The organism is Mesorhizobium sp. M9A.F.Ca.ET.002.03.1.2 (assembly GCF_003952365.1).
GTDB lineage: Bacteria > Pseudomonadota > Alphaproteobacteria > Rhizobiales > Rhizobiaceae > Mesorhizobium.
The window spans coordinates 3907690-4020823 of the sequence record NZ_CP034443.1 but is presented as its reverse complement, the minus strand read 5'-3'; the positions used below and the strand labels follow the sequence as shown (position 1 = coordinate 4020823).

The 113134-nt window shown below is 63.3% G+C and carries 111 protein-coding genes and 1 pseudogene (2 of these 112 running past the window's edge); 42 read left to right on the top strand and 70 right to left on the bottom strand.

All coding sequences use genetic code 11. The features are described from left to right. From EJ066_RS19260 to EJ066_RS19250, 3 genes are all read right to left on the bottom strand, one after another. A protein-coding gene (locus EJ066_RS19260) for a glutathione S-transferase family protein (protein ID WP_126040670.1) crosses the window boundary here: on the bottom strand, positions 1-159 show its 5' portion. 438 nt of this gene lie to the left of the window's left edge; only the first 159 of its 597 coding nucleotides appear in the window; the start codon lies at positions 157-159; its stop codon lies off the left edge, out of view. 438 nt (positions 160-597) lie between these two features. Continuing rightward, positions 598-1026 (bottom strand): hypothetical protein, encoded by a 429-nt coding sequence (locus tag EJ066_RS19255; protein ID WP_189644312.1) that lies wholly within the window; start codon positions 1024-1026, stop codon positions 598-600. Positions 1027-1595: 569 nt separating this feature from the next. Continuing rightward, on the bottom strand, positions 1596-2126 hold the full coding sequence (locus tag EJ066_RS19250) for a DinB family protein (RefSeq protein WP_126040666.1): 531 nt from the start codon (positions 2124-2126) through the stop codon (positions 1596-1598). A 100-nt stretch (positions 2127-2226) separates the two neighbouring features. Between EJ066_RS19250 and EJ066_RS19245 the strand changes: the two genes are divergently transcribed. Continuing rightward, complete coding sequence (locus tag EJ066_RS19245) at positions 2227-2817, top strand: TetR/AcrR family transcriptional regulator (protein ID WP_126043967.1); 591 nt, start codon at positions 2227-2229, stop codon at positions 2815-2817. 86 nt (positions 2818-2903) lie between these two features. Here the strand turns inward: EJ066_RS19245 and EJ066_RS19240 are convergent, their stop codons facing one another. The 11 genes and pseudogenes from EJ066_RS19240 to EJ066_RS19190 form a co-directional block, all read right to left on the bottom strand. After that, entirely contained in the window at positions 2904-3356 is a 453-nt protein-coding gene (locus EJ066_RS19240; protein ID WP_126040664.1) for a hypothetical protein, read from the bottom strand. Between the two features lie 130 nt (positions 3357-3486). Beyond that, on the bottom strand, positions 3487-4332 hold the full coding sequence (locus tag EJ066_RS19235; protein WP_126040662.1) for a 23S rRNA (adenine(2030)-N(6))-methyltransferase RlmJ: 846 nt from the start codon (positions 4330-4332) through the stop codon (positions 3487-3489). A gap of 3 nt (positions 4333-4335) precedes the next feature. Further along, a complete protein-coding gene (locus EJ066_RS19230; protein ID WP_126040660.1) occupies positions 4336-4950 on the bottom strand; it encodes a hypothetical protein in 615 nt (204 codons plus the stop codon). A gap of 163 nt (positions 4951-5113) precedes the next feature. Next, a complete protein-coding gene (gene ugpC, locus EJ066_RS19225) occupies positions 5114-6214 on the bottom strand; it encodes a sn-glycerol-3-phosphate ABC transporter ATP-binding protein UgpC (RefSeq protein ID WP_126040658.1) in 1101 nt (366 codons plus the stop codon). Positions 6215-6225: 11 nt separating this feature from the next. Then, the gene (locus EJ066_RS19220) at positions 6226-7059 is read right to left on the bottom strand and encodes a carbohydrate ABC transporter permease (RefSeq protein WP_126040655.1); all 834 of its coding nucleotides are present in this window, start codon (positions 7057-7059) and stop codon (positions 6226-6228) included. A 19-nt stretch (positions 7060-7078) separates the two neighbouring features. Beyond that, positions 7079-7939, bottom strand: a pseudogene (locus tag EJ066_RS19215) (sugar ABC transporter permease); the annotation flags it as partial. 179 nt (positions 7940-8118) lie between these two features. After that, a complete protein-coding gene (locus tag EJ066_RS19210; RefSeq protein ID WP_126040650.1) occupies positions 8119-9378 on the bottom strand; it encodes a sugar ABC transporter substrate-binding protein in 1260 nt (419 codons plus the stop codon). 27 nt (positions 9379-9405) lie between these two features. Next, entirely contained in the window at positions 9406-10581 is a 1176-nt protein-coding gene (locus EJ066_RS19205) for a PLP-dependent transferase (RefSeq protein ID WP_126040648.1), read from the bottom strand. Then, positions 10578-11312 carry a FadR/GntR family transcriptional regulator gene (locus EJ066_RS19200; RefSeq protein WP_126040646.1) on the bottom strand — a complete coding sequence of 245 codons (735 nt, stop codon included), beginning with the start codon at positions 11310-11312 and terminating at the stop codon, positions 10578-10580. Before EJ066_RS19200 ends, EJ066_RS19205 begins: the two co-directional genes overlap by 4 nt. 232 nt (positions 11313-11544) lie before the next feature. After that, positions 11545-12360 carry an oxidoreductase gene (locus EJ066_RS19195; protein WP_126040643.1) on the bottom strand — a complete coding sequence of 272 codons (816 nt, stop codon included), beginning with the start codon at positions 12358-12360 and terminating at the stop codon, positions 11545-11547. A gap of 82 nt (positions 12361-12442) precedes the next feature. Next, positions 12443-12793 carry a hypothetical protein gene (locus EJ066_RS19190; RefSeq protein ID WP_126040641.1) on the bottom strand — a complete coding sequence of 117 codons (351 nt, stop codon included), beginning with the start codon at positions 12791-12793 and terminating at the stop codon, positions 12443-12445. Between the two features lie 185 nt (positions 12794-12978). On the opposite strand from EJ066_RS19190, the gene EJ066_RS19185 reads away from it, so the two are divergent. Then, positions 12979-13416 (top strand): helix-turn-helix domain-containing protein, encoded by a 438-nt coding sequence (locus tag EJ066_RS19185; RefSeq protein WP_126040639.1) that lies wholly within the window; start codon positions 12979-12981, stop codon positions 13414-13416. Between the two features lie 27 nt (positions 13417-13443). Here the strand turns inward: EJ066_RS19185 and EJ066_RS19180 are convergent, their stop codons facing one another. The 3 genes from EJ066_RS19180 to EJ066_RS19170 form a co-directional block, all read right to left on the bottom strand. Beyond that, on the bottom strand, positions 13444-13893 hold the full coding sequence (locus EJ066_RS19180; RefSeq protein ID WP_126040637.1) for a DNA polymerase III subunit chi: 450 nt from the start codon (positions 13891-13893) through the stop codon (positions 13444-13446). Positions 13894-13998: 105 nt separating this feature from the next. Then, a complete protein-coding gene (locus EJ066_RS19175; RefSeq protein ID WP_126043966.1) occupies positions 13999-15510 on the bottom strand; it encodes a leucyl aminopeptidase in 1512 nt (503 codons plus the stop codon). A gap of 102 nt (positions 15511-15612) precedes the next feature. Then, positions 15613-16788 (bottom strand): NAD(P)/FAD-dependent oxidoreductase, encoded by a 1176-nt coding sequence (locus tag EJ066_RS19170; protein WP_126040635.1) that lies wholly within the window; start codon positions 16786-16788, stop codon positions 15613-15615. Between the two features lie 333 nt (positions 16789-17121). Here EJ066_RS19170 and lptF point away from each other — a divergent pair, with 333 nt between their 5' ends. The 6 genes from lptF (at position 17122) to rsmA (ending at position 24917) form a co-directional block, all read left to right on the top strand. Next, positions 17122-18324, top strand: a complete 1203-nt coding sequence (gene lptF, locus EJ066_RS19160) for an LPS export ABC transporter permease LptF (RefSeq protein ID WP_126040631.1) — start codon at positions 17122-17124, stop codon at positions 18322-18324. Between the two features lie 16 nt (positions 18325-18340). Then, on the top strand, positions 18341-19423 hold the full coding sequence (gene lptG, locus EJ066_RS19155) for an LPS export ABC transporter permease LptG (RefSeq protein WP_126040629.1): 1083 nt from the start codon (positions 18341-18343) through the stop codon (positions 19421-19423). Beyond that, positions 19423-21849, top strand: a complete 2427-nt coding sequence (locus tag EJ066_RS19150; protein WP_189644311.1) for an LPS-assembly protein LptD — start codon at positions 19423-19425, stop codon at positions 21847-21849. The genes lptG and EJ066_RS19150 overlap by 1 nt, the downstream gene beginning before the upstream one ends. A gap of 242 nt (positions 21850-22091) precedes the next feature. Next, entirely contained in the window at positions 22092-23027 is a 936-nt protein-coding gene (locus EJ066_RS19145; RefSeq protein WP_189644310.1) for a peptidylprolyl isomerase, read from the top strand. Beyond that, complete coding sequence (pdxA, locus tag EJ066_RS19140) at positions 23024-24058, top strand: 4-hydroxythreonine-4-phosphate dehydrogenase PdxA (RefSeq protein WP_189644542.1); 1035 nt, start codon at positions 23024-23026, stop codon at positions 24056-24058. Before EJ066_RS19145 ends, pdxA begins: the two co-directional genes overlap by 4 nt. Before the next feature lie 19 nt (positions 24059-24077). After that, positions 24078-24917, top strand: coding sequence for a 16S rRNA (adenine(1518)-N(6)/adenine(1519)-N(6))-dimethyltransferase RsmA (gene rsmA / locus EJ066_RS19135; RefSeq protein WP_126040623.1), 840 nt, complete (start codon positions 24078-24080; stop codon positions 24915-24917). A gap of 47 nt (positions 24918-24964) precedes the next feature. Here the strand turns inward: rsmA and gmk are convergent, their stop codons facing one another. The 7 genes from gmk to fabD form a co-directional block, all read right to left on the bottom strand. Beyond that, positions 24965-25639 carry a guanylate kinase gene (gene gmk / locus EJ066_RS19130; protein ID WP_164759298.1) on the bottom strand — a complete coding sequence of 225 codons (675 nt, stop codon included), beginning with the start codon at positions 25637-25639 and terminating at the stop codon, positions 24965-24967. A gap of 6 nt (positions 25640-25645) precedes the next feature. After that, complete coding sequence (locus tag EJ066_RS19125; protein ID WP_126040621.1) at positions 25646-26536, bottom strand: YicC/YloC family endoribonuclease; 891 nt, start codon at positions 26534-26536, stop codon at positions 25646-25648. 179 nt (positions 26537-26715) lie between these two features. Beyond that, positions 26716-27942, bottom strand: a complete 1227-nt coding sequence (mltG, locus tag EJ066_RS19120) for an endolytic transglycosylase MltG (protein WP_126040619.1) — start codon at positions 27940-27942, stop codon at positions 26716-26718. Positions 27943-28044: 102 nt separating this feature from the next. Then, on the bottom strand, positions 28045-29307 hold the full coding sequence (gene fabF, locus EJ066_RS19115) for a beta-ketoacyl-ACP synthase II (RefSeq protein ID WP_126040617.1): 1263 nt from the start codon (positions 29305-29307) through the stop codon (positions 28045-28047). A 34-nt stretch (positions 29308-29341) separates the two neighbouring features. Next, positions 29342-29578 (bottom strand): acyl carrier protein, encoded by a 237-nt coding sequence (locus EJ066_RS19110; protein WP_006203723.1) that lies wholly within the window; start codon positions 29576-29578, stop codon positions 29342-29344. A gap of 189 nt (positions 29579-29767) precedes the next feature. Continuing rightward, positions 29768-30505, bottom strand: coding sequence for a 3-oxoacyl-[acyl-carrier-protein] reductase (fabG, locus tag EJ066_RS19105; RefSeq protein ID WP_126040615.1), 738 nt, complete (start codon positions 30503-30505; stop codon positions 29768-29770). 59 nt (positions 30506-30564) lie between these two features. Beyond that, entirely contained in the window at positions 30565-31518 is a 954-nt protein-coding gene (gene fabD, locus EJ066_RS19100; protein WP_126040613.1) for an ACP S-malonyltransferase, read from the bottom strand. 267 nt (positions 31519-31785) lie between these two features. Here fabD and EJ066_RS19095 point away from each other — a divergent pair, with 267 nt between their 5' ends. The 15 genes from EJ066_RS19095 (at position 31786) to EJ066_RS19025 (ending at position 46529) form a co-directional block, all read left to right on the top strand. After that, positions 31786-33711: an LTA synthase family protein gene (locus tag EJ066_RS19095; protein ID WP_126040611.1), complete on the top strand. Its 1926-nt coding sequence runs from the start codon at positions 31786-31788 to the stop codon at positions 33709-33711. Positions 33712-34018: 307 nt separating this feature from the next. Next, positions 34019-34513: a 30S ribosomal protein S6 gene (gene rpsF, locus EJ066_RS19090; RefSeq protein ID WP_126040609.1), complete on the top strand. Its 495-nt coding sequence runs from the start codon at positions 34019-34021 to the stop codon at positions 34511-34513. Further along, entirely contained in the window at positions 34513-34761 is a 249-nt protein-coding gene (gene rpsR, locus EJ066_RS19085; RefSeq protein ID WP_006203718.1) for a 30S ribosomal protein S18, read from the top strand. Before rpsF ends, rpsR begins: the two co-directional genes overlap by 1 nt. Positions 34762-34963: 202 nt before the next feature. Continuing rightward, entirely contained in the window at positions 34964-35548 is a 585-nt protein-coding gene (gene rplI, locus EJ066_RS19080; protein WP_126040607.1) for a 50S ribosomal protein L9, read from the top strand. Positions 35549-35724: 176 nt separating this feature from the next. Beyond that, positions 35725-37014: a cyclopropane-fatty-acyl-phospholipid synthase family protein gene (locus EJ066_RS19075; protein ID WP_126040605.1), complete on the top strand. Its 1290-nt coding sequence runs from the start codon at positions 35725-35727 to the stop codon at positions 37012-37014. 84 nt (positions 37015-37098) lie between these two features. Further along, complete coding sequence (locus EJ066_RS19070) at positions 37099-37422, top strand: YnfA family protein (RefSeq protein WP_126040603.1); 324 nt, start codon at positions 37099-37101, stop codon at positions 37420-37422. 2 nt (positions 37423-37424) lie between these two features. Further along, positions 37425-38387, top strand: a complete 963-nt coding sequence (locus tag EJ066_RS19065; RefSeq protein WP_126040601.1) for a small ribosomal subunit Rsm22 family protein — start codon at positions 37425-37427, stop codon at positions 38385-38387. A 249-nt stretch (positions 38388-38636) separates the two neighbouring features. Next, positions 38637-40127, top strand: coding sequence for a replicative DNA helicase (locus EJ066_RS19060; RefSeq protein WP_126040599.1), 1491 nt, complete (start codon positions 38637-38639; stop codon positions 40125-40127). Positions 40128-40129: 2 nt separating this feature from the next. Next, the gene (locus EJ066_RS19055; RefSeq protein ID WP_126040597.1) at positions 40130-40642 is read left to right on the top strand and encodes a hypothetical protein; all 513 of its coding nucleotides are present in this window, start codon (positions 40130-40132) and stop codon (positions 40640-40642) included. A gap of 80 nt (positions 40643-40722) precedes the next feature. Then, complete coding sequence (radA, locus tag EJ066_RS19050) at positions 40723-42126, top strand: DNA repair protein RadA (protein WP_126040594.1); 1404 nt, start codon at positions 40723-40725, stop codon at positions 42124-42126. A gap of 48 nt (positions 42127-42174) precedes the next feature. Then, the gene (locus EJ066_RS19045) at positions 42175-42834 is read left to right on the top strand and encodes a CvpA family protein (protein ID WP_126040592.1); all 660 of its coding nucleotides are present in this window, start codon (positions 42175-42177) and stop codon (positions 42832-42834) included. A gap of 78 nt (positions 42835-42912) precedes the next feature. Beyond that, positions 42913-44382, top strand: a complete 1470-nt coding sequence (gene purF / locus EJ066_RS19040; protein WP_126040590.1) for an amidophosphoribosyltransferase — start codon at positions 42913-42915, stop codon at positions 44380-44382. Between the two features lie 376 nt (positions 44383-44758). After that, entirely contained in the window at positions 44759-45505 is a 747-nt protein-coding gene (locus EJ066_RS19035) for an SDR family NAD(P)-dependent oxidoreductase (protein WP_126040588.1), read from the top strand. Between the two features lie 74 nt (positions 45506-45579). Next, on the top strand, positions 45580-46209 hold the full coding sequence (locus tag EJ066_RS19030; protein WP_126040586.1) for a hypothetical protein: 630 nt from the start codon (positions 45580-45582) through the stop codon (positions 46207-46209). Positions 46210-46322: 113 nt separating this feature from the next. Next, positions 46323-46529, top strand: a complete 207-nt coding sequence (locus EJ066_RS19025) for a hypothetical protein (protein WP_126040584.1) — start codon at positions 46323-46325, stop codon at positions 46527-46529. Between the two features lie 36 nt (positions 46530-46565). Here the strand turns inward: EJ066_RS19025 and EJ066_RS19020 are convergent, their stop codons facing one another. Both EJ066_RS19020 and EJ066_RS19015 read right to left on the bottom strand, forming a co-directional pair. After that, entirely contained in the window at positions 46566-47072 is a 507-nt protein-coding gene (locus EJ066_RS19020; protein ID WP_126040582.1) for an OsmC family protein, read from the bottom strand. Positions 47073-47221: 149 nt separating this feature from the next. Further along, positions 47222-48256 (bottom strand): MerR family transcriptional regulator, encoded by a 1035-nt coding sequence (locus EJ066_RS19015; protein ID WP_126040579.1) that lies wholly within the window; start codon positions 48254-48256, stop codon positions 47222-47224. A 202-nt stretch (positions 48257-48458) separates the two neighbouring features. Between EJ066_RS19015 and EJ066_RS19010 the strand changes: the two genes are divergently transcribed. After that, positions 48459-49364, top strand: a complete 906-nt coding sequence (locus EJ066_RS19010; protein ID WP_126040577.1) for a DMT family transporter — start codon at positions 48459-48461, stop codon at positions 49362-49364. A 309-nt stretch (positions 49365-49673) separates the two neighbouring features. On the opposite strand, the gene EJ066_RS19005 is transcribed toward EJ066_RS19010, so the two are convergent. Further along, positions 49674-50558 (bottom strand): LysR substrate-binding domain-containing protein, encoded by an 885-nt coding sequence (locus EJ066_RS19005; protein ID WP_126043964.1) that lies wholly within the window; start codon positions 50556-50558, stop codon positions 49674-49676. A 97-nt stretch (positions 50559-50655) separates the two neighbouring features. On the opposite strand from EJ066_RS19005, the gene EJ066_RS19000 reads away from it, so the two are divergent. After that, complete coding sequence (locus EJ066_RS19000; RefSeq protein WP_126040575.1) at positions 50656-51885, top strand: MFS transporter; 1230 nt, start codon at positions 50656-50658, stop codon at positions 51883-51885. Positions 51886-52073: 188 nt separating this feature from the next. Continuing rightward, positions 52074-54296: an AMP-binding protein gene (locus EJ066_RS18995; RefSeq protein WP_126040573.1), complete on the top strand. Its 2223-nt coding sequence runs from the start codon at positions 52074-52076 to the stop codon at positions 54294-54296. Positions 54297-54398: 102 nt separating this feature from the next. On the opposite strand, the gene EJ066_RS18990 is transcribed toward EJ066_RS18995, so the two are convergent. The 7 genes from EJ066_RS18990 to EJ066_RS18960 all read right to left on the bottom strand — a co-directional run bounded on the left by EJ066_RS18990 (position 54399) and on the right by EJ066_RS18960 (position 61829). Continuing rightward, a complete protein-coding gene (locus EJ066_RS18990) occupies positions 54399-54662 on the bottom strand; it encodes a hypothetical protein (protein ID WP_126040571.1) in 264 nt (87 codons plus the stop codon). Positions 54663-54827: 165 nt separating this feature from the next. Continuing rightward, positions 54828-55643 (bottom strand): phosphatidylcholine/phosphatidylserine synthase, encoded by an 816-nt coding sequence (locus tag EJ066_RS18985; protein WP_126040569.1) that lies wholly within the window; start codon positions 55641-55643, stop codon positions 54828-54830. A gap of 3 nt (positions 55644-55646) precedes the next feature. Beyond that, positions 55647-56345 carry a phosphatidylserine decarboxylase gene (locus EJ066_RS18980; protein WP_126040567.1) on the bottom strand — a complete coding sequence of 233 codons (699 nt, stop codon included), beginning with the start codon at positions 56343-56345 and terminating at the stop codon, positions 55647-55649. 182 nt (positions 56346-56527) lie between these two features. After that, complete coding sequence (locus EJ066_RS18975) at positions 56528-57811, bottom strand: DUF4375 domain-containing protein (RefSeq protein ID WP_126040565.1); 1284 nt, start codon at positions 57809-57811, stop codon at positions 56528-56530. Between the two features lie 158 nt (positions 57812-57969). Continuing rightward, on the bottom strand, positions 57970-59856 hold the full coding sequence (locus EJ066_RS18970; protein ID WP_126040563.1) for an ABC transporter ATP-binding protein/permease: 1887 nt from the start codon (positions 59854-59856) through the stop codon (positions 57970-57972). A gap of 122 nt (positions 59857-59978) precedes the next feature. Further along, positions 59979-60305, bottom strand: coding sequence for a metalloregulator ArsR/SmtB family transcription factor (locus tag EJ066_RS18965; RefSeq protein WP_126040561.1), 327 nt, complete (start codon positions 60303-60305; stop codon positions 59979-59981). Positions 60306-60404: 99 nt separating this feature from the next. Then, a complete protein-coding gene (locus EJ066_RS18960; protein WP_126040558.1) occupies positions 60405-61829 on the bottom strand; it encodes an Ig-like domain-containing protein in 1425 nt (474 codons plus the stop codon). A 113-nt stretch (positions 61830-61942) separates the two neighbouring features. Between EJ066_RS18960 and EJ066_RS18955 the strand changes: the two genes are divergently transcribed. Next, positions 61943-62554 (top strand): TIGR00730 family Rossman fold protein, encoded by a 612-nt coding sequence (locus EJ066_RS18955; protein ID WP_126040556.1) that lies wholly within the window; start codon positions 61943-61945, stop codon positions 62552-62554. Between the two features lie 100 nt (positions 62555-62654). Here the strand turns inward: EJ066_RS18955 and EJ066_RS18950 are convergent, their stop codons facing one another. Beyond that, positions 62655-63986 carry a sorbosone dehydrogenase family protein gene (locus tag EJ066_RS18950; protein WP_126040554.1) on the bottom strand — a complete coding sequence of 444 codons (1332 nt, stop codon included), beginning with the start codon at positions 63984-63986 and terminating at the stop codon, positions 62655-62657. Positions 63987-64191: 205 nt separating this feature from the next. On the opposite strand from EJ066_RS18950, the gene EJ066_RS18945 reads away from it, so the two are divergent. Beyond that, positions 64192-65193: a transporter gene (locus EJ066_RS18945; RefSeq protein ID WP_126040552.1), complete on the top strand. Its 1002-nt coding sequence runs from the start codon at positions 64192-64194 to the stop codon at positions 65191-65193. Here EJ066_RS18945 and rarD read toward each other — a convergent pair. The 8 genes from rarD to cysS all read right to left on the bottom strand — a co-directional run bounded on the left by rarD (position 65168) and on the right by cysS (position 72460). After that, positions 65168-66103, bottom strand: coding sequence for an EamA family transporter RarD (gene rarD / locus EJ066_RS18940; RefSeq protein WP_126040550.1), 936 nt, complete (start codon positions 66101-66103; stop codon positions 65168-65170). The genes EJ066_RS18945 and rarD overlap by 26 nt on opposite strands. 143 nt (positions 66104-66246) lie before the next feature. Beyond that, the gene (gene cimA, locus EJ066_RS18935) at positions 66247-67863 is read right to left on the bottom strand and encodes a citramalate synthase (protein WP_126040548.1); all 1617 of its coding nucleotides are present in this window, start codon (positions 67861-67863) and stop codon (positions 66247-66249) included. 209 nt (positions 67864-68072) lie between these two features. Then, complete coding sequence (pip, locus tag EJ066_RS18925) at positions 68073-69032, bottom strand: prolyl aminopeptidase (RefSeq protein ID WP_126040546.1); 960 nt, start codon at positions 69030-69032, stop codon at positions 68073-68075. Then, positions 69029-69505 carry a GFA family protein gene (locus EJ066_RS18920; RefSeq protein WP_126040544.1) on the bottom strand — a complete coding sequence of 159 codons (477 nt, stop codon included), beginning with the start codon at positions 69503-69505 and terminating at the stop codon, positions 69029-69031. The genes pip and EJ066_RS18920 overlap by 4 nt, the downstream gene beginning before the upstream one ends. Continuing rightward, positions 69502-69993, bottom strand: coding sequence for a GFA family protein (locus EJ066_RS18915; RefSeq protein ID WP_126040542.1), 492 nt, complete (start codon positions 69991-69993; stop codon positions 69502-69504). Before EJ066_RS18915 ends, EJ066_RS18920 begins: the two co-directional genes overlap by 4 nt. A 4-nt stretch (positions 69994-69997) precedes the next feature. Beyond that, positions 69998-70384: a VOC family protein gene (locus tag EJ066_RS18910; protein ID WP_126040540.1), complete on the bottom strand. Its 387-nt coding sequence runs from the start codon at positions 70382-70384 to the stop codon at positions 69998-70000. Continuing rightward, positions 70381-70788, bottom strand: coding sequence for a DUF559 domain-containing protein (locus tag EJ066_RS18905; protein WP_126040538.1), 408 nt, complete (start codon positions 70786-70788; stop codon positions 70381-70383). Before EJ066_RS18905 ends, EJ066_RS18910 begins: the two co-directional genes overlap by 4 nt. Before the next feature lie 175 nt (positions 70789-70963). Continuing rightward, entirely contained in the window at positions 70964-72460 is a 1497-nt protein-coding gene (gene cysS / locus EJ066_RS18900) for a cysteine--tRNA ligase (protein ID WP_126040536.1), read from the bottom strand. A 396-nt stretch (positions 72461-72856) separates the two neighbouring features. Here cysS and EJ066_RS18895 point away from each other — a divergent pair, with 396 nt between their 5' ends. After that, on the top strand, positions 72857-73012 hold the full coding sequence (locus EJ066_RS18895) for a hypothetical protein (RefSeq protein WP_126040534.1): 156 nt from the start codon (positions 72857-72859) through the stop codon (positions 73010-73012). Between the two features lie 78 nt (positions 73013-73090). On the opposite strand, the gene EJ066_RS18890 is transcribed toward EJ066_RS18895, so the two are convergent. Then, complete coding sequence (locus EJ066_RS18890) at positions 73091-73852, bottom strand: SOS response-associated peptidase (RefSeq protein ID WP_126040532.1); 762 nt, start codon at positions 73850-73852, stop codon at positions 73091-73093. 120 nt (positions 73853-73972) lie between these two features. On the opposite strand from EJ066_RS18890, the gene EJ066_RS18885 reads away from it, so the two are divergent. The 4 genes from EJ066_RS18885 (at position 73973) to EJ066_RS18870 (ending at position 76227) form a co-directional block, all read left to right on the top strand. After that, positions 73973-74392 carry an NUDIX hydrolase gene (locus EJ066_RS18885; protein WP_126040529.1) on the top strand — a complete coding sequence of 140 codons (420 nt, stop codon included), beginning with the start codon at positions 73973-73975 and terminating at the stop codon, positions 74390-74392. 49 nt (positions 74393-74441) lie between these two features. Then, positions 74442-74819, top strand: coding sequence for a TIGR02301 family protein (locus tag EJ066_RS18880; RefSeq protein WP_126040526.1), 378 nt, complete (start codon positions 74442-74444; stop codon positions 74817-74819). A 315-nt stretch (positions 74820-75134) separates the two neighbouring features. Continuing rightward, entirely contained in the window at positions 75135-75392 is a 258-nt protein-coding gene (locus EJ066_RS18875) for a hypothetical protein (protein WP_077381793.1), read from the top strand. A gap of 31 nt (positions 75393-75423) precedes the next feature. Then, the gene (locus tag EJ066_RS18870; RefSeq protein WP_189644309.1) at positions 75424-76227 is read left to right on the top strand and encodes a hypothetical protein; all 804 of its coding nucleotides are present in this window, start codon (positions 75424-75426) and stop codon (positions 76225-76227) included. Positions 76228-76241: 14 nt separating this feature from the next. Here the strand turns inward: EJ066_RS18870 and EJ066_RS18865 are convergent, their stop codons facing one another. From EJ066_RS18865 to EJ066_RS18855, 3 genes are all read right to left on the bottom strand, one after another. Beyond that, positions 76242-76979 (bottom strand): nucleotidyl transferase AbiEii/AbiGii toxin family protein, encoded by a 738-nt coding sequence (locus EJ066_RS18865; RefSeq protein ID WP_126040524.1) that lies wholly within the window; start codon positions 76977-76979, stop codon positions 76242-76244. Between the two features lie 74 nt (positions 76980-77053). Beyond that, positions 77054-77260, bottom strand: coding sequence for a hypothetical protein (locus EJ066_RS18860; protein WP_245454941.1), 207 nt, complete (start codon positions 77258-77260; stop codon positions 77054-77056). Positions 77261-77344: 84 nt separating this feature from the next. Continuing rightward, a complete protein-coding gene (locus tag EJ066_RS18855; RefSeq protein WP_126040518.1) occupies positions 77345-78676 on the bottom strand; it encodes a dihydroorotase in 1332 nt (443 codons plus the stop codon). Positions 78677-78759: 83 nt separating this feature from the next. On the opposite strand from EJ066_RS18855, the gene EJ066_RS18850 reads away from it, so the two are divergent. Genes EJ066_RS18850 through EJ066_RS18840 form a run of 3 tightly spaced genes read left to right on the top strand, consistent with a single transcriptional unit; the run spans position 78760 to position 82476 of the window. Next, positions 78760-79638: a folate-binding protein YgfZ gene (locus tag EJ066_RS18850; protein WP_126040516.1), complete on the top strand. Its 879-nt coding sequence runs from the start codon at positions 78760-78762 to the stop codon at positions 79636-79638. Continuing rightward, positions 79638-80291, top strand: coding sequence for an HD family hydrolase (locus tag EJ066_RS18845; RefSeq protein WP_126040514.1), 654 nt, complete (start codon positions 79638-79640; stop codon positions 80289-80291). Before EJ066_RS18850 ends, EJ066_RS18845 begins: the two co-directional genes overlap by 1 nt. 49 nt (positions 80292-80340) lie before the next feature. Continuing rightward, the gene (locus EJ066_RS18840) at positions 80341-82476 is read left to right on the top strand and encodes an EAL domain-containing protein (protein ID WP_126040512.1); all 2136 of its coding nucleotides are present in this window, start codon (positions 80341-80343) and stop codon (positions 82474-82476) included. An 8-nt stretch (positions 82477-82484) separates the two neighbouring features. On the opposite strand, the gene EJ066_RS18835 is transcribed toward EJ066_RS18840, so the two are convergent. Continuing rightward, positions 82485-83375, bottom strand: coding sequence for a fatty acid desaturase family protein (locus EJ066_RS18835; RefSeq protein WP_126040510.1), 891 nt, complete (start codon positions 83373-83375; stop codon positions 82485-82487). Positions 83376-83490: 115 nt separating this feature from the next. Here EJ066_RS18835 and EJ066_RS18830 point away from each other — a divergent pair, with 115 nt between their 5' ends. Beyond that, positions 83491-84429 carry a LysR substrate-binding domain-containing protein gene (locus EJ066_RS18830; RefSeq protein ID WP_126040509.1) on the top strand — a complete coding sequence of 313 codons (939 nt, stop codon included), beginning with the start codon at positions 83491-83493 and terminating at the stop codon, positions 84427-84429. A 10-nt stretch (positions 84430-84439) separates the two neighbouring features. Here the strand turns inward: EJ066_RS18830 and EJ066_RS18825 are convergent, their stop codons facing one another. From EJ066_RS18825 to rpoZ, 17 genes are all read right to left on the bottom strand, one after another. Next, positions 84440-84712, bottom strand: a complete 273-nt coding sequence (locus EJ066_RS18825) for a DUF3303 family protein (protein ID WP_126040507.1) — start codon at positions 84710-84712, stop codon at positions 84440-84442. 23 nt (positions 84713-84735) lie between these two features. Beyond that, a complete protein-coding gene (locus EJ066_RS18820) occupies positions 84736-86199 on the bottom strand; it encodes a RimK family protein (RefSeq protein ID WP_126040505.1) in 1464 nt (487 codons plus the stop codon). Next, positions 86196-87302, bottom strand: coding sequence for a peptidase C39 family protein (locus tag EJ066_RS18815; protein ID WP_126040503.1), 1107 nt, complete (start codon positions 87300-87302; stop codon positions 86196-86198). Before EJ066_RS18815 ends, EJ066_RS18820 begins: the two co-directional genes overlap by 4 nt. A gap of 228 nt (positions 87303-87530) precedes the next feature. Further along, entirely contained in the window at positions 87531-88325 is a 795-nt protein-coding gene (locus EJ066_RS18810) for an anti-sigma factor (RefSeq protein WP_126040501.1), read from the bottom strand. After that, positions 88322-88840, bottom strand: a complete 519-nt coding sequence (locus tag EJ066_RS18805) for an RNA polymerase sigma factor (protein ID WP_126040499.1) — start codon at positions 88838-88840, stop codon at positions 88322-88324. Before EJ066_RS18805 ends, EJ066_RS18810 begins: the two co-directional genes overlap by 4 nt. Before the next feature lie 154 nt (positions 88841-88994). Next, the gene (locus EJ066_RS18800) at positions 88995-91766 is read right to left on the bottom strand and encodes a DUF2339 domain-containing protein (protein WP_126043962.1); all 2772 of its coding nucleotides are present in this window, start codon (positions 91764-91766) and stop codon (positions 88995-88997) included. A 132-nt stretch (positions 91767-91898) separates the two neighbouring features. Beyond that, positions 91899-92417, bottom strand: a complete 519-nt coding sequence (locus EJ066_RS18795; RefSeq protein ID WP_126040497.1) for a PaaI family thioesterase — start codon at positions 92415-92417, stop codon at positions 91899-91901. Next, a complete protein-coding gene (gene recO / locus EJ066_RS18790; RefSeq protein ID WP_126040495.1) occupies positions 92414-93190 on the bottom strand; it encodes a DNA repair protein RecO in 777 nt (258 codons plus the stop codon). Before recO ends, EJ066_RS18795 begins: the two co-directional genes overlap by 4 nt. Positions 93191-93469: 279 nt before the next feature. After that, the gene (locus tag EJ066_RS18785) at positions 93470-94225 is read right to left on the bottom strand and encodes an aminoglycoside phosphotransferase family protein (protein ID WP_245454940.1); all 756 of its coding nucleotides are present in this window, start codon (positions 94223-94225) and stop codon (positions 93470-93472) included. A gap of 127 nt (positions 94226-94352) precedes the next feature. Next, complete coding sequence (gene era / locus EJ066_RS18780; RefSeq protein ID WP_126040493.1) at positions 94353-95285, bottom strand: GTPase Era; 933 nt, start codon at positions 95283-95285, stop codon at positions 94353-94355. Positions 95286-95354: 69 nt separating this feature from the next. Then, positions 95355-96110: a ribonuclease III gene (gene rnc, locus EJ066_RS18775; RefSeq protein WP_126040491.1), complete on the bottom strand. Its 756-nt coding sequence runs from the start codon at positions 96108-96110 to the stop codon at positions 95355-95357. Between the two features lie 4 nt (positions 96111-96114). Further along, a complete protein-coding gene (gene lepB / locus EJ066_RS18770) occupies positions 96115-96864 on the bottom strand; it encodes a signal peptidase I (RefSeq protein ID WP_126040489.1) in 750 nt (249 codons plus the stop codon). Positions 96865-96941: 77 nt separating this feature from the next. Beyond that, positions 96942-97355: a holo-ACP synthase gene (gene acpS, locus EJ066_RS18765; RefSeq protein ID WP_126040487.1), complete on the bottom strand. Its 414-nt coding sequence runs from the start codon at positions 97353-97355 to the stop codon at positions 96942-96944. A 315-nt stretch (positions 97356-97670) separates the two neighbouring features. After that, entirely contained in the window at positions 97671-98066 is a 396-nt protein-coding gene (locus tag EJ066_RS18760; RefSeq protein ID WP_189644308.1) for a VOC family protein, read from the bottom strand. Next, the gene (gene pyrE / locus EJ066_RS18755) at positions 98063-98641 is read right to left on the bottom strand and encodes an orotate phosphoribosyltransferase (RefSeq protein WP_126040485.1); all 579 of its coding nucleotides are present in this window, start codon (positions 98639-98641) and stop codon (positions 98063-98065) included. The genes EJ066_RS18760 and pyrE overlap by 4 nt, the downstream gene beginning before the upstream one ends. A 137-nt stretch (positions 98642-98778) precedes the next feature. Beyond that, positions 98779-101007, bottom strand: a complete 2229-nt coding sequence (locus EJ066_RS18750; RefSeq protein ID WP_126040483.1) for a bifunctional (p)ppGpp synthetase/guanosine-3',5'-bis(diphosphate) 3'-pyrophosphohydrolase — start codon at positions 101005-101007, stop codon at positions 98779-98781. Positions 101008-101118: 111 nt separating this feature from the next. Further along, complete coding sequence (gene rpoZ / locus EJ066_RS18745) at positions 101119-101520, bottom strand: DNA-directed RNA polymerase subunit omega (protein ID WP_126040481.1); 402 nt, start codon at positions 101518-101520, stop codon at positions 101119-101121. A gap of 300 nt (positions 101521-101820) precedes the next feature. Here rpoZ and EJ066_RS18740 point away from each other — a divergent pair, with 300 nt between their 5' ends. Together EJ066_RS18740 and EJ066_RS18735 are read left to right on the top strand one after the other, a co-directional pair. After that, complete coding sequence (locus tag EJ066_RS18740) at positions 101821-102402, top strand: NYN domain-containing protein (RefSeq protein WP_126040479.1); 582 nt, start codon at positions 101821-101823, stop codon at positions 102400-102402. After that, positions 102399-103076 (top strand): uracil-DNA glycosylase, encoded by a 678-nt coding sequence (locus EJ066_RS18735; protein WP_189644307.1) that lies wholly within the window; start codon positions 102399-102401, stop codon positions 103074-103076. Before EJ066_RS18740 ends, EJ066_RS18735 begins: the two co-directional genes overlap by 4 nt. Here the strand turns inward: EJ066_RS18735 and EJ066_RS18730 are convergent. The 3 genes from EJ066_RS18730 to dapA all read right to left on the bottom strand — a co-directional run bounded on the left by EJ066_RS18730 (position 103045) and on the right by dapA (position 105275). Next, on the bottom strand, positions 103045-103785 hold the full coding sequence (locus EJ066_RS18730; RefSeq protein ID WP_126040477.1) for a GH25 family lysozyme: 741 nt from the start codon (positions 103783-103785) through the stop codon (positions 103045-103047). The genes EJ066_RS18735 and EJ066_RS18730 overlap by 32 nt on opposite strands. Positions 103786-103888: 103 nt before the next feature. Beyond that, positions 103889-104368 carry an SsrA-binding protein SmpB gene (gene smpB, locus EJ066_RS18725; RefSeq protein ID WP_006202221.1) on the bottom strand — a complete coding sequence of 160 codons (480 nt, stop codon included), beginning with the start codon at positions 104366-104368 and terminating at the stop codon, positions 103889-103891. 25 nt (positions 104369-104393) lie between these two features. Continuing rightward, positions 104394-105275 (bottom strand): 4-hydroxy-tetrahydrodipicolinate synthase, encoded by an 882-nt coding sequence (gene dapA, locus EJ066_RS18720; RefSeq protein ID WP_126040475.1) that lies wholly within the window; start codon positions 105273-105275, stop codon positions 104394-104396. Between the two features lie 333 nt (positions 105276-105608). Here dapA and EJ066_RS18715 point away from each other — a divergent pair, with 333 nt between their 5' ends. Both EJ066_RS18715 and EJ066_RS18710 read left to right on the top strand, forming a co-directional pair. Continuing rightward, the gene (locus EJ066_RS18715) at positions 105609-107666 is read left to right on the top strand and encodes a lytic transglycosylase domain-containing protein (RefSeq protein WP_126043958.1); all 2058 of its coding nucleotides are present in this window, start codon (positions 105609-105611) and stop codon (positions 107664-107666) included. Positions 107667-108272: 606 nt separating this feature from the next. Continuing rightward, positions 108273-109160 carry an alpha/beta hydrolase gene (locus tag EJ066_RS18710; protein ID WP_126040473.1) on the top strand — a complete coding sequence of 296 codons (888 nt, stop codon included), beginning with the start codon at positions 108273-108275 and terminating at the stop codon, positions 109158-109160. Positions 109161-109222: 62 nt separating this feature from the next. On the opposite strand, the gene EJ066_RS18705 is transcribed toward EJ066_RS18710, so the two are convergent. Then, entirely contained in the window at positions 109223-110293 is a 1071-nt protein-coding gene (locus tag EJ066_RS18705; protein WP_126040471.1) for a site-specific integrase, read from the bottom strand. A 240-nt stretch (positions 110294-110533) separates the two neighbouring features. After that, positions 110534-111673, bottom strand: a complete 1140-nt coding sequence (locus EJ066_RS18700) for a porin (protein WP_126040469.1) — start codon at positions 111671-111673, stop codon at positions 110534-110536. A gap of 894 nt (positions 111674-112567) precedes the next feature. On the opposite strand from EJ066_RS18700, the gene EJ066_RS18695 reads away from it, so the two are divergent. Beyond that, a protein-coding gene (locus tag EJ066_RS18695) for a porin (RefSeq protein WP_126040467.1) crosses the window boundary here: on the top strand, positions 112568-113134 show its beginning. 618 nt of this gene lie beyond the right edge of the window; 567 of the gene's 1185 nt are visible here — the first part of the coding sequence; its start codon is at positions 112568-112570; its stop codon lies off the right edge, out of view.

Here is a 113134-nt window from a genome sequence, read left to right as displayed (position 1 = left end):
CAGCACCGGGATCTTGCCGAGCGGATTGGCCCCGATCAGCTCGGCCGGCTTATCTTCGGTTTTCATCGGCACGAGATCGACGGCGATGCCGGCATAAAGCGCGGCCATGCGCACCTTGGAACTGTAGGGGGACGTGGAAGCGTAGAGCAGTCTGGGCATGATCGGGTTCCTGTTTGCCGACTATAGCGCCGCGCGTCCTCTTGGACGTACAAAGGACGTTGCAGCATTCTGATCTTTGATGCGCGGCACTGTTGACCGGGCATGACAGCATGATCAACAGCCACAAGCGGAAAAACCAGGCGCCACGGAGACGACCGTTTTCCTCCGCGCTCTTGAGCCAAATGAGCGGTACGGCAGCCGCAAGAGAATCCGAACAGGCCGGACAGATCCGAACCTGATAAACTCCGGCCTTGCACCGAAGGTTTCCTTCCAGGTGCAAAGAAATATCCCACCGGACTTCGCCGTAACGGCGAAGTCCTGGGAGCTGCGAAAAGCTGTCTTCCCTCCGCCTCTGTTCTTGCCCGAGCACCAACCCGCGAGCGAGGCACCCTGCCTCGACCGTTTTCGGCACTGTCCTCCGCGAGCGACGAGACGCGATTACTTCTTGGCCTTCGCCTTTGCAGGCGCTGCCTTCGGCTTGGCCGCCGGCGCTGCTTTCTTCACTGCTGCAGAAGACTTCGCTGCCGCCGCCTTCGCTGCCGGCGCAGCCTTCTTTGCCGGTGCGGCTTTGGCCTTGGCAGGTGCTGCTTTCTTCGCTGCCGGCTTCGCCGCGGCCTTTGCGGCCGGCTTCTTGGCAGGCGCCGCTTTCGCCTTGGCGGGCGCAGCCTTGGCAGGTGCCGCCTTGGCGGGCGCCGCTTTCTTCACTGCCGGTTTTGCCGCAGCTTTCGCGGCCGGCTTCTTGGCCGGCGCTTTTGCCTTCGGCTTGGCAGCAGGTGCTGCTTTCTTCACAGCGGTCACTTTTGCCGCCGCTGCTTTTCCCTTGGGCGCGGCGGCCTTCGGCTTGGCGGCAGGCGCTGCTTTCTTCACAGCGGTTGCGACCTTTGCCGGAGCTGCCTTTGGTGGTGCTTTCTTTGCCGGTGCTTTCTTTGCCGGTGACTTGGATGCCGGCGCTTTGGATGACTGCTTAGCCATATCATGCCCCTTAGTTGTGCCGACGGCCATAATGACCCGGCGCGCAATGCATATCTGACTCGCGCTTGTCTAGCCAGCGAAGCATTACATTGAATTTCGCAGATTAAATTTCGGTTACGGCCACAGTGTGGTTGTGCTGATCGTCACAGAAATCCGAGACGAACTTCGGCCTTCGCGATGATGTTCTGTGACGGAAATTCTTCGCGTTCAATCTCGCTTCATCCTCTCGCCAGGTACAGGATTTCTCGCACGGCTTTGATCGTGGACATCCGTCATTGGTCGCAGAAATCACGAAGAGTCCTCATATCGTTCGCTTTGTCTTGTCCAGTCCAGCGAATTACAGACCAAGACGACAGCAACTCGAGGAGCATGCCATTGCATCATCTTGCGTGGACGCAAATGAATGTGAGCTGGATGCTCACTTTTATGCAAGAATGCCCAATCGGCTTCGACCCGCGCTGCAGTCAGGCCCCGAGCGGCTCACGCGCCGTCCACTGCCTACGCGAGGGCTCAGCCCGATGGAGACCGACGGCAAAGGTGTCCCATGGCGGTGTGATGGAAAGCTGCGCCAGGATGCGGCCGACCTCGCCGCGATGGTAGCCGCCGTGAAGTACGACGTGCGTCAGCATTTCCTGGCGCGTCATGCAGCCCTTGCCGCCATCGGTGAAGACAAAGGCGACGGGCTCGGAAAGATCCGGTTGCGAAACGGTCGAGAGGTAGTCGAGATACCAGCGATCGCTCGCCGCAACGGCTACACGCAAATCGGAGATAGCCGGCGTTTCCTCGGTGTTGTCGGCGTCATAGCCATGCCTCGCGCCAACGAGGTGCGCCGAAAATATCCGCGACACAACATGGCTGTGGTTGATCAGCCGCATGGCGGCGTGCCGTTCCCTTTCGTGCAGGCGCGGGTCCAGGCTCCCAAGTTTCTCCAGCAACTCGTCATTCGCCCAGGCCTGATAGGCGAAGAGGCTGCGGAGCAAGGTCAGGGTGCACATGACTGTTTCCTTTCGGTCCGGAAAAATGTGAGTATGCTGTTTATATTTTCACGTGATGGAACCGCACGTGTCTACTCGCATTGCAAAATCGCGCCCGCGCATGCGCAAGCAGCCACGCCAGCAGCGCTCGATCGCGACCGTTGAAGCAATCATCGAAGCCGGTGCTCATATTCTGAGCGAGCTTGGGTGGGCCGGCTTCAACACCAACAAGGTGGCCGAAGCGGCCGGCGTCAGCATCGGCTCGCTCTACCAGTACTTCCCCGACAAGCTCGCCTTGGTCGAAGCGATCCGGCGCCGCCACTTCGATAACGTGCTGTCGGTGATCAGCGAAGCGGCAGCGGACGAAAAGCCGCTCCGGCAATTTGCGCGCAAGCTGGTGCGCGGCATGATCGCGGCGCACAGCATCCATCCGACGCTGCACCAGGTGCTGCTCGACGAAGCGCCGGGCGACCGCGGCTCGCGAGCCGCCCATGCCGCGTTCCAGTCGCGCTATCTCGAACACTACGCAGCCGCCGTGGCGCAGTATCGCAGACGCAGGAAAGACCACGAGACGGTCGCACGCGTGCTTTCGTCCGCGGTCGAAGGCGTGATCCACAATGAGGCGCGCCGGGGCATACTGGACGCACCAGGGTTGCAGAAGCAGCTCGTCGAGCTGGTGTGCGCTTATCTGTCTGGCGGCAAGGTGGCCTGATCTCCAGTCGGAGATTGGCGAAAGCCGAGATGGCGTCCGACCTCCCGCTTGCGGGGAGAGCGACAGTGTCGCCGACGGCGCGTCTCCTAGCGCAGGACGCGGCAGCGGCCGTTGTAGACCATCCAGCGGTCGAAGCCCGAGACGCAGAATTCGACATTGTCGCCGATCGAGGCAAAGCCCTGCCCCTCCTCGATCAGATACCAGATGGTGCGGGCGTTGCCGTCGGACAGGCTGACGGTGGCGCCGCAATAACGGCGGCCGATCGGCCAGGTGTCGTTGGCCGGGAAATAGCGGTGCTGGTGGATGCGCTGGAAATCGGTGATCTCGACATCGGGCAGATTTGGCACATGATGCACTTGGTAGGAGAAGCGGCTGGTGATCTTGTTCAGCACCCAGGCCTCGCCGCAGACGCCGCTGTCTTCGTCGGTATAAATGGCAAGATCTGCCGCCTTTGCTGCCTGGGTGACAGCAAGGGATGTGCCGAGCGGCGTGCAAAGGGCGATCAGTGCGGCAAGGGCGGATTTGGCGAAGCGAGTCATGGCAGCCTCTTATGGTCGATTGCGCGCACTGTGCGGATTCGCTCGCGCGCGGTCAAGCGGTTGTAGAGACGATGGTTTCTTAGTTTGAAATTGCTTCAACCAAGGCAGGCGCGTGGACACCTCCGCCGCCCTATGCCGCCAGCCATTCCAGCGTCCAAGGCGCCGGTTTCTCGACGACAAGCAATTTGTGCAGGGCCGGCAGCAGCGTCCGCAGCTCGCCCTCCAGCGTAAACGGCGGGTTGACCACCACCATGCCGCTGCCGTCGAGGCTGGGTTCGGCCGATGGCGGCCTGATCTCGAAGCCGATGTCGAGCAGCTTCGGGATGCCTGATTGCACCAGCGCCTTCCTGAAGGCGGCGACCGCCTTGCGGTCCTTGACCGGATACCACAGCGCATAGATGCCGCCCGGCCAGCGCTTGTGCGCCTTGCGCAGCCCGTCGACGAGGCGGTCGAACTCGCCCTGCTCCTCGAAGGGCGGATCGACCAGCACGAGGCCGCGCTTTTCCTTCGGCGGCAGATGCGCGCCGAGCGCCAGCCAGCCGTCGAGCTCGATCACCCGGGTCTGGAAATCTCCGGCGAACAGCGCCCTCAGCTTGGCGGCATCCTGGCGATGCAACTCGATCGCCGACAGCCGGTCCTGCTTGCGCATGAGATGACGCGCGATCAGCGGCGAGCCCGGATATTTTTTCACCCCGTCTTCGGGATTGAGCGAACGCACGGCTTCCAAATAGGGCGCCAGAAGTGCTGCCGCCGGCGGGTCGAGCGCGGCATCGACCAGCCGGCCGATGCCACCTCGCCATTCGCCGGTCTTTTGCGCTTCAGTCGACGACAGGTCGTAGCGGCCAATGCCGGCATGGGTGTCGATGACGCGAAACGCCTTGTCCTTCTGTTTCAGATATTCGACGAGCCGGCTCAGTACGACATGCTTGACGACATCGGCAAAGTTTCCGGCGTGATAGGCGTGACGGTAGTTCACGACTTAATTCGAGCCCCTGCCCCAGCGCGGCGGTGGCGGCTGCGAATTCGGATTCTGCGGCCGCCGGCCGCCGAAACGCAAAGCCAAAACCAGCCCGATCAGGCCAACCGCCATCAGCGAGAAGCCAACCGGCTGCGCACGGCTGTCGATCTCGCCGACCCCGGAGCGCAGGACAAGGTCCACCGTCCGCATCTCGATGCCTTCGGCGTCGCCGGGGCCGACGGTGAAGATGTAGGGGCCCGGACTGACCGACGGGATCAGGCCTGCCTCGTCGCGGAAGATCTTGTCGGGCAGTTGCGGGCTGACCTGGCGCGGGTTCTCGGAATGGATGAACTGCAGCGTCGAGGCGAGCACCGTCCTGCCACCGGTGGCGGCGGTCAGCGTCAGCACGGTGCGCTGTTGCGAGACGACGATGCGTTCGGCCCTAGTGGTGAGGTCGACCAGCACCCGCACGGGCGCGTCGCGGCCGGCCAACGGCACCGTAACCGGCTTGAACCGGCCCTGCTCGTAGACCCGCCAGGTGCCGATCTCATGGCCGGAGAAATTGGCCATCGCCCAGGGATAGACGACGCCGATGCCGATGCCGGCTAGCAGGATCAGAAGAAACAGAAAGCGCATGCGCTCAACTACCTAGCGTTGGCGCCGTCGCGGGCGCGTTCCACCTCGTCCAAAGAGCGTGTCGAGGCCGGGAGCGAATGTCCTATCGAATTCGGCGGCGCCAAGATAGACAATAGCATCGGACCCAACGGTGGAAACCGACCCGAGTGACCGAAAATGAGGATCAGTTGTTCCCGTGCTGAAGGCTCGACCTCAATGCGCGCTTTCCAGTCTCATCGAACAAATGCAGATGTTGCGGCGGGAAAGCCACCGTCACCGTCGGGCCGGCCGTCAGCGCGGCCCGGTCGAGCGTGAAGACATTGAATGGCAGGCCATGCAGGCTGAGATGCAGGATGATGCCAAAGCCGGTCGGCTCGATCAGGTCGACCGTCGCCCTCAGGCTGCCCTCCGAGGCCGGCGTCATCTCGACATGCTCCGGCCGAATGCCGAGCGTCACCGCCGCGCCTTCCTCCAGTTGATAGGCTGACGAAAGCGCTATCAGCGTTCCGTCAGGCAGTCGTGCGCCGGCCGTGGCTCCACTGACCTCGTAGCGTGCCGACAGAAAATTCATGGCCGGCGATCCGATGAATCCGGCGACGAACAGGTTGGCCGGGCGGTCGTAGAGTTCCAGCGGGCTGCCGACCTGCTGCACCACGCCCTCATGCATGGCGACGATCCGGTCGGCCAATGTCATCGCCTCGATCTGGTCGTGGGTGACATAGATCGATGTCGCGCCGAGATCACGGTGCAGCTTCTTGATCTCTGCTCGCATCTGCTCACGCAAGCGCGCGTCGAGATTGGACAGCGGCTCGTCGAACAGGAATGCCTTGGGCTGTCGCACGATCGCGCGGCCCATCGCCACGCGCTGGCGCTGACCGCCCGACAATGCCTTCGGCCGCCGCGCAAGCAGCGGCTGCAGCTCAAGCTTCCTGGCCGCGTTGCCGACAGCGGCTGTGATCTTCTCGCTGGCGGCCTTCCGGATCCGCAGGCCGTAGCTCATGTTCTCGGCGACGTTCATGTGCGGATAGAGCGCGTAGGACTGGAACACCATGGCGATGTCGCGGTCCTTGGGTGCCCGTTCATTGACGCGCAGGCCGTCGATCCGGATCTCGCCTTCGGTTACCTCCTCGAGCCCGGCGATCATACGCAGCAGCGTGCTCTTGCCGCAGCCCGACGGCCCGACCAGCACCACGAACTCGCCGTTTTCTATCGCCAGATCGACGCCGTGCAGCACGGAGACGATGCCGAAATTCTTGCGAACGTTGCGGATGTCGATCGATGCCATGAAAACCTCGCTCAGCCCTTGACCGCGCCGGCCGTCAGGCCCTGGACCAGATAGCGCTGGATGAACAGGAAGAAGAGGCAGGCCGGGATCAGCGCCAGCACGCCGGCCGCCATCATCTGTCCGAAATCGACCGAAAACTTCGACACGAAAGTGAGCAGACCGACCGGAAAGGTTGCGGCGCTGTTGCCCGAAATCAGCATCAGCGCGAACAGCAGTTCGCTCCACGCGGCCGTGAACACAAAACCCAGCGTGGCGGCAATGCCCGGCAGCGTGAGCGGCAGGATGATCTGGCGAAACGCCATGAATTGCGTGGCGCCATCGATCTTGGCCGCCTCTTCCAGCTCCTTGGGAATGCCGTCGAAGAACGACTGCATCAGGAATGTCGCGAAGGGAATGTTGAAGGCCGTGTAGACGACCACCAGCCCGGTCAGGCTGTTGGTCAGCCCGAGCGGCGAGAGCATCTTGAAAATCGGCGCGACCAGCATCACCAACGGAAACATCTGGGTGAGCAGCATCAGTGCGACCAGCCAGTACTTGCCACGGAAGGTGAAGCGCGACAGCGCATAGCCGGAGAGGGACGCGAGCAGCGTCACGATCGCGGCCGTCGCGCCGGCAACGATCATGCTGTTCCTGAAGAAGACCGGGAATGCACTGTGGGCGAGCACGAAGCGGAAATGCTCGAAGCTCATCCGCGATGGCCACATCCGCACGCCCTCGGAATAGAGCAGGTCGTTCGGCGTGACCGATACTTTCAACAGCCAGAACAGCGGGAACAGCGCAAAGACCACGTAGCAGAGGATCGCCAGGCGGTGGAGCGCAGTACCGTAGATCGAATACCTGTTCATCCGGTCCTCCCCCGATCCATCAGGCGCGATCCATCAGGACTTGCCGCAGCATGACGATCAGCATCGAATAGGCGAGCAGCAGGACGAGCAGCACCAGTGCAATGGCCGAGGCGTAGCCGAAATCAAGCGCCCTGAAAGCCTGCGTGAAGATGTAGCTCGCGACGATCTGCGTGCGGTCGGCCGGGCCGCCATTGGTCATGACGATGATCAGGTCGGCGAAGTTCGAGATCCAGACGGTGCGCAACAGCACGGTGATCGCAATGGTCGGCGCAAGGAACGGCAAGGTGATCGACGTGAACCGCTTGACCGCGCCGGCGCCGTCGATCGCCGCCGCCTCGTAGAGGTCGCGCGGGATGGCCTGGAGCGCGGCCAGAAGCGTGATGGCGAAGAAGGGAATGCCCCACCAGACGTTGGCGATGATCGGTCCCCACATGGCAAGCTGCGGATTGGAAAGGATGTTGGCCGGCTCACTCATGAGGCCGAGCGCATAAAGCCAGTGCGGCAGCGGCCCGATAACGGGATTGAGCAGCCACGCCCAGTTGAGCCCGGTGAGGAAGGTCGGCACCGCCCAGGGCAGGAACACCAGCGCCTGCGCTATGGCGCGGCCGGCAAACGGCCGGTCGAGCAGCAGCGCCAGGATCAGGCCGAATACGAACTGCAGGAAGACGGATGCGCCGGTCCACCACAGCGTGTTGCGCAGCGCCCGATAGAAATTGTCGTCGCCGTAAAGGGTGCGAAAATGATCGAGCCCGACATACCCGCCGGAGAAAGGATTAAGCAAGTGCACGTCGCGGAAGGCGTAGGACAGGCCAAGCACCAGCGGCGCCAGCATGATGGTGACGATCAGGATCAGCGCCGGGGCGGTGTAAAGATATGGCTCGGCATGGCGCGTGATCCGGTCGGCCAGCGACCGGCGGCGCGATTCCGGGAGGCCGGCGGTGGCGTCAAAAACCATCAGCTAACGCTTTCGTTCCAATTGGTCATGGACGAGAAGGCTTTCATTGCCCGACATCTGTCGGAGCCACCCGCGATGGCGGCTCCGACGCGCGGGTCCGCTGTTTATTTCTTGGCCAGGAATTTCTGCTGCGCCTTGGTCAGATAGTCGGCCCACTGGTTGGCCATTTCCTCAGGTGTGATGTCGCCGAGCAGCGCCTGTTGACTGGTCTTGATGACCATCGAGTCCTTGAAGAAGGCAAACTCCTCGAGATAGGTCGGCATGACCGTCGGCACCGCATCCTTGTCCTCGAGTTCGGCGAACCAGCCCTTGAACTGCTCGCTTGCGTAGAAGGGATCCTTTTCGGCCGACTTGTGGACCGGCAGCGCTCCGGTGCGCTTGTTCCACTCGACATTGCCCTCGGGTCCTTCGAGCGTTTCGATCAGCTTCCAGGAGAGGTCCTTATTCTGGCTGGCCGCCATCATGGACCAACCGGCGTAGCCGATGGTCGGAAACGTCTTGCCGTCCGGCCCCTTCGGCATGGTCATGACGCCGTAATCTTCCGGCTTCATCCGCTCGGCGATCGCGATCAGCGCGTCCGGGTCCTGGTCGAGCATCGCACAGGTGCCGGTGTAGAAACCGGCGACGATTTCGTTGAAGCCCCAGTTGACGCTGTCCTTCGGCGCCAATCCCTTCTTGTAGAGATCGACGACCCAGGTCAGTCCCTTGACCCAGCCTTCGCTGTTCATGGTCGAGGTGCCGTCGTCGTTGAAGAATTTGTTGGACCCGGCCATGGTTGCGCCGAACATCATCCAGCCGTTGAGGCCGCCCGGCCCGCCGCGCAGGCAGTAGCCATATTTGCCCGGAAGCTTGGAGACTTTCTCCGACGCCGCCACGAACTCGTCCATCGTCTTGGGCGGCTCGGCGACACCAGCCTCCTGGAACAGCTTCTTGTTGTAGAACATCGCCCGGAGATAGAAGCCATAGGGCAGCATGTAGGCGGTGTTGTTCACGTCGCGGCCGAGCTCGAGCGCGCGGTCGGTGAGGCCCGAGGTGTGCTCCCATTTGGCAAGATAGGGTTCGAGGCTTTCGAGAAGGCCATTGTTGGCATAGAGCGACAGCCACGTGTCCGGCATCTCCATGACGTCGGGGATTTCGCCGGCGGACACCATGGTCGCGAATTTCTGGAACGCCTCACCCCAAGGCAGCGAGATGACCTCGACCTTCGTGCCCGGGTTGGCGGCCTCGAATTTGGAGACGATCGACTTCAGCGTTTCGGTGCGCTCGGGGCTGGTGATCACCTCCACGAGCTTCAGCGTCGTGTCGGCGAGTGCAGTACCCGACATCAGTACGGTTGCGAATGCGGCGATGAGAAGCTTCTTCATTTTCCGTTCCCTTCTTGTCTGGTTGCTTCAGGTCTTTTCTTCGGAAGCGGCGATGATCGCCGCTTCCAGGTCACTCCACAGCGCCTCGGTTCCCTCGAGGCCGACATGGAGACGCACGGACCGCGGATGGACGCCGAACGCCAGCGCGGAGTTGGGTTGGGCCTTCTGCTGCAGCACGACCTCGCCCGGCACGATGAGGCTTTCATGACCGCCCCACGACACACCCAGCTTGAACAGCTTGAGGCGGTCGGCAAACGTGCGGATGTCGATGCCGTCGCGAAAGACGAAGGAGAACAGGCCCGACGTGCCGGTGAGCCCCGCGGGAAGCCGGTTGGCCAGCCCCGGATGGCAGACCTTCTCGACGATCGGATGATCCTGCAGGCGCCGTGCGATTTCGAGGCCGGACGCCTGATGGGCGCGCATCCGGATCGGCAGGGTGCGCAAGCCACGGATCAAGAGCCAGGCATCGAATGGCGACAGCTTGCCGCCGAGGTATGGATAGGCTTCGCCGCGGATGCGGCCGATCAAGTCCTTCGAGCCCGCGACCACGCCGGCCACGACATCGCTGTGGCCACCCAGATATTTGGATGCGGAGTGGACCACAAGGTCGACTCCGAGCGACAGCGGCCGCTGGAAGACCGGGCTGGCCCAGCTGTTGTCGATGATGGTCGGGATGCCACGGGACTTTGCCAGCGCAGCGAGCGCACCGATGTCATGGGTTTCCATGACCCAGCTGGTCGGGCTCTCCATATAGAACAGCTTGGCGCCAGGCAGGGCGCCTGCGACGGATGCTTCGTCGCGCCCGTCGACATAGGTCACCTCGATGCGCATGCGTGCAAGCAGCGTCCCGAACAGCCGGAACGCGTCCGGGTAGATATGCCTGACCGCGACGATGCGGTCGCCCGGCTCGACAAAGCTCAGCACTGCCGACGAGATTGCGGACATGCCGCTCGCAAAACCGATGGCGTCCTCGGCGTCTTCCAGCTTTGCCAGCATGTCCTCGAACATGCGCACGGTCGGGTTCAGCCCGCGCGTGTAGGTCGGCCGCACTTTTTCGCCGCGGTATGTCTCGAGCATCTCGTCGTAGCTCGGGAAGGTGAAGAGCGAGGTCTGCACGATCGGCGGCACGACGGCATCGAAGGCGTTGCCCTCGTCATGCGCGGCGATCAGCGACGCCTGATCGAAAAAATCGGGGCCGTTCATTTCGACATTTCCTCGATATCCTCTTCCACGATCTCGAGTATCTTCAGCGTTCTTCCGCGCGCCAGCTCCGCGTCCCCGACGACAATGGCGTCGAACAGCTCGCGGTGATGCGGAAACGATCGCCGCGCGAAATCCTGGCGGTCGAAGGGATGGTCCCAGAAGCGCTCGAACGCTTCGCGCATTTGTCCCAGAAGCTGCCGGAAAAGCGGGTTGTGCGTGGCGTCGTAGATGGCCAGGTGAAAGGCCAGGTCTTCCGGGCCAGACGTGCCGGTGGCGAGATGGACGCGCTCCATCTCGATGAGTTTCTCCTCGATCGTCCGCAGGTCGTCGGCCGTCCGCCGCCGCGCCGCCACCATGCTTGCCTCGGCCTCGATGCCGCGGCGCACCTCGAGGGTGTGCAAGAGGCCGTCGCGCAGCTCTGCCGTATCGAGCGACAGCGGCAAATGGATCGTGCCGGCGGATATCGGCTTGAGCAGATAGGTGCCGCTGCCTTTGCGGGTCTCGGTAACGCCGAGCGCTTCGAAACGCCCCATCGCCTCCCGTATCGTCGAACGCCCGACGGAAAGCGCGGCCATCAGTTCGCGTTCGGTCGGAAGCCGGTCACCGCTCTTCAGCGCGGCGCGCTCGACATAGTCGGCCAGCGCTTCCATGACCTGTTTGCCGCGGTCCAGCGGCGGGAGCGTGGCGATTGCCACACGCGTTGCCCCGGGCAGTTCGCCGCGCGCTCGCATGGGCAACCTAGATCCACAATTGGTCTGACATCTTAGCAGTTTTGCGCGCGGTCATCCTTTCGTCAAGTGGCTGGGGCGTGCCTCAGTTCGAATTTCGCTCCAAACGCTACGACGCAGGCATTGCCAGACCGGTCATTCCCGTTCGGGTTTGGCGCTCCAAGGCGGTGGTCAAGATCGGCCCATCGGCCCTGATGCGGCGCAATTCACTGCCAAGCTTTCGCATGCTCAAGCGTCAGAGCGGCAGCCCGAGCTGCTTTCGCAGGCTTTTGTCGAATGCGGATGCGGGGACGAAACGGCGCAGGAAACTGACCTGGCGCGCCATTTTCCCCGCCGCATAGCGTCTCTTCGGAGCGGGATCGGTCGCAGCCGCCAAAACGGTCTTGGCTACCACTTCGGGCGCATCGCCTTTTTCCATCGCCTTCCGCACGGCCACTTTCATGCCAGCGCGCGCAGTGTCATAGATATCAAGCAACTGATCCGGCCTGGCGAGACTGTCTTCGAACGACGTACGGGTATAGGCGGGCTCGACCAATACAACGCGAATTCCGAACGAGCGCAGTTCGTGGTCAAGCGATTCGGAATAGCCTTCAACGGCATGTTTGGTCGACGAATAAAGCGCGAAATAAGGGGCTGGGATGAACCCCTGCACCGAGCTCAAATTAACGATTCTGCCCTTTCCCTGGCGTCGCATGATCGGCAACACCGCGTTGGTGACGCGGAAAACGCCGAAGACGTTCACGTCGAACAACGACTGGGCCTGGGCGGACGAGGACTCCTCCGCGCCGCCAAGCAGACCCATGCCTGCATTGTTGACGAGCAGATCGATGCGCCCGGTCTCGGCCAGAACGTCATCGACCAGTTTCGCCACGGACGCGTCATCGGTCACGTCGCAGGTCAGCATGGTAATGCCATCGATCGTTTCGGCGACCGCGCGACGGCTGGTTCCGAACACGCGAAAGCCCGCGTTCTGCAGGGCTTTAGCCGTCGCGCGCCCGATGCCGGTGGATGCCCCCGTCACCAGGGCGACGCCAAGGTTGGTCTTGCTCATGGAAATCACTTCTTTCTCTGTGCTGGATTGCCGGCCTCGGGCGTGCGCACAATGGGCACGCCCCGACGATCCGATGAAGCCATTACTCGGTAATGGCCCCGACTGACTGTTTCGATCCCACCTCGGTGACGGTAAGCTTGCCGCCGGAGCGCGACATGTCGAGGCCCTGGTCGGATCCGCCCAATTTCCCGGGCACCGATATCGTAGCCGACTGGCCTTCAGCGAGCGTGGCCGAGAAGCGCACCGGAATACCGGCCTCGCCATCCGCTATCGTTGCGATCACCCGATAGCCGTCATTTTCGTTGGTGTAGTAGAAGACGCCATGAAGATCGCCGATATGGATACTCTTCCCTGCCATGGGGGACAGCTCACCGGCATGCAGCGGGGACACGGCCAGGCCGAATGCCGCCACAACACCGATGAGGTTGTTCATCGCGAGGCTCCGTTTGAATGGTGCCGATCTCGGCTGGCCCGCCGCGACATGACGCGCCGATTGCGCGCGCTGAGGGTTAAGTTCTGGATGGGTCCTGTTCATGGAAATCAGTCCTTTCTTTGTGCTGGATTTCATTTCGAAACGATGTTACTATCATTTCGATATGAAGTCACTATCAAAATGATATGAACACAAAAATTCTTTCCGATGCCTCTTGCCCGATCGCCCGCAGCCTCACCTGCGTTGGCGATGCGTGGAGCATGTTGATCCTTCGCGACGCGAGCATGGGCCTCACCCGCTTCGACGAATTCCGGAAAAGTCTTGGCATCGCCCCCACCATTCTGACCCGGCGGCTGGCGACGCTGACAGAGGAGGGACTGCTGGAAAAGCGGCGCTACTCGGAGCGGCCGCCGCGCGACGAGTACGTGCTGACCGACGCTGGACGCGATTTCTTGCCGGTACTCGTCTTGATGGGTGCTTGGGGACGCCGATATCGCGGCGGAGGCAGGCTGAAGCGGTACATAGATTCAGAGACAGGCGAAGAAATTCAGCCAGTGGCCGTCGATGCCGTCACAGGGGCCAAGATCGGCACGCGCCCCATTCGGGCCGTAGCCGACGACTGACGTCGGCGCCGAGCAAACCTGGAAGTTCTACGCCTTGCGTTCCCAGCGCCGGTCCGACGTCTGCTGCCAGTAGGTGACTGCGTGGCCGGCTTCCTTCATCGTCTTCCAGTGCGTGCGCGCCGCCTCGACCTGCGCCGTATCGTGGCCGTCGAACAGGAACACGGCGCGCTCATAGGAGCCAAGTTCCGGCGGCACCGCTCCATCGACCAGGAAGCGGATCTGCGCCTCGTTCGGATTGTCCTGGCCGGTAGTCAAAAGGATCGGCTGCTCGGCCGGATAGGATTCGCGGTCGGTCGCATGCGCCAGGAACGAGTCGTCCCTGAAGGTCCAAAGATGCTGGTCCAGCGCGTCGCGCCGCTCCTCGGTGCCGGTCTGCACCACGGCGCGCCAGCCGCGATCGACGCTGCGCTCGAGCAGGCCGGGCAGCGCATCCTCCAGCGTCGATTCGGTCAGGTGGTAGAACAGGACGTCGGCCATGATCGCGCCTCTGGAGCAATTCCAGGAAAAGTGTGCAGTGGTTTTCCTGGGAAAAGTGCGTAGCGCTTTCCCTAGGGATTTGCGTAAAAACAAATAGTTAAGGCCTCACCCCTCGTAGTTGTCGCGCACCAGCCGGTCGAGCAGCCTGACGCCGAAGCCGGAGCCCCATGACTGGTTGATCTCGTTGGACGGCGCGCCCAGCGCGGTGCCGGCGATGTCGAGATGTGCCCAGGGCGTATCCTTGACGAAGCGCTGCAGGAACTGCGCCGCGATGATCGCGCCGCCGTAGCGGCCGCCGATGTTCTTCATGTCGGCATTTTTCGAATCGATCAGCTTGTCGTATTCGGTGCCGAGCGGCATCCGCCACAGCCGTTCCTGCGTCGCCTGCCCGGCGCTCGTCAGCTTGTCCGCCAAGTCGTCATTGTTGGAGAACAGGCCGGCATAATGCTGCCCGAGCGCGACCATGATGGCGCCGGTAAGCGTCGCCAGATTGACCATGAATTTCGGCTGGAAGCGATCGTTGCAGTACCACAGCGCATCGGCCAGAACGAGGCGGCCTTCGGCGTCGGTGTTGAGCACCTCGATGGTCTGGCCCGACATCGAGGTGACGATGTCGCCAGGGCGCTGCGCATGGCCGTCGACGGAATTCTCCACCAGCCCGATGACACCGACGACATTGGCCTTGGCCTTGCGGGCGGCCAGCGCGTGCATCAGCCCGGTCACGGCGGCCGCGCCGCCCATGTCGCCCTTCATGTCCTCCATGCCGGAGGCCGTCTTTATCGAATTGCCGCCGGTGTCGAACGTGACGCCCTTGCCGACGAAGGCAACCGGGCTGTCCTTGGCCTTGCCGCCGTTCCAGCGCATGACGGCCATGCGGGCGCCACGCGGCGAGCCTTGCGCGACGCCGAGCAGCGAGCCCATGCCGAGCTTCTTCATCTCCTTCTCGACCAGGATCTCGACCGTGACGCCGAGCGCTTCCAGTTCGCCGACGCGGGCGGCGAATTCCACCGGCCCCAGTATGTTGGCCGGTTCGTTGACCAGATCGCGCGCCAGGAACACCCCGTCGATCACCGCCACTTCGTCGGTGAAGATCTTTTTCGCCGACACCGGATCGGTGGTGTGGATGGTCACCTTGGCCGGCTTCTTGGGCTCGACCTTCTTGCCGTCGCGCTGGCCGTCGCCATTGTCCTTTTTCGTCTTGTATTTGTCGAAGGCATAGCTGCGCAGAAGGATGCCCGCGGCAAGCTGTGCCGCTTGCCTGCCGCCGACGTCAGTACCCGGCAGATCGAGCATGACAGCCACCTCGACCGCCTTGCGCAAGGATGCAGCGATCGTGCCGCCAAGCTTGAGCCAGGCATGATCGTCGAGCGCCGAGACCTTTCCGGCGCCGACCGCCACCAGCCGGTCGAGCGATGTGCCCTCCGGCGCCAGCACTTCGACCAGGCCGGCGAACTTGCCGGAAAAGTCGGCCGCCGGAAACGCCCGCTCCAGGGTCTTTGCCGGGTCGCAAGCCTTTGCCGCGTCGCCGAGGCCGCCATCGTCGGCCGCCAGCACGAAGACACTGCCCTTTTTGGGCGCTGCGAATTTGGCGAAGGCGATCGAAGGTCTCGAAGTCATCATGTCCTGCTTTCGGGAACGGCGTTGGTTTTTTGGGAGTGTGCCTTGGCGAAACCCGATACTTGGCCGTTTCCGGCCGGAAGCACCACCCCAATTTTCAATTCATCGCCTCTGCCTGACGATCTGCTGCGTGATCGCCTTGGCCTGAATTCGGGCATTGGCGAAACAACCGCGGATGCTTGGCCGCATGCCGGTAAACCACAGACCGGGCAATTTCGGGTCGGCCTCGCCGCCATTGAAAAGGGGAACGCCCTTGCTATCGAGGACGCCGAGCTTGCCAACCATGCGTTCGAGCCCGGTGCGGTAGCCGGTCGCCGCGATGACAATATCGGGAGCGATCAGGTCGCCGTTGCCGAGGAAGACGCCGTCGCGGGCAAATTCGCGCACCTGCGGCAGTACTACGATCTTGCCGGCCTTGATGGCGCGGACGGCGCCGTCATCGGTGGCGATCGCGGTATAATCGGCAGTCAGGCGACTTGCGCCTCCCGACGACGCGCGCGGCAGGCCAAACTTCTTCAAGTCGCCGAAAACCAGGCGCTGCGTTGCCGCCATCACCGCGTCGGCGAGCCACAACGGCAAACGCGCCATAAACGGCGAAAGCCTGTGGACGGCGATCTTGCCAATGCGTTTTGGCAGCAGCGAGGGGCCGTTGCGGGACGACAGCCAGACAGAGGCGGCATTCGCCCCCGCCAGATGATTGAGCACGTCGAAGCCCGAATTGCCGGCGCCGACAACCAGCACCTTTTTTCCCGCATAGTCCTCGGCTTTGCCAAAATCCGCCGAATGCATGATGCGGCCGGCAAAGTCGTTGGCGCCCTTCCACTGCGGAATGAATGGCTGTCGGTCGCGCCCGGTGGCAATGACGACATGACGCGCCAGCAGGGGCCCGGCAGTGGTCTCAACGGTCCAGTGATCGCCGTTGAACGCGATCTCCTCGACGGCGACGCCAAGCCGGACCGGCAGACTGTGCGCCTGGCTGAAATCGTTCAGGTGGCGGACGACGGCGGTTTTGTGGGGAAAAGCGGGGGTGCCCGCGGGGTAGTCGACGCCAGGGAGTGTCGAGAGATCACGATGCGAATTGAGGTGCAGCCGTTCGTGCCGCCGGTACCAGGGTTCGGCAAGCCGGTTTTCCCTTTCCAGGATAAGCGTTGGTACGCCGGCTTTTATCAGCGCATAGGCGGCGGCCAGCCCCGCCGCGCCGGCGCCGATCACGATTGCACCGTGAAAAATCGATTCCTGGCCGGTTTGACTGCGCAATTCAGTTGCTTCTGCTTCCATGCCTGTACCTGTCATGGCGGCCATAACCGTGATCGGCGCGACATTTGGTCGTTTTCCGGCATTTAGCAAGACTTTGCCGGAATCAGATCCCATATGGCGTATGGAATCGACGGCGATTCGTCGCGGCACGGCCCCGCTTTCCTGCCGCAACCTGTTGTTAACCATTGATGTTCGCCCTTTCTTATCCATTGCCGCCGACACTCCGGCCCACCGGGAATAATGATGCGGGACGGGACGGATCGACCGCAAAACGGAACCGGTTGTACAGGCGTCGCCGGACGACTACCTTGTCTGGAGGCATGATGCCGTTCGGCAAAATCGAGAAAAGCCTTCATGAGGGTCGTTGAACGCTACATCATGCGTCGCGCATTGGCGGTCTTCCTGGCAGCGCTCACCTGGACGCTGGCGATCGTATGGACGACGCAGGTGCTCGCCCGCATCGATCTCGTCACCGACAGCGGCCAGTCGGCGCTGACCTTCTTCGAGGTCGCTGCCCTGATCATTCCATCGATCGTCCCGATCGTCGTGCCTTTCGCCCTGGTGGTCGCGGTCGCTCAGACGCTGAGCGCAATGAATTCCGATTCCGAGCTTGCCGTCTTGAACGCCGCGGGCGCCTCGCGCTGGACCATCGTCAGGCCGATCATGCTCCTGGCGCTGGCGGCCAGCGTTCTTTCATTCGCCGTCGATAACGGCATCGACCCCTATGCACGCCAGAAAAACCGCCAACTGGTAGCGTCGTCGCGTGCCGATCTGTTGTCGCTGATCATCCAGGAAGGCACCTTCCGCAAGATCGACGACGGCCTCTTCCTGCAGATTGGCGAGCGGCTTCCAGACAATCGCCTCGGCGGCATCTTCGTCGCCGATTCGCGCGAAGAAGGCGTCAACCTCATCTACTACGCCAAGACCGGGGCCATCATCGAAAGCGGCGACGAGAAGGTGCTGATGATGAACGACGGCGTCATCCATCGCGAAACGCTGACAGGCGACCTTTCGGTCATCCGGTTCACCTCCTATGCCTTCGATCTGTCCGCCTTCATGTCGGCCTCATCGGACGTATTGCTTTTGCCGAAGGACCGGACGACCCAGTACCTGCTCAATCCCAGTCCCAACGACAAGATGTTCCAGAGAGCGCCGAACAGGTACCTGGCCGAGCTCAACCAGCGTTTTTCCGAATGGTCCTATTCACTCGTGTTCGCGCTGATCGCGCTTGCGGTCGCGGGAGACGCGCGCTCCCACCGCGAGGCGCGCATTCACCCGCTGATAACGGCCATCGCGCTTGCGCTTTTCGTACGCTGGCTTGGTTTTTTTGCCGCCGGCAAAGCCGACAAGATTCCGCAATACGCCTATATGGTCTACGGCGTTCCGATTGTGGCGTCCGCGGTGGCGACATGGTTCATCGTTTCCAACCGGACCATGGAGCTGCCGGTCGCCTGGGCCGACTGGATGACGAATTTCGCCGGCCGCTTCGGTGAAGGCTGGAGCGCCATCAAGCTCCGCTTCGCCAAGCGTGGCGCTTCTGGCCAAGGGGCTGGCTGATGGGCTGGACACGCTAATGGGCTGGACTCTGGGTCGATACTTCTTCTTCCGTTACGTGACGATCACCATCTGGTTCTTCGTCGGTCTCCTGGCGCTTGTGTTCCTGATCGATTTCACCGAGCTTTCCAGCCGCACGACCGGCGTGCCAGGCTTCACCTACGGTACGGCGTTCGCCATTTCAGGGCTGAGGATGCCGATGATCATGCTGCAGACAGTGCCGTTCGTCGGACTGTTCTCGGCGATGGCGACGCTGGTCTCGCTCAATCGCAGATATGAACTGGTCATCGCACGTTCCGCCGGCGTGTCCGCATGGCAGTTCCTGTTGCCGTGCTGCATCGGGGCGCTGCTGTTCGGCGTGCTGTCGGTCGGCGTCATCAATCCGATCGCCGCGCATGCGTTTTCCTGGTCCGAGAGAATCGAGACCCAGCTCCGCTCCGGCAAGTCGAGCGCCGTCTCGGCCGATGCCGCGCCCTGGATCCGGCAGAAAACCAGTTCCGGCGATACTATCATCGGCGCGCGCGCCATTCTCAATCAGGGCCTGGAAATGGCCAACGCCGTCTTCTTCGTCCTCAACCCGCAAGGCGACATCGTTGAACGCAAGGATGCGGTGCACGCCTTTTTGCGGGATGGCTATTGGGAGCTGCAGGACGTCAAGGTTTTCCGGGACGGCAACATCCAATCGTTGGCAAGCGACCGGGTGCCGACCAATCTCAAGCCCGAATTCGTACAAGAGCGGCTGGCGCGCCCGGAGACCATCCCTTTCTACGATCTGCCCAGCAAGATCGAGGTTGCCCGCTCCTTCGGCCTCAAGGCAAATGCCTTTGCCATGCAGTTTGATTCGCTGGTGGCGCTGCCGTTCCTTCTCGTCGCCATGACGCTGATCGCTGCAACGGTGTCGATGCGATTTGCAAGGATGGGACAATCCGCGACGATGATTCTGGGTGGCGTCCTGGCTGGGTTTCTGCTTTATGTCGTGACGGTGCTGGTCAAGGCATTCGGTGTTGCGGGATTCGTACCCACAGTCGTGGCTGCATGGGTTCCGGTTGTCGTGGCTATGTTCTTCGGGGTGACTTTCTTGCTGTACAAGGAAGACGGCTAGTGAGGGGGGCGGTTTTGCGTAGCCATAGGCAGGCCGGTCTGGCGCGCCTCTATGGGGCGAGCGCCTTGGCATGCCTGCTCGCTTGCGTCGTCCCGACTGTTCCGGCTTCCGCCCAGGATATCAGCGCTATGGCGCCGGACGTCCCCGCCGACTCGCAAATGCTGCTGGCGGCAGATACGCTGGTCTATGACAACGACAAACAGACGGTAACGGCTGTCGGCGGGGTCCAGATCGATTATGGCGGCAACCGCCTCGTCGCCCAGCGGGTGGAATACAACCGCAACACCCAGCGCCTCGTCGCCAGCGGCAATGTCGAGGTCATCAACAGCGACGGCACCAAGATCTATTCGCAGCATGTCGACATCACCGACGATTTCGCCGATGGCTTCGTCAATGCGCTGCGTGTCGAAACCGTCGACAAGGCGTATTTCGCCGCCGAAAGCGCGGAGCGCTTGGGCGGCGTGCTGACGACGTTCCACAATGGCGTCTACACGGCCTGCGAGCCATGCGCGGACAAACCGGACAAGGCACCGACCTGGCGCATCAAGGCCAGGAAGATCATCTGGAACGGCGAGAAGAAGACGGTCCGCTTCGAGAATTCGAATTTCGAGTTCTTCGGCTTTCCGCTCGCCTATCTGCCGGCCTTCGAGATTGCCGACCCTACCGTCAAGCGCAAAAGCGGCTTCCTGAACCCCAGCATTGCCTATAAGAGCGACCTCGGCGCCGGCATCAAAGTGCCTTATTATTTCGCGCTTTCGCCGACCTATGACCTCACCGTCACCGGCAGCGGCTATACCAAGCAAGGCTTCCTAGGCGAGGCCGAATGGCGCCAGCGCTTCAACAACGGCCAGTACAGCCTGAAGATCGCCGGTATCCAGCAACAGGACCCCGACGAGTTCATCGACAGCTACGGCCCCACTGTCGATTCAGGTGCGGCCGGCGACCCGAACAAGTTCCGCGGCATGATGGGCACCAAGGGGCAGTTCGCTATCAATCCGCGCTGGGACTTCGGCTGGAATGTCCTGTTGCAGACCGACAAGAACTTCTCGCGCACCTACGCCATCGAAGACTTCAACGATAGCGTGCATCGCTCGGAGATCTATCTGACCGGCCTCAACGGCCGCAACTATTTCGACGTGCGCGCCATGCGCTTCGAGGTCCAGGAAAAGACGCTCCCTGACGATCCGACCGCACGCGCCGGCAAGCAGCCCTGGGTGCTGCCCTCGCTCGACTACGCCTACATCCCCGACATGGCGGTGGCCGGCGGGCAATTGTCGTTCAATGTCAACGCACAGGCCATCAGCCGCGACAGGCTGGATGTAGTCTACACTGTCCCTGACGATCCCACCTCGGACGTCCAGCGCGTGCGCGGCATCGAGGGCCAATCGGGCCGCCTGACCGCCGAAGCCGAATGGAAGCGCACCTTCACCACCGATGGCGGGCTGCTGCTGACGCCATTGCTGGCGCTGCGCGGCGACGCCGGCTATGTTAATGCCTCTTCGCCCTCGCTCACCGCCATCAACGAGATGGCGATGAACCCGGATATAAATACCAGCGCTGACATGCGCACCTCGCTCGCCCGCTACATGGCGACCGCCGGGCTGGAGATGCGCTGGCCGGTGCTGTTTTCGTCGACCAATTCCAGCCATATCTTCGAGCCGATGGCGCAGGTCTTCGTGCGTCCGAACGAGCAATATGTCGGTGGCCTCGCTGTCCCCAACGAGGACGCTCAGAGCTTCGTCTTCGACGCCACGACATTGTTCGAGCGCGACAAGTTCTCCGGTTACGATCGCATGGAGGGTGGCTCGCGCGCCAATGTCGGGGTGCGCTATTCCGGCGCCTACGACAATGGCTGGAGCACCAACGCGCTGTTCGGCCAATCTTATCAACTGGGCGGCCACAACTCGTTCGATTCACCGGACCTGGTCAATGTCGGCGCCTATTCGGGTCTTGAGACCGAGACCTCCGACTATGTTGGCCTTGTCGGCTTCAACAGCCCCGGCGGGCTTTCCGGCTCGGTCAGTGGCCGTTTCGACGAACAGAGCTTCGAGGTCCGCCGCGCCGAGGTGAAAGCGGCCTTTTCCGGCCTGCCGATTTCGTTCAGCGCCAAATACGCCTTCATCCAGGCGCAGCCGCTCTACGGCTTCACGACCGATCGCCATGAGGTCACGCTCGGCGCCTCGACGCAACTTGCAGAGAACTGGCGTGTTTTCGGCACTGGCACCTACGATCTGGAGCAAAGTATCCTGGTCAAGGACGGGATCGGTTTTGCCTATAGTGATTCATGCTTCACTTACTTGATGACGTTCTCTGAAACCCGCGACCTGAACACCAGGGAAGTGTCGCAGAATGTCGGCTTCAACCTGTCGTTTCGCACGCTCGGCGATTTCGGCTCATCACAAAGCTCCTTCGGAGCCATCCAGTAGCAGACGACCGGCGACTGGCCAGAACAGACGGCTGGAGCGGGGGCTGGCCAACGCATCGGCCTGAGATCGGAATTTGATTTTAGGAAAACGCGATGCGTAGATTCAAAGTATTGTAGCGTACCTTGCGCGCCCAAGTGGACGCAGGTCGCTCAGCGACATCGTTTCGCCGCATAAGGCAGGCACGGGTTTCAGCTCCCTAAAAAAATGAGATAGAATTGGGCCGGAACCGGGATAAAATTGGGATGCTTTCGATGAGGAAATACCTCTTTTCGGCAGGGTTCGCGCTGCTGGTGGCGGCGACCTCGACCTTGATCACCATGACGACGCCGCCGGCTTTCGCCAGCCAGATCAAATACGTCGTCAACAACGTGCCGATCACCACCGGTGACATCCAGCATCGTGCAGCTTTCCTGCGCCTGCAGCGCAGGAAAGGCGACGCCGCAAACGAAATGATCGAGCAGACGCTGCGCCTCGCCGAAGCCAAGCGTCTCGGCATCCGCATCAGCGACGCCCAGGTCGACGCTGCCTATCAGCGTTTTGCCACGACCAACAAGATGCAGCTCAAGCAACTCGATGGCGTCATGGCGCAGTCCGGCGTCGGCAAGGAGCATTTCAAGGAGTTCATCCGCACTCAGATGGCCTGGAACCAGGCGCTGACCGCGCGCCATCGCTCCGAGAGCGGCGGCGGCGCCATGAGCGAGCAGGACGCGGTCAGGCGCATGCTCGACAAGGGCGGCGCCAAGCCGACCGCTATGGAGTACATGCTGCAGCAGGTCATCTTCGTCGTTCCCGCGGCCGAGCGCAGCGCAACGCTGGCCAAGCGCAAGCGCGAGGCCGACGCCATGCGCGCCCGCTTCAACGGCTGCAGCACCTCGCGTCAATTTGCCAAGGGCCTGATCGACGTCACCGTTCGCGATCTCGGCCGGGTGCTGGCGCCGCAATTGCCGCCGGAATGGGCCGACCAGATCAAGGCCACCAAGGTCGGCGGCGCCACCCCCACACGCCAGACGGACCGCGGCGTCGAGTTCATCGGCATCTGCTCGTCGCGCGAAGTGTCCGACGACAAGGCCGCCCAGATGGTGTTCCAAAGCGAAGGCTCGACCGGCAAGGATGCCGACGATCTCTCCAAGAAGTATGTCGAGGAGTTGCGGAAGAAAGCCCGCATCGTCGAGCGCTGAAATCGCCAGAGGCAGAGCTCCCGCTGGCGCTGAGCGTCGGCGATCCCTCCGGCGTCGGGCCTGAAATCGCCATTGCCGCCTGGCAGGCGCGTGACAGCGCCGGTGTGCCGCCCTTCTATCTTGTCGCCGATCCGGCGCTGATTGCCGCACGGGCGCGCCGACTCGGCGCCGATGTGCCAATCACGGAGATAAAGCCGGCCGACGCGGCGCGCGTCTTTGCAAGCGCCCTGCCCGTCATGCCGCTTGTCGCCCGCTTCGTCGACAGCCCCGGCCGGCCGAACCCGGCCAACGCCGCCGGCATCATCGAGGCCATCGACCGCGCTGTTGCCGATTGCCTTGGCGGCCGCGCCGCGGCGGTCGTCACGTGCCCGATCGCCAAGAAGCCGCTCTACGATGCCGGTTTCCGTTTCCCCGGCCACACCGAGTATCTGGCACACCTGGCGACGCTCCACACCGGCGCCGAAGCGATGCCGGTGATGATGCTTGCCGGCCCCGAGCTGCGCACGGTCCCGGTCACCATCCACATTGCGCTGTGCGAGGTGCCAAAGGCGCTGACGACGGACTTGATCATTGCCACCGCCCGCATCGCCGCCGCCGACCTCGAACACCGCTTCGGTATCGCCAAGCCGCGGCTTGCCATTGCCGGCCTCAATCCGCATGCCGGCGAAGGCGGCACGATGGGTGCGGAGGACGAGCACATCATCCGCCCGGCGATCGACAGGCTGAGGGCGGAGGGCATCGATGCCTTCGGACCGCTGCCGGCCGACACGCTGTTCCATGCCCGCGCCCGAGCCGGCTACGATGTGGCGCTGTGCATGTACCACGACCAGGCGCTGATCCCAGCCAAGGCGCTTGCCTTCGACGAGGCGGTCAACGTCACGCTTGGCCTGCCCTTCATCCGCACCTCACCGGATCACGGCACCGCCTTCGATATCGCCGGCAAGGGCATAGCCCGAGCCGACAGCCTGATCGCGGCCCTAAGGCTCGCCCGCAAGCTTGCCGACACCGAGGCGAAGGCTACCGCCGCATGAACGCCTTGAGGGCGGTCGCATGAGCATCGACGGGCTGCCGCCGTTGCGCGCGGTGATCGAACGCCATGGGCTGCAGGCGAAAAAGGCGCTTGGGCAGAATTTCTTGCTCGACCTCAACCTGACCGGCAAGATCGCACGCGCCGCCGGCGACCTGACCGACGCCACGGTGATCGAGGTCGGTCCGGGTCCCGGCGGCCTGACCCGGGCGTTGCTTTCCCACGGCGCAGGCCGGGTCATCGCCATCGAGCGCGACGAGCGCTGCCTGGCGGCACTCGCGGAAGTGTCGAACCACTATCCGGGCCGGCTGGAGATCATTGCAGGCGATGCGCTGAGGACGGATTTTACGGCGCTTGCCAAAGGGGCGCATGGGGGCGATGGACCTGTGAAGCTCGTCGCCAACCTGCCCTACAATATCGGCACCGAACTGTTGATACGCTGGCTGACCGTCGCCGAGTGGCCGCCCTTCTATGCATCGATGACGCTGATGTTCCAGCGCGAGGTGGCCGAGCGTATCGTCGCCCGTCCCGGCAGCGATGCCTATGGCCGGCTGGGCGTGCTGGCAGGCTGGCGGACAGAGGCAAGAATCGCTTTCGACGTGCCGCCGCAAGCGTTCACGCCGCCGCCCAAGGTGACCTCGTCGGTGGTGCATCTGGTGCCGCGGGCAAGTCCCCTGCCCACCGAAGTCAAGAAGCTCAGCCGCGTCACCGAAGCAGCCTTCGGCCAGCGCCGCAAAATGCTGCGACAGAGCGTCAAGAGCCTCGGCGGCGAAGCCCTGCTCACCCGCGCCGGCATCGATCCGACCCGCCGCGCCGAAACGCTTGATGTCGAGGAATTCGTGCGACTGACCAACGCGGTGTGAGAAGCTGCCAATTTCCCACAAGAGGAGAAGATGGCGCTCCACCGCCCCTAATCCGTCTTCTCGTCGAGCAACCCCGAGACAAAATCGAACAGGCCGGGCCGGCGGTCGCGTCTGAGACGCTCGGCGATGACGATGCCGCGCACCTCGGCGAAGGCGCGGTCGAGATCGTCGTTGATGATGACGAAATCGTATTCCTTCCAGTGCTCGATCTCGTTGCGGGCGTTTTTCAGACGCGTCTCGATCACCGATTCCTGGTCCTCGGCGCGGCGCTTCAGCCGCGCCTTCAATTCCTTCATCGAAGGCGGCAGGATGAAGATCGAGACGATGTCGGCGCGCATCTTCTCCTTGAGCTGCTGTGCGCCCTGCCAGTCGATGTCGAACAGCATGTCGCGGCCCTGTGCCAGCGCCAGTTCGGCCGGCTCGCGTGGCGTCGCGTAGCAATTGCCATGCACTTCGGCCCATTCGAGCAGTTCGTCTGAATCGCGCAGCCGCTCGAACTCGCGCATGGTGCGGAAGTGATAATGGACGCCCTCTATCTCGCTGCCGCGGCGTGGCCGCGTGGTGACGGAGACCGATAGTTCGAGACTGGAATCGCTTTCCAGAAGATTGCGCGCGATCGTCGATTTGCCGGCGCCGGACGGCGACGACAGCACGAGCATCAGGCCCCGGCGGCGAATGCGGGAACCCAGATCCTTAGCAACCATCGGCTCCTTGGCGACCATCAGGGGTTACTCCAGATTCTGGACCTGTTCGCGGAACTGGTCGACAACCGCCTTCAGCTCCAGCCCTATGGCGGTGACCGTAGCGGCGTTCGATTTCGAACACAGCGTATTCGATTCGCGGTTGAATTCCTGCGCCAGAAAATCGAGCTTGCGGCCGATGGCGCCGCCGCCTGCCAGCAGCACCCGGCCGGACGCGACATGCGTCTTCAGCCGGTCGATCTCCTCGCGGATGTCGGCCTTGGTGGCGAGGAACGCTGCTTCCATATGCAGCCGGCTGGCGTCGAGGTTGGCGGAAGCATCCATCAGCAGCCGGACCTGCTCGGCAATCCGTTCGCGGATCACCGCCGGCTCGCGCGCCGGATCGGCCTCGGCGCGCAGCGTCAGCGCCTCGATGGCATCGATGTGGCCGGACAGCAGCGAACGCAGGGCGGTGCCCTCGCCCTGGCGTGCCTGCTCCAGCCCGCCCAGTGCCACTTCGAGCGCCGAGAGGATCGCGCCGTCGAGCGCCGCCCGCGCCTCTTCGGTCTCGGCGGTTTCGGGAATATCGAGCACGCCGCGCAGCGAAAGCAGCCCGTCGGCTGTCGCAGGCGCTACGCCGAACTGCTCCTGCAGCCGCTTGGCCAACCCCGCCAGATCCCTCAGGAAGGCCTCGTTGACCACGGGCTGTGCCTGCTGGCCGGCGGCGCGGCCGACGGTCAGCGTTGCCTGGAAATTGCCGCGCGCAAAACGCTTTTGTACCGTCTGCCTGACGGCTGGCTCCAGCCGCTCGAGGCCCTGCGGCAGCCGCAGCCTGACCTCGACGCTCTTGCCGTTGACCGACTTGACCTCCCAGGCGATCGACGTGCCGTCATGTTCGGCGACGGCCCGTGCAAAACCGGTCATGCTCTGCAAATTCATAATGCCCTTGCGTCCCCCTGGCGCATGATCCCGGAAGCGGTTCCGGGCCAAGTCATGCGCGACTTCAAAGTGCCGGAGCGCCTCTTCGCGCCGAATCGGACGCAAGGCGCTCCTGATCAAAAAACAGCACGTCCCTGCCGTCAAACGGATCGGAGGGACGATCTCAAAACCGTCCGGCGCTACTGCGCCGCTCCCGCATCGCCGTCCACCGGCGCATCGGTCTGGCCCTCCACCTTGGCGGCATCGGCCTTGGCAGCACCGGCCTTGGCGGCATCATCGGCCAGCTTCTTCTGCAACGCCCGGTAGCGGGCGACGTTCTCGTTGTGCTCGGCGAGCGTCCCGGCAAAGACGTGACCGCCGGTGCCGTCGGCGACGAAATAAAGGTCGTCGGTCTTCGACGGGTTGGCAACGGCTTCCAGCGCGGCACGGCCGGGATTGGCGATCGGCGTCGGCGGCAGGCCGTTGATCAGGTACGTGTTGTAGGGCGTCGGCTTCTGGATGTCAGACTGATAGATCGGGCGGTCGGCGGGTTTGCCCTTGCCGCCGAACAGGCCGTAGATAATGGTCGGATCGGACTGCAGCCGCATGCCCTTGGCCAGCCGGTTGAGGAAGACGGCGGCGACCCGCGAGCGTTCATCGCCCTTGCCTGTCTCCTTCTCGACGATCGAAGCCAGAATGACGAAGTCCTCGACACTGGCAAGAGGCAGATCGGGGGCGCGCCGCTGCCAGACATCCTCGACCAGCTTTTTCTGATCTGCCAAAAGCTTGTCGACCATCTGCTGGCGCGTCGCGCCGCGGGTGAAACGCAGCGTGTCGGTAGCAAGGCTGCCCTCAGGGGGGATGGTCGCCGGCATAACGCCGTCGAGCGCTGCCTGATCGGCGATGCGCTGCAGCGCCTGCTCGACGGTCAGCCCCTCGGGAACGGTCAGCGAATACATCACCGACTTGCCGCTCTTCAGCAACTCCATGATATCGCGCATGGAGGCCTGCGGCTTGATCTCGTATTCGCCGGCCTTTAGTGCGGAATCATTGCCAAAGGCACGCACGCCAAGGCGGAAGATGCGTGCGTCGCTGATCAGTCCGCGCCGCTCGAGCTGCTCCGCAATTTCCTGGACGCCCGTATTCGGCTTGACCAGGAAGGTGTCGGCATTGGCCGACGGGCCGGGCTCGTTGAATTCCTGCTTGCCGAAATACAATGCAAAGCCGGCCGCCAGAACTATCAGCATCACCAAAGAGATGACGAAGTTCATGAACACGACGAACTGGCTGCGCGAGGCGCGCGAGCGCTTGGGCGGCGGCGTGCCAGCTTCAGGCCGCAATGCTTCGCTGGCCGTCTTCGGCACGATCGGACCTGGCGGTGCGGACCGTTGCCCGAATTCCCCGTTGTCCGCCGAATTTGTATTCATAGCGCCCTGCCGTTTGATCTTGCAACGAATCCCCTTGGGCAGAGTAGGGGCGAATATGGCAAAATTGACGGCACGCGCAAACCGTGCCGGTCAGCGGACCGGTCAGCCATTGTAGCGCTGGAAAACCAGCGAGGCGTTGGTGCCGCCGAAGCCGAAGGAGTTGGACAGCGCCACGTCGACCTGGCGGGCGCGCGGCTTGTGCGGCACCAGGTCGATCGCCGTTTCGCGCTCCGGATTGTCGAGATTGATGGTGGCCGGCGCGATGTTGTCGCGAATGGCGAGGATCGAAAAGATCGCCTCGGCGGCGCCCGCCGCGCCAAGAAGATGGCCTATCGACGATTTGGTCGACGACATCGATATTTTCGACGCAGCGTTGCCGACCAGCCGCTCGACAGCGCCGAGCTCGATCGTGTCGGCCATGGTCGAGGTGCCGTGCGCGTTGATGTAGTCGACGTCTGCGGGCGTCAGCTTGGCCCGATTCAGCGCCGCTACCATGCAGCGGAAGGCGCCGTCGCCATCCTCGGCCGGCGCTGTGATGTGATAGGCATCGCCGGTCAGGCCGTAACCGGTGACCTCGGCATAAATCTTGGCGCCGCGCGCCTTGGCGTGTTCCAGCTCCTCCAGAATGACGACGCCGGCGCCCTCGCCCATGACGAAGCCGTCCCGGTCGCGGTCATAGGGACGCGAGGCCGTTTGCGGGGCGTCGTTACGCTCGGTGGACAGCGCCCGGCAAGCGGCGAAACCAGCGACCGACAACCGCGTCACCGGCGCTTCGGTGCCGCCCGCGACCATCACGTCGGCGTCGCCCCACATGATCAGCCGGGCGGCATCGCCGATGGCATGCGCGCCGGTGGAACAAGCGGTGACGACGGCATGGTTGGGGCCTTTCAGCCCATGCCGGATCGAGACCTGGCCGGAGACGAGGTTGATGATCTGGCCGGGGATGAAGAACGGGCTGATGCGGCGCGGACCGCGCTCCTTCAGGATCATCGCGTTCTCGGCGATGCCTTCGATGCCGCCGATGCCCGAGCCGATCAGCACGCCGGTGGCGCACTGCTCCTCATGCGTCTTCGGCGCCCATCCCGAATCCTTCAGGGCTTCGTCGGCGGCCGCGATCCCGTAAAGGATGAAGTCGCCGATCTTGCGCAGTTCCTTCGGCTCGAGAACGGCCTCGGGATTGAAGGTGGCGTTCTCGCCGTTGCCGCGCGGAACAACGTGAGCGATCTTGCAGGCAAGATCCTCCACTTCGAACTCGGTGATGCGCTTGGCTGCGCTGCGGCCGGTCAGAAGCTCCTTCCAGCTATGCTCGAAGCCCATGCCGAACGGCGAAAGCAGCCCAAGGCCCGTGACGACGACACGCCTCATCGCAGGTCCTCCCCGGAAATGACTGCAGATGACGTCAGGCCGAAGCCTTGTCGATGTACTTCACTGCATCGCCAACGGTCAGGATGGTTTCGGCTGCATCATCCGGAATCTCGACGCCGAATTCTTCTTCGAACGCCATGACGAGTTCGACCGTGTCGAGGCTGTCCGCGCCCAGATCATCGATGAAGCTCGCCTGCTCCGTCACCTTGTCGGCGTCAACGCCAAGGTGCTCGATAACGATCTTCTTGACGCGCTCTGCGGTGTCACTCATTTGGGCATCCTCGTCTTTTGGTTGTCTGTCTTCGTTAGCGGGCAGAATGCCGCTAATCAAGCTGAAAGATGGTCCTGCCGGAAACGCAACGGCGCCGGACCGGTTTTTGCCCGAACCGCCGGGTTGCGGGCCGCATTACACGAAAATCGGCTTGGGTCCAAGGCGAAAAGGGGTGTTTTCCCGCAACTGTCAAATCATCGCCATGCCGCCATTCACATGGATGGTCTGGCCGGTGACATAAGCAGCTTCGTTGGAAGCGAGGTAGGCGACAGCGGAAGCGACTTCGGCGGTGGTGCCCATGCGCCGTGTCGGAATCGCGGCCATGATCGCCTCTTTCTGCTTGTCGTTGAGCTTGTCGGTCATCGCCGATTCGATGAAGCCCGGAGCGACACAGTTGACGGTGATGTTGCGGGTGGCGATCTCTTGCGCCAGCGATTTGGAAAAACCGATCATGCCGGCCTTGGAGGCGCAGTAATTGGTCTGGCCGGGATTGCCGGTAACACCGACCACCGAGGTGATGTTGATGATGCGGCCGTGCCGGCGCCGCATCATCGGGTGGGTGAGTTCGCGGGTCAGCCGAAACACCGCGGTCAGATTGACCTCGATCACCGTATCCCAGTCGGCGTCCGCCATGCGCACGAACAGCCCGTCCTTGGTGATGCCGGCGTTGTTGACGAGAATGTCGACGCCTTCGAGATCGGCCTCGGCCTTCTGGCCGAGCGCCTTGACGTCGTCGCGATTGGAAAGGTTGGCCGGGAACAGCTTAACCCGGTCGCCGAGCTCGGATGCCAGCGTTTCCAGCTTTTCGACGCGGGTGCCGTGCAAGCCGACGACGGCGCCCTGCGCGTGCAGCACCCGGGCGATCGCCTCGCCGATGCCTCCCGATGCGCCTGTGACGAGCGCCTTGCGGCCGGTCAATTCGAACATTCTTGTCTCCCAATCTCAGAGAACACCCTTCACATGGGCGGGGTCAAATCGCCAGTTGATTATGCAAGCGCCGCCAGCGTCGCCTCGACATCGGCCGGCGTGCCGACGGCGCCGGTGGCGATGTCGCGGTTGATACGCCTCGCCAGTCCCGACAGCACCTTGCCGGCGCCTACCTCGTAAATCGTCGCAACGCCGTTCGCGCCGAACCATTCCACCGTTTCGCGCCAGCGCACGCGGCCGGTAACCTGTTCGACCAAGCGGCGGGCGATTGCGTCAGGATCGCTGGACGGGGCAACCGACACGTTGGAGACCACGGGCACGAACGGCGCGTTCTTCGTCACCCCGACCAGCGCCTCGCGCATGACCTCGGCCGCCGGTGCCATCAGCGCCGAATGGAAAGGCGCCGAAACCTGCAACATCAACGCCCGCTTGGCGCCCTTTTCCGTGCACAGCTTCGCCGCCAGTTCGACCGCCGCCCTCGCGCCGGAGATTACCAGCTGGCCACCGCCATTGTCGTTGGCGATCTGGCAAACCGATCCCTTGGCCGATCCCTTGGCCGCTTCAGCGCAGGCGGCCTCGACATCGGCCTGTTCCAGCCCGATGATCGCCGCCATGGCGCCTTCGCCGGCTGGCACTGCCGCCTGCATGGCATTGCCGCGGATACGCAAGAGCCGGGCGGCATCGGCGACCGAAACGAAACCGGCGGCGGCAAGTGCCGAATATTCGCCGAGCGAATGGCCGGCGACATAGGCAATCTTGTCCTTCAGCGAGAAGCCGCGCGATTCCAGCGCCCGGATCGCGGCAAGCGACACAGCCATCAGCGCCGGCTGGGCATTGGCGGTCAGCGTCAGCGTCTCTTCCGGCCCTTCCCAGATCAGCTTCGACAGGTTTTCGCCAAGCGCGTGGTCGACCTCTTCGAAGATCTTCCGCGATTCCGGAAAGGCGTCGGCGAGGTCCTTGCCCATGCCGACAGCCTGGCTGCCCTGTCCCGGAAAGGTGAATGCGACGGCCATGTATGCTCCCAAGCGGCTGATTTTTCCTGCCTGTGACGCAAGGCGGGCGGGCAAGTCAAGTCCGCTATAGGCCTACCTCTGGCCCGCTCCGACTCGGAACCACCGGCCGAGTGCCTATTCCCAAAGGCTTTTTGTCGATCACTCCTGATGAAAATCGCTCACGATTCGTTTGCTGGCTCTTCTTATTTTAGCCACAGGCGCTAGCTTTTCGTGACAGATCGATGACAGTTCAATGACGCTTTTGTGTACGGTCGGGGGAATTGTAAGGTGACAAGAACTAGGAAAGGCGCAGGCAAGCCCGCGCCACAGTTTCTGGAAGGCGATCCGGCCACCGGCTATCTGCCGGGCCGGAAATGGCCTGTAATCCGTTATGGCCTTGTCAGCCTGCTTGCTGCCGCCATCCTGGTGTTTGCAATCGAACTGATCGTACGCGGCGACTTTGCCGGCACCGTCACCTTCTTCCTGCAGCCGTTCAAGCCGGGCTGGACCACCATCATCATCTTCGCGCTGATCCTCATCGGCCTCGATGCCGTGCTGGGCCGCAGTCACCAGAGCCTCGTGATCGTCGCGCCGCTGACGCTGGCGCTGGCCTTTGTCGGCCATCAGAAATCGCTTTATCTTGGCGATCCGCTCTATCCGACCGATTTCTTGTATTCACGCCAGATCGTGGCGCTAATGCCGCTTCTGGTGCGCGATCGCCCGGGAACCGCCCTCGCCATAGCGGTCGGTGTCGTCGGCGGGCTGTCGCTGCTCGTCTATGGCTGGCGCCAGTGGCGCCGCCGGGTGCCGGCACTCAGCCACAAGGGCCGCCTTGCCCGGCTGACATTGACCGTGCCGTTGCTCGCCTTCTTCGTCTCGATCATGGATTACGCGACCTTCTCATGGACCCGCGACCGGTTGCAGATCATCCCGATCATGTGGGACCAGAAGGAAAACTACGCCTCCAACGGCTTCGCGCTCGCCTTCGCGCTCAACGTGCCGATGGCCCATGTCTCGGCGCCTGCCGGCTATTCCGACAAGTCGATCGCGGCGATCGACAGGCCTGATGTGACGGCCTCGGTACCGGCGGAGAAGCCCGACATCATCATCGTCATGAGCGAATCCTTCTGGGATCCGACCGAACTGCCCGGCGTCGCCATCACGCCCGACCCGATTCCCAATGTGCGAGCGCTGCGTTCGGGCTACATGTTCTCGCCCGAATTCGGCGGCATGACCGCCAATGTCGAATTCGAGGCGCTGACGGGCTTTTCCAACGCCTTCCTGCCGGCCGGCAGCATCCCCTACCAGCAATATGTCCGCGCGCCGGTGCCGTCGATGGCGACGTTCCTGAAGAGCCAGGGCTATGAGACGCGCGCCATCCATCCGGGCACGAACTGGTTCTGGAACCGCACGCCGGTCTATAAGGATTTCGGCTTCGACGACTTCAAGTCGGAAGAAAACATGCCATACCTCGAAAAGCGCGGACCGCTGGCCTCGGATGCGGCGATGACCGACGAGATCATCCGCGAAGCCGACGCCACTGACGATCCGTTCTTCTTCTTCGCGGTCAGCCTGCAGAACCACGGACCCTATGAGCCGTATCGCTACTACAATCCGACCCACAAGGTGCAGGCGTCGACCAGCCAGTGGGCGAAGGACTCGCTGCTGAGCTTCTCAGAGGGGGCGTCCGACGCCGACAAGGGCCTCGGGCGCCTTGTCGAATGGGCGAAGAACCGCAAACGGCCGACGGTCATCGCCTTCTTCGGCGACCATCTGCCACCGCTCGGTCCGGTCTATGTCGAGACCGGCTTCCTCAAGGACAATGTCGCGCCGCGCAAGGAGCCGGCTGACCAGATGCTGCTGCATCATCAGACGCCGCTGATCGTATGGTCGAACCGCACCGGCCCGACCGAGGACATGGGTGCGGTGAGCCCGGCCTTCCTGCCCTACCATATTCTGACCACGGCCGGGATCAGCCACCCCTATTACACCGGCTTTCTCGGCCAAATGCGCGAGCGCTACCGCGTTGTCGACCGCAATTTATTGCTGACGCCGACGGGTGAGGACACGCCCGACTGGGCGCGGCAGAAGAAAATCGATCCGGCCATCCGCGATTTCCGTCTGTTGCAGTACGACATGATGTTCGGCAAGCGCCGTGCAGCGCCCGATTTCTTCCCGGAAACGGTCAACAAGCTCGTCCCCCATACAAGCTGACCCTACCGTGGCGCGACATGTCGTCCTTGCAGCGGCGGGTTTTCCGCTTGCGCTTGCCTTGCGGCCAAATTGCTGTATAGACGCCCGCAATCTGCCGGTCCTTGCTGGGGGCTGAACGGAGGGCCGAAGGTTTTTTCGAAAACCTTCGTGTGGGGCCAGAAGCGCTTCCGCCTCCCGTGTCTCCGCTCTCGACCGTCTCGTCATGCTCCTTTCTTCCCCGCCCCCTTCGGGACTAGCGGGTCAGAGAAGTTGCAGAGGCTTTTGCCGCCGGGAACCGGGAGAGAAACGAAGAAAGGCAAAGAACAATATGGCTCTTTACGAACATGTGTTTCTTGCCCGGCAGGACCTCTCGCAGCAGCAGGTCGATGCGCTTGTCGAACAGTACAAGGGTGTCATCTCCGCCAATGGCGGGTCCGTCGGCCGGGTCGAGAACTGGGGACTGAAGTCCCTCACCTACCGGGTCAACAAGAACCGGAAGGCATACTACACGCTGATGGACATCACCTGCCCGCCGGCCGCGCTCAACGAGATGGAGCGCCAGATGGGCCTGTCCGAGGACGTGCTGCGTTTCCTCACCATCAAGGTCGATGCACATGAGGAAGGCCCGTCGGCGATGATGCAGAAGCGCGAAGAGCGCTCGGAACGCGGCGGCTTCGGCGACCGCGACCGTGGCCCGCGCTCGTTCGGCGACCGCGACCGCGGCGACCGTGGCGATCGTCCGCCGCGCAGCTTCGGTGGCGACGCCGGTGCAGACCGTGGTCCGCGCCGTCCGCGCGAAGGCGTTGAAGGGAGTGCAGAATAATGGTCGACATCAACCAGATCCCGACCCGGCGCCCGTTCCACCGCCGCCGCAAGACCTGCCCGTTCTCCGGCGCCAACGCGCCCAAGATCGACTACAAGGACGTACGTCTTCTGCAGCGCTACATTTCCGAACGCGGCAAGATCGTGCCGTCGCGCATCACCGCCGTCAGCCAGAAGAAGCAGCGCGAGCTCGCCAAGGCGATCAAGCGCGCCCGCTTCCTCGGCCTGCTGCCCTACGTGGTTCGCTAATATCTTTAGCGGGCGGTTCGCCGCCTGCTTCTCTCCCTACGGCGACGGGCGCCGCAGGGTTCTTATCAAATCCCGGGTTGGATTTCGAAAGAAATCCTAACTGCTGACAGGCAGGACAGCGACACCAACGCCACGGCGCTCAAGCTTCCTGACCTGTTCCAAAGAATTCGGCGTTTGCGCCTAACCTTAAAGGAACAAAACCATGGAAGTCATTCTTCTCGAACGCGTTTCCCGCCTCGGCCAGATGGGCGATACCGTCAAGGTCAGGGACGGATTCGCCCGCAACTTCCTGCTGCCGCAGGGCAAGGCGCTGCGCGCCAACGAAGCCAACAAGAAGAAGTTCGAAGGCCAGCGCGCCCAGCTCGAAGCCCGCAACCTCGAGCGCAAGTCCGAGGCCATGCAGATTTCGGAAAAACTCGACGGCAAGAGCTTCATCGCCGTGCGTTCGGCCGGCGAAACCGGCCAACTCTACGGCTCGGTGTCGACCCGCGACATCGCAGAGCTGCTGACGGCGGAAGGTTTTTCGGTCAACCGCAACCAGATCCTGCTCAACCAGCCGATCAAGACCATCGGCCTTACCAATGTGGCGATCGCGCTGCATCCGGAAGTCGAGGTCACCATCACGCTCAACATCGCCCGTACGGCCGACGAAGCCGAGCGCCAGGCCCAGGGCGAGACGCTGACCACCGCCGAAGCCATCTATGGCGAAGACATCAACGACAATGCGCGCCCGGAGAACTTCTTCGACCCCAATGCCGAGTTCGAGGGCGGCGAGGACAACGCCTGACTGTATACGACCGGGCGTCAGAACGGCGCTCCGGTCACTTAGTCGGCTTCCAGTTATTTCTGGACCAATGCCCGGGCCCCTCGCCCGGGCATTTTTGTGCCAAAAGGAACTTTTCGAAACCCTATATGTTGATGCAGAGTAGGACAGCGTGTCTGACCGAGAGGGGACATTTGGTCATGAATATTCTGTTGAAGCGCATTCTCGACCGCCTGGTACGCACCGGCAACCTCAAGGTAACCGGACCGAAGGGGCTAACAGTGGTTTTCGGCGACGGCAGCGGCGAGCCGGTGCACATGCACATCAAGACCGCGCATGCCGAGCGCGCCATCACCTTCGATCCCATGCTGGCGGTGCCGGAAGCCTATATGGACGGCGAACTCGATATACTCGAGGGCGGCGTGCTGGGGGTGATGCGCATCGCCTTCCAGAACATGGGCAGCGGCGGGATCGACGCCACCTGGTCGAAGGCGATCGAGGGTCTGCGCCACGCATTCCGCCGCCTGCAGCAGATCAACACGGCGGCGCGCGCGCGCCGCAACGTGCAGCGCCACTATGATCTGTCGGGCGACCTCTACCGGCTCTTCCTCGACGAGGACATGCAGTATTCCTGCGCCTATTTCGAGCAGCCGGACATGACGCTCGATGAGGCGCAGGCCGCCAAGAAGCGTCACATCGCCGCCAAGCTCAGGCTGAAGGCCGGCCAGACGGTGCTCGACATCGGCTCCGGCTGGGGCGGGCTCGGCCTCTATCTCGCCAAGTCCTTCGACGTGGACGTGCAAGGCGTGACGTTGTCGACCGAGCAGCATGGCGTCGCCACCGACCGCGCCCATGCGCAAGGTCTGGAAAACCGCGTGCATTTCGAATTGAGGGATTACCGCGAGCTCAACGAGCGCTTCGACCGCATCGTCTCGGTCGGCATGTTCGAGCATGTCGGCGTCAACCACTTCCGCACCTTCTTCGACAAGTCGGCGACGCTCTTGAAGCCGGACGGCGTCATGCTGCTGCACACGATCGGTCGCTCCGGCATGCCGTGGGCAACCAGCGCCTTCATTCGCAAATACATCTTCCCGGGCGGCTATATCCCCTCGCTCTCGGAAGTCATGCCGGCGATCGAAAAGTCTGGCCTCATCGTTACCGACATCGAGATCCTGCGGCTGCATTATGCCGACACGCTGAGGCACTGGGGCGAGCGCTTCGCCGCCAACCGCGACAAGGCCAAGGCGATCTATGACGAGCGCTTCTGCCGCATGTGGGAGTTCTATCTGGCAGCATCGGAAGCAGCTTTCCGCTGGCAGGATCTGGTGATCTTCCAGATCCAGATCGCCAAGAAGAACGACACGCTGCCGATGACGCGCGACTATACCGCCAAATGCGAGAAGGCGCTCGAAATGCACGACATGGGGCATCGCCCAAAAGCCCCTGCCGCCAAGCCCGCGCGGCGGCGCAAGGTGGCGGATCCGGAATAGACTGCCGGCCGCCACGTCATTGCCGCTTGCCATTGCCTGCCTGCACGCTGAAAAAGGTCTCGCCGTACCGCGAGACCTTTCTTCATGACCTATCTCATCTACATCGTCGCTGCCCTTGCCGAGATCGCCGGCTGCTTTTCGATCTGGGCATGGTGGCGACTGGAAAAGTCGCCGCTGTGGCTGGCGCCGGGCCTGACCTCGCTCGCCCTGTTCGGCTTCCTGCTGGCGCTGGTCGATATCAATGCGGCGGGCCGCGCGTATGCCGCCTATGGCGGCATTTACATCGGCGTCTCGCTCGGATGGCTGTGGCTGGTGGAAGGCGTGCGCCCCGACCGCTGGGACCTTGCCGGCGCCGCGCTCTGCATCGTTGGCGCCTCGGTCATCCTGCTCGTGCCTAGGGGAGCGTGAGCATGGAACTGCCTGTCCCGCTTCGACAGGGTGTCGAGCGTCTCCTCGAAAAAGTGCCGCTGCCGATGCTGAAGCAAGCAGCAAGAACGCTGTCGGACCGCTACCGCGCCGAGTTGCGCGACGGCCGCATGCATATGGCCGAGGAGATGGCGGTCAAGGCCTATCTGGCGACGCGGCTGCCGGCGACCTATGCCGCCGTCCGTGCCAGCCTCGATGCGGTCAGCGAGGCACGGCCCGGCTACGCGCCGAAAACCCTGCTCGATGTCGGCGCCGGCCCTGGTACCGTGCTTTGGGCCGCGCTCGATCTCTGGCCCGACCTCGAGCAGGCGGTGTTGCTCGAAGCGAGTGCAGCGGTGCGCAGGGTCGGCGAGGCTCTTGCCACTGAGGCGATGATAGCCAGGATCGCCTGGCTGACCGGCGATGTCACCATCGATCTTGCCGATCTCAAACCGGCCGAGCTGGTCACCTGCGCCTATGTGCTGGACGAGATCGCGCCGGCGTCGCTGCCAAAGCTCATCGACCGGCTCTGGCAGTTCACCGACGACACGCTGCTGGTCGTCGAACCGGGCACACCGGCCGGATGGCAGCGCATCCTTGCCGTGCGCCGGCACCTGATCGACGCGGGCGCGGATGTACTTGCCCCTTGCCCGCATAAGGCACCCTGCCCACTCGCAGCGCCCGACTGGTGTCATTTTTCGCGCCGTGTCGCACGCTCGCGCCTGCACCGGCTGGCCAAGGACGCCGACGTGCCATGGGAGGACGAGAAATTCATCTATGTCGCCGCCTCGCGGCAAGCTGCCTCGTCGCGCGCCGCGCGGGTGATCGCGCCGCCGAAATCCGGTTCAGGCAAGGTTCTGCTCAAGCTTTGCCAAAAGGACGGCAGCGCTGGCGAAAAACTGTTCACCAAGCGCGATGGCGATGCGTTCAGGCTGGCACGACGGCTCGACTGGGGCGACACAATCTAATCTCGCATCGATTCCTGGTGCAGCTTCCTCCTCTTCGATTTTGTTCTTGATTTGTTCGATGCATCGCGTAGAATCGCGACCTTGCTGAGTCAACTGGAATCGGGGCACGGGAATTCTGTCCTGTGGACGGTTTGCCGTTCCTGTGAACAGCGGGCATCAACGCTGTTTGGGCGCGAGTGATGCATATAAGTCAGCACCGGCCTTTTCTCGTTCTGTTATCGAGAAGCCGGGATCGAAATCGGGGATATCATGGCAGAGGCAGCGCGAAAATTCGGCGTGGCGGAGCAACCGCTTTATCGCGAGGCGCCGAACAACATCGAGGCTGAGCAGGCGCTGCTTGGCGCCATTCTAGTCAACAACGATGCCTTCTACCGCGTCTCGGACTTCCTCAAGTCAGGCCATTTCTACGAGCCGCTGCATAGAAAAATCTATGAGGTCTCGGCCGAGCTTATTCGCATGGGCAAGATTGCGACGCCGATCACGCTGAAGACCTTCCTGCCGGCCGACGAGAAGGTCGGCGACATGACGGTTGCGCAATATATCGTGCGATTGGCTGTCGAGGCGGTCACCGTCGTCAACGCCGCCGACTATGGCCGCGCCATCTACGATCTCGCCACGCGGCGCGCGCTGATCACCGTCGGCGAAGACATGGTCAATATCGCCTACGATGCGCCGGTCGACATGTCGCCGTCCGAGCAGATCGAGGATGCCGAACGGCGCCTGTTCGAGCTGGCCGAGACCGGCCGCTACGATGGCGGCTTCGAAAGCTTCACCGATGCGGTCAAGACAGCCGTCGACATGGCCAATGCCGCCTATATGCGCGACGGGCATTTGTCGGGCGTCGCCACCGGCCTGCGCGATCTCGACCGCCGCATGGGCGGCCTGCAGCCGTCCGACCTGATCATCATCGCCGGCCGCCCCGGCATGGGCAAGACGTCGCTCGCCACCAACATGGCCTTCAACATCGCCGAGGCCTATGTGCCGGCGCAGCAGGCCGACGGCTCGTTCAAGGCCGCCAATGGCGGCGTCGTCGGCTTCTTCTCGCTCGAAATGTCGTCGGAGCAGCTCGCCACCCGCATCATTTCCGAGCAGACCGAAATTCCGTCGTCAAAAATCCGCCGCGGCGAGATCAGCGAGATGGATTTCGAAAAGCTGGTCGCCTGCTCGCAGACCATGCAGAAGATCCCGCTTTTCATCGACCAGACCGGCGGCATCTCGATCGCGCAGCTCTCGGCGCGCGCGCGGCGACTGAAGCGGCAGCGCGGCCTCGACGTCATCGTCATCGACTATATCCAGCTGATGCAGGGGTCGAGCGCCAAGGCCTCGCAAAACCGCGTGCAGGAGATCACCGAGATCACCACCGGCCTGAAGGCACTGGCCAAGGAGCTTGCCGTGCCGATCATCGCGCTGTCGCAGCTGTCGCGTCAGGTCGAAAGCCGCGACGACAAGCGCCCGCAGCTCTCGGATCTGCGCGAATCGGGCTCGATCGAGCAGGACGCCGACGTGGTGATGTTCGTCTACCGTGAGGAGTATTATCTGAAGAACCGCGAGCCGAAGCCCGGCACCGACGAATATATCAAATGGGAGAACGAGATGAACGAGATGCGCGGCAAGGCCGAGGTCATCGTCGCCAAGCAGCGGCATGGGCCGACCGGCTCGGTCAGCCTCGCCTTCCAGGGCGAGTTCACCCGCTTCTCCGACCTCGCCGAGGAGCACCACCTGCCGGATCGGTTTGAGTAGGCATGGGCGAGCGTTTCAGGCTTTCTCTTTCTTTGACTCTCGCGCTGTTCGGCGCGGCTCTTCTGCCCGGGGTCGCTTCCGCGTGCTCCATGCCTGCGGGCTGGACGCCACAGCGGGCGTTTGCGGAGGCTGCCCTGGTGTTCCACGGCCTGGTCACAGCCACCGAACTTAGCTCGACAGAGGTTGAAGGTCTCCCAGCCGATGTAGGGGATGGCCGGATACTGGTTAACGTACACTACGAGACGATTGAGGTGTTCAAGGGCAGCCCGGAAGCGGATGGTGCGATTTCTACGACCACACTGATTATGGGAGGATGCGGCGTACCCGTTCTGGCCGGGCAGCATTTCCTGTTTTATGTCAACGGGATTGATGAGACGACACGGAAAGACATGCCTGAACTTGCCGGCCAGACACAAGGCATGATCTCCATTTACGACACACAGATGCTGCCACCCGATCCCAAGATGCTCGATGAGGCGCTTGCCGACGTTCGCGCCCTCGCCAAGAAGCACTGAATTGCATCCACGCTCCCCAAACCACGCTCGGAAACGCGAACAATCGCGGTCGGCCTCCGTTCAAAACTGGGCACGGTTCCATGGCTAAGTCGCGCATCCAGTTCATCTGCCAGAATTGCGGATCGGTGCATCAGCGCTGGGCCGGCAAATGCGATGCCTGCGGCGAGTGGAATACGCTGGTCGAGGAAGGCACGGCAGGCGGCATCGGCTCGGGCCCTGCCAACACCCGCAATGCTCGGAAGGGCCGTGCCGTGGTGCTGACCAGCCTGTCGGGTGACATCGAGGACGCGCCGCGCATCGTTTCCGGCATCGGCGAGCTTGACCGCGCCACCGGCGGCGGCTTCGTGCGAGGCTCGGCGCTGCTGGTCGGCGGCGATCCCGGCATCGGCAAGTCGACGCTATTGACCCAGGCCGCCGCCGCGCTCGCGGCAAAAGGCCACCGCATCGTCTATGTCTCCGGCGAGGAGGCCGTTGCCCAGATCCGGCTGCGCGCTCAACGGCTCGGCGTTGCCTCGACCCCGGTCGAACTGGCCGCCGAGACCAATGTCGAGGACATCCTCGCCACCATCGCCGACGGTAGGCGGCCAGACCTGGTGATTCTGGATTCGATCCAGACCTTGTGGACCGACATGGCCGATTCGGCTCCCGGCACCGTGACCCAGGTGCGCGCCGCCGCCCAGGCGATGATCCGCTATGCGAAATCCACAGGGGCGGCCATCGTGCTGGTCGGCCACGTCACCAAGGAAGGCCAGATCGCCGGGCCGCGCGTCGTCGAGCATATGGTCGACGCCGTGCTTTATTTCGAGGGCGAAGGCGGCCACCATTACCGCATCCTGCGCACGGTCAAGAACCGCTTCGGGCCGACCGACGAGATCGGCGTCTTCGAAATGTCTGATATGGGCCTGCGCGAGGTCGCCAATCCGTCCGAGCTTTTTCTCGGCGAACGCCATGCGAAATCGCCGGGCGCTGCGGTTTTCGCCGGCATGGAAGGCACCCGACCGGTGCTGGTCGAGATCCAGGCGCTGGTGGCGCCGTCGTCGCTGGGCACGCCCCGCCGCGCCGTGGTCGGCTGGGACGGCGCCCGGCTGTCGATGATCCTCGCCGTCCTTGAAGCCCATTGCGGGGTCCGCTTCGGCACCCACGACGTCTATCTCAATGTTGCCGGCGGCTACCGCATTTCGGAGCCGGCCGCCGATCTGGCGGTGGCGGCCGCGCTGGTTTCCTCGCTCACCGGTCTTGCCCTTCCGGCCGATTGCGTCTATTTCGGCGAAATCAGCCTTTCGGGCGCCGTTAGGCCGGTTGCGCATGCGCAGCAGCGCCTGAAGGAAGCCGAAAAGCTGGGTTTCGGAAGCGCGGTGCTGCCCTTGGGCAGCGAGGAACTTGCCGGGGGGATAGGGGCCGGCGCTTTCCAGCCCACCGAGCTTGCCGATCTCGTGGCGCGCATAGCCGGCTCACGGCGCAGCCGTGCCGACGAGCAAGAGTGACGCGGCTCGCCCGAGTCGTGAAAAAGAGATCGGAGTGGGGCAAAAGACATGCCGATTACGCTGCTTGACGGAATACTCGTCGGCTTCACCTTGGTCTCGGCGATGCTCGCCATGGTTCGCGGCTTTTCGCGCGAGGTCCTCTCCATCATCTCCTGGATAGCGGCGGCGGCGGCGGCGTTCTTCTTCTACAAACCGGTCCTGCCTTATGTTCAGCCCTATGTCGACAATGAGAAGGTTGCCATGGTGGCGGCCGCCGGCATCGTCTTCATCATCGCGCTGATCGTCGTTTCCGTCATCACCATGAAGCTCGCCGACTGGATCATCGATTCCAGGATCGGCGCGCTCGATCGCACGCTCGGTTTCCTCTATGGCGCGGCCCGCGGCATCCTGGTCGTCGCGGTGGCCTTGCTGTTCTTCAACTGGCTGGCCGGCCCCAAGGCTCCCGGCTGGGTCGCCAACGCCAAGTCGCGGCCGCTGCTCGAATCGATCGGCGCAAAGCTCGAAAGCCTGCTGCCCGAGGATCCGGAAAACGCGATCCTCAACAGGCTCAACCCGAATCAGCCGGCACCCGAGACCGGCGCCGAGACACCTCCGGCCGCGGACACACCGGCAGCCGGCGACGACGCCGGGGCTCCGGCGCCCGACGACAGCGAGACCGAGGCGCCGCCGGCCGAGAATGCACCGGCCAATCCGGCGCCGGCAAACTGACGATCGTGTGAACGCCGCAAACTCTACGTTGCTCTCGAGCAGTCATCACACTATATAGCGACTTTAGCGGAGCTGAAGATGGCAGACGCAGACGACGTGCTTTCCGCCGAGGCCGACGATCATTTCCATGACGAATGCGGTGTGTTCGGTATTTTTGGCCGGCAGGACGCCGCAGCGATCGTCACGCTTGGCCTGCATGCATTGCAGCATCGCGGCCAGGAAGCGGCCGGCATTGTTTCTTACGACGGCACCCAGTTCCATGTCGAACATCATGTCGGCCTGATCGGCGACACGTTCACCAAGCAACGCGTCATCGACAGCCTGCAAGGCAACCGCGCGATCGGCCACACGCGCTACGCCACCACAGGCGGCGCCGGCCAGCGCAATATCCAGCCGTTCTTCGCCGAGCTCGCCGAAGGCGGTTTCGCCGTCGCCCACAACGGCAACCTCACCAACGCCATGACCGTGCAGCGCGCGCTGCAGAAACAAGGCGCGATCTTCTCGTCGACCTCCGACACCGAGACGATCCTGCATCTGGTCGCCACCAGCAGGGAGCGCGATCTCAACTCGCGCTTCATCGATGCGGTGCGCCAGGTCGAGGGTGCCTTCTCGCTGGTGGCGATGACGGCAAAGAAGATGATCGGCTGCCGCGATCCACTCGGCATCCGCCCGCTGGTGCTTGGCGATCTCGACGGCGCCTGGATCCTGGCTTCCGAAACCTGTGCGCTCGACATCATCGGCGCGCGCTTCGTGCGCGACCTGAAGCCGGGCGAGATGGTCGTCGTCACCACCAAGGGCATCGAGAGCCTGTTTCCCTTCGAGCCGCAGAAAACTCGCTTCTGCATCTTCGAATATGTTTATTTCGCGCGTCCGGATTCCTCGGTCGAAGGCCGCAATGTCTACGAGGTGCGCAAGCGCATCGGCGCCGAGCTGGCGCTCGAAAGCCCGGTCGAGGCCGATATCGTCGTGCCGGTGCCGGATAGCGGCACACCGGCGGCGATCGGCTTTTCGCAAGCCGCGGGCATCCCGTTCGAGCTCGGCATCATCCGCAATCACTATGTCGGCCGCACCTTCATCCAGCCCGGCGATTCGATCCGCCACATGGGTGTCAAGCTCAAGCACAACGCCAACCGCCGCATGATCGAGGGCAAGCGCGTGGTGCTGGTCGACGATTCGATCGTGCGCGGCACCACCAGCCAGAAGATCGTGCAGATGGTGCGCGATGCCGGCGCCAGGGAAGTGCACATGCGCATCGCCTCGCCGCCGACGCGAGCTTCCTGCTTCTACGGCGTCGACACGCCGGAGAAGTCGAAGCTGCTCGCGTCGCGCATGTCGGTGGAAGAGATGGCCGAGTTCATCCGCGTCGATTCGCTCGGTTTCCTCAGTATCGACGGGCTCTACCGCGCCGTCGGCGAGGCCGGCCGCGACAATGAGCAGCCGCAATTCTGCGACGCCTGCTTCACCGGGCAATATCCGACCCGGCTTGCCGATTTCGAAGGGTCGGACAATGTGCGAACCCTGTCGTTACTGGCAGCGGGCGGTTCTTAGGATCACACCGCAACAGTGATTTTCGAAGGTTCACAAAATCCATCGCGATTTGGCCTTCCGACGTGGCATCGCTTTGCGCCGTCGGTGATTGGCGAAACCGGCAGGACATCCGATCTCCCCCCTTGCGGGGGAGATGCCCGGCAGGGCAGAGGGGGGTGCTGTCCCGCCGACCTGCCCGTAATTCGCATGAACGCTTTCCGCTCTTGTTGGGAACAGACCAACTCCAAGGCTGGCGATCCTTCACACCCCCCTCTGTCCTTCCGGACATCTCCCCCCAAGGGGGGAGATTGAACTCTCATCTCCGCTTTCGCCAATCGCCAAGGCCAAAGAGCAAGGCCCGAGGGCGCCGTAGAACGCTAACCTTCGGAGTTGCCCAGTGACCCCTGCCCTCGACCTTTCCGGCCGCGTCGCGGTCGTCACCGGCGCCTCGCGCGGTATCGGCTACTTCATCGCCAAGGAACTTGCCGCGGCCGGCGCCCATGTCATCGCCGTCGCCCGCACGGTCGGCGGGCTGGAAGAGCTTGACGACGAGATCAAGGCGGCCGGTGGACAGGCGACGCTGGTGCCGCTCGACCTTGCCGACATGGCCGGCATCGACCGGCTGGGAGGAGCCATCCACGAGCGCTGGGGCAAGCTCGATGTCCTCGTCGCCAATGCGGGCGTGCTCGGCGTCATCTCGCCGATCGGCCATGTCGAGGCCAAGACCTTCGAAAAGGTGATGACCATCAACGTCACCTCGACATGGCGGCTGATCCGCTCGGTCGACCCGCTGCTCAGGCTCTCCGACGCCGGCCGCGCCATCGTGCTTTCCTCCAATGCCGCCCACTCGGCGCGGGCCTTCTGGGCACCCTATGCGGCGTCTAAGGCGGCGGTCGAGACCATGATGCGTTCCTGGGCGCATGAGACGGAAAACTTGGCCCTCAGGGTCAACGCCGCCGATCCCGGCGCCACCCGCACCGCCATGCGGGCACAGGCCGTGCCCGGCGAGGATCCGGAAACGCTGCCGCATCCCTCGGAGATCGCCAAACGTATCGTGCCACTGGCCAGCCCTGCGCTCAAGGAAACCGGCCTGATCTTCCAGGCCAAGCACAACCGCTTTGTCGCCTACCGGCAGCCGGAGTAGACGCACCGCGCATTTTGGCGGAAGAATTGCGCCGCCACCGACGTTGTTGGAATGTTCGCAAACGGAGGACCACCATGCGCAAACTGCTTCTCGTCACCGCCGCTGCATCACTGGCAGCCATCGGCGTCGCCTCGTCGCAGGATGCGACGATGAGCTTCTTCGTCACCAGCGTCGGTTCGGGCAAGGGCGCCGATCTCGGCGGCCCGGCGGGTGCCGATGCGCATTGCGCCTCGCTGGCTGAAGCCGCCGGCGTTACCGGCAAGACTTGGGCTGCCTATCTCTCGACCAGCACGGAGGACGCGCGCGACCGCATCGGCAAGGGGCCGTGGTTCAACGCCAAGGAGGTCAAGATCGCCGATGATGTCGCTTCGCTGCATAGTGATGCCAATGCCATCACCAAGCAGACGGCGCTCGACGAAAAGGGTGAAGTGGTCAACGGCCGCGGCGACAAGCCCAACCGACACGACGTGCTGACCGGATCCACGCCCGACGGCACGAAAATCGCCGACCAGACCTGCGGTGACTGGACGCTCAGTGGAGCAGAAGGTGCGGCAATGACGGGCCATCACGACCGCACGGGCCTCGACGATTCAGCCGCCGCCAAGTCGTGGAATTCCTCGCACGCTTCACGCGGCGGCTGCAGCCAAGAAGCGCTGAAGAGCACCGGCGGCGACGGCCTCTTCTACTGCTTTGCCGTGAACTGAGCTGTCCCGGCATTACGCGGCTGTAATGCCGCGGCCGCGTCCGGCGGACGCTTTCGTCGATCGCCCGCGGTTGATAGGATTGTCTGATTCCCACAACAACTGAGGAAATTCCCATGGCGGCTTCGAGCGTAGCGTTGGTCTGGTATCTGGTAGTCGCCGGCCCGCAGGGCGGCATGGTGGTGCTGCCCAGCACGTTCGACACCCGCGAACAATGCACCTCCGCTATTACCGAATACCAGAAGCAGCCGACGCCGGCCGGCTGGACGGTGCAGTGCGTGCCGAGCGCCTCGCCCTTCGCCGACGAGGGCGAAAGCGAGTAGCCGGCGGCGCAGTAGCAACGTGCATGGCGCGCCGCCTCAACGGTGCGCCATCACCGACAGAAGCGGCTTATTATTGAGGGTCTGGAACACCACGCAATAGCGCTCGGTGAGCTTCAGCAGCGAATCGATGCGCTCCTGGGGTTCGTCGGTGTCGAGGTTGAAATTCAGCCGGATGGCGCGGAAGCCGACCGGCGCATCCCTTGCCACACCTAAGGTGCCGCGAAAATCGAGATCGCCTTCGGCCTCCACCGTTGCGGCGCCGAGCTTGAACTCCAGCGCCGTCGCCACCGCCTTCAGCGTTACGCCGGCGCAAGCGACCAGCGCCTCCAGCAGCATGTCGCCAGAACACAGTTCGAGCCCGGAACCGCCGGTGGCCGGATGGAGACCGGCAACGGCCAGCGCCCTGCCCGTCTCAACCTTGCAGGCGATCGACTGGTCGTCGATCGAGCCCCTGGCCCTGAGCGTGACCAGCGCGCTCGACGCGTCGTCGCGATAGGCCTCCTTGAGCGGTGCCTGCATGGCCTTCAGTCCGGTCGCGTCCATGTCCAATCCTTTTCGAGTCACTTTCGTCGCCCGGCAAGATATTCGAAACAGGACCGTGCGGCTTGAACTTCGATTTCGCGACAGAAACAGCATTTGGATCAGAGTGACAAGCGGTCAAGACATTGCCGCGCCGCCAGACCCGGTGCTTTTCATGCGACCTGGGGCCGCCACGCGATGACGCCATCCGTCCGAGCCCGCACCTCGGGTGAGGCCAGGCAAGTGGCGACGGCCTCGTAGCCGGGGGTGCCGGGGTATGGGGCGACATGCATTGGCGGGCTGTGATTGGCGGGGCAGAGGATGATCGCTTCGTCGATGCCGACGACCGCCAGATCCAGTATCGCGCAGGACCGTGTGAGCAGAAAAAGCGGCCGGCCACCGGGGCCACGGCGGCGCAGATGGGCAATCAGGGCCTCTTGGGAGGCCTGGTTCAGCCCCCGTTCGATCATGTCGACGACCAAAATGGCCGGACCCTCGGATTCCAATCCGGCGAGCAGGGCGATCAGCGCGTTCGACACCACCGCACCGTCCTCGATGAGCCAGGCCAGCGTCCGATCGACCCGCGACCGCAGAACTGGGTCGGCGTCCAAGCGAGCCAAAGCCGCCGCACCGCCATCCGCCAGTCGGTCCAAGCCAAGGAAGGCGGCATTGGGCAGGGTCTCGGCCAGGCACTGCGCCAGCCGGGTCTTGCCACTGCCTAGCGGACCGATGATGTAGTTCAGCGGTCGGATATGTCCCAGTTCGAACCGCTCGCCGCCCCAAGGCCAGGGAAGGTCGAAAGAGACGCTGAGCGCTGCGTCTGGTGCCATCAGGCGCGCCAGTTCACCGGCCGTTGGCGCCTCGCCTCGAGCGAGGTCGTCCCGCAGGCTACCGACCTTCTCTATTGCGCCGACGAGCTGGCGCAACCGGCCTTCAAGTGCTGCCTGGTGCGCGGCCAGGGCCGGCTCCATGCCCCGAGAGTCGCCCTCCAACACCCGCGCCACCTGAGCGAGGCTGAAGCCAAGGCCGCGCAGGGCGGCGATCTCGGCGGCGCGACTCATCTCGACAGGACCGTAGACCCGCCATCCTGCAGCGGTGCGGATCGGGGCGATGAGGCCACGCTGCTCATAGAGCCGCAAGGCTTTGGCCGACACTCCGAGCCGGCTGGCGGCTTTGGAAGCGTTCAGGAACTGGGCGGGAGAGCTCATGAATCACCTCATTGCTGTTGTCCGCCTGTCTATCGGGGCTGCCCCAAGGGCCGAGTCAACAGGGATGTGCGCGGTGTGCTCCGCGGAAGCCGTGCGAAACGGATGATCACTCCGTGCCGAACCGCAGCAACGGCTTGAGCTGCTGACAGTACGGTGTCAGGACTAGGCAGAGTACTCTGGTGACATGACGGGATCCCTAAGCATGCCGGGCACCACCGACATCGCCGCCGAGCGCACCCTGGGCATCATCCTGGTTTCGGCGTCGGCGGCGGTCTTCGGCCTCACTGGCGTGTTGACCAAGTCGATCCATGCCGACCCGCTGACCATCACCTGCTGGCGTGGCTTCGTCGGCTCGATCCTGATCGCGCTCTATGTGCTTTGGCGGCACCGCCGCTCCGCCAGGCGTGAAAGCCTGCGTCTCGGCTGGCGCGGCTGGCTGTTGGCGATCGAGGGCGCGCTCGCCAGCATCGCCTTCATCTCGGCGTTCAAGTTCACCTTCGTCGCCAATGTCGCGATCATCTACGCCACCGCGCCCTTCGTCACCGCGCTGCTTGCCTTCATGCTGGTCCGTGAGCGCTTCCGCCTGCAGACGCTTGCCGCCGCCGCCGTGTCGCTCAGCGGTGTGGCGATCATGGTCTGGTCCGGCTTCGGCACCGGCCATCTATTTGGCGACGGACTGGCGCTGCTGATGACGATCGGCGCCGCGCTCTACATGATCATGGTGCGCGCTTTCCGCGACACGCCTGTGGTGTGGGCCGGCGCTGTATCGGCGTTTCTTTTGTTCGTGCTCGGCTGGTTCGTCACCGACCCGTTGGCGGTCTCGGCCAGAGACGCCATTCTGCTCGTCGCTTTCGGGATGTCCTTCGCGCTGGCCTCTATCCTGTGGACGGAAGGTGCGCGGCTCATCCCGGCCGCCGAATCCGGCCTGCTAGGCTCGGCTGAAGTACCGTTCGCGATCCTGTTCGCCTTCCTGTTCCTGGCCGAGATCCCGCCAGCCGCCAGCATGATCGGCGGCGCCATCGTGCTCTGCGCGGTGTTCGCCCATGCCGGGCGCGACTGGCAAGCGGCCAGGCAGCGCTCTGCATGTGAAAATCTGCCCCTGAAATAAATTTGCAAAGTCATGGAACCATCATCGAGTTCAGGCATTGTGGGTGCGACGGGTCACCCCAAGTCCCCCCAAACCCCTCGGCCCGTCAACCTATAGCCGACCGCAAGGTCGGCTTTTTCTTTGGGCGTCAGGCTAGGGCCAAGGGAAGGCTGTTCTGCGAACATGCCGGCTGCGCGGCCCGGTCGAGCAGCCTCTGCATTGAACCAAATGTGGCAGACACCGGAACGGGTCGAGGTGTACTGCGAGGCGCAGCAGCCGGTTCGTCGAAAGTGAATTGGATGGTGCCTCAGTTCGAATGCCGGCAATAGGTCAGCGCGCGGGATTCTCGCTTGCTTCCATTGCCAGCCAGTCGCGGAAGTGACGCACAGCGGGCCGCTGCAACGCTTCCGCTGTGCCGACGGCATAATAGGCGAATTGCGTCGGCCACCGCACGGCAATCGCCTGCACCAGCCGGTTCGCGCGAAGGTCATCATCGGCATAGACGTTGCGGACAAGCGCCAGTCCCTGACCGGACACCGCCGCCCTGACCATAAGGTGATCGTCGGAGAATGACGGTCCTTTCAGATCTTGGGTCAAGTCCACGCCCTGTGCCGCGAACCAGAGTCGCCAGTCGGCCCGGCCTATGTCATGCAGCAATGGAAAGGCGAGACAGTCTGCTGGCGTCGCGATCGGCCGCCCGGATCGCAGAAGCTCGGGACTGGCGACAACGATCAACTCCGGGGCCATGAGCCATGTGGCCTCAAGACCGGGATAGTCCCCCAGCCCGTGGCGGATCGCCAGGTCGACAGGTTCGCGCCTGAGATCGACGATGCGGCTTTCGGTCTCCATGGCAACATCGATGTCAGGATGTCGTCGTGAGAAACCGACGAGGCGCGGCACCAGCCAGTTCGCCGCGAAGGAACTCATGGTGGTGATCGTGATCCGCCGAGATGGTGCGCCATCCAGCTTCCGGTCGACGTCCTCGATCATACGGAACGGATCATCAAGCGAGGCGAACAGCGCCTTGCCGGCTGCATTGAGCTCGACGCCCGCTTGCGTCCGGGTGAACAGACGCTGACCGACTGCATCCTCCAGCTCGCGAATGCGCTGACTGATCGCACCCGGCGTGACCGCCATCTGATCGGCAGCATGGCGCATACGACCAGAGCGGGCGACGACGACAAAGGTGTGCAACAGGGAAAGACGAACGGCCATGTTCATATTTAGCACAGCTAAACATGGCTGGACAAACCATCGTTTGCGGAGTTCCTGTCCTCTCGAAATCCTTGGCCAAACGGTCAGGAAAGAATCCATGCTTCAAACGAAATCGGGATCATCCCAATTGTTACCGTGGCTTGTCGTTGCTTTCGGCTTTCTGGCGCTCGCGCTGGCTTTTTCCGCACGGGCCACGCTCGGGCTGGTCATGCCCGTATGGACGCAGGAATTCGGCTGGTCGCGCAGCTTCATCTCCGGCGCGGCGGCAGTGTCGCTGCTGGTCATGGCGGCCACAGCTCCCGTCGCCGGCCGCCTCATCGACCGCCAGGGCGTGCGCGTCACGCTGGTTGCCGGTCTCGCTCTTTTGTGTGGAGGCTGCCTGATCGTGGCGGCCACCGGCAATTCCATGGTGTTTCTGATCGGCTACAGTGGAATCTCAGCCTTGGGATTCGGCATCGTCGCCACGCACGTCGTCTCGACCGCGATAGCTCGCCTGTTCGACCGCAATCGCGGATTGGCGACCGGTATCGCCACGTCGGGAGCGACCGGAGGCCAGTTTCTGATCGTCCCCGTCATCGCGATCGTGCTGACGGCATTCAGTTGGCGGTGGAGCTTTCTTGCCATCGGGATCGCTTGCCTGGCCCTGATCCCTTTCCTGTGGAGGACGCTCGCGGCGGTCGAGCATGGTTCCAACGCGCCGACGGGTCACGCATCGTCATCCTCGCTTTCGGCCGATATTTACTCGATCGCCAGGAAACCGGCCTTTCATGTCCTGTTCTGGAGCTTTCTGCTCTGCGGTTACACGACGTCCGGCGTCATCGAGACGCACTTCCTGCCCTACGCCTCGTTCTGCGGCTTCGGCCCAATTCCAAGCGCTGCTGCCTATGGGACGCTGTCTGCGGTCAACATGCTTGGCATGATCGGAGCCGGATGGCTCGCCGATCGCATGAACAGGGTCGTGCTGCTCGGCTCCATTTATCTGGTCAGAGGGCTGACTTTCATCATCCTGATGAATATCGGGGCCGACTATGAGATGCTGGTGGTCTTCGCCGTCCTATTCGGGGCGGTGGACTATGCAACGGTTCCGGTCACCGCCAGTTTGGTCGCCAGCCATCTCGGAGTGCGCGTCATGGGGCTAGCGATGGGCCTGATTTCGGCCGGCCATTCGATCGGCGCGGCGGCTGGCGCATTTCTCGGCGGCTATCTCTTCGATCTCACCCTGCAGTACGAATGGGTGTGGCTGAGTTCGCTCGCCCTTGCCGTCGGGGCCGGACTGATGGTGTTCCTGCTGCGGGATCAGCCCGAACGACTCCCCGCAGCCATCTGAAGTGTGTGAACGCCGGCACCTGCTGCCGGCCCGGTCGAGCAGCATCTGCATTGAGCGCAACCGACTGTTCACCCGCAAAGGAGAGAAGGAAAAAAGCTCCGCATTGACGTTGAGCCCACTTCGGCTAGGTTCTCATCGAAGCGCCCGCTAAAGAGGCGCGACGTTAAAAACGTTGGGAGAGATGCGGCATGATCCTGACACTGGCGCTGCTTGCGGGCCTCGTTGCGGCCTGGCTGCTAATCGGCGTGGTGGAAAAATTCCGCCTCGGCCTGCGCTTCATCCAGGCGCTGCTTTATGTGCCGTTCAAGCTCGCCTACCGGGTTGCCGACGGCCGTATCAAGATCGCCCGCAACGCAGCCGCCCCGGTCATCTACGTCATTTCGCATCAGTCGCGCCTCGAACCGGCGCTGATGCTGTCACTGCTGCCGGAAGACACGCTGCATATCCTCGACGAAGCCTCGGCGCGGTCGCCCTGGCTCGAACCCTGGCGAGAGCTTGGCCGCACCATCGCCTTCAACGCCGAGCATGTCTTCGTCAGCCGCCGGCTGGTGCGGGTGCTGAAGGGCAAGGGCCGCCTCGCCGTCTACCTGCCGGATACGGTCGAGCCTGATGTCAGGACATTTCGCCTGTTTCGCGCCGTCACCCGCATCGCCATGCAGGCCGAAGCCCGCATCGTGCCGATCTTCGTCGCCGGCGCGCGAACGCTGCCGGCATCGCTGACGCCGGCGGACAAGGCGCCGCGGCGCTGGTTTCCGCGCCTGTCGATCAGTGTGCTGGAGCCAATGACCATCGCCGAGCTGACGGCGCGAAACCCTGATCAGTCCTCGAACACCAATGCGCTGTTCGACCGTTTCGCCGAGGCCCGGCTGTTCGGCAGCGATCTTGATCGCGGGCTGTTTCTCGCCATACGCGACGCCGCCGACCGTGTCGGCGCCTCGCATCCTATCGTCGAAGACGTGATCGGCGGCGCACTGAGCTACAGAAAGCTGTTCATCGGCGCGCGGGTGCTGGGTCGCCGCTTCGAGGCTGTGACGGCGCCGGGCGAAGCGGTTGGACTGCTGCTGCCCAACGCCAACGGCGTCGTGCTGTCGCTCATTGGCCTGTTATCAGCGAGCCGGGTCGCGGCGATGGTCAACTATACTGCAGGCCCGGCCAGCGTCACCGCGGCCGTGCGCACGGCGGAAATCCGCACCGTGGTCTCGTCACGAGCCTTTATCGACAAGGCCAGCCTCGCTGACATCGTCGCGGCGGTGGAAGAAGGCGGCGCCAGGCTGCTATGGCTGGAGGATGTGCGGGCCAGCGTAACCGTGCTGGACAAGCTCGCCGCCGCTTTGCTGTGGCGCCTGCCGCTGCAGCGGCAGGACGCGGCCAAGCCGGCGGTGATCCTGTTCACCTCAGGCTCGGAGGGCACGCCCAAGGCGGTGGTGCTGTCGCATAGGAACCTTCTCGCCAACGCCATGCAGGCCGAAGCCCGCATCACCATCTCGCCGGCCGACATCCTGCTCAACGTGCTGCCGGTGTTCCACTCGTTCGGGCTCACCGGCGGCACCATCCTGCCGCTGGTCACCGGGGTAAAACTGTTCCTCTACCCCTCTCCGCTCCACTACAAGCTGATCCCCGAGGTCGCGCGCAAGGCAAGGCCGACCGTCATGTTCGGCACCGACACGTTCCTCGCCAATTATGCACGCACCGCCAAGGACGGCGATTTCTCCAGCCTGCGCTTCATCGTCGCCGGCGCCGAGGCGGTGAAACCGGAGACGCGCCGCGTCTACCGTGAACGCTTCCAGGCCGAGATCATCGAGGGTTTCGGGCTGACCGAGGCAGCGCCCGTTGTTGCCGTCAACACAGCCATCCACGGCCGCGACGGCACGGTCGGGCGGCTGTTGCCGGCCATGCGGATGAAACTCGAACCGGTCGAGGGCGTCAGCGGCGCCGGACAGTTGTGGCTCGACGGGCCGAACCTGATGATGGGCTACATGACATCAGATCGGCCCGGTGAATTGCAGCCGCGCGACGGCTGGCACGATACCGGCGACATCGTCTCGATAGACCGCGAAGGCTTCCTCACCATCCGCGGCCGGGCCAAGCGCTTCGCCAAGATCGCCGGCGAGATGGTGTCGCTGGGCGCGGTCGAGATGCTGGTGCAGTCGCTATGGCCGGAAGAGCACCACGCCGTGGTGGCGGTGCCGGACAAACGCCGTGGCGAGCGCATCGTGCTGGTCACCACCGCCAATGACGCCAACCCCGACGAATTGCGCACCTTCGGAAAAAAGGCCGGTGCTGCCGACCTGATGGTGCCGAACGACATCGTCAAGGTCGAGGAAATCCCGGTGCTGGGTTCGGGCAAGACCGACTATGTCTCGACCCGCAAACTGGCGATCGACCGGCTGGGGCTCAGCGCGGCAGCTTAAGGCGCGTCGCGTCTGAAAGTATCCGTGCGGCGGCGCGCTTTAAATTCTTGTTCTTATGCATGTCGTTATCCCAAAATCGCTGCGTACTTTTGGGCGACTGCATTAAAGGACCACCACCGACAACAGCAGGATGACGCCGACAGCCATCATCAGCAGGCCCGGCCAGTTCTGCGACAGGCCGAGGAAACCGAGGCCGCGCCGCCGCGGCTCAAGTGTCGGGCCTGGCGTTGCGAGTTTTGGGGTCGGGCGATCCGGCGCCGTGCGAACAGGCTCCGGATCGCTGAGCCGCCCACGCCCGAGGGCCGCGCCAGCCATGTACACAACGCCAGCGACAATGAGCAACGCACCGATGAGGACGACAGCCATTTCTCCTCGCTCTTCTCCAGGTGCTGCACCTGGGACAGCAGCTTGAGAGATCAGTGGCGAGGCATTTCGCGAGGTCGCGCGCCTCGCCCGCTCAGACAGAACGGTCAACATGCCCGGCAGGTTCCCGCGCCAGGTGACTGCCGGAGCGAATTGGCGACAGGGCTGTCAGCCGATGTCTGAAGGCGGCACCTTCTCGCCTTCGCGCTTGGCGCGCCTCGAATAGGCGCGGACGCTGAACGGCAGGAAGATCAGATAGCCGGCGACCGACGCCGTCAGCGTGTACCAAGGGTAGGTCATCAACAGCAGGATGTAGAGGACGACGCCGAGGATGATCGGCAGCACCCTGTCGCCCGGGACTTTCAGACTCTTGCCGGAATAGACCGGCAGCCGACTGACCAGCAGGAAGGCGACCAGAATGGTGAAGCCGGTGGCGACGTAGGCCGCAGGGCGGGACGGCTCCAGGCCAAGCCGCAGAAAGTACAGATAGAGCGGCAGCATCACCAGCACGGCGCCCGCCGGCGCTGGCACACCGACGAAATACTCGACCTGCCACTGCGGCCGATCGGTCTCTTCGTCGAGAACGTTGAAGCGAGCGAGTCTCAGCCCGCAGGCGATGGTGAACAGGAGCGCGGCAATCCAGCCCGGCGAGCCGGCGCGGTCGAGCAGGAAGGCATAGAGCACCAGCGCGGGTGCTACGCCGAAATTGACGATGTCGGCCAGCGAATCCATCTGCGCGCCGAATTTGGACGTCGCCTTCAGCATCCGCGCCAGGCGGCCGTCGATGCCGTCGAGGAAGGCGGCGAGCAGCACCATCACCACCGCCGGCTCGAAACGGCCTTCGAAGCCGAAGCGGATGCCGGAGAGGCCGGCGCAGATGGCGAGCACGGTGACGAGATTGGGCAGCACCATGCGCATCGGGATTTCACGGATGTGCGGGCCGCCGCCGCCATGCGCCTCGAATTTCTTGAATGGCGCGCCCACGGCTCAGGACACCCGCACGAGCGGCGTTGCGGCGACACCGCCGAATTCGGCCAGTATGGTCTCACCGCCAACCGCAGTCTGGCCGACGGCGACACGCGGTGTTGCCGTCGAGGGCAGGAACACATCGACGCGCGAGCCGAAGCGGATCAGCCCGAAGCGCTCGCCGATGCCGATCGTGCCGCCGGCCTCGGCCCAGCAGACGATGCGCCGTGCCACCAGGCCGGCGATCTGCACTGCGGCCACCGTGCCGTTAGGGCTGTCGATGACCAGGCCGTTGCGCTCGTTGTCAGCACTCGCCTTGTCGAGTGCGGCGTTGAGGAATGCGCCCGGCCGATGCTCGATCCTTGTGATGCGGCCGCGCACCGGAGCGCGGTTCACATGGCAGGAGAAGACGTCCATGAACACCGAGATGCGGGTCATTTCGCTGCCGCCGAGTCCGAGTTCGCGCGGCGGCACGGCCGGACCGACCGCGGTGATGATGCCGTCGGCCGGGCTCACCACCAGCCGGTCGTCGACAGGCGTGACGCGCTCCGGATCGCGGAAGAAATAGACGCACCAGGCCGTCAGGATGAGGCAGATCCAGAACAGGATCGAAGAGAAATAGCCGAGGAAAAGCGTCACCGCGGCAAACGCCGCGATGAACGGATAGCCTTCGCGATGGATCGGAACGAACGTTTTCTTGATCGTGTCGACGATGTCCATGGGACGGGGACAGCCCTTGTTTCAAGTCCGGCCTCAATAGCGGAAACACCTTGTGGCCGCAACGCGGCAATGGGAGAGGCTTGGTACCTGACACCCCCGCATCGTCGTCAAGCGGTCATTCGCTGCCGGAGAGCGGCAGAGATCGAGAATTCCGGCTTATCGACCCCCCTGTCGGAATATGTTCAGACGGATTGGTCAGCTGCACTCCGGTCGAAATGCTCCTGAAGTTCAGGTTGGTAGGCCTCCGCAATGCTCTCCTCCTGGCCACCGCGCCACAGCATGCAGCCGTCCGGGGACGACCGCAACAGGAATGCATGACCGCTGGCCATGACCACCCAATTCACGACCGCGCCTCCGTCCCCCGGTATAACCGAGTTCGCCGAGACGATGGCGTCGGTCGGATCGAACCCGGCTTTGCGCAACAGCAGATCGACGGCCACCGGCGCGTGATATTCCTCGGCCAATTCGATCGCCATTGCGATTTCGGGTGCTTCGACACGCGCAAGCCGCTTGCCGACTCGCGGGGTACCTGCCGTGAGCGGGCTCTCACCCGGACGCGGCACGAGCCGATCATCGGGAGCGATGTGTTCATAGATGGCCGCATGCGTCTCCGTCGCGACGCATAGACGTGGCTCCTTTGCGCTGGTGCGCAGTTGAAAGACCATCTGCTTCTCGCCCTCGACCTCCAGCATCCTCGCCATGCCGAATTCCATTTTGACCTCGGACTTCAGTGCTTTTGCATAGGCAAGGGCGACGCCAACCTCACGCCAGCCAATCATTTGACTGACCAACTTGGCGATCGAGCGATGGAGAAGCCTGGGCTCACGCAACGGATTGGCCATCACCAGTCGACGAATTGCCCCAGCGTAGTCGGCGTCGTCGACAACTATCAGTTCAGGCCATGAGGTGATCCACCGAGCCGAAAGGGCGAGCATCGGCGATGCTTTGTCCGCCTCATAGAAGAGATCGTCAAGTTCATCGAGTAACGAAGCACGACCACCCTCGAAGCCGGTCTGCTCTTTGACCTCGTCGGGGTACCGATCTGCCCAGGCGGCCATTCTTTTTAAAACTGCCAGATGTTGTAGTGCACCCATTCCGGCCAGGCCGGTGGCAGCATGGTTAATCACCTCCCCCAGAATTCCGTAAACATTACAGTTATGGATAAACTGGCTATGGCCGCCATTGTTCACTTGCGCCAAATAGACATCGGCACGATCAACATGCACGGCCTTCGGTGGAAGTTCGGAAAGCGTATAGAGTCCTTCGTCACGCATGGTCTCGACAAAAGCATTAACGGCAAAGACCAGATGCAAATGTCCGCCGTCCGCCGACTGCTCTACAGCGGACCGCTTCACAATTACCGATGGCACTGCCTGGTTTGCGGGTGCGGGCTCTGCACAAGCCGCCAAATTGGCTGCCGGCTGCTCTGGCTTTTTCTTGGCCTTGCGCGAAAATATCCCGAACATTCCACCCCCTTAGTGGCATACGCAACTTTTGGTAGTATCAAGCTCCATCTATGCTACCATTTCGAGCAGAAAGCGAAAGATACCTTCTGCTTCATCGGGACCCGATAGTGGACATTTTAAAAGCGCTATTGCAGCCACGTCACTGTGAAGGCACCGCGTTATGACACCTCCGAGGGGCGCCTCCGCACAACAACGCCGAGTTCGTCGCTCTCGCGCGCAATGCGCAGCCGCTCCTCGGCCTCCGTCGCTTCGCGCTGGCGGTCCCACATCGAGGCGTAGAGGCCAGCCTTGCGCATCAAGGCGGCATGAGTGCCGCGCTCGGCGATCTGGCCATCCTGCAGCACTATGATCTCGTCGGCCGAAATCACCGTCGACAGCCGGTGGGCGATGACGATGGTGGTGCGGCCCTGACTGACGAGATCGAGCGCCGCCTGGATCTCCTGTTCGGTATGGCTGTCCAGCGCCGAGGTCGCCTCGTCGAGCATCAGGATCGGCGGCGCCTTCAGGATGGTGCGGGCAATCGCCACGCGCTGCTTCTCGCCGCCGGAGAGTTTCAGCCCGCGCTCGCCGACCATCGATCGGTAGCCGTCGGGCAGCCGCTCGATGAACGGCCCGATCTGAGCGAGTTCGGCCGCCTTGCGGACGTCCTCCTCGCTGGCATCGATGCGGCCGTAGCGGATGTTGTAGGCGATGGTGTCGTTGAACAGCACGGTGTCCTGCGGCACCATGCCGATCGCCGCGCGCAGGCTCTCCTGCGTTACGTCGCGAATGTCGTCGCCGTCGATCAGGATCTTGCCGCCCTGGATGTCGTAAAAGCGGAACAGGAGCCGCGAAATGGTCGACTTGCCGGCGCCCGACGGCCCGACAATGGCAACCGTTTTGCCAGCCGGCACCTCGAAGCTGATCCCTTTCAGGATCTTGCGGTTCGGATCGTAGGAAAAATGCACGTCGCGGAACTCGACCTTGCCGGCGCCGACGACCAGCGGCTTGGCACCTGGTTTATCGACGATCTCCTGCGGCACGTCGAGCAGGTCGAACATTTGCTCGATGTCGGTCAGGCCTTGCCGGATTTCACGGTAGATGAAGCCGATGAAGTTGAGCGGCACCGATAGCTGCATCAGCATGGCGTTGATGAAGACGAAGTCGCCGACAGTCTGCGTGCCAGCCTGCACTTCCAGCGCCGAAAGGCACATGACGATGACCGTGCCGAGGCCGAAGATGACGCCCTGGCCGAAGTTCAGCCAACCAAGCGAAGTCCATATCTTGGTCGCGGCGATCTCGTAGCGCGCCATCGAACGGTCGAAGCGCTGGGCCTCCATCGCCTCGTTGTTGAAATACTTGACCGTCTCGAAGTTGAGCAGCGAGTCGATCGCCTTGGTGTTGGCGTCGGTGTCGCTGTCGTTCATGTCGCGGCGGATGCCGATGCGCCAGTCGCTCGCCCTGACCGTGAACCAGACATAGAGCCAGACCGTGACCGCGACGACCGCGACATATTTCCAGCCATAGGCATAAGCGAAAATGCCGGCCGTCAGCGCGAATTCGAGGATGGTCGGCAAGGTGTTGAGCACGGTGAAGCGAACGATCGTCTCGATACCCTTGGTGCCGCGCTCGATGATGCGTGACAGGCCGCCTGTGCGGCGTTCGAGATGGAAGCGCAGCGACAGTTGATGCATGTGGATGAAAGTGCGGAAGGCAAGCTGGCGCACCGCATACTGCCCGACGCGTGCAAACAGCGCATCGCGCAGTTGGTTGAAGCCGAGCTGCAACAGCCGCACGACATTGTAGGCGACGACCAGCATGACCGGCGCCAGCAGGAAAGCCGGCAGCGGCGGCACCGACCTGGCGTCGCCGGCCAGCGCATCGGTCGCCCATTTGAAGAAATAGGGACCGGCAACCAGCGTCAGCTTGGCGACGACCAGAAGCACGGTTGCCCACACCACCCGTGCCCTTAGGTCGGCGCGATCGGCCGGCCACATGTACGGCCAAAGGTTGCGCAATGTCTTGAAGGTCGAACCGGAGTCGGCGGAAACGGTTTTTTCGGCCATTCTTGTTGCCTTTTTCTTATGTCTTATTGCTTGACCATGGTCGTTTTCCGAACCGTAGGTCAGCGCAGCAAAAACAGGCTTCCACTTTTCGCTGACGCGGTCCTTCGGTTCGGGATCATGGTCTAGCGGCCAGGGCAGCAGGAATTGACGAGCGCGGCCAGCGATGCGGAAACATCGGCGAGCGCATCGCCGTCGACTTCATAGCGCGAGCGTTGCCGGTCCGGTTCATAGCGGACGAGCCCGGCGTCGACCAATATCTTCAGGTGCTGCGAAACGGTGGATTGCGCCAAGTCGAGATGGTCGACGACCTCGCGGCAGCAGCAGGAGCGGCTGGCCGAAAGATGCCTGAGAATCTCGATCCGCGCCGGATGCGAAAGCGCGGCAAGCTTCGCGGCGACGGACTGGCTGTCGGCGAAGCCGCAGGTCTTCTCGATCAGGGGAGCATTCATCGTCTATCGCCGATAGACGATGAACAAACTTTCCGCAAGAGACCCGGACCAAGAAAATTGATTCCTAAGGGTCTTGACCGTCTAACTGATCTTGAACGTCTAGTTGGCCTTGGCGGGGGCCGTCGTCATCTGGTCGCCCATCGCCTTGAGGTCGGCGGCTTCGCCTTCCTGCGATTTTTCCGGGACCTTGAACACCTGCCCCGGCCAGATGCGGTTGGGATTGCTGATCTGGTCCTGATTGGCGAGGTAGATGGTCGAGTAGCGAATGCCTTGTCCGTAGACCCGCCGCGATATCCGCCACAGCGTGTCGTGGCGGCGGATGATGACGGCGCCATCTACATGCTCGAGCTGGGGCGCCGTCGTCTCGGGAATTTTGGCCGGAGGCGTCGTCGCCGCCACTCCAGCCGGGGCTTGGGCAGCGGGGGCAGCAGGCGCGGTCGCGTCAGCGACGGGCGGCGCGGCAGGCTGAACCTCGGCCGGCTTCGGCTCGGTGGGTGCCACGGCGGCGATCGACTCGCCCGGCTCCCGCTCGAACGGCACGGCGGCACGGGCCACCACCTTGACCCCGTCGGCATCGAGTGCGTCGACATGAATGGTGTAGGTGCCGACTGGAATGTCGCGCGTCGCCTCAACCAGGAAGTGGCCATCGGGCGAGGTTTTGGCGTCGCCGAGCAAGATGTCGTTGGCGTAGGCGCGCACCTTGCGGCCGGGGTCGGCGAGGCCGGCGACGAAGATCTTATTGCCGTCGATCTCGACGGCTTCGACAATGATCTTGGCCTCCGCCACAGCGGCAGCAGGCGCTGGTGGAGCCGGCTCGGGTGCGGCTGGGTCTGTGGCAGCCGGGGCGGCAGGTGCAGCAGGTGCCGGTGCGGCTGGCGCCGCGGCGGCAGGCGCCTCGGGCGCCGGGGCAGCCGCCTGGTCGCCGGCAGCCGGCGCTTCAGGCTTTGTCTCGGCGGTGGGAACGGTGAGCAGTTCAGACGGCTTTCCCGGCTCCTCGACCATGGCCAGCACCTGGCCGGACGGATTCTGGGGAATCGAGACGACGGCGGTCTGCACCGAGGGGGTCACGACATTGTCGGGCGTCATCGAACGCAGCGTGATCGTGTAGTCGCCGGATTTAAGCGGATCGTCGAGAACGATGGCAAAGGCGCCATCGGGACCGGCGACCGTCGAGCCGAGAACCGTCGAACCGTTGAGGATCTCCACCTTGGCGTTGGGCGCCGCATTGCCGGCGACGACAATGGAACCATTGCTTTCCACCCGCACGACATCGAAACTCGGAGCGACTACCCCAGCCACGGCCGGTGCCGGCGCTGCCGGCGCCGTCTCATCCGGCGCTGACGGCAGCTGTCCCTCGGCCGCCGGCTCGGCCGGCTTTTCTGCCGGCGAAGTCAGCGAGGCGACTTCCGCCGGCGGGGTGCGATTGAGATATGGGTCGAGCGCGCCCGACACATAGGCGGTTCCCGCAGCGGCAACGGAGCCGCCGGCGGCGAACAAAAACGCCTTCAATGGATTAATTGCCATATTTCCCTGCCCCTTAGCCACCTAATGCCGGTCTAGCCTGTTTTGCCCAAACCGACAAGAAAAAGCCCGCCCCGGGCTTGACCACGAATAAAGACCCAATCACCAATCATCTCATGAACACGATTCGATCCGTCTGTGTCTATTGCGGCTCGTCTCCGGGCCGCGATGAAACCTATGCCAAGGCCGGACACCTGCTTGGGCGTTCGATCGCCAAGTCCGGCCTGCGTCTGATCTATGGCGGCGGCACCAGGGGCATCATGGGAGCCGTCGCCGAAGGCGCGTTGCGGGCTGGCGGCAAGGTGACGGGCATCATTCCGCGCTTCCTGATCAACAGGGAGGCCACCGAAACCGCGCTTGACCGGCTCGACGAGCTCGTGATCACCGACAACATGCACGAGCGCAAGCACAGCATGTTCGAGAAATCCGACGCCTTTGTGGCGCTGCCCGGCGGCATCGGCACTGTCGAGGAAATCATCGAGATCATGACCTGGGCGCAGCTCGGCCATCATCGCAAGCCAATCGTCTTCGGCAACGTTGGCGGATTCTGGGATCCGATGCTGGCGCTGCTCGACCATATGATGGCCGAAGGCTTCATCCACACCGCGCAGCGGGTCAAGCCGCTGGTGGTCGAAGACCCGGAAGCGATCGTCGCCGCCATCATGGTCGCTGGATCGTCGGTCGATGCGCCGACCGAGGGTGTGCAGTCGGTGATCGACAAGCTCTAGTGCCTCGACACGGCAGTGTAGAACCTTTGGAAGTCGGAGGGACGGCGAGGGCGCGGATCGCCGGTTTGGATCTGGTGAGGAGCCGGACAGGCAGCTGCGCTCAACGGCCATTCGCCCGGCTGACCCGCCAGATGACATTGCCGACATCGTCGGCGACGAGCAGTGCGCCGGTCTGATCGATAGCAACGCCGACCGGACGGCCCATCGCCTTGCCATCACGCCCGATGAAGCCAGTGAGCACATCCTTCGGGGGACCGCTCGGTTCACCACCTCGGAACGGTACGAAGATCACCTTGTAACCGCTGCGCACGCTTCTGTTCCACGAGCCGTGCTGGCCGACGAAGGCGCCGTTGCGGTAGGCCGAACCGAGCGGCGTGCCTTTGGAGAAGGTCAGTCCCAACGAGGCGGTATGGGAACCCAGCGCATAATCGGGCTTGACCGCCCTCGCCACCAGATCGGGGCGCTGCGGCCTGACCCGTTCGTCGACGTTCTGTCCGAAGTAACTGTAGGGCCAGCCGTAAAACGCTCCGTCACGAACCGAGGTCATGTAATCCGGGACGAGATCGTCGCCGATCTCGTCACGCTCGTTCACGGCGACCCAAAGCTCGCCAGTTTCAGTGTTCCAGGACAGCCCGTTCGGGTTGCGCAGCCCGGACGCGAAGACCTTGGTGCGGCGGGTCGACCGATCCACTTCAAGGACGGCGGCCCGGTTCTTCTCCGCGGCCATGCCGTTTTCTCCAACGTTACTGTTGGAGCCGACGGTGACATAGAGCTTGCGTCCATCCGGACTTGCGATCACGTCCTTGGTCCAATGATGGTTGAGATCTCCGGCCGGCAAGTCGATGATCTTTTCCGGCGGCGTGGTGACTCGGGTCTGGCCTTTGGAGTAGGGGAAAGCGACGAGCGCGTCGGTGTTCGCGACATACAGCTTGCCTTTGGACAGCGTCATACCGAAGGGTGAATTGAGGCCTTCCGCGAACGTCCTGCGCACATCCGCAATGCCGTCACCATTGGTGTCGCGCAGGAGCGTGATGCGGTTGGCGCTTTTGGTCGCGGCGCCGGCACGCTTCATAGCCAGGCCCATGAAGACCTTTTTAAGGCTGAAGCCCTCGTCATGCTTGGCAGGGGCATTGGTTTCGGCAACCAGCACGTCACCGTTCGGAAGCACGTGCAGCCAGCGCGGATGGTCGAGGCCGGCGGCGAAGGCATTCACTGCCAGCCCCTTCGCCGGGGTCGGCATCCCACCCTTCCGCCAGCCTTTCGCCTCGGCGATGTTGACGGTCGGGATCAGCGTCGGCCTCGGTTTCGGTAAAGTGGGGTTGGGGCCATAGCCAGTTGTTGCCCCTGTTTTCTGCGCTGAAAAGCTAGCGCAGCTCGCCATCACGGCTCCCAATACCGCTATGAGTACGCTTCGTGGGAAGCCGGCATGCATCGGACGTCCTCCGCGTGGATTGCGTCGTGCTCTTTGCGTAAACGCAAGTCAACGGCGTATTATTCCAGATTACCTCCAAACAACCGCGTTCGTAGGCGCGCCTCGGACGACAGTCAAAAAACTGTCACACGAAACCGGGGGCGCCCGTGCTAGGAATCTTCGCCGCTTCGCGCGGCGCAAAATTCGAGAGACTGGCCAAGCGACTATGAACATCGCTCTTGACCCGGAAGGCAGCGATCTGTCGCCTTATCTGCCCGACGAACATGGGCTGTTCTTCGTCTATCATTTCACCGCCGAAGGCGCGCGAACAAAAGACCCGGCCGCAACGCACTGGACATGGCGCAGCTACCAGCTTTCCGACATGCGCGCCCGCCACGAGATTGCCACCGAGCCTGTGCTGCCGCCGCCGGTGCGCGACGCCTTCCTGTCGGCCGGCCATGGCTGCCATATCGACCTTGAGAGCGACTGGCTGTATGGCGACCTGCCGGACCTGCGCCACGACTATTCGGCGGAGGCGCGCGGGCTCGGCCATTTCCGCTTTGCCTTCAACGGCACGATACTGATCGGCGGCCGCAAGCAGCCGCTGCGGTCAGTCGACAATATCCGCAAGGCGATCGACAGCGGGTCGCGCAAGTTCCGCTCTCCGGCCGAACTGATCGAGGCCGTCATGGGCCAGTCGCTCGACGGCATGGCGACGGAACTCGGTGGCCTTGGCGACGCGCTCGACGGCGTCGAGGACCGCATCGTCTGCGATGCATGGCACAATGAGCGGCAGGCGCTGGTCGATGCGCGCCGGCAACTAGTGGTGATCCATCGGCAGATGGCGACGCTGACCAGCCTGTTCCGCCATCTCGACCATTCGCATCGCGACGATTTGCCGGATGCGATCAACGACATGGCGGCACGGCTTTCGCACCGCGCCCATACATTGCACCATGACGGCGAACAATTGCAGGCGCGCGCCCGGCTTTTGCAGGACGAGTTGATGGCCAAGCTGACGACGCAGTCGAACCAGTTGCTCTACATGCTGTCGGTGATGACGGCGGTGCTGTTGCCGATGACGATCATCTCCGGCCTGTTCGGCATGAATGTCGGCGGCCTGCCCCTGGTCGACACGCCGGTGGGCTTCTGGGTGGCGTCGGCGATATCGCTGGTTGTGGCGGCGGTCGTCTATCTGTTCGTCAGGCGGCTGGGGCGCGGGATGTAGCGCCGGCCCTGCGCGCCGAAGAAAACATCGACCAGGAGTAGATCGCCAGCGCCGTCCAGATCAGCCCGAAGGCGACAGCCTGGGTGCTGCCGAAGGGTTCGCCGAAAATCAGCACGGCGATCAGGAACACGATGGTCGGCGCAATATACTGCATGATGCCGATGGTGGAGAGCCGCAAGAGCCTGGCGCCGAAGGCAAACAGCAGCAGCGGCACCGCCGTGATCGGGCCGCAGCCGATCAGCAGCGCGGTGTCGGTCGCATTGCCGGAGACGAAATGGTCCTGCCCGGTGGCGATGAGGAAGATGATGTAGCCGAGCGCCGGCACCGACAGCAAAAGCACCTCGAGCAGGAAGCCCTGGCTCGGCCCGATCGGCAGCGTCTTGCGGAAGAAGGCATAGGCGGCGAAGGAAAAGGCAAGCGCCAGCGACACCCAGGGCAGCTTGCCGCCCTCGACCGTCAGCACAGTGACCGCGACCGTGGCCAGCGCCACTGCCGCGATCTGCAGCCGGTCGAGCCGCTCGCCGAGCAGCAGCGCGCCGACCACGACGTTGACCAGCGGGTTGATGTAGTAGCCAAGCGCGGTCTCGACGGTGCGGTCGACCGCGATCGCCCAGACATAGATGCCCCAGTTGACCGAGATCAGCGCCGCCGTCAGCGCGGCCATCGAAATCGTGCGCGGCGAGCGTAACGCCGTTTTGAAATCCGCAGTGCGGCCGGCCCAGATCAAAACGGCAGCCGCGATCGGCACCGACCAGAGGATGCGGTGCGCGATGACTTCGGCCAGCGGCAGGTGTGCCACCGCCTTCATGTAGAAGGGCAGCAATCCCCACAGGAGATATGCGCCCAGCGCCAGCAGGAAGCCACGCCGGGCCTTCGAGTGCGCTTCGAGCTGAACTGCTTGCGTGGCCATGGCCCAACGCTATGCGCCAGCCGCCGCGCCAAGACCATCGCAAAGTTCTGATGGATCAATGGACTTTCGCTGATGGTTCAACGGCGGTTGCCTTCACAAAACTAGGTTCCTCGCCCCTGGTCGTAGGGGCAAAGAGCAGCAACCTACTCCGCCGCGACCAACCCAGCCATCTCGCGGTTCTTCATCAGCTTGTAGACGATCGAATCCATCAGCGCCTGGAACGAAGCGTCAATAATGTTTTCCGACACGCCGACCGTCCACCAGCGCGCGCCGGTGGAATCGTGCGATTCGACCAGAACACGGGTGATGGCCTCGGTGCCGCCGTTCAGGATACGCACCTTGAAGTCGGCAAGCTCGAGGTCGGCGATCTCGTTCTGGAATTTGCCGAGGTCCTTGCGCAGTGCGATGTCGAGCGCGTTGACCGGGCCGTGGCCTTCGGCCACCGACATCTTCTCCTCGCCGTCGACCAGCACCTTGACGATCGCCTCGGAGACCGTCTTCAGCTGGCCATTGGCGTCGAAGCGGCGCTCGACCATGCAGCGAAACGAGGTGACGCTGAAGAACTCCGGCAGGCCGTGCAGCATCTTGCGCGCCAGCAGCTCGAAGCTGGCGTCGGCGCCCTCATAGGCGTAGCCCTCGGCCTCGCGTTCCTTGACCACTGATATCAGCGCGTCGAGCCGATGGTCGTCCTTCGGTACGTCGATGCCGCGCCGTTTCAGCTCGGCGAGGAAGTTGGCCTTGCCGCCCTGGTCCGAGACCATGACGCGGCGGCGGTTGCCGACCGCTTGCGGCTCTACATGCTCGTAGGTCGCCGGCTCCTTGGCCAGCGCCGAGGCATGGATGCCGGCCTTGGTGGCGAAGGCGGAAGCGCCGACATAGGGCGCCTGCGCTTCCGGCGCACGGTTCAGCAGTTCGTCGAAGGCGCGGGAAAGCCGCGATATGCCGGCCAGCGCCTCGGCCGAAATGCCCGTTTCGAAGCGGTCGGCGAAAGCCGGCTTCAACGCCAGCGTCGGCACGATCGAGATCAGGTTGGCGTTGCCGCAGCGCTCGCCGATGCCGTTCAGCGTGCCCTGTATTTGGCGCACGCCGGCCTCGACGGCGGCCAGCGAATTCGCCACCGCCTGGCCGGTGTCGTCATGGGCATGGATGCCGAGATGGTCGCCGGGAATGCCCGCCGCGATGACCTTCTCGACGATGGCGCGCACTTCCGACGGCTGCGTGCCGCCATTGGTGTCGCACAGCACCACCCAGCGCGCGCCGGCGTCATGGGCGGTCTTGGCGCAGGCCAGCGCGTAGTCCGGATTGGCCTTGAAGCCGTCGAAGAAATGCTCGCAGTCGACCATGGCCTCCTTGCCGGCGCTGACCGCCGCCTCGACCGAGGCCTTGATCGCCTCGAGGTTCTCCTCGTTGGTGCAGCCCAGCGCGACGCGGACATGGTAGTCCCAGCTCTTGGCCACGAAGCAGATGGCGTCCGATTTCGACTGGACCAATGCGGCAAGGCCGGGATCGTTCGAAGCCGACACCCCTGCCCGCTTGGTCATGCCGAAAGCGACGAACTTCGCGCTCACCGTGCGGTGCTCGGCAAAGAAGGCTGTGTCGGTCGGGTTGGCGCCGGGATAGCCGCCCTCGACATAGTCGATGCCGAATTCGTCGAGCAGCTTGGCGATGGCGATCTTGTCCTCGACGGAAAAGTCGATACCCGGCGTCTGCTGGCCATCGCGCAGTGTCGTGTCGAAGAGGTAGAGGCGGTGTTTTGTCATGGTTGTGGTCCGAAATGCCGCGATCCTTCGCGCCCCCCTCTGTCCTGCCGGACATCTCGCCCACTTGGGGGGAGATTGGCAGCTTTGCCGACGGCGCTCTTTCTGCAACGCCGGCGATTAGCGAAAGCGACGGCGACATCCAATCTCCCCCCTTGCGGGGGAGATGTCCGGCAGGACAGAGGGGGGTGGGAAGGATCGCCGCGCATCAGTTAAACCTTCCCCGCAAACTTATCCGTCGCCCGGATCAGCCGGTCGAGGACGCCCGGCTCCGAATAGGCGTGGCCGGCGCCCTCGATCAGGTGGAAATCCGCCTTCGGCCACGCCTTGTGCAGCGCCCAGGCATAGCGGGCCGGGCACGGCATGTCGTAGCGGCCGTGGACGATGGTGCCGGGGATATCCCTGAGCTTGAAGGCGTCGCGCAGCACTTGCCCCTCCTCCAGCCAGCCGGCGTGGACGAAATAGTGGTTCTCGATACGGGCGAAGGCGACGGCGTAGTCGTCCTCGCCAAACGGGCCGCTGGTTTCGGGCTCGGGCAACAGCGTGATCGTCTCGCCTTCCCACAGGCTCCAGGCGCGGGCCGCCTCGATTTGTGCCTTGCGATCGCTGCCGACCAGCCGCTTGCGGTAGGCGGCCATCATGTCGCCGCGCTCGGCCTCCGGGATCGGCGCCAGGAAGCGCTCCCACTTGTCGGGGAACATTTCCGAGACGCCGAACTGGTAGTACCATTCGAGTTCCGCGCGCGTCAGCGTGTAGATGCCGCGCACCACCAGTTCGCTGACCCGCTCGGGATGCGTCTCGGCATAGGCCAGCGCCAGCGTCGAACCCCACGAGCCGCCGAACACCAGCCATTTGTCGAAGCCGCACATGTCGCGCAGGCGCTCGATGTCGGCGACCAGGTGCCAGGTGGTGTTAGCCTCGAGCGCGGCATTGGGCGTCGATTTTCCGCAGCCGCGCTGGTCGAACAGGATGACGTCGTAAAGCTTCGGGTCGAACAGCCGCCGGTGCTTAGGCGATATGGTGCCGCCCGGTCCGCCATGCAGGAACACCGCCGGTTTTGCGCCCCTGGTGCCGGAGCGCTCCCAATAGACCTGATGGCCGTCGCCAACGTCCAGCATGCCGGACTCGAAGGCCTCGATCTCGGGATAGAGGGCGCGGAGTTCACTGCTCATAATTTCAGGCCTTGCTGCGGCCAGTTGGCCGTCTCGTGATCCGGATGCTGGAAGGAGATGATCGATTCCTGCCGGGTGTAGTAATCGGGATCGTCGTGGATCGGCGCGCCGAAGATCTTCTCCACCCACGGCAGCCGGGCGGCGTAATTGACCTGGATCTGTGGTGCGAGGTCGGAGCGGTCGTCAAAAGCGCCGATGGCGATCTCGAGCCCGCCGGGCTGCCGGTAGGTCAGTGGCGTGCCGCAGCGAGCGCAGAAGCCGCGATCGATGTTGACCGATGATTGGAAATAGCTCGGCTCCTCGCGCACCCATTCGACGCCGTCCTTGGGCACCGTCACCAGCGCGCCGAAGAAGGAACCGAACTGCTTCTGGCACATACGGCAATGACAGATGGACGGGCGTCCGAGCGCCCCGCGGATGCGGAAGCGCACGGCGCCGCACTGGCAGCCGCCGGTTCGAACGGTCTCGGTCATGATCTTTCCTCCGGCGGCCATTGCTCTGTGTCGTGGTCGGGGTGCTGATAAGAGACGAGATCGGCAAGATAGGAGGCCGACGAGATGTCGGCCATCGTGTCCTCGCCCGGCAAGTCGTGGATGTGATCCACATAGGGGAGCTTTGCCTCGGTGCCCCACTGGATGGTCGGCGCGATCTCCTGCGGAGCGTCGAAGGCGGCGATGGCAAGCGCGATGCCGTCGGGCGCCTCGAAGGTCAGCGGCGTGCCGCAATCAGCGCAAAAACCACGCCATGCGGCGTTGGAGGAACGGAAGCGTTTGGGCTCGCCGCGCGTCCAGTCGAGTTTTGCGCCACGCACGGACACCAGCGGCAGGTAGAAATTGCCGCTCGCCTTCTGGCACATGCGGCAATGGCAGACGGAGGCGTCACCCAGTGCGCCTTCGACGCGGAAACGCACGGCGCCGCACTGGCAGCCGCCTGTGTAAACCGGTCTGTTGTCGAGGCTCATGACTTCACTCCGGGGCGTGGCAGACGGCTTCGATATTGTTGCCGTCGGGATCGAAGACGAAGGCGCCGTAGTAGTTCGCATGATAGTGCGGACGCAGGCCCGGCCCGCCATTGTCCTTGCCGCCGGCGGCGATGGCTGCGGCATGGAAGGCATCGACCTCGGCGCGGCTGCGCGCGGTGAAGGCGACGTGCTGGCGGTCCTTCGGCTTGTCCTTGCCGGCATGCAGCCAAAACACCGGCCGGTCACGGCCATAGCCGCCGACCTTGGCGCCGCCGGTGTACTCCTGCGGCACCATGTAAAGCAGCGAGGCACCAAGCGGCGCCATCGCCTTGTCGTAGAAGGCCTTCGACGCGTCGAAATCGGAAACGGTGATGCCGAGATGATCGATCATGGGACTGCCTCCCTTGCTGGTTCGCGCGCCGGCATTTCAGCGCCGGCCAAGCCTGCTTCAATCACGATGTGCTGGCAGACATTGTCGATATCGCGGATGACGTCATCGTTCCAGAAGCGCAGGATGGTCCAGCCCAGCGCTTCAAGCTTCGCGCTCCTCACGGCGTCGACCTCCAAAGCTTCGGTCTGGGCGTGCTGGGAGCCGTCCAGTTCGACAATCAGCTTTTTGGCTGGACAGGCGAAGTCGACGATGTAACCGGCGATCGGCATCTGGCGACGAAACGCCAATCCCATGAGCCGGTGAGCCCTGATCTCATTCCAGAGCTTCAGTTCGGCGTCGGTCATTGCCTTGCGCATCTTGCGCGCATTGCGGCGGTTGTTCGGAGGCACTGGATAGTGAGTCATCGCAGTTCGCCCCCCTCTGTCCTGCCGGACATCTCCCCCTCAAGGGGGAGATTGGACGGCACTTCGGCTTTCGCCAATCACCTACGTTGATGATCGGACGCCTCCAGCGAAGCTGCCAATCTCCCCCTTGAGGGGGAGATGCCCGGCAGGGCAGAGGGGGTGCTTGGCGCCACCCTCACCGCTTCACCTCCCAGGTCGTCACACGTTCGCCGGTGACGGGGTCCTTGCCGTCCTTTAGCTGAATACCTTGCGCCAACAACTCGTCGCGGATGCGGTCGGCCTCGGCCCAGTTCTTCGCGGCGATGAGCGCGAGGCGTTCCTCGACTCGGCGATTGATAGGGGCGTCAAGTTGTGACACCAGAAGATCATAGCGCCCCATTAGGTCGGCGTCGAAGAGCCCAATTAGCTCTAACGCCTCCCCCAGTTGCCGATGTTGACTGCCTCTTGCGAATTGTCGAACCAGAGCGAGTGCCTCAGACACGTTCAAGTCGTCTTTTAGCGCCTGCACTACTTCAGGCACATTGTCGTAGCCAAGGCCTGGCTGGAAGTTAATCTCCTTCAGCTTCTCGTGCCATTCTATGACTTCTGAACGTGCGAGCTCAAAACGTGACGACGTCCAATCTATTGGGCTTCGGTAGTGGGTCTGGAGCATAGCAAGTCTCATACCCAGCCCATTCCATCTGCGAGCCACCTCCTGTTGCGCCATGGAAGGTTCGAGTTCGAACATCGCAAAGTGTAGTTCAGAATTCAGGATCTGATCTATCGTCAAGAAATTGCCCAGGCTCTTGGACATCTTCTGTCCCTCGACCTGCAGGAAGCCGTTATGCATCCACACCTTGGCCATCACGTCAGTGCCGTGGGCGCAACGCGACTGGGCGATCTCGTTCTCGTGGTGCGGGAAGATCAGGTCGAGGCCGCCGCCATGGATGTCGAAGACCTCGCCGAGATAGGCGGCCGACATCGCAGAGCACTCGATGTGCCAGCCCGGCCTGCCCCTGCCCCACGGGCTGTCCCAGCCCGGCTCTTCCGGCGAGGACAGCTTCCACAGCACGAAATCGCCAGGGTTTTTCTTGTGTGCATCGACGGCGACGCGGGCGCCGGCCTGCTGCTCGTCGAGTTGGCGCTTCGACAACTGGCCGTAGTCCGGCATCGAGACTGTGTCGAACAGAACTTCGCCTGCCGCGACATAGGCATGGCCGCGTTCGATCAAGCGTTGAATCAAGGAGATCATGTCGGCCTTGCCGTCGGGCCTAGGCTCGACGAATTCGGTGGCGCGCGGCTCGACCGTCGGCTTCAGGCAGCCGAGCGTCGCCACGTCCTTGTGGAACTGGTCGGCGGTCTTTTCGGTGACCCGACGGATCGCCTCGTTCAGCGACAGCTTTCCCGAGGCGATCTCGCCGCCGAAATCGCGCAGGGCGCGGGCGTTGATCTTGTCATCGACATCCGTGATGTTGCGCACATAGGTGACGTGCGCTTGCCCGTAGAGAAGGCGCAGCAGACGGAACAGCACGTCGAAAACGATCACCGGCCGCGCGTTGCCGATATGGGCAAAGTCGTAGACCGTCGGACCGCAGACATACATGCGCACATTGCGCGGATCGATCGGGAAGAAATCCTCCTTTGTCCGCGTCAGCGTGTTGTAGAGGCGCAGGCCCTTCGGTGCGTCAGACATTCCGTGCCTTCCCGGTCCGATACTCTTGTTTGAGCTGGAGCCTTGCTTGCGCCGAGACGCAAATCAGGCTCCAGCCTGCTGGCCGGGGCGTTTGTCCACTCTAGAAGGAAGATAGGCGAAAACGTCCGGACCAGCGCGAAGCTAGCCAATAATGCAAATGCCACAAATGGCGAAAGACGTTCTCATAAGCGGCTTTATCGCCTCACCTACTGTTGCCGTCAAGTCGCACATCAGGCAAAAGCGTCGCTGGATCACAGGTAATGACGCACCGAAACATTTTATTAAACATCTCGGCACAGTCATGAAACATTCGTCGGCTAGGTCAGCAGGTGTCACGATTTGGTCGGATTCGACCAGCAAACGCGGACACGAAGACCTTACCCAGGGAAGAGAGAAATGCCCCGAACCAAGCAGGAACCCAGCGGCGCCAAGCAACCGGCGCTTGCCAGCCAATATCGGGCGATCGGCCCGGCCGCGATCGTCGCCGCCCTTCTCCACACGGCGAAGAAGAAAAAGCCGGTGCAAAAGATCATATCGCCGCGCGCTGCCTGACGTCCGGCCAGCCGGTCGCCAGTAAATGGGCGCCGGCAATGAAGGCGCTGAAGCGCCTCAGGAAAATAGTAGATACTGCTAAAACAAGGTCATCTGACTGTCGTCCGCGCCGGGCTTCTGGCGCCTGGCCTTCTCGGGCTCCGGCCCCACGACGCCCCTCTCCTGAATCTCCGGTCCGGTGTTGCCAACCTTGTTGACGAGGTCGGAAACCGGGACAGCCTCGAAGAAGTCGAGTTGTGCCGGTCTGAGCAGATCGGCCACGTCGCGCGGCTCCAGCGTGCGGCAATCCAGCCAGCGGGCGAAATCGCGAGGATCGATCACCACCGGCATACGGTCGTGGATGTGGGCGATGTCGGCATTGGCGTTGACGGTCAGGATGGCGCCGGTGTCCATTTCCGATCCGCCAGGCTCGGCATAGGTCTCGATCAGCCCGGCGAAAGCGACAAGCCCGCCATGCTTCGGCCGCACCCAATAGGGCTGGCCCCTCCTGCCGCCTGATTGATGCCATTCATAGAAGCCGGAAGCCGGCACCAAAGCGCGGCGATGGCGCATGGCGGTGCGAAACGAGGCTTTTTCCGTTGCTCCCTCCGAGCGGGCGTTGAATAGCAGCGGAAACGCGCGTGTGTCCTTCACCCAGGCCGGGATCAGCCCCCAGCGCACCAGCATCGGCTGCCGGTCGGGAAGGTTCGAGCCCGGCGCCTGCGGCAAACCGGCGACCGCCATCAGCACCGGCTGCGCCGGTGCGATGTTGTAGCGCGCCGGAAAATCCTCCAGCTCCGCCAGCCCCAGAAAGGCGGCGGTCTGGTCGGGTGTGGCGGTCAAGGCAAAACGTCCGCACATGAACTAAGCTCTTCGAATTGGTGTCATCTGACGGTGACGATGGAACCGACGTCGCGCAACCGCTAAAGCTGTTCACCGCCGGCTGGTCCACAAGGTGATGCAGCGGTCGAACGGAGAGTCATGGACGAAGTGCGTAGGATACTCCCGGCTGTCTCGGTCGCCATAGTCCGCGGCGACACGGTGCTGCTGGTCAAGCGGGCGCGGCAGCCTTCGCAAGGCTTTTATGCGTTTCCGGGCGGCAAGGTCGAGGCCGGCGAGACGTTGGAAGAAGCCGCGCGACGCGAGTTGCAGGAAGAAACCGGCTTGCAGGCGCACAACTACCGCCCCCTTCGGGAAATCCACATCGACGGCAGCAACGACGGGCACCCAGTCGACTATCTGCTGACGGTGTTCGCCGCCACTTATGCCGGCGGCGAGCCCGTGGCCAGCGACGACGCCGAGACCGCCGCCTTCTATACGCTCAGCGAAATGAGGGCGCTGCCGCTTGCCGCTTCGGTGTTTGCCGTTGCCGACGAATTGCTCAGGAAAGCAGGGGCGTAAACCTCCAAAATCGCCTTGCGGGCAGCAAATTGTTTCGCCACAAAGACTTATGATCCGCGCCGTGTTTTTCCTCGCAGCTTGCCTCGCCGCCAGCACGGCAATCGGGGCGCGGCCGGCTGTGGCCGCCGAATCGCCGTTCGAGCCCGGACTGATGCGGCTGGCGGAGGTGCTTGGATCGCTGCATTTCCTGCGCAATCTGTGCGGCGAAAAGGGCGACCAGTGGCGGGTCGAGATGGAAAAGCTGATCGCGTCGGAAAATCCCGACCCGGAGCGGCGCGCCCGCTTTATCGCCAGCTTCAACCGCGGCTACCGCTCCTTCAGCGGCAGCTACACGCAGTGCACCGCTTCGGCGACGGAAGCCATCAGCCGCTACATGAAGGAAGGCGAGACGCTGTCACGCGACATCGCCTCGCGCTACGGCAACTGACCTTGCCACCTCCCGGCTTGTGTCCGGCGACGTCTTAGTGCAATCCTTGTGTTGCGCTTCTGCAACAGCATTAACGAAACGTTATCGCGCGGATGTGGAATTAACTCAAACTGAAGGTTTTCGTCCCCCTCACCGGCCTAATCGGCTAAGTTTAGGTCGGATCGAACGCAGGTTTGCAAAACGCTATCGACCTTGTCGAAGGCGACCCCAGAAATGTCGTATTTACAAGTACTTACTTAGCCTGCGTGTAAAAATGGAAAGCCCAAGCCTGATCCGCACCTGTCGGATCGTCGCTTGAAAAGGGTGGACATCGCAATGGAACATGGCGTCAACGACATCGACGCGCTGGTCAGGGAAGAGAAGCGCCTGACCGCCGTGGAAAGCCACAGCGAGGCCTGGGCAGAAGGGCTTTCGGCCGGAATCGAGCCGGAAATCATCGCCGAGGCGGCCCTCGAAACCGCGTTCGGCGAAATGCTGCGCGCCAATGGCGAAACCTCGGCCCTTGCCCTGCTCGACCGCATGCGTGAAAAGGTGATAGCCGGGGCCTTCGAACCAGGACGGTTGCGGCACTGAACCCGCATCAGGCTCTTTGGAGAGGCAAGCCGTGAATTTTTCGATGTCGGGCCAGCCGCGTGGCTTGGTCCTCAGCATCCGGGTCGCTGTTTTTTGCGCCGCGGTTCCGCTAGCGCTCTGCCTCGCGGGCAGCGCCGCTTATGCGCTGAGTGAAATCAAGCGCGAGGACCTTCCTTCTCCGGTCGCGCCGCCCCCCGACGACGACATGTCGCCGCCCGGAACTGCGGTGCCGATGCCCGACCCGCCCGGCACGACGCCGCCCGCGGGCAGCCAGCCGACGCCGCCCGGCGAGCCGGAACAGGTCGACCCGGAGGGGCCAGCGGACGATGGTGGCATGGCCAACCCGCGTGCCGATCCGGATGAACCCTTGCCCGAGGTCGTCTACGATCTCGGCAAGCTGCCGGAGCCGGTCAGGCGCATGCACGACCTGATCGTCGAGGCCTGCAAGAGTGGCGATATCGAAAGGCTCCGGCCGCTGATTGGCAAGGGCGACACGATGACCCAATTGTCGTTGAGCGAGATCGAAGGCGACCCGATCACCTTCCTGAAGGGTCTTTCGGGCGACACGGAAGGCCAGGAGATCCTCGCCATCATGGAAGAGGTGCTCAATGCCGGCTATGTCCATGTCGATGCCGGCACACCGCAGGACCTCTATGTCTGGCCGTATTTCTTCGCGCTGCCACTGGACAAGCTCGACGCCAGGCAGCGGGTCGAGCTGTTCAAGATCGTCACCGCCGGCGACTATGACAGCATGAAGCAGTTCGGCGCCTACATCTTCTACCGCGTCGGCATCACGCCGGATGGACAGTGGGCGTTCTTCGTCGCTGGAGACTGAGGGCCGGCGGAATACTAGTTGCTCGGGTTGGCAGAATCCTTGCCGATGCCCGCCTCCGGCCAAATGCGAATGGCCTCTTTTCGAAAGGCCGAAATGGCATTGCGCGCCGCGCCGGCCTCCATCTGTAAGGCCTCGGCGGCGTAACGCAGTTCGTCCGCGTCCTGGAGCCTGTTCGCAACCCATGCGGCCTTGCGCCGGATATCCGGTCCATAGGCAGCTTGCGTCTTCACAAGAGCGTCGATCGGGATTTCGCCATAGGCGTTGACCAGCATTCCAAGATCGATGGCGTCGCGATATGCCACTGCGCGGTCCTGACATCGATCGGCGTTTGCCAGCAGCTTCTCGGCAAACATATCGGCCGGGACCAGGGCAGGCACGTTCAGATCGGCATCGAAATGGCCTTGCAAGGAGATGCGGCCTTCGCGCACGACTTCGAATTTGATCAGTTGTCCCTTCAAACGCACGACAGTCCTCAGGCCATATTGATCGATCAGGAAATCCCGGACGGGCTCGACGGGTTCGGGAAAGAACGCCCTGACGCCATGTTCGACGGCTGACGTCCTCAGTTCGCGGTAACCGCCGGCGCTGGCGCACAGAAAGTCGATATCCAGAGACCGGCGATATTCGCCCAGTTTCAGCACAATCGCCGTCCCGCCGCCAAACCAGCATTGGGTAGCGATCAGAAAATCACGATCCATCAGCCCGAGGGCTTCAGTGATGATGCGATGCTCAGACCTTTTGAATTCCCTCATGACTTCCGCTCGCGGTGTGTCCTGTTTGATATCGTGGATGCGAGAAGAAAGATCAGGAGAAGAAAGAAAGGATTTCAGCCTGCGACCAGAAGAACCCCGTGACCGAATTCGGCGGCCAGACTCTGTATAAGCTGCTTTTCACGTGCGGTAAGGCGCGTTTGATCGACAAAACGCCAATTGCGCTCGTACAGTGCAAATGCTTCTTCGGCCGGGATCGGGCGCGCGGCGTCGCGGTTCCAGGCTAGCGCCTGCAACTGCGGAAACTCGGCTGGAATAATCATTGTCACTGCATTTGTATTCATAACGGCCTGAACATAATGCAGAACGCCCAGGAATCAAAGACGTGAAGCGTCCTTGAAGGGTGCCTAACCCGCCAGCGCTTCGGAAAACTCCACCGCCCTGCCCTGTCCGGGGGTGACGATCTCGCCTTCCCACATCACGCGCCGGCCGCGCACGACGGTGCCGACCGGCCAGCCGGTTACTTGCCTGCCGTCATAAGGAGTCCAGCCGGCCTTCGAGCCAGCCTGCGCATTGGTGATGGTCTCACGGCGCTTCAAATCGACAACCGTGAAATCGGCGTCGTAACCGGCCGCGATGCGGCCTTTCCTGGCCATGCCGAAGATGCGCTGCGGACCGTGGCTGGACAGGTCGACGAAACGCTGCAACGTCAGCCGGCCGGCATTGACATGATCCAGCATGATCGGCACCAGCGTCTGCACGCCGGTCATGCCCGACGGCGAGGCCGGATAGGGTTTCGCCTTCTCGGCAAGCGTATGCGGGGCGTGATCGGAGCCCAGCACATCGACGATACCTTGCGCAATGCCGTGCCAGATGCCGTCGCGGTGGCGCACTGCCCGCACCGGCGGATTCATCTGGATCAGCGTGCCAAGCCGCGCGTAATCATCCGCGCTCAGCGTCAGATGATGCGGCGTCGCCTCGCAGGTCGCGACATCCTTGTGCTGCTCGAGGAAGGCGATCTCCTCGGCGGTCGAGACGTGCAACACGTGGATGCGGGCGCGAACCTGGCGCGCTATGCGCACCAGGCGCTCGGTGCAGCGCAGTGCCGCGATCTCGTCGCGCCACACCGGGTGCGAGGACGGATCGCCCTCGATGCGTTCGCCGAGCCGCTCGCGCAGCCGGAATTCGTCCTCGGAATGGAAGGCGGCGCGACGGCGCGTATTCCTCAAAATCGAGGCGACGCCCTCGTCGTCCTCGACCAACAGGTCGCCGGTGGACGAGCCCATGAACACTTTTATCCCGGCCGCGCCCGCCAGCCGTTCAAGATCGCCGGCGTCATTGGCATTCTCGCGGGTGCCGCCGACCCAGAAGGCAAAGTCGCAATGCATGCGCCCGGTGGCGCGTTGAACCTTGTCGGCGAGGGCTGCTTCGCTGGTGGTCAGCGGGTTGGTGTTGGGCATCTCGAACACGGCGGTGACGCCGCCCAGCACCGCTGCCCGCGAGCCTGTTTCCAAATCTTCCTTGTGCTCAAGCCCCGGCTCGCGGAAATGCACCTGGCTGTCAACGACGCCCGGCAGGATATGCAGGCCGCGACAGTCGACCGTCTCGCCGGCGGAGGACTGGCCGAGATCGCCGATGGCGGCGATGCGCCCGCCATTGATGCCTATGTCGCGCCGGCCCTCACCATCGTGGTTGACCACCGTGCCGCCTGTCAGGATGAGGTCGTAGGTCGTGGCCATGCTGATCCGGTCTCTTGCGGGGGGAGTGTCAGCGGCTTACGTAATGGCCGACCGTTTTGCAAGATCAGGTTCTTTTTCCGCCCATGTCCTTTGCCCAGTTGAAAGACCGCGCACTCGTTTCCGTGTCAGGCCCGGATGCTGAAAGCTTTTTGCAGAACATTCTGACCACAGACCTCGACGCATTGGCTGCCGGCGAAGCAAAGCCCGGCGCCTTGCTGACGCCGCAAGGCAAGATTCTGTTCGACTTCCTGATCTCGCGCGCTGGCGAGAATGCCTTCCGCCTCGAATGCCGCGCCGATATATCGGGCGATTTCATCCGCCGGCTGATGCTCTACAAATTGCGCGCCAAAGTCGAGATTGCCAAGGCCGATCAGGGGGTTGTCACCGTTGCGTGGGGAGATGATTCAACCACTTCGCAACTTGATTCAACGCCGGTTGCCGATGCACGGTTCCTCGACGCGGCCGTCAGCCGCCTTTATGGCGGCACGGCCGAGGTCGGCGACCCGGCCGCATGGCAAGCTCTGCGCATCGCCCAGGGCATTGCTGAAAGTGGCAGCGACTATCAGCTCGGCGATGCCTTCCCGCATGATGTGCTGCTCGACGAGATCGGCGGCGTCGGCTTCAGGAAGGGCTGCTATGTCGGCCAGGAAGTGGTCTCGCGCATGCAGCATCGCGGCACCGCCAGACGGCGGGTGCTGATCGTTTCGGCCGAACGGCCCCTGCCCGCCCCTGGCACGGAACTGACAGTTGCCGGCCGGCCGGTCGGCACGCTTGGCTCCACCGCCGTAACGACGGGCCTCGCCATAGCCCGTATCGACCGCATCAAGGCGGCGCTCGACGCCGGCCAGCCGATCATGGCGGATGACGTCACCGTGTCGCTCACCATCCCCGCCTGGGCGAAATTCACTTTTCCGCTGGAAACCGTTGGCCCGCAGGAATCCGTCGGCACGGAGGAGGCCTGATGGCGGCCGACCGTGCCGGCGCGCCGCCGCGCGCCTGGCAGCGGATGCTGTCGGGCCGGCGGCTCGATCTGCTCGACCCTTCGCCGCTCGACATCGAGATTTCGGACATCGCCCATGGGCTTGCCCGCGTCGCCCGCTGGAACGGCCAGACCAGCGGCGACCACGCCTTTTCCGTCGCCCAGCATTCGCTGCTGGTCGAAGCGCTTTTCGGCGAGCTGGTGCCGGACGCCCCGGCCGACGCGCGGCTGGCGGCTTTGCTGCACGACGCGCCGGAATATGTCATCGGCGACATGATCTCACCATTCAAATCGGTGATGGGCGGCAGCTACAAGGATTGCGAACTCAGGCTGCAGCGCGCCATCCATCTGCGCTTTTCGCTGCCGGTCGAACCGGGTGCGGGCCTGCGCAAGGAAATCAAGCGCGCCGATCAGATCGCCGCCTATTTCGAGGCAACGCTGCTTGCCGGCTTTTCGACCGCCGAGGCGACCGAATTCTTCGGCCGGCCGCGCGGCTTCAATGCCGCCCGCTTCGATTTCACGCCGCGCTCGGTGACCTGGGCGCAAAACGCGTTCCTCAAACGGTATGCGGCGATCGAAACGGAACGTCAGGCAACGGTTACGGGCGTTCGGCGAAGTAAAAGAACGCTAAATTAACCGGCGGCTACCACAGTATCGTGTCGATCACGGTCTGCAGGCCCCGCATATGCCCCTCGCTCATGCCAAGGCTGGTTCGCCCGCGCGCAGGCGCGGCGCCGGAGGCATCGGCCAGAAGCGGCGCATCGAAGACGAACTACGCAAACAGGATGATCGTTTTTCGGCAGCCGTCGAGAACATGTCGCATGGCTTGGGCATGTTCGACGCCGACGAGCGCATGATCATCTGCAACGGCAATTATATCAGCATTTTCTGCCTCGACCCTGAGATCGTGCAGCCCGGCATCCGGTTTTTCGACATCCTCCAGCACAGCGTCGACATCGGCGTCGCCTCGCACAGCGCCGAAGAACTCTACGCCATCCGCAAACCTTATATCGACCAGGCGAAACCCTCGACCTACGAGGAAACGCTGTCGGATGGGCGCATCATCAACATCTCGCACCGGCCGCTGGCTTCGGGCGGCTGGGTGTCGATCTATGAAGACATCACCGAGCAACGGCGCGCCGAGCTGGAGCTGAAGGAGCAGCACCGCCGTTTCGACGCGGCACTCGCCAACATGTCGCAAGGCCTTTTGATGTATGACGCGGACGGCAGGCTGATCGTGCGCAACGGACGTTTCCTGGAACTCTACCACGTGATGCCGGCCGACTTTCCGCTTGGCATGAGTCACCGCGACGCGCTTCAGCAGCTCGTGCGCCTGGGTCTCTATGCGGAGATCGACATCGACAGCGAAATCTCGAAAACCGCGGCCTGCCTTCAAGCCGGGGAAATGCGGTCGACCTACCGTCATCTTGCCGATGGCAGAACTCTTTTGGTCGTGCGGCGGCCGATGAGTGGCGGCGGCTGGGTCGTGACCTTCGACGACGTCACCGAGCGCCGGCGCGTCGAAGAGCGCATGACCCATCTTGCACATTACGACACGCTGACCAACCTGCCCAACCGCTCGATGTTTCGCGAACGGCTCGATCAGGCCTTGGGTGAGGCCACGGACCTGGCGATATTCTCGCTTGACCTCGACCGCTTCAAGGCTGTCAACGACACTTGGGGGCACCCGGCCGGCGACTGGCTGCTGAAATGCGTGGCCGAGCGGCTGCAGCGATGCCTGCGCAATGAAAGGGATGTGGTCGCCCGTTTCGGCGGCGACGAGTTCGTCATCATCCAGTTCAATCCAAAAGGTGCCAGTGATGCGGAAAAACTGGCAAAACGCATTGTCGACACCATCGGAAGACCCTTTCGCGACAAAAAACGCGATATGCATGTCGGCATCAGCCTCGGCATCGCCCTTTTCCCCGATGACGGCAGGGATGCCGACACGCTGCTGAAAAACGCCGACATGGCCCTCTACCGGGCGAAAAGCGAAGGACGCAACGTCTATCGCTTCTTCGAGCCGGGCATGGATGCGACGGTGCGGGCACGGCGCGCGCTCGAAACCGATCTTGAGGCGGCGCTGCCGCGGCGTGAATTCGAGCTGGATTTCCAACCCATCATGAACATCGCTTCCGGCGAGATCGTCGGCGCCGAAGCCTTGATGCGGTGGCGTTCGCCGGCACGCGGCTTGGTGCCGCCAGACGATTTCATCCCGGTCGCCGAAGAAATTGGGCTGATCGTGCCGCTGGGAGAATGGGCACTGAGGAAAGCCTGCACGGTTGCGGCGGGCTGGCCGCGTGGGCTGCGTATCGCGGTCAATGTCTCGGCTGTGCAGATCAAAAGCGGCACTTTTCCCCGGAACGTCATCTCCGCGCTGGCATTTTCCGGCGTGCCGGCCGACCGGCTTGAACTGGAAATCACCGAAACAGTGCTGATGGACGAGAGCGATACGGTGCTGAAGACGCTCAGGCAGTTGCGCGACCTTGGCGTCCGCATCGCGCTGGACGATTTCGGCACCGGCTATTCGTCGCTCGGCTATCTCCGCCGCTTCCCGGTCGACAAGATCAAGATAGACCGCTCCTTCATCCGCGACATCGACAACCGCGACACGGCCGCGATCGTGCGCACGGTCATCGGGCTCGGTGCGCAGCTTGGCATCACCGTCACCGCCGAAGGCGTCGAAACCGAAGCTCAGCTGGAGTTCCTGCGCAAGGAGGGCTGCGTCGAGGCGCAAGGCTACCTGATCGGCACGCCGGCAAAGGCATCGGAGATCAACCGGTTGCTGAAGTCGCGGGCGATGCTCAGCCAGTCGGGATGATGCCGCCTTCAGCGCAGCGTTTCGATGTATTTTTCGTGGAAGCTCACATATCCCGGCTCGACCACCTTGAGATGCCGCTCTATCAGCCGGTGGAATTCCGGCAGCTGGTGGAACGGCACGCCGGGATAGGCGTGATGCTCGGTATGAAAGGGCATGTTCCAGGCAAGCTTGCGGACAAGCCAATTGGTCAGCGTCGTCCTGGTGTTCTCCAGCATGTTGGCGACGAAGGGGCAGCGGCCATGCTCGGCCAGCAGATAGAGCCGCAGGAACGGCTGACCGAGCAGAGCCGGCACGATCCAGACATAGATGAGCGTCGTTGCCTGGAACCAGACGGCGAGCACTAGCACGAGGGCATAGAAGGCAATCATGGCGCGGGCCTCGGCGCGCACCTTGGGGCGGCCCTTCGGCGGCACGTAGCTGTCCCGGCTGCGGCCCACGGCATTGGCGTAGAGTGTCTTGAACTGGCCCCACCACAGCGGGATGCCGGAGATGTGGACAATGTACTGCCGCAGGGTCTCCGGCTTCGGAAAGGCCAGTTCCGGATCGTTTTGCGGATCCTGGGTGAAACGATGATGGGCGAAGTGGAAGTAACGGAACCAGTCGGCCGGCAGCACGATCGTCAGGCTGCATAGCCGCGCAACGGCGTCGTTCAGCCACTGCGTCTCGAACGCCGTGCGATGCACCGTCTCGTGCATCAGCGTGAACAGGAACACGATCAGTATGCCTTGCGGCAGCATCAGCAGCGGCCAGAACGGCACCCTGGCTGCGATCAGCGATCCGAAAAGTATGATTGCCCCGCCATGGACGGCAAACTGGATGAGCCCTGGCACATCCGACTTGCCGGTGAGGCGATTGCGCTCCTGGGGCGTCAGCGAGGCAATCACGTCGCGATGATCCATGGGCTTCTTCCCCAGCCGATTGCGTTGGTCAAGCCAAGCTAGCCAACAAAAAACCTTTCTAAAAACGAGGATTTCTGCGATTTAGATAAGATAAGCTAACCTATCTTGGATTGCCATGGTCGCACTTCCATCACTGCGGGGACTTCAGGCCTTCGAGGCCGCGGCGCGCACGGGGAGCTTTGCGGCGGCGGCGGAAGAGCTTTCGGTCTCGGCGGCCGCGGTCAGCCAGCTCATCCGCACCGTCGAGCAGCAGATGGGCCGCAAGCTGTTCCACCGGGTCAACCGCCGCGTCGTCCTCACCGAGGCGGGCGTGGAGATGCTGCCCAGGCTGACCATGGCCTTCCATGAGATCGGCAGCGTTTCGCGCGAGCTGGGCGGCGACGCCTTCCGCCCCCGGCTGGTGGTATCGGTGCCGCCCTCCATGGCGATGGGCTGGCTTTCCCAGCGACTCGCAGGCTTTGTCGCAAGCCATGGCGCCGTCGACATATCATTGAGAGGCGACGACGACCCGGTGCCGTTCGATCGTGAGCTGATCGACATCAGGCTTTCCTACGGCCCCCACTATCGCGAACACCCAACCGAAGACATCGTCAGGGACGCCGTCTATCCGGTCTGTGCCCCGGGATTCGCCAGGGCGATCAAGCCCGGAGGCGGGCCCCTCGCCGGCCTATCACTGATCCACACGGACTGGGGGCCGACTGGTGCTGCCTTTCCGTCCTGGCGTACCTGGTTCGAGGCGGCCGAGATCGAACCCGGCCGCGCCGCGCGGCGGGGCCTGTCGGCGAACTCGTCGCGTGCAGCGCTCGACCTCGCCATTTCGGGCCTGGGCGTCGCGCTGGCGCAAGGCGTGTTCTGCGCCGACGCGGTCGAGGACAGCAGGCTGGTCAGGCCCGTTGCGCGGGCACTCGAGCTGCGCCAGCCCTATTGCCTGACGATCCCGGAGCGAAGCGCCAGACGCGATGTGGTGGCGGCGTTCCGCAAATGGCTGATCGCGGAATGTATCCGTGCCGTCAGATCGCCGGCGCTCGTCGCTCCGTCGTCCGACGGTCAGTGACGGCGCCCGGTCAGAGGTGTCCGCTCAATACCTCGACCATGTCCTTGTTCGTCGCCACGGGAACGATCTCGAACTCCACCAGATCCGCCCATTCGACGACCCAGCGCTGCAGGAGCGTGACGTCATCGGCCTCCACCAGCAGGAAGCAGCGGCTCATGTCCGCCGCGATCCAGCTATGATGGACGAGAAGCTCGTCCGGCTTGAGGCGGCCCCGGTCGCGGAAGCGACGGTAGATCTCCTTGCGATCGCAGCCGCGAAAATCCTCGATGACGAAGAACAGCATCCTTTTCCCCTCAATTCGAGTATTTATCGCCCCGGCCGGTCCAGCCGCTCCAGGAACCACTGCGTCAGCCGCACCCAGACCTCGTCTTTTTCGCCGGAATCCTCGTAGCCATGGTCAAGGTTGGGGTTGTCGTTGACCTCGATGACGAAGATACCGTCCTTGGTCTCCTTGAGGTCGACGCCATAGAGGCCGTCGCCGATGCAGCGCGCCGCCCTCACCGCCGTCTCGACGACGTGGGCCGGCGTCTCCTTCAGCGTGAAGGTCTTGATGCCGCCCTGGTCGGGCTTGCCGTTGGCCTTGTGGTTGACGATCTGCCAGTGCTTCTTGGCCATCAGATAGTGCACGGCAAACAGCGGCTGGCCGCCGAGCACGCCGACGCGCCAGTCATATTCGGTCGGGATGAATTTCTGCGCGATCAAGAGGTCGGAATCCTCCAGCCATTCGGTGGCCAGCGTCTTCAGCTCCTCGAAGGTGGCGCACTTCTTGACGCCGCGCGAGAACGAGGAGTCCGGGATCTTCAGCACCAGCGGGAAACCCAGCGTCTGCGCCGCCACTTCAAGGTCGGAGCTGCCGGCGATCATCACCGTCGGCGGCACCGGCACCTTGTTGTAGGTCATCAGCTCGTTGAGATAGACCTTGTTGGTGCAGCGGATCATCGACAGCGGATCGTCGATGACCGGCATGCCTTCCTGCTGGGCGCGGCGGGCGAAGCGGTAGGTATGGTTGGAGATCGAGGTGGTCTCGCGAACGAACAGCGCATCGTAGTTGGCGAGCTTGGCCAGATCCCTTTTGGTGATCGGCTCGATTTCGACGCCCATCTTTTCGGCGATCTTGGCCCAATAGCGCAGCGACGATATCTCCGACGGCGGCAATTCCTCATGCGGATCGACCAGCGTGGCGAAGGTGTAGCGCGCCGGCGTGCGGCCCTTGGTGTCGCGCCACTCGCGGCTGGTGTAGGTCTCGAGGCACTGAAGGAAGCGCTTTTCTTCCTCCTCGGTCATCCTGGCCAGCGGATGGAAGCCGATCTTGCGGATCGACGCCCATTCGGCGCTGTCGGTGATGTGAACTTCCAGCGCCGGCGCCCGGAACCAGTCGAACAAGAGCTTGGCGAAGCGGTCCCAGACCCTCGACGGGCCGATGCCGAAGAAGATGCAGACTTTTTGCGGAAAGGCGCCGCCGAGATCCTTGCGGCATTTGTTGAGCGCGAGTTCCAGCTCCGGCAGCGCATGCTCGTAGAGCTTGCGCTCGGACAGGTCGATCATCGTCTCGACCGTCGGGATGACCTTGTGGCCGCGCGAGCCGGCGAGCAGCGAGGCGTAGTAGCCGCGGCTCTGGTAGCCGTAATTGTTCGACAGGTTGATCACCTTCGGACGCTGGCCGCGAAACAGCGCCGGATGCGCTAGATAGTCGCGATTGGTGATGATCTTGTGCGGTGTCGCCACCTGGTCGAGATCGTTTTGCCGGCCGGTAAGGATGACCCAGGTCATTGTCTGTCGCGCTTTCCGAGGGTGATGGCGGCACGCAATCCGTCGCGGCCGAACTGCGCCATGTTCATGAAGATGCCGTAAGGCACCGGAATGTTGGCAGCATCAAGGATGGTCTCCTGTCTCTCGTCCTCGACCCAGGGATCGTGGATCAGGATATGGTCGCCGTCGTCGCCGATGGCCAGCACCCAGTGCGGAACCTTCTTGCCGAACATCAGGAAGCCGCTGATCAGGACCAGCACCAGTTTTCCCTCGGCGATCGCGGCGCGGATATCGTCTATGGCGAATGGACGGTAGTTTACCGGAATGCCGTAATGTTCCGCGCGCTGGCGAAAGTCGACCTGCGCCAGTTCCATCACCCGGCGCTTGTCCTGGCTGCGCACCGACTGCAGGAACAGCGCGCCGTGGAAGGAGACATAAATCTCGGCAGAGAGCCCGCTTTCGTGGCCGGCAACGGCGAGGCCGAACGGCTCGCAGCCACCTGGCCCCGACATCATGAAAACGGTGGTCGCCTCGCGCCATAAACGGATTTCCATGACCGGGTCGGGCACGAAGCCGGAATCGAAATTGGCCATCGCCATCATCAGGCAGCACGGGCCGCAGGTGAATTCGCAGGTCTGCTGGTAGAACGGCACCTTGGTGGCGACCGGAATGTCGCCGCGCAAGGTCTTTTCGTAGCGCAGCGCAGTGGCGCCGTCCTCGTAATAGCCCGGTTCGCGGCCGATCTTGCGGTAGCCCCTCTGCTCGTAGATGCGAATGGCCCGGCTGTTGTCCTCGCGCACCTCGAGACGCAGCATCATGCGGTCGTGCTTGAAAGCAGTTTCTTCCGCCGATGCCAGCAGCATGCGGCCAATGCCGAGCCCGCCGAAAAAGGGGCCGATGGCGATGGAATAGAGCCGCGCGACACCGCTGCCCTTGCGAAACAGCACGACCGCATAGCCGGCGACGCGGCCGTCGCTTTCGGCAACCAGCATCTCGGCGCTTTCGCGTTCGATCAACTGGCGAAAGGAGCGGCGGGAAATGCGGTCGCCCGAGAAAACAGCCTTCTCGATGGCGGCGAGCTCATCGACGTCGGACGCGCGGGCCGTGCGAATCTCGGCAGGCATGCGGGCTCGGAAAACCTCGATTGGGTTGTGGAAAAGGCCCTGGTCGAAACGTCGATAACACCAGCCGAAGCGCCAGCATCCGTCAAGCGCTATCGCACCTCGATTCGGGCCGAATTGTGACAGTTTCGGCCCGGCGCATGAGGGCGCGTGGCACTGTAGATCAGTGCAAGGGCTTTGAACAGGATCGCTGTTTTGACCGTGACTCCGGCTTCGGAAAACAGGCGCGGTTCAGCCGGCCAGCCCGGCCAGAAGCTGGCTGTAAGCGCTCTTGGCCACCGCGGTCAGCTGCGCGCGCGGCAGCGAGCCGACGACGGCGCAGCCATAGCCCTTGTCCAGCCAGTAGACGGCCTCGGGGCCGTTCTCTTCCGACCCATAGGTGCCCTTGGCCTTCTCGGCCGATTCAGCAGTGACGAACAGCGAGATGCGCTCGCCCTTGTCGTCCTCATAAAGCAGCATCGCGGCCTTGCTCTCGCCGGCAGGCAGCAGCCGGCCGCCGACGAGTTGGAACCCTTGCGCCGCCAGATCCGGTGCGATCAGCTTCAGGCCGACACTGTTAGACAGCCAGGTCTGCAGATGATCCTTATCGCTGGCCGGCACTTCCACCGCATGCCGTTTTTCGGCGGCATAGATGACATGGGCTGCTATCGCCTGCTCGGCGAGTTGGTCGACCGGCTCTTCCAGACCGAGATGGCCGACACCGGCGACATAACCGCCGACACCGCCAATGGCCAGCACCGCCGCCGCCGCGGCCGCCAGCCACCAGCGCGAGCGCGAGCGCGATGCCGCCGTCCTGACCGGCGCCTCGCCGAACACGATCCTCTGCAACCGCGCCGGCACCGGCTCGTCGAGCACGCCGGCGAAGGCGGCACGCAGCGCTGCGCGGTCGGCGACATAGCGGGCGCTCTTCGCCTTCATTTCGGGATTGGCGTCGAGCCAGGCGTCATAAGCCACGCGCTCGTCGCCCGGCAATTCGCCGTCGAGGGCCATGTGGATATCGCGTTCGGAAAAATCGCGCCTGGTCATTTCTCGACGATCCTTATCGCCCGGCGGCGCGCCGTGTCGTCCAGCAGCCCGCGCAATTCCTCACGCCCGCGCGCGATGCGCGACATCAGCGTGCCGGCCGGCACGCCGAGTATGTTGGCGGCCTCGGCATAGGAAAAGCCTTCGATGGCGACCATGACGAGTGCCGCGCGCCGGTCCGGGCTGATTGCCTGCAATGCGTCGATAATCTCGCGCGAGGCGATGTTCTCCACTTGCTCGGCGGGTGCCGCCTGCGCTTCGCCAGCTTCCAGCGGCAACATCGCCACTTCGCCGCGCCGGTTCACCTTGCGCGTCTGGTCGATGAACAAATGATGCATAATCGTAAACAGCCACCTCCTGGGGCTTTCTCCAGTCTGCCAATTATCGAGCCGCACAAGCGCCCGTTCGAGACAGTCCTGAACGAGGTCGTCGGCGGAATCGCGGTCGCGCAGCAGCGACCGCGCATAGCGGCGCAGGCGCGGTATTTCGCCAAGGATTGCTGCCTTCTTTTCGTCCATGACCGCTGGTTTTCGAGGCCGCCCTTCTTATCCCGATTGAACGCGCCTTCTCGGCGCGGCGCAAGCGGCCAGCGCGAAGCGGTCCGCCGCCCCGGTCACCAAGCGATTGAATAACGCTGGCATCGAGCGATTTATTCCCGAAAATCGAAAGCCGTCAGCTGCTCGTTTGGAGCTTCTCCCTCGCCGCTCTTGTCAGCAGCCGCTGGTAGAACAGGCCGATGCCGATCAGCACCGCACCAAGGCCGATGAAGGACAGCGCCCTCAGCACGCCTTCCAGTTCCGACATGTCGAAGAGGAAGACCTTCAGAACGGCGACCGAGATCAGCGCGGCCGAGGCGATACGCAGCACCTGCGACTTCAGCCAGACGCCGGCGGTAAGCAACGCCACGCCGATGATCAGCCACAGCGCGGAATAGGTGTATGTTTCAAGCTGGCCGAGGCCGCTCCACAGGCCGATGAACTCACCCTTGAACAGGCGCCGAACCGACAGCGTCGCATAGGCGAAGGCAAGCAGTGCGGCCACCAGCGCCAGCATCGCAGCATACCATTTCGGCCGCTTGTCTCTGGCATAGAGCGCGAGCCCCCCAGCAGCGACGGCCGGCAAGAGATAGGCGAGAAACAAAAGGTTGAACACCGGGATCTCGCCGGTCGATTCGTCAGTAAACAGCGGGTTCAACGCCAGGAAATGCTGGACGACGACGAAGGCGGCCGAGACCACGCCCGCGGCAAGTGAACCATAGCGCAGCACCGGGCTTGGCGAGCGCATGTCGATGGCGACCAGGATGGCGCCGGCGCCGATGGCGATCAGCGTGTAGATCGCCTGTTCGGTGAGCGTCGCAGCACCGGTGTCGATGACACCGCCATGCATGGCGTGGCGCACCAGCATGGCAACGGTGAGCAGCGCAAAAAGTGCCGCGCCCGCTTCCAGGGCGAGGCGCGGGCGGCCATTGCCAGCCATTGGGAGTGCGGGGGTGGTGCGGGCGAGCTGCCAGGCAGCAAAACCGAAGGCGAGCGCCGGCACGCCGTAGCCCGGCAGCAGCCAGTTGAAGACAGGCGTCGTCGACAGGAATTCGGCGCCGACGATTGTCGGATCGAAGGCGACGCGGCCGAGCACCGCGATGACCGCACCGACCGAAATCCAGCCGAGCACCGGATAGGCGCGCCAGCGGGTGGCCAACGCCGGCACGATGGCCGCGGCACCCAAGAGGATGGTTGTCCAGCCGGAGCCAAAGGCCATGTAGAGCATCAGCAAGGCGGAGGCTGCTGCCCCGCCAAGCGCGAACGAGACGGCCGCCCCGCCCTGTAGCGGCGGCTCTTCACCGCGCGCGATCCACTCGCCGCCGGCGGCGAAGACCACGACCAGAAGCGCTGCAACCGCCGCGTAGGCAAGATCGCGGTCGAGATTGCCGAAGGTGACCCAGAGCGTCAGGAGAATGACCAGCGGCGCGGCAACGCCCCATGCCGCCCATGAGGCGGCGCGGATTTGTGCCGACGCGGCAAGGTTGCGCGCCGCCCAGAATCCGGCCCCGATGAAGACAAGCCCGAGAAAGATACCGACCCTGAGCATCAGCGTATCGGCCACCGCCGCCGCCAGGCCTTCAACCCCGAGAGCGCCACCCGAAAAGTCGGAAACGATCGAGGTTGGCGGAATGATGCCGAGATAGACCAGCACCGTCGCCAGCCCTGCGGCGTGCAGAAGCGCCAGCGCCAGCGGCCGGTAGAGCGCCACCACGACCAGGGCTGCGATAAGAGCTGCCCCCCACAGAGCATCGCCAGCGGCAGCGTATTCGGGATCGATGAACAGCGCCATGGCCGAAAGACCGACGAAGAAGCCAGGGGCGATCGAAGGCCAGTCGAAGCCACTGGCCGGTTCTGCTTCGCCACCGCGACGGCCGAGCCAGACGAAGGCAAGCACGGCCAAGGTGACGGCATCGATGAACAGGATGGTGGAGAGGTTGGCGCCAGGCGCATCGGTCATGTAGAAGATGGTCCAGAGGCCGGTGCCGACGAAGGCCGCCGCCATCAGCAATCTCCAGTCGCGCATCCGGGCGATGATGCCGGTGGCGGCAAGCACGATCGAGAGATAGCCGAACAGCGCCCACGGATTGGGCGCCTGCGAAGCGACCAGAGCCGGCGTCACCATGGCGCCGAGCAGGCCGATGCCGGCCAGCGCCTGGCCGTGGACGAGGGCTGCCGCGATCGTCGCCACGCCGATGGCGCCAAGCAGCGTGAAGGCGAGCGCCGGACCGATGAAGCCGTAAATGCCATGCGCGGCATAGACCGTGCCGAACAGGATGAAGGCGCCGGCTGCTGTCAGGATCGCTGGAATGTAGGCACCGGTCGCGCCCTGCACCGGCACCCTGAAGCCGGTACGGCGGATGAACTCGCCGGCGGCGACCAGCACCAGCCCAAGCATTGCCGCCATGGCAAGCCGCACGCCGGGCCCGAAAATGCCGGCCTCGATGGTGTAGCGGATCAGGAACAGGCCGCCCAGCGCCAGCGCGATGCCGCCGACCCAGACCGCCCAGCGGGTGCCAAGCGCCGTCTCGACATCGGTCTGGCGCGCGGCCTTCGCCGCTGCCGCGTCCGGCCTGGCGGGCTCCGCCGCCTTCGGCGCCGCTTCGCCGGAAGTCCACGGTCCCGATACGACCTCGCCGCTGCTGGCATCAGTTTCCGCGGCCGGTGTTTCCGGCGCGTTTGCCGGTGGTGAGGCAATGTCTGCCGCTGCGGCCGGGGCCGCATCCGCCGGCTTGCCTTCCGTCGTCGCCTGGTCGGCCGGTTTGGCCGCAGGCGGCACGGCACCGGAAAGCACGAGGCTGCGCAGCGCGCCAAGCTCGCGCTCGATCAGGCCGATGCGGCGCTGCTGACGCGAAATAATAACGAACAGCGCGATGATCGCGACAAGACCGATCAGGCTTTCGAACATGGCGGTTCCCCCAAACCAGGCCAGTTTTACTGACATTCAGTTTTCACTGACACTTAAATACGGCCGTCAAGCGGCTGGGCAAGTACGGCCGTCGAGCGGCCGGGCAAATGCGGCCGCCAGACGGCCAGTCCCTCAACGCGCCGCCAGATTGGCAGCCGGAAAGATCGAGCATGTTTCGGTGCCGAAAGCCAGCAGCTTGCCATTGGCATCCTTCAGCGTCGCTTCCGAAACCGCCAGTGTGCGGCCCTTGTGCACGACCCTGCCCTCGCACACCACTTCACCGGTCTTCGGCGTGATCGGCCGCGTCAGGTTCACCTTGAACTCCGCCGTCGTATAGGCCTCGCCCTTGTCGAGCAGCGTCTGCACCGCGCAGGCAAGAGCCGAATCCAGCAGTGTCGCGGCCCAGCCGCCATGTACCCCGCCCAGCGGGTTGAGATGGCGCTCGTTCGGCATGCCGCGGAACACCGCGCGTCCTTCCGACACTTCCGCCAGGCCGAAACTGAGCTGGAAGGAAATCGGCGGCGCCGGGTATTTGTTGTCGATGATGCGCTGAAGCAATTCCAGGCCGGTATACTCGAGGATGTCGCCGTGCGGAATGGTGCCGAGGCCGAGCGGCGAGACCCGGCCGGGATAGAGTTCCACTTCGCTCATGTGATGATTTCTCCGGCGGCGGTCTCGGCGCCAATCGCCTTGCCCGCCGCGTGGTGCTTGCGCAAGGCGGCGAGGAAGCCGGCACGGGCGCCGGGCGCCTCGATGCCGCGCGGCTCGTAGACGTGGCGGGTAAAAAAGAAGCCAGTCAGCCGGAAGGCGTCCTCGATCGCCGCCGGATCGGCGCGCAGGCCGGAGCCGCGCTGCAGGAAGGCGGGCAGCACCAGCATCTTGTCGCGCCATGGCGCGCCTGCCGCGCGTGACACGGCGCGCCCGGATTTCGGCGAGACATAGGCAAGATCCTCCCTGGCGCCGGTCGCCGCACACTGGCTGAGATCGAGGCCGAAGCCGAGTTCGTCGAGTACCAAGAGCTCGAAGCGCGCCACCAGCTCGCCGGCGGCGTCCGCATCGTCGAGGTGGGCGATCATCACGGCCAGCGTCTCGTAGAGGCCGCCATGGGCGTCGCGCTCGGGCAACAGGCGCAGATGTGCTGCCATGGTCTGCAGCCCATAGATGGCGACGGCGCTGTCCATCAGCCGGGCAGCGTTCATCTCGATGGCCTCGGCCTGGAAGATGCCCAGATGCTCGTCGAGCCGCGCCCGCCACAACAGGTCGACGCGGTTGCCGGGCTGCAGAACGGGCTGCTGCTTGCGCGAGCGGCCGCCGCGCACAAGCCCGAGGTGGCGGCCATGCAAACGCGTCATGACCTCAAGAATGGCGCTGGTTTCGCCATGCTTGCGGGTGCCGAGAATGATTCCCTCGTCGCGCCATTCCATGAGCGGAGCTTGTCACCGGTTCGATGGCGAAATCAAGATTGGAGCCTCGGATGCCGGGCTCCGAACTCGGGGGTAACCAAGTGCCTGTGGGCAGCCACGCCGACGAATGGCGAAGCCTGAAATAAAAAAAACCGCCTCGGCGGCGGCCATTGGCGCAAATCAGCACCATGCCCAAATCAGTAGCATAACTGATGGCACAAAGCAAGAACAAACTTGCCCGCCTTCCGCTTTGGTGTCCCGTTCGAACTCGCCCAACGCCGGAACTAACATTCGGCGTCATCATGCCGCGCTCTGGTGATCGGCAAGCACCTCATCGATCACGCGTCGCGATTTTTCAATTTCGACCGGATCGATGTCTATGTGTCCGGCGAGCGTAATCAGCGCCTTCCACAGCGTCCAGCCGCGGCCCCGCGCCCACATTGCTTCATCGGCGGGAAGTCCGGCGCGAAACACCTCTCGGCTTTTCCCTTCAAACAGCGTCCACGCAATCGCCAAATCGCACGAGGGATCGCCCACGCCGGAAGTGCCGAAGTCGATCACGGCGCTCAAGCTGCCTTGCCTGACCAAAAGGTTTCCCCAACTGACGTCACCGTGGAACCAGACCGGCGCGCCATGCCATGTCGCGGCAAGTGCTGCTTCCCACACCGCGCTCGCCGCGCCCGTGTCGATCTTGCCGTCGAGGGCAGCAATTGCTTGCCGGGTTTCACCGTCATAGACGCTCAGTGGTCCGCCGCGAAAAAAGTTGTGCTGCCCCGGCACCGGTCCACCGGAGGGATCGATCAATTGCAAGGAAACCAGAAACTGGGCCAGGCTGGCCGCGAATTGCGGCAGGCTGGCAATACGCTCCCGCGTCGCCGTCTCGCCTTCGATCCAGCGGTAGACGGACCAATGCCAGGGATAGTTGTCGGCCGGGGTCCCCATCGCCAGGGGCACCGGGACAGGCAGCGGCAGCAGAGGTGCCAGCCTTGGCAACCAGCGATGTTCCTTTTCCACTTGCAAGGAATAGGCCGCCGCGCTCGGCAGCCGCACGAGCATGTCGTCTCCGAGACGAAAGGTCCTGTTGTCCCACCCACCTGATGCAACCGGCCTGACAGCGAGATCCTTCCACCGGGGAAATTGCGTGGCGACCAGGCGGCTCACGAGCGCTGTGTCGATAGGGACGTTAATGTGGAAACTCCAGCCCCATCTCACGATAGCGCTCGGGGTCGTCGCCCCAGTTCTCGCGCACCTTAACGAACAGGAACAGGTGCACCTTCTGTTCGAGGATACCTGATATCTCCATGCGCGCCGCCTGGCCGATGGCGCGGATCGTCTCGCCCTTGTGGCCGAGCACGATCTTCTTCTGGCTGTCGCGCTCGACATAGATGGTCTGGTCGATGCGCACCGAGCCGTCCTTCTTCTCCTCCCATTTCTCGGTCTCGATATGGGAGGAATAGGGCAGTTCCTGATGCAGCCTGAGATAGAGCTTTTCGCGGGTGATCTCGGCCGCCAGCTGACGCATCGGCAGGTCGGAAATCTGGTCTTCCGGATAATACCAGGGGCCGGCAGGCAGGGTTTCGGCCAGATAGTCGAGCAGGTCCTTGCAGCCCGACCCGGTCAGCGCCGAGACCATGAAGGTGCGCTTGAACGGCACTTTTTCGTTGGCTGCCGCGGACAGGGCCAGCAGCGCCTCGGGCTTGACCCGGTCGACCTTGTTGAGGATCAGCACCATCGGCTGCCGGACATCCTTCAGCCGTTCGAGGATGGCGTCGGCGTCGCCTCGGATGCCGCGCTCGGCATCGATCAGCAACAGCACGATATCGGCGTCCTTGGCGCCGCCCCAGGCGGTCGTCACCATCGCCGTGTCCAGCCGTCGCTTCGGCTTGAAGATGCCGGGCGTGTCGACGAAGACGATCTGCGCATTCCGATGCGTGGCGATGCCGCGCACGATGGCGCGCGTCGTCTGCACCTTGTGGGTGACGATCGACACCTTGGCGCCGACCAATTGGTTGACCAGCGTCGATTTTCCCGCATTGGGCGCGCCGATCAGCGCGACGAAGCCGGAGTGCGTGGCGGCAGCTTCCGTTTCCGGTGGGGCGTCTTCGGTGGCGGTCATGCCGCACTCCCTTCATTAGAGCGCCGCGCGTCCGTTCGGACGCGCAAAGGACGCTCTAAAACTTTGAATCTACGCATCGTGCTTTCCAAAAATCGTTTCCGATTTTTGGGCCGATGCGTTGAGCCAGACGCCTTCGCGCAGCAGCAGTGCGGTAGCGGCGGCCTGCTCGGCCTCGCGCTTGGAGCGCCCTCTGCCGATCGCCGGCGAATAGACGCCAACCCTGACGCTGACGGTGAACAGCGGATCGTGGTCGGGCCCCTCGCGGCTGTCGATTGCGTAGACCGGCACGGCGCCTGCCGCCTGGTGTGCCCATTCCTGCAATTCGGTCTTGGCATCGCGGCGGGCAGCACCCGTGGCCTGCGAGCGCGGCCGCCAATATCTGTGGATGAAGGCGCTGGCCGCCTTGAGACCGCCGTCGAGATAAAGCACGGCGATCAGCGATTCCAGCGCATCGGCGCGCAGATTGACGCGCTTGCGTCCATCGAGGCCGCGCACGTCCGAGCCGGCGCGGATCAGCTCCGGCAGGCCGATCTCCTCGGCGATCTCCGCCAGCGCCTCGGCATTGACCAGCGCGTTGAGCCTGAGTGAAAGCTCACCTTCGGCAGCGTCCGGAAACGCCGCCAGCAGCATGTCGGCGACGACTAGGCCGAGGACGCGGTCGCCGAGGAATTCGAACCGCTCATAGTCGATGCCGGCGTGGCTGCTGCGGGCGCTGGCATGAGTCAGCGCGCGGAGCAAGCGCTGGCGATCGGCAAAGGCGTGGCCGGTACGCTCCATGAGCGCTTCGGCGAGCGCGTCGGCAGTCAGCCGTTTTGTCGCCGCCATGATCCTAATTGACGAAATGGAACAGGCGCGACGCGCGCATCAGCGACGGCCATTTCCAGATTTCGAGCGGGCTGGCGCTGCCACCGATCGAGAAGAAGATGAGGTTGGCGCGACCGACCAGGTTCTCGTCGGGCACGAAACCGACGGTGAAGCGGCTGTCCGAGGAATTGTCTCTGTTGTCGCCCATCATGAAATAGTGGCCGGGCGGCACGTCGAATTCACGGGTGTTGTCACCGATCGAGTTCGGCGTCAGGTCGAGCGTGTCATAGCTGATGCCGTTCGGCAATGTCTCGCGATAGACGTCGACCGGCCCGTTCTCCTCGGTGATGTCGCGATTGTCGATCTGCCCGACCTTCTGGCGTGGCACGCCGACGCCGTTGATGAAGAGCTGGCCGTCCTTGACCTGGATCTTGTCGCCCGGCAGGCCGATAACGCGCTTGATGTAGTCGACGGAGGGGTCCGGCGGGAACTTGAACACCGCCACGTCGCCGCGCTTCGGCTCGGCGCCCCAGATGCGGCCCGAAAAGACATCCGGCCCAAACGGCAGCGAATAGCGGGAGAAGCCATAGGACCATTTGGTGACGAAGAGATAGTCGCCCTCGAGCAAGGTCGGCCGCATCGACCCGGACGGGATGGAGAACGGCTGAAAAAGGAGCGTGCGGATGACCAGAGCGAGCAAAAGCGCCTGGACGATGACGCTGACGGTTTCGCCAAGCCCGCCGGATTTCTTCTGGGATTTTTCAGCCACGCTCATGTCGTCCTCGATTATGCGTTGGTTGGTATAGAGTCTCGGCGCGCGCTGGGCAACGTCATGCCGGTGGTCAGATGCAATCAATATGGCGCTTCTTCGACGGGCAACGCCTCGATGATCACAAAGGCTTGAGCAAGCGGAAAGTCGTCCGTGATGGTGAGGTGGATTGCCGCCCTGTGCCCTTCAGGCAGGATTTTGTCCAGCCGCGCCGCCGCGCCGCCGGTCAGCGCCATGGTCGGCTTGCCGCCGGCCAGGTTGAGGACGCCCATGTCACGCCAGAAAACGCCCTGCGCCATACCCGTGCCCAGCGCCTTGGCGCAGGCCTCCTTGGCGGCGAAGCGCTTGGCATAGGAAGCGACGCGGGCGCCGCGGTTTTCGGAACGGGCCTGTTCGACCTCGGTGTAGATGCGCTGGATGAAGCGCTGGCCATGGCGCTCCAGCGATTTTTCGATGCGTCTGATATCGATCAGGTCGCTGCCGATACCGATGATCATTCGGCGGGAGCTTCCCATCCGGCCGTTCCAGGCTTGCGGCGTCGAAAAAGCACTCTGTTCCTGTCCTGATATCCAAGATGCCGCTCCGACCATTCCAGGCCGGGCGCGACAAGCCACACCTTGCGCTTTGCAGCCGCCGAAAGGCAACAACGAGTTGATATAGCGATACGCTGGCCGCAGAACAACCGGAGCTGCGCGTGGCGCCCGCGTGCAGTCGCCTTGCGCGACGGGCGTCTCGCCACTCCGGAAAAGTACAATCACGGCGGATTTGACGAGGCGAGTTCGCCACGGAAGTCAACGGCAACCGCGAGCTATCTACCGACCATAGTCGCTGACCTCGACGAGATTGCCGTCCGGATCGCGGAAATAGACCGACGTCATCGGGCCACGAGCGCCGATCCGCTCGACCGGCCCGACTTCGATGGCAACGCCATTGGCCCTAAGACTGGCGCATATCTCGGAGAGTGGGCGGGCGGCGACCAGGCAGAAATCCCCGGACCCCGGCGTCGGCGCTTTCGCCTTGGGCTCGAAGGTGCGCCCTATCTCATGCAGGTTGATCTTCTGCGTTCCAAACAGCAGCGCCGTCGGCCGGCCCGGCTCGTCGAGACGCTTCAAGCCGAGCACGCGTTGGTAGAAGCTGCAGGTGTCATCGACGGAACGAACCGTCAGCACGAAATGATCGATGCCGGCGATCACAGCGACCTCAGTCATATGTTGCGGCTGCCCGGCTTGATGGCCGGTATGGCAGCGAGCTCGGGCGGCAGCCTGTCGGCCGGGTAGGCCGGAACCTCGTATTCGGCGAGCGCGATCAGTGGCACGCCGACATCAGTCTTGCCGGCAGAGCGATCGATGATACAGGCTGCGGCAACGACCTCGGCGCCAAGCGCGCGCAGGCAGTCGACGGTCTCGCGGATCGACAGCCCGGTGGTGACGATATCCTCGACGATGACGACGCGCGAACCCCTGGCGATCTCGAAGCGGCGGAGCCTGAATTCGCCCCCTTCCCGCTCGACCCAGATCGCCGGAGCGCCAAGATGGCGCGAGGTCTCGTAGGCCGGGATCAGCCCGCCGATCGCCGGGCCGACGACATAGTCGATCCGGCCCGGCACGGCGGCGCGGATCTTTTCGGCCAGCGCCTTGCACAGGCGCTCGGTCTTGTCGGCATGCATGAACACCCGCGCCTTCTGCAGGAAGACCGGGCTACGCAAACCCGACGTCAGGATGAAATGCCCTTCGAGAACGGCGCCGGCTTCGCGGAAAATGCCCAGCACTTCGTCGGTGTTCATTGTTCGCTCCCATGTCCATGGCGAATGGTGAATGGTGAATGGTGAATGGTGAATGGTAGTGAGTAGTGAGTAGTGAGTAGTGAGTAGTGAGTATACCTTCTTTCACTATTCACTATTCACTATTCACTATTCACCATTCATCCATTCACGCGCCTTGCATCGCTGACGCTGGAATTGTCCTTGAGCTGCGACAGCAGCCGATTCAGGTGCTTCAGATCCCAGACTTCGAGATCGATCAGCATTTCGGTGAAATCGGGCGCGGTGCGCACCATCGACAATGTATGGATGTTGGCGTCGTTGGATGCAACGACCTGAGCGATGTCGGCCAGCGAGCCCGGCGCGTTGATGGCGGTGACCGAGACCCGCGCCGGAAACCGCTCCTTGGTGCGCTCGTCTATGTCCCAGCGCACGTCGATCCAGCGTTCGGGCTGGTCGTCGAAGGCTTGGAGCGCCGGCGACTGGATCGGGTAGATGGTGATGCCTGTTCCTGGCTGCACGATGCCGACGATGCGGTCGCCGGGCACAGCCCCCTCCGGCGCGAAGCGGACCGGCAGGTCGCCGCGAACGCCGCGGATCGGCACGGCGCCGTCCTTCGGCTGGTCCTTGTCCTTGCGTGCCGCGCGGCCGGGGATCTGGAACAGCATGCCGGCGGCGTTGCGGATTTTCGACCAACCTTCCTCGCGCTGCTTGGGCGTGGCGAGCGTGACGCGCTCGTCCTTGTAGTCGGGAAATACCGCCTTCATGACGTCGGTCGAGGCGAGCTCGCCGCGGCCGACCGAGGCCAGCACGTCCTCGACGTCCTTGCGCGCCAGCCGATGCAGCACCGACTTCAGGCTCTCCTTGGTAAAGGTCTTGCCGGACCGTTCGAAGGCGCGTTCCAGGATGCGGATGCCGAGACCCGAGTACTGCTTGCGGATGGCATTCTTGGTGGCGCGGCGGATCGCCGAGCGCGCCTTGCCGGTGACGACGACCGATTCCCAAGCCGCCGGCGGCACTTGCGCCTTGGAGCGGATGATCTCGACCTCGTCGCCGTTCTTCAGCTCGGTCATCAGCGGCATGATGCGGCCGTTGACCTTGGCGCCGACGCAGGTGTCGCCGACATCCGTATGCACCGCGTACGCGAAGTCGATCGGCGTGGCGCCGCGCGGCAGCGCGATCAGCGTGCCCTTGGGCGTAAAGCAGAACACCTGGTCCTGGAACAGTTCCAGCTTGGTGTTCTCGAGGAAGTCCTCCGGATTGTCGCCCTCGGCAAGCTGCTCGATGGTGCGCCGCAGCCAGGCATAGGCGTTGGTCTCCTTCGAGATCGCGTGGGCGGCGCCATTCACCTTGCCGCCAGTGTCCTTGTAGATCGAATGCGCGGCAACGCCATATTCGGCGATCTTGTTCATCTGGTAGGTGCGTATCTGCAACTCGACGCGCTGGCGCGACGGCCCGACGATGGTGGTGTGGATCGAGCGGTAGTCGTTCTGTTTCGGCGTCGAGATGTAGTCCTTGAAGCGGCCGGGCACCATCGACCATGTCGTATGGATCGCGCCGAGCGCGCGATAACAGTCCTCGACAGTCTCCACGACGACGCGGAAGCCGAAAATGTCGGACAGCTGCTCGAAGGACAGCGCCTTGGCCTCCATCTTGCGGAACACCGACCATGGCTTCTTCTGGCGGCTCTTGACCTCGGCCTTGATCGCATATTTCTCGAACAGCGTGGACAGCGCCTTCTCGATCTCGGACAGCACGCCCTTGTTGCGCTCGAATATCTCGGCAAGCCGCGCGGTGACGGCGCGGTGGGCTTCCGGGTTGATGAAGCGGAAGGCGATCTCCTCGAGCTCCTCACGCATGCCCTGCATGCCCATGCGCCCGGCCAGCGGCGCATAGATATCCATCGTCTCCTCGGCGATGCGCAGGCGCTTGGCCTCCGGCACATGGTCGAGGGTGCGCATGTTGTGCAAGCGGTCGGCCAGCTTGACCAGAAGCACGCGAACGTCTTCCGAGATCGCCAGCAAGAGCTTGCGCAGGTTTTCCGCCTGCTCGGCCTTCTTGGAGACGAGGTCGAGTTTCTTCAGCTTGGTCAGGCCCTCGACCAACTTGCCCATTTCCGGACCGAACAGCTCGTCGATCTCGGCCCGCGTCGCGGTAGTGTCCTCGATGGTGTCGTGCAGCAGGGCAACCGCGATGGTCGCCTCGTCCATGTGCATTTCGGTGAGGATGGCGGCGACTTCGAGCGGATGCGAGAAATAGGGATCGCCGGAGGCGCGCTTCTGGTGACCATGCTTCTGCATGGCGTAGACATAGGCCTTGTTGAGCAGCGCCTCGTTGACGTCAGGCTTGTAGCGCTGGACGCGCTCGACAAGCTCATACTGACGCATCATGGGCGGGATCTCGCAAAGCTGAAATGAATCATGCGCCGCACTGGCGTGCGGCGCATGTCATAGATAGCCACGAAACTGCTGACGCGAAAGTGTCGCCAGTCGTTGCGAAGATCAATAATCGTCGCTTTTCTCGGGCGGCACCAGACCTTCGATGCCGGCCAGCAGATCTTCTTCGGTCATGCGGTCGAAGGCGATGTTGTCCTCGGCATCGTCGGCGTCGGTTGCCGCAACGGCGGTACCGGTCTGGTCGGCGATCGCCTCGCCGTCGGCTTCCGGCTCGTCGACCTCGACATGCTTCTGCAGCGAGTGGATCAGGTCTTCCTTGAGGTCGTCGGGCGACAATGTCTCCTCGGCGATCTCGCGCAGCGCGATGACCGGATTCTTGTCGTTGTCACGAGGAACGGTGATCTGCGCGCCCTGGCTGATCTGACGGGCGCGGTGGCCGGCCAGAAGCACAAGCTCGAAGCGGTTGTCGACCTTGTCGATACAGTCTTCAACGGTTACGCGGGCCATGAGCTGCCCCTTTCATGCCTGGTTTTGATGGAAAACAGGCGCGGTCCATAACCCGAACGCCGTCAAAATACAAGCTTCATGGCAATACCAGACCGGAACCGGGAGAATGCCGCGCCAATGCCGGATCGGCACGCGCCCTGCCTGCGACGATCACAATTGCTTGCAGTGCAGCATCACACCCTTGGATTGCCGTAAAACTGGCGTTATCTCGAATGATAAAGGTCGGCAGCATTATTGCGAGGCCGGCCGATAGATCCTGCGCATTTAGACGACCCCTTATTTCAAAAAAGGATATTTTCCATGTTCGACCCACGGGAAAAAATCGCCCTTTTCATCGACGGCGCCAATCTCTACGCCACGTCGCGCGCGCTCGGCTTCGACATCGACTACCGCAAACTTCTGGCGAGCTTCCAGAAGCGCGGCTACCTGCTGCGTGCTTACTACTACACGGCGCTGGTCGAGGATCAGGAATACTCCTCGATCCGGCCGCTGATCGACTGGCTCGACTATAATGGCTTCAAGGTGGTGACCAAGCCGGCCAAGGAATTCACCGATTCGACCGGGCGCCGCAAGATCAAGGGCAATATGGACATCGAGTTGACCGTCGATGCACTGGAAATCGCCGATGTCGTCGACCACTACGTCATCTTTTCCGGCGACGGCGATTTCCGTACGCTGGTCGAGGCGCTGCAGCGGCGCGGGCGCAAGGTCTCGATCGTCTCCACCATGGCCTCGCAGCCGCCGATGATCTCCGACGACCTGCGCCGCCAGGCCGACCATTTCATCGACCTGATGACGCTGAAGAGCGAGGTCGGCCGCGATCCGTCCGAGCGGCCGGTGCGCCGGCCCGAACCGGCCGAAGCCGACGAGGACGACTATTGACTGCGGCGGCCTTGACCGCGCCCTTGGCCGCCTCCCCCGAGCCCGATCGCGACTGCCCGCTCTGCCCGCGGTTGCATGATTTCATCGCCGAGTGGCGGCAGCGCGAGCCGTCCTGGTTCAATGCGCCGGTGCCGACTTTCCTGCCGCCCGAGGGCGAGGATGCGGTGCGGCTGCTGATCGTCGGGCTGGCGCCGGGCCTGCGCGGGGCCAACCGTACCGGGCGGCCCTTCACCGGCGACTATGCCGGCGACCTGCTCTACAACACGCTGATCGCACACGGTTTTGCGCGCGGCCAGTTCAAGGCCAGGCCTGATGACGGGCTGGAGCTTGTCGGCACGGCGATCACCAATGCGGTGCGCTGCGTGCCGCCGGAGAACAAACCGGTCGGCGCCGAGATCGCCACCTGCCGGACGTTCCTGGTGCCGACGATCGCGCGGTTCAAAAACCTGCGCGCCGTGCTGGCGCTTGGCTCGATCGCGCACCAGTCGACCGTGCGGGCGCTGGGTGGGCGTGTTGCCGCCTATCCCTTCCGGCACGGCGGACAGCAGCAGGCCGGCGGCGTCACGCTGTTCTCCAGCTATCACTGCTCGCGCTACAACACCAACACCGGCGTGCTGACGGAAGCGATGTTCGTCAATGTCTTCAGCGAGATAGAAGCGTTTCTGGGGAAATAGATTCGGGTGCCGCAAACAGTGCGGCCAGCGTCGCCTGCCCACCCTGAAGAACATTCAGATCGACGTCGCCGCTGATGCCGTCGACGCGACCTCGGTCGTGGTACTGCCAATAGATCCAGTCGTCATGGCCTGGCTGCAGCACCAGCGAACGAACCCAGCGTGGACGGCCGGCGATCTGCCCGGCATAGGCCCGCGCGGCCGCGTCGGTCACATAGAGGATCGCCGTCTTGCCGAAAGCCGCCTCGACAGGGCCGAGGAAAGCCGAGAGTTCGACTTGCAATTCTTCGGGCGACGGCCGCCGCGGACAATTGCCGTGGAATTCAATATCCACCACCGGCGGCAGCAGCGGTTGATCGCGCGGCACGACGGAGATGAAATTCTTCGCCTGATCGGCGCCAGGCCTGCAGAAGGTGAAGAAATGATAGGCCCCGACCGCCAGACCGGCAGCACGCGCCTCGCGCAGATTGGCATCGAAGGCATCGTCGACATGATCGCCACCTTCGGTCGCCTTGATGACGGCGAAGGCGACATCGTCGGCGGCAACGCGCCGCCAGTCGATCTGCCGCTGATGATGGGAAACGTCGATGCCCCTGACCGGATATTTGCCGCGGTCCGGAGAAAACGCGTGGAAATAGAGATAGAGGCCGACCGCGACGAGGCCCCCCAGGATCAGGCTGGCCGCACCCCAAAGGACGATCCGGTTCTTCAAAGGAGTGCCTATTCCCTGTTGAGCCGCCCTGCCCCTATGGCGCCGGGCGTTCGAAATTCGAAAAGCCAATGGTTGGCTTTCGCCGGCTATCCCCAAATGTTTCTCACCCACGCTCCTTCAGCAGCCGGCCCTTCTCACGCGACCAGTCGCGCTGCTTCTCGGTCTCGCGCTTGTCGTGCAGTTTCTTGCCGCGGCCGACGGCAAGCAGCAGCTTGGCGCGGCCCTGGTCGTTGAAATAGATCTTCAGCGGCACCAGCGTCATGCCTTCGCGGTCGACGCTCTGCGACAGCTTCGCCATCTCGCGCTTGTTGAGCAGGAGCTTGCGGCGCCGGCGTGGCTCGTGGTTGAAGCGGTTGGCTTGAAGATATTCCGGCAGATAGGAGTTGATCAGCCAGATCTCACCGCCCTCGACCGAGGCGTAGCTGTCCTGGATGTTGGCCTGGCCCTGGCGCAGCGACTTCACCTCGGTGCCGGTCAGCACCAGGCCGGCCTCGATCGTGTCGAGCACCTCATAGGAAAACCGCGCCTTGCGGTTTTCCGCAACGGTCTTGTTGTTGGGATCGGCTTTTCTGACTTGATTCATGATGCGGAGAGGTGGCGCCTCATCCCTAATTTATCAAGCCGGCGTGCTTCATCGCCGCATCGATCTTCTCGGCGGTCGACGGTTCGACCGTCACCAGCGGCGAACGCAGCACATTCTCGACCTTGCCGAGCTTCGACAGCGCATATTTCGCGCCGGATACGCCGGGTTCCAGGAAGATCGCCTTGTGGAGCGGCAACAGGCGGTCCTGCAACTCCAGCGCCTTGGTGCTCTCACCGGACAGCGTCGCCTCCTGGAATTCTGCGCATAGCCGCGGCGCGACATTCGACGTCACCGAGATGCAGCCGACGCCGCCATGGGCGTTGAAGCCGAGCGCCGACGCGTCCTCGCCCGAAAGCTGGATGAAATCCTTGCCGCAGGTGGCGCGCTGCTCGGAAACCCGCTCGACCTTGCCGGTGGCATCCTTGACGCCGACGATGTTCTTGAAGTCATGGCGCAGCTGGCCCATCGTCTCGGGCGTCATGTCGACCACCGAGCGCGGCGGAATGTTATAGATGATGATCGGCAGGCTGGTCGCCTTGGCCACTGCTGCGAAATGCGCATAGAGGCCGCGCTGCGTCGGCCTGTTGTAGTAGGGCGTGACGACAAGTGCCGCATCGGCGCCCGCCTTCTCGGCATATTGCACCAGACCGACCGCCTCTTCGGTGTTGTTGGAGCCGGCGCCGGCGACCACCGGAACCCGGCCCTTGGCCACCTCGATGCAAACCTTGACGACTTGGCGATGCTCGTCATGCGACAGCGTCGGCGACTCGCCGGTGGTGCCGACCGGAACCACGCCCGTCGTGCCCTCGGCGATCTGCCAGGCGATGAACGCGCGAAAGGCTTTCTCGTCGAAACGCCCGCTCTTTTCGAACGGTGTCACGAGCGCGGTAAGCGAGCCTCTCAGCATGTCGTTCAACTCCTTGGGACTAGCGCATGACCCCGAAAATCAGAATCGATGTTTCGGAAAGGATCATGCGCCAAATTAAAGTGCTACAGCGTCCTTGCGCATCCGAGAAGACGTGCGGCGCAGCAGGTGTTTTGTTGCGCGCCCTTCTAGCCGAAAGCGAAGCCGCGCACCATAGTCTCGACATTGTTGCGCGGCAAGCATGGCGGTAGTGCCAGCAAGCGCAATTTGAACGACCTCGAGAAGCTCCTGTTTACGGGCCCTTCATCACAGCCAATTAGGCTTCAGTTGGTCTGTGCCTGTTGGTGGTGTGCAAGACAGGAAATGATGAAGACGATGCCGACCAGGCAGCCTCATTTTTTCGCGCTGCTTGGCGCAACCCTCCTGCTGACGCCGATCATTGTGGCCGCCGGCACTGTCGACGCGCAATTCACGGCGGCCATCCCGGTGCCAAACCTGCAGAATAATGGCCTAAAAGACAGTGGCCGGCCGGATCCAGATGGCTCTCCATCCGCCAGCGTCGCCAGGCTGAAGAGCGGCCTCGATGCGCTGGCGGCAAACGACATTGCCGGAGCGCGTCAAGTGCGCGAGGCCCTGCCGGTCAATTCGCTCGACCAGCACATCCTTGCCTGGGCGATCGCAATCCATGGCGGCGACAAGGTGCCGAGCGGCGACATCGCCGATGCCGCCAAGATGCTGCCCAACTGGCCGGGCATGATCGCCTTGCGCAAGAACAGCGAGCGCGCACTCTACCGCGAGAACCCCGCGCCTGAGATCGTGGTGCAGGCATTCGGCGGCAGCCAGCCGTTGACAGTCGAGGGCGTGGCGATCCTTGCCCGCTCCTATGTGTCGCAGGGAAACGTCAAGGCGGCGCGCTCGGTGCTGTCGCCTTTCTGGCGCACCGAAAAACTGGAAGCCAAGGACGAAGCTGATATCATCCAGGAATTCGGCAAGCTGATCCCGGCAGCCGACCACCGTTTGCGCATGGAGCGCATGTTCTATGCCGACCGGGTCAATTCCGCGCTGCGCGTCGCCGGCCTCGCCGGCGCCCAGCAATTGGCCGACGCCTGGGCAGCGGTATCCAAAGGCGACAAGAACGCAGCCAAACTGCTGAAGGCGGTGCCGGCAGTGCAGCGTTCGGCCGGTTATGTCTTCGCGCAAGCCGAATATCTGCGCAAGCAGGAGAAATTTTCCGACGCCGCCGCAATGATGATGAGGGCGCCGAGCGACCGCAACGCGCTGGTCGACCCGGATGCCTGGTGGGCCGAGCGCCGGGTGCTGTCACGCGAACTGGTCGATCAGGGCGACATGAAAACCGCCTATAAAATCGTCGCGGCACATGCCGCCGAAAGTGCCGCCAACGCGGCGGATGCGGAGTTCCATGCCGGCTGGTACGCGCTGCGCGGCCTCAACGACCCCGACACCGCCGCCAAGCATTTCGCGCGGATCGCCGATCTCGCCCAGGGGCCGATGTCGCTGTCGCGCGCCTATTACTGGCTCGGCCGCGCGGCAGAAGCCGGCGGTCCCGGCAGTGCGAAGGATCATTTCACCCGCGCCGCCGGTTACGGCACGACCTTCTACGGCCAGCTCGCCGGCGAGCGCGTCGGCCGGCGGGCCCTCAACATCTCCTATCCGGAGCCGAGTGCCACTGACCGACGGAATTTCGCCAATCGCGAAGCGGTCAGTGCCATCAAGCGGCTGCAGGAGGCGGGCTATGAGCGCTATGCCGACACGCTTTACCGCGACCTCGCCGGACAGTTGACCAGTCCGGGAGAGCTGGCGCTGCTCGCCATGATGGCGGAAAAGCAGGGCAATCATTTCCTGGCGCTGAAGGTCGGCAAGATCGCCGGCGCGCGCGGCATCGATGTCGGCGCGCTGTCGCATCCGCTCGGCGTCATTCCCGACACCGCCGACATTTCCGGCTCGGGCAAGGCGCTGGCCTATGCGATCGCGCGCCAGGAAAGCGAGTTCAACATCGGCGCCGTCTCCGGCGCCGGTGCGCGCGGGCTGCTGCAGCTGATGCCGGGGACCGCCAGGCAATTGGCGAAGAAGGCCGGAATGGCTTTCTCGCAGGCGCGGCTGACCACCGACGCCGGCTACAATGCGACGCTGGGCGCCGCCTTCCTCGGCGAGCAGCTCGGCCGCTTCAACGGCTCCTATGTGCTGACCTTCGCCGGCTACAATGCCGGCCCCAACCGCGCCGCCCAGTGGGTGGCTAGATATGGCGACCCGCGCGGCAAGGACATCGACGCCGTCGTCGACTGGATCGAGCGGATTCCCTACACGGAAACAAGAAGTTACGTTCAGCGCGTGATGGAGAATTACGAAGTCTACAAGATGCGCATTTCCGGCAAGTACGACATTGTGGGAGATCTGGTGAACGGGCGGGGTTGAGGGGGCGACGGCGTTCTGTCGAAGGCAGAGTGCGGCGCAAAGCACCCCCTCTCTGTCCTGCCGACATATCAATCAATCGAAACGGTGCGTTCAGATAGGTTTGGCAGGGTCCAAGTCGAACCAAACGCTGGCGATCCTTCGCACCCCCTCTGTCCTGCCGACATTCAATAAATCGAAACGGTGCGTTCAGATAGGTTTGGCAGGTCCAAGCCGAACCAACGCTGGCGATCCTTCGCGCCCCCTCTGTCCTGCCGGATATCTCCCCCTCGAGGCAGGGCAATCGCATATGGCGTTCCCCCTCTCCGTCTCGGCTTCGCCGAGCCACCTCTCCCCATTTCATGGGGGCGAGGAACCCAAGCTTTCAAAAGCCGCGACCTCGGCGGATAGCCCTTCCTCGCCCCCACAGAGTGGGGGAGAGGTGGCTCGGCGAAGCCGAGACGGAGAGGGGGGCTTGCGTTGCCATATGCGATTGCCCTGCCTCGAGGGGGGAGATTGGCCGTCACTGCGGCTTTCGCCAATCGCCAACGTCGGCGCTCGATTTGACCCTGCCTTCCCTCGCCTGTAGCAGTCGGAGACAATCCGGCAGCAGCGAGGAACCACGTCCAGATGCCGAGCACCGAAGGTTTTTCCGACTTCTTCTACGCCTCGCCGGACGGGCTGCAGTTGCACGCACGCGTCTATGGCGAAGCGAACTCTGGCCACTGGCCCGTCGTCTGCCTGCCCGGCCTGACCCGCAATTGCCGCGATTTCCACGAGCTGGCGGTCCATCTGTCCACTCGAGCGGAACGCAAGGTCGTCGCCTTCGACTATCGCGGGCGCGGGCAGTCCGCTTACGACCCCGATATCAGCCACTACACTGTCGGCGTCGAAGCTGGCGATATCCTCGCCGGGCTGGCAGCGCTGGGGATCGAGGACGCGGCGTTCATCGGCACGTCACGCGGCGGGCTGATCATCCATGTGCTCGGCGCGATGCGGCCGGTCGCCCTGAAGGCCATCGTTCTCAACGACATCGGCCCGGTGGTCGAGGCCGGCGGCCTCGCCCATATCCGCTCCTATCTCGACCGCGCGCCGAAGCCGAAAACCCGTACCGAGGCGGTCGGCGCCCAGCGCGGCGCGCATGGCAGCGACTTCCCTGGCCTGGCCGAGGCGGATTGGGAGCGGATGGTATCGGCACTCTACCGAGAGACGGCCGAAGGACTGATGCCGGATTTCGACCCGAAGCTGGTCGACACGCTGGCAGGCCTCGATCTCAGCCAGAAGCTGCCTGATCTGTGGCCGCAGTTCGAGGCGCTGGCAGCGATGCCGCTGCTTGCCATACGCGGCGCCAACTCGAAGCTGCTGTCCGCCGAAACGCTTGAACAGATGCGAAAGCGCCACCCTTGTATCGAGACGATCATGGTCGAGGGCCAGGGCCACGCGCCCTTCCTGGAGACCGGCGGCCTGCCCGGCGCCATCGCCGCTTTCTTGGATCAGGCTGAGCTCAAGTTCAGATAAAGTAAACCCAAAGACTTGACTGGGCCCTGGGGTGATTACAACAGTATAGAAATGGCCTGGGATTACTTGGCTTTCGAGCCCTTCCTCGGTGCCTTTGCGACCACCGGCTCCGCCTTATGGTCGCTCGGCGATGCGGAAGGCGCCGTCAATGGGGACGAAAACACTGAGCTTTCGGCACTCCCAGCCGCCGCCCCGCCGCGAGGCGTTTCCAGCACGGTGACGCAGCCGTCGAGATCGTTCGTGGCAAGATGCGCGTAACGCATTGTCATGGAAAGCGTCTGGTGGCCGAGCCACATCTGCACGCGCCTGATGTCGATGCCGCCTTGGACGAGGCGCGAGGCGCAGGTGTGACGCAAGATATGCGGCACCACCTGGTCGTCAGCTCCAAGACCGATTTCGGCTTTCGCGTCGTTCCAGATGGCGCGAAACTGCGCCTGGCTGAGCTTGGTGAATGGCCCCTTGGGCCGACGGCCCTCGGTAACCGGCAGCTTGATCACCTCTTTTACCCGCTCGGTCATCGGAATGGTGCGGCTGCGGCCGGATTTGGTGATCCAGAAACTGACGCGATGCTCCTGGATATCGTTCCAGATCAAGCCCAGCGCCTCGCCGAGGCGGCAACCGGTGTCGACAAGAAAGACCGAAAGCCGGTAAGCGTCTTCGCTGCGCTTCTTTATAGCGGCGAACAGCTGAGCTTCCTCTTCCCTTTCGAGGAAGCGAATCCGTCCCGCCCGCTCCTTCTGGCGACGGAACTCGGGCAGGCTGTGGATATCCCCCATCTTGTGAGCCTTACGCAGCAGTTTGCTGAGGGCAGCCATCTTCCGGTTGATGGTTGCGTTGCTGTTGCCGCGCTGGCGCAAGGTGCCGATAAGGTTGTCCAGGGTGCTCTGGTCGAAAGCGCTGAAACGCTCCCCAAGGAGAATCTCGTCTATCTCGCCGATGAAGGAGCTGACATTGTATTTGTGCCGCCCATCATCCCAAAGTATGTCCCGGTATGCTGAAAACAGCTCTCCGACCCTGTACGACTTTACTTCCCGTATCTTGTTGTAACTGTATTTTATCTTTGCGGTCTGAGAAGAAAATATCGAAAAATGATCAGAGGGTTCATCCTCTTGAATCGCTTCGGTCGTCATCATTCGCCGCACCCCCCAGTGGATGGATCAAGACCTATCCGCTTGGAAGTGCCCTTTCAAGAGTTTTGATCACGCAGTTGTGATTTCATCCGCCATCAGCGGATCCCACGAAATCGTCCCACGGACCTTATTCAGCTACCGTTACCCCCTGTTCCTTCTGTTTGACCCTGTTCCAGTCACGAAACAAAAACAGCCCGGGCGTTGGTGCGCCCGGGCTGGATTTCACTTGTATGCAACCAGCCCTTAGAACGAGCGCTGGAAGCGGAGCATGCCGCCGAAGCTGTCCTCGTCGTCGGCATTGGTCCAGTTGTCGAAGCCGGGCTCGCCGAACTCGCCTGCGTGCACGTAGTCGACTTCGGCCGTGATCGTCAGACCTGGGACGACGTCGTAAGCAATGTTGGCAGCGATGCCGAGGTTTTCGCCTTCGTCATACGACGCCTGGACGTTGAACGAGGTCTTCTCGTTGATGGTGTAGGTGCCACCGCCCCAGACCGCCCAGTTGCCGCTCCACAGCTTGTACATGCCGCGGCCGCCAGCAGACTTTGCCCAGGTGACGTCCGTCAAGTTGTCGTCCGTGCCATAGCCGGCCATGATGAACAGCGACAGGTTCTCCATCGGGGTGATGTCCAGGCGAACCTTGCCGGACACTTCTTCGTAGTTGCTGTCGTAAGCAATGACGCCGGTGATGGCGCCCCAGCCCTGCGTCCACTTCAAGCCGCCGACGACATGCGGAACATAGCTGTCGATCGTGAAGAGATCGCCATAGCCTTCTTCGAGCGAGACCACCGCCGAGAAGCCATTGCCGGCGTCGAAGTAGTACTGGACGACGTTGGTGTCGAAGCCACCGTAGGGGACCAGCGTATCCTGGATGACGTTGCCGGCGTAGCCGATGAACGTATCGAAGGCCGATTCGTCCTTACCGACGCGCAGGCCACCGAGCTGGATCCAGGCGAAGTTCAGCGAGGCGCCGCTGTTGTCGGCATCGTTGTAGAAAAGGTAGTCATTGGCGTTGTTGAAGTTGAACCGGGTCTCGGTGTAGGTCTTCAAGGTGCCGAGCTCGGTTTCCTGGCCGGTCCAGGTCTTCAGCGTGAAGCGAGCACGCTTGCGGTAGGTATTCTGCAAGTCGCCGTCTTCGGCGTCGCCGTTCTCCGCACCGGTGAACGCGCCGACGTCGCCGACGCCGATGTCGTAGCGGACATAGCCGCCGATGCGCAGGCAGGTTTCGGTGCCGGGAATGTAGAAGTAGCCAGCGCCGTAGACGTCGCAGATGCGGACGTATTCAGCGGGCTCCGGCTCGGCAACGACGACGGCGTCGGCGGCGCGCGCACCGGAAACTGCGACCAGTGCCGCAGCTGAGCCGAGAAGAAGGCTCTTGATGTTCATTTTCTGACCTCCAGTCAAAAGTTAAAAACGGGTCTGGGTATTCTTTAGCTGAAGACAGCGTTCCCTGCCCATCCCACTAACCGAAAAAGATGCGCACCGCGCCGCTCCTTCGAATCCGACATTACCCATGAGCCGGCGGCGTTCAACCGCCATCGTACCGGCAAAAGGCCTGTGCGGGCGCTATCCCCAAGTGTTGTTGCACAATGACACGATTTGGCCTCACTCGGAAAGCTCCCATTAACCATCGGGCTGTTGGAAACCTTGGGCGAGCCCTTGCAATCCGGCCGATTCCGGCGATTGCCTGCCGGAATTGCGACCATGCCCCGCTCGTCAGCCAAGGGATCGCCGCAGTTCCGCCGTATGGCGAAGGCGGCGCTTCGGCGGAAGCCGGTTTTCAACGATAATGGCGCCGGCTGTGATTGTGGCCGCGCTTTTCTTTATCCACCGCCTACGGAGAGGTGGCCGTGTCGAAGGCGCTCCCCTGCTAGGGGTGATAAAAAGCCTCGGGCGAATCCCAACCCGCGCCATACGTGCCGGCTTCCGCCGAAGCGCCGCCTTCGCCATACGCGGAACTGCGGCGATCCCTGGCTGACGAGCGGGGCATGGTCGCAATTCCGGCAGCAATCGCCGGAATCGCCGGATTGCAAGGCTCGCCCGGGTTTCCAACAGCCCGATGTGGGCTTCGATGAGCCAATCGTGTCATTGTGCCAACACTGGGTAGCCCCACAGGCCTTTGCCGGTACGATGGCGGTTGAACGCCGCCGGCTCATGGTAAGTCGGATTCGAAGGAGCGGCGCGGTGCGCATCTTTTTCGGTTAGTGGGATGGGCAGGGAACGCTGTCTTCAGCTAAAGAAACCCAGACCGTTTTTTAACTTTTGACTGGAGGTCAGAAAATGAACATCAAGAGCCTTCTTCTCGGCTCAGCTGCGGCACTGGTCGCAGTTTCCGGTGCGCGCGCCGCCGACGCCGTCGTCGTTGCCGAGCCGGAGCCCGCTGAATACGTCCGGATCTGCGACGTCTACGGCGCTGGCTACTTCTACATCCCAGGCACCGAGACCTGCCTGCGCATCGGCGGCTATCTCCGCTACGACATCGGCGTCGGCGACGTCGGCTCGTTCGATGGTGCAACGAACTGGGACCGCGAGGACGGCGACGAGAACGACACCTACTGGAAGCGTGCTCGCTTCACGCTGAAGACCTGGACCGGCCAGGAAACCGAGCTCGGCACCTTGAAGACCTACACCGAGACCCGCTTCAACTTCGGCAACAGCCAGGGCCGCGCCGACTTTGACGACAATGGTACTCCGGATGATCCTGCCGACGATATCCTTTTCGGTAACGACGCCGACAACCGCACCGTTTCGCTGAACTTTGCCTGGATCCAGCTCGGTGGTCTGCGCGTCGGTAAGGACGAATCGGCCTTCGATACGTTCATCGGCTACGCCGGCAACGTCATCCAG

Bases quoted from the DNA above. Each gene is read 5' to 3' on its own strand.
- EJ066_RS19250 (WP_126040666.1), bottom strand. From the start codon at position 2,126: ATGTGCACCCTGACCTTGCTCCGCAGCCTCTTCGCCTATCAGGCCTGG.
- EJ066_RS19245 (WP_126043967.1), top strand. From the start codon at position 2,227: ATGCGCAAGCAGCCACGCCAGCAGCGCTCGATCGCGACCGTTGAAGCA.
- EJ066_RS19240 (WP_126040664.1), bottom strand. From the start codon at position 3,356: ATGACTCGCTTCGCCAAATCCGCCCTTGCCGCACTGATCGCCCTTTGC.
- EJ066_RS19230 (WP_126040660.1), bottom strand. From the start codon at position 4,950: ATGCGCTTTCTGTTTCTTCTGATCCTGCTAGCCGGCATCGGCATCGGC.
- ugpC (WP_126040658.1), bottom strand. From the start codon at position 6,214: ATGGCATCGATCGACATCCGCAACGTTCGCAAGAATTTCGGCATCGTC.
- EJ066_RS19220 (WP_126040655.1), bottom strand. From the start codon at position 7,059: ATGAACAGGTATTCGATCTACGGTACTGCGCTCCACCGCCTGGCGATC.
- EJ066_RS19210 (WP_126040650.1), bottom strand. From the start codon at position 9,378: ATGAAGAAGCTTCTCATCGCCGCATTCGCAACCGTACTGATGTCGGGT.
- EJ066_RS19205 (WP_126040648.1), bottom strand. From the start codon at position 10,581: ATGAACGGCCCCGATTTTTTCGATCAGGCGTCGCTGATCGCCGCGCAT.
- EJ066_RS19200 (WP_126040646.1), bottom strand. From the start codon at position 11,312: ATGCGAGCGCGCGGCGAACTGCCCGGGGCAACGCGTGTGGCAATCGCC.
- EJ066_RS19195 (WP_126040643.1), bottom strand. From the start codon at position 12,360: ATGAGCAAGACCAACCTTGGCGTCGCCCTGGTGACGGGGGCATCCACC.
- EJ066_RS19190 (WP_126040641.1), bottom strand. From the start codon at position 12,793: ATGAACAACCTCATCGGTGTTGTGGCGGCATTCGGCCTGGCCGTGTCC.
- EJ066_RS19185 (WP_126040639.1), top strand. From the start codon at position 12,979: ATGAACACAAAAATTCTTTCCGATGCCTCTTGCCCGATCGCCCGCAGC.
- EJ066_RS19180 (WP_126040637.1), bottom strand. From the start codon at position 13,893: ATGGCCGACGTCCTGTTCTACCACCTGACCGAATCGACGCTGGAGGAT.
- EJ066_RS19175 (WP_126043966.1), bottom strand. From the start codon at position 15,510: ATGACTTCGAGACCTTCGATCGCCTTCGCCAAATTCGCAGCGCCCAAA.
- EJ066_RS19170 (WP_126040635.1), bottom strand. From the start codon at position 16,788: ATGGAAGCAGAAGCAACTGAATTGCGCAGTCAAACCGGCCAGGAATCG.
- lptF (WP_126040631.1), top strand. From the start codon at position 17,122: ATGAGGGTCGTTGAACGCTACATCATGCGTCGCGCATTGGCGGTCTTC.
- lptG (WP_126040629.1), top strand. From the start codon at position 18,341: ATGGGCTGGACTCTGGGTCGATACTTCTTCTTCCGTTACGTGACGATC.
- EJ066_RS19145 (WP_189644310.1), top strand. From the start codon at position 22,092: ATGCTTTCGATGAGGAAATACCTCTTTTCGGCAGGGTTCGCGCTGCTG.
- rsmA (WP_126040623.1), top strand. From the start codon at position 24,078: ATGAGCATCGACGGGCTGCCGCCGTTGCGCGCGGTGATCGAACGCCAT.
- gmk (WP_164759298.1), bottom strand. From the start codon at position 25,639: ATGGTCGCCAAGGAGCCGATGGTTGCTAAGGATCTGGGTTCCCGCATT.
- EJ066_RS19125 (WP_126040621.1), bottom strand. From the start codon at position 26,536: ATGAATTTGCAGAGCATGACCGGTTTTGCACGGGCCGTCGCCGAACAT.
- mltG (WP_126040619.1), bottom strand. From the start codon at position 27,942: ATGAATACAAATTCGGCGGACAACGGGGAATTCGGGCAACGGTCCGCA.
- fabF (WP_126040617.1), bottom strand. From the start codon at position 29,307: ATGAGGCGTGTCGTCGTCACGGGCCTTGGGCTGCTTTCGCCGTTCGGC.
- EJ066_RS19110 (WP_006203723.1), bottom strand. From the start codon at position 29,578: ATGAGTGACACCGCAGAGCGCGTCAAGAAGATCGTTATCGAGCACCTT.
- fabG (WP_126040615.1), bottom strand. From the start codon at position 30,505: ATGTTCGAATTGACCGGCCGCAAGGCGCTCGTCACAGGCGCATCGGGA.
- fabD (WP_126040613.1), bottom strand. From the start codon at position 31,518: ATGGCCGTCGCATTCACCTTTCCGGGACAGGGCAGCCAGGCTGTCGGC.
- rpsF (WP_126040609.1), top strand. From the start codon at position 34,019: ATGGCTCTTTACGAACATGTGTTTCTTGCCCGGCAGGACCTCTCGCAG.
- rpsR (WP_006203718.1), top strand. From the start codon at position 34,513: ATGGTCGACATCAACCAGATCCCGACCCGGCGCCCGTTCCACCGCCGC.
- rplI (WP_126040607.1), top strand. From the start codon at position 34,964: ATGGAAGTCATTCTTCTCGAACGCGTTTCCCGCCTCGGCCAGATGGGC.
- EJ066_RS19075 (WP_126040605.1), top strand. From the start codon at position 35,725: ATGAATATTCTGTTGAAGCGCATTCTCGACCGCCTGGTACGCACCGGC.
- EJ066_RS19070 (WP_126040603.1), top strand. From the start codon at position 37,099: ATGACCTATCTCATCTACATCGTCGCTGCCCTTGCCGAGATCGCCGGC.
- EJ066_RS19065 (WP_126040601.1), top strand. From the start codon at position 37,425: ATGGAACTGCCTGTCCCGCTTCGACAGGGTGTCGAGCGTCTCCTCGAA.
- EJ066_RS19060 (WP_126040599.1), top strand. From the start codon at position 38,637: ATGGCAGAGGCAGCGCGAAAATTCGGCGTGGCGGAGCAACCGCTTTAT.
- EJ066_RS19055 (WP_126040597.1), top strand. From the start codon at position 40,130: ATGGGCGAGCGTTTCAGGCTTTCTCTTTCTTTGACTCTCGCGCTGTTC.
- radA (WP_126040594.1), top strand. From the start codon at position 40,723: ATGGCTAAGTCGCGCATCCAGTTCATCTGCCAGAATTGCGGATCGGTG.
- EJ066_RS19045 (WP_126040592.1), top strand. From the start codon at position 42,175: ATGCCGATTACGCTGCTTGACGGAATACTCGTCGGCTTCACCTTGGTC.
- purF (WP_126040590.1), top strand. From the start codon at position 42,913: ATGGCAGACGCAGACGACGTGCTTTCCGCCGAGGCCGACGATCATTTC.
- EJ066_RS19030 (WP_126040586.1), top strand. From the start codon at position 45,580: ATGCGCAAACTGCTTCTCGTCACCGCCGCTGCATCACTGGCAGCCATC.
- EJ066_RS19025 (WP_126040584.1), top strand. From the start codon at position 46,323: ATGGCGGCTTCGAGCGTAGCGTTGGTCTGGTATCTGGTAGTCGCCGGC.
- EJ066_RS19020 (WP_126040582.1), bottom strand. From the start codon at position 47,072: ATGGACGCGACCGGACTGAAGGCCATGCAGGCACCGCTCAAGGAGGCC.
- EJ066_RS19015 (WP_126040579.1), bottom strand. From the start codon at position 48,256: ATGAGCTCTCCCGCCCAGTTCCTGAACGCTTCCAAAGCCGCCAGCCGG.
- EJ066_RS19010 (WP_126040577.1), top strand. From the start codon at position 48,459: ATGCCGGGCACCACCGACATCGCCGCCGAGCGCACCCTGGGCATCATC.
- EJ066_RS19005 (WP_126043964.1), bottom strand. From the start codon at position 50,558: ATGGCCGTTCGTCTTTCCCTGTTGCACACCTTTGTCGTCGTCGCCCGC.
- EJ066_RS19000 (WP_126040575.1), top strand. From the start codon at position 50,656: ATGCTTCAAACGAAATCGGGATCATCCCAATTGTTACCGTGGCTTGTC.
- EJ066_RS18995 (WP_126040573.1), top strand. From the start codon at position 52,074: ATGATCCTGACACTGGCGCTGCTTGCGGGCCTCGTTGCGGCCTGGCTG.
- EJ066_RS18990 (WP_126040571.1), bottom strand. From the start codon at position 54,662: ATGGCTGTCGTCCTCATCGGTGCGTTGCTCATTGTCGCTGGCGTTGTG.
- EJ066_RS18980 (WP_126040567.1), bottom strand. From the start codon at position 56,345: ATGGACATCGTCGACACGATCAAGAAAACGTTCGTTCCGATCCATCGC.
- EJ066_RS18975 (WP_126040565.1), bottom strand. From the start codon at position 57,811: ATGTTCGGGATATTTTCGCGCAAGGCCAAGAAAAAGCCAGAGCAGCCG.
- EJ066_RS18970 (WP_126040563.1), bottom strand. From the start codon at position 59,856: ATGGCCGAAAAAACCGTTTCCGCCGACTCCGGTTCGACCTTCAAGACA.
- EJ066_RS18965 (WP_126040561.1), bottom strand. From the start codon at position 60,305: ATGAATGCTCCCCTGATCGAGAAGACCTGCGGCTTCGCCGACAGCCAG.
- EJ066_RS18960 (WP_126040558.1), bottom strand. From the start codon at position 61,829: ATGGCAATTAATCCATTGAAGGCGTTTTTGTTCGCCGCCGGCGGCTCC.
- EJ066_RS18955 (WP_126040556.1), top strand. From the start codon at position 61,943: ATGAACACGATTCGATCCGTCTGTGTCTATTGCGGCTCGTCTCCGGGC.
- EJ066_RS18950 (WP_126040554.1), bottom strand. From the start codon at position 63,986: ATGCATGCCGGCTTCCCACGAAGCGTACTCATAGCGGTATTGGGAGCC.
- EJ066_RS18945 (WP_126040552.1), top strand. From the start codon at position 64,192: ATGAACATCGCTCTTGACCCGGAAGGCAGCGATCTGTCGCCTTATCTG.
- rarD (WP_126040550.1), bottom strand. From the start codon at position 66,103: ATGGCCACGCAAGCAGTTCAGCTCGAAGCGCACTCGAAGGCCCGGCGT.
- cimA (WP_126040548.1), bottom strand. From the start codon at position 67,863: ATGACAAAACACCGCCTCTACCTCTTCGACACGACACTGCGCGATGGC.
- pip (WP_126040546.1), bottom strand. From the start codon at position 69,032: ATGAGCAGTGAACTCCGCGCCCTCTATCCCGAGATCGAGGCCTTCGAG.
- EJ066_RS18920 (WP_126040544.1), bottom strand. From the start codon at position 69,505: ATGACCGAGACCGTTCGAACCGGCGGCTGCCAGTGCGGCGCCGTGCGC.
- EJ066_RS18915 (WP_126040542.1), bottom strand. From the start codon at position 69,993: ATGAGCCTCGACAACAGACCGGTTTACACAGGCGGCTGCCAGTGCGGC.
- EJ066_RS18910 (WP_126040540.1), bottom strand. From the start codon at position 70,384: ATGATCGATCATCTCGGCATCACCGTTTCCGATTTCGACGCGTCGAAG.
- EJ066_RS18905 (WP_126040538.1), bottom strand. From the start codon at position 70,788: ATGACTCACTATCCAGTGCCTCCGAACAACCGCCGCAATGCGCGCAAG.
- cysS (WP_126040536.1), bottom strand. From the start codon at position 72,460: ATGTCTGACGCACCGAAGGGCCTGCGCCTCTACAACACGCTGACGCGG.
- EJ066_RS18895 (WP_126040534.1), top strand. From the start codon at position 72,857: ATGCCCCGAACCAAGCAGGAACCCAGCGGCGCCAAGCAACCGGCGCTT.
- EJ066_RS18890 (WP_126040532.1), bottom strand. From the start codon at position 73,852: ATGTGCGGACGTTTTGCCTTGACCGCCACACCCGACCAGACCGCCGCC.
- EJ066_RS18885 (WP_126040529.1), top strand. From the start codon at position 73,973: ATGGACGAAGTGCGTAGGATACTCCCGGCTGTCTCGGTCGCCATAGTC.
- EJ066_RS18880 (WP_126040526.1), top strand. From the start codon at position 74,442: ATGATCCGCGCCGTGTTTTTCCTCGCAGCTTGCCTCGCCGCCAGCACG.
- EJ066_RS18875 (WP_077381793.1), top strand. From the start codon at position 75,135: ATGGAACATGGCGTCAACGACATCGACGCGCTGGTCAGGGAAGAGAAG.
- EJ066_RS18865 (WP_126040524.1), bottom strand. From the start codon at position 76,979: ATGAGGGAATTCAAAAGGTCTGAGCATCGCATCATCACTGAAGCCCTC.
- EJ066_RS18860 (WP_245454941.1), bottom strand. From the start codon at position 77,260: ATGATTATTCCAGCCGAGTTTCCGCAGTTGCAGGCGCTAGCCTGGAAC.
- EJ066_RS18855 (WP_126040518.1), bottom strand. From the start codon at position 78,676: ATGGCCACGACCTACGACCTCATCCTGACAGGCGGCACGGTGGTCAAC.
- EJ066_RS18850 (WP_126040516.1), top strand. From the start codon at position 78,760: ATGTCCTTTGCCCAGTTGAAAGACCGCGCACTCGTTTCCGTGTCAGGC.
- EJ066_RS18845 (WP_126040514.1), top strand. From the start codon at position 79,638: ATGGCGGCCGACCGTGCCGGCGCGCCGCCGCGCGCCTGGCAGCGGATG.
- EJ066_RS18840 (WP_126040512.1), top strand. From the start codon at position 80,341: ATGCCCCTCGCTCATGCCAAGGCTGGTTCGCCCGCGCGCAGGCGCGGC.
- EJ066_RS18835 (WP_126040510.1), bottom strand. From the start codon at position 83,375: ATGGATCATCGCGACGTGATTGCCTCGCTGACGCCCCAGGAGCGCAAT.
- EJ066_RS18830 (WP_126040509.1), top strand. From the start codon at position 83,491: ATGGTCGCACTTCCATCACTGCGGGGACTTCAGGCCTTCGAGGCCGCG.
- EJ066_RS18825 (WP_126040507.1), bottom strand. From the start codon at position 84,712: ATGCTGTTCTTCGTCATCGAGGATTTTCGCGGCTGCGATCGCAAGGAG.
- EJ066_RS18820 (WP_126040505.1), bottom strand. From the start codon at position 86,199: ATGACCTGGGTCATCCTTACCGGCCGGCAAAACGATCTCGACCAGGTG.
- EJ066_RS18815 (WP_126040503.1), bottom strand. From the start codon at position 87,302: ATGCCTGCCGAGATTCGCACGGCCCGCGCGTCCGACGTCGATGAGCTC.
- EJ066_RS18810 (WP_126040501.1), bottom strand. From the start codon at position 88,325: ATGACCAGGCGCGATTTTTCCGAACGCGATATCCACATGGCCCTCGAC.
- EJ066_RS18805 (WP_126040499.1), bottom strand. From the start codon at position 88,840: ATGGACGAAAAGAAGGCAGCAATCCTTGGCGAAATACCGCGCCTGCGC.
- EJ066_RS18800 (WP_126043962.1), bottom strand. From the start codon at position 91,766: ATGTTCGAAAGCCTGATCGGTCTTGTCGCGATCATCGCGCTGTTCGTT.
- EJ066_RS18795 (WP_126040497.1), bottom strand. From the start codon at position 92,417: ATGAGCGAAGTGGAACTCTATCCCGGCCGGGTCTCGCCGCTCGGCCTC.
- recO (WP_126040495.1), bottom strand. From the start codon at position 93,190: ATGGAATGGCGCGACGAGGGAATCATTCTCGGCACCCGCAAGCATGGC.
- EJ066_RS18785 (WP_245454940.1), bottom strand. From the start codon at position 94,225: ATGCTCGTGCGGCTGCCGAGCGCGGCGGCCTATTCCTTGCAAGTGGAA.
- era (WP_126040493.1), bottom strand. From the start codon at position 95,285: ATGACCGCCACCGAAGACGCCCCACCGGAAACGGAAGCTGCCGCCACG.
- rnc (WP_126040491.1), bottom strand. From the start codon at position 96,110: ATGGCGGCGACAAAACGGCTGACTGCCGACGCGCTCGCCGAAGCGCTC.
- lepB (WP_126040489.1), bottom strand. From the start codon at position 96,864: ATGAGCGTGGCTGAAAAATCCCAGAAGAAATCCGGCGGGCTTGGCGAA.
- acpS (WP_126040487.1), bottom strand. From the start codon at position 97,355: ATGATCATCGGTATCGGCAGCGACCTGATCGATATCAGACGCATCGAA.
- EJ066_RS18760 (WP_189644308.1), bottom strand. From the start codon at position 98,066: ATGACTGAGGTCGCTGTGATCGCCGGCATCGATCATTTCGTGCTGACG.
- pyrE (WP_126040485.1), bottom strand. From the start codon at position 98,641: ATGAACACCGACGAAGTGCTGGGCATTTTCCGCGAAGCCGGCGCCGTT.
- EJ066_RS18750 (WP_126040483.1), bottom strand. From the start codon at position 101,007: ATGATGCGTCAGTATGAGCTTGTCGAGCGCGTCCAGCGCTACAAGCCT.
- rpoZ (WP_126040481.1), bottom strand. From the start codon at position 101,520: ATGGCCCGCGTAACCGTTGAAGACTGTATCGACAAGGTCGACAACCGC.
- EJ066_RS18740 (WP_126040479.1), top strand. From the start codon at position 101,821: ATGTTCGACCCACGGGAAAAAATCGCCCTTTTCATCGACGGCGCCAAT.
- smpB (WP_006202221.1), bottom strand. From the start codon at position 104,368: ATGAATCAAGTCAGAAAAGCCGATCCCAACAACAAGACCGTTGCGGAA.
- dapA (WP_126040475.1), bottom strand. From the start codon at position 105,275: ATGCTGAGAGGCTCGCTTACCGCGCTCGTGACACCGTTCGAAAAGAGC.
- EJ066_RS18715 (WP_126043958.1), top strand. From the start codon at position 105,609: ATGCCGACCAGGCAGCCTCATTTTTTCGCGCTGCTTGGCGCAACCCTC.
- EJ066_RS18710 (WP_126040473.1), top strand. From the start codon at position 108,273: ATGCCGAGCACCGAAGGTTTTTCCGACTTCTTCTACGCCTCGCCGGAC.
- EJ066_RS18705 (WP_126040471.1), bottom strand. From the start codon at position 110,293: ATGATGACGACCGAAGCGATTCAAGAGGATGAACCCTCTGATCATTTT.
- EJ066_RS18700 (WP_126040469.1), bottom strand. From the start codon at position 111,673: ATGAACATCAAGAGCCTTCTTCTCGGCTCAGCTGCGGCACTGGTCGCA.